We start from the raw sequence: 112,351 nt of genomic DNA on the forward strand, positions 1-112,351 counted from the left end.
CCCGACGAGGAACCGCCCGCCGCTGGCGCAGGTCGACGTTCACGGCCATCTGCAGCCGCCGGTGCCCCAGCCCGGCGTTCCACTCCGCGAGCTGCCCGCATGCGCGCTCCAGCATGAGCGCCGAGAGCTGCTCGGAGCGGCCGGCGGCCACGCAGATCGGGACGAACGTGGACGGAGGGACGTCGACCCCCTCGAACCGCCAGCGGGCCAGCGCCTCGAGCGCCCCCATCAGGCCGCTGACCGGGTCGACCACCGGCTGGTAGACGGCCTGGATCTCACCCGCGTCGAGCGCCGCGACGAACGCCCGCCGCAGCCGCGGGTCGTCCCGGGTGCCGGTGACCGCGACGGCGTCGAGGGCACCCGCCTCGGGCATCGCGGGCGAGTGCACGGGTGTCGGACGCCCGCAGCACGCCCTCCAGCCGCTCGGCCACCCGGCACAGCAGCTGGTCGCCCGCCGCGTGCCCCAGCGAGTCGTTGACGGCCTTGAACCCGTCGAGGTCGAGGAACGCGACCCCGACCGTCCGGTGCTCCCGGTCGGCGACGGCGATGGCGTGCTCGAGCCGGTCGAGGAACAGCGCCCGGTTGGCCAGGCCCGTCAGGCCGTCGTGGAACGCGAGATGGTGCAGCTGCACCTCGCGCTCGGCGACGGTGTGCACGAGCTCCTGGTTGCGGCGCACCGTCAGGTACTGGCGGACGAGCACGAGCGCCACGAGCGCCACGATCAGCGCCATCGTGACGGCGTCGAGGCGGTCGCCACGCAGGGTGTGGCCCCCCGCGACGACGATGGCGGCCGCCAGCGGCAGGTAGGGGAGCAGACCCGACCGGGCCGCCGAGCGCGGCGCCCCCGGGAGGACCGCGGGGGCGGCGGCGTGCCGCGGTACGACCAGGCCCGCCGCTCCCATCAACGCGAACGCGGTCCACCACCCCCACTCCACGGCGGACCCGGTGACGTAGGTGTCCGCGGCGATCTGGACGGCGAACGCCCCGTCCGACAGCGACATCGCGATCACCGAGGCCGACAGCAGGCCCCAGCGCAGCGGGGCGTCGCGGGTCTCGGCGACGGTGAGCACCATGACGGTGAGCAGGACGACGTCGGCCAATGGATAGGCCAGCGACACCGCCAGGGCCGGCCCCGACTCGCCGATGCCCTGCGCGACCATGTCCAGCACGGTCAGCCACGACAGCAGCCCGAACGCGCAGCCCACCATGAACGCGTCGAGCACGCGCCGGGGCGTGGCCAGCCGCGAGGTGGGCGGTGCGAGCAGCACGAGGCCGACGAGCGTGGCCACCGGGAACGTGACGTAGCCGAGGTCGGCGGGCGACGGGTACGGCGACGGGATGCCCAGCACCGACTCGAGGACCGTCCAGGCCACCTGTCCCGCGGCCCACGCCCAGCACGCCACGGCCAGCGCGGTCCATCCCCGGCGCGAACGCCCGGCGCTGCGGCGCGCACCTCTCAGGCACCCGAGCCCGCCCGCGACGGCGAAGCCGAGCTCGGCGAGGTTCGCGATCGTGACGCGGGCGGCCCCGCCGGACGCGGTGACCAGCGCCGCGACGGCGACGAGGGCCCCACAGACACGGCGCCATCCTCGCACCTCGTCACATCGGACGGGACGGGGACCGTTCGATGATCGAGACAGTAGTCGCCAGACTATGGTGTGTATCACATCACGGGGAACGGGGTCGCCGTCGCGGGTGATCGCGATCCGCGCGGCCGCCTTCGCGGTTCCGGCTCGCCGGACGGTCCGCATGATCGGGCCCGGCACCCGATCGGGCGGCCGGCCGATCCCGCTACTGTGCGGATGTCCATGCAGGTCAGAGCGCTGTAGTGCACACGAGGAGACACCCATGACGGAGGCCGCCGCAACGGCGACCCTCGAGTCGTTGCTGATGACACGGTCACTCAGCGACCCCGAGTTGATCGCGGCCAGTGACGCCGTGCCGGACCACCGGATCCTGCCGGACGTCACGGTGCTCAAGGTCGGCGGCCAGAGCCTGATGGACCGGGGTGCCGCCGCGGTTCACCCGGTCGTGGAGGAGCTCGTCGCGCTCAAGCGCACCCATCGGCTGCTGATCGGCACCGGTGGCGGCACCCGCGCGCGCCACGCCTACTCCCTCGCCGCCGAGCTGGGCCTGCCCACCGGCGTGCTCAGCGACGTCGGGTCGGCCGTCGCCGGTCAGAACGCCACCATGCTCGGCTACCTCATGGCGCGCCACGGCGTCCCGGTGGTCGGGGCCGGGGCGTTCAGCACGCTGGCGCTCTACCTGCAGGAGTCGGGCGCCGCGATCTTCGCCGGCATGCCGCCCTACGACATGTGGCAGCGCGTGCCCGCCGCGGGCGTCATCCCGCCCTACCGCACCGACGCCGGGTGCTACCTGGTCGCCGAGACCTACGGCTGCGCGAACATGATCTACATCAAGGACGAGGACGGCCTCTACACGGCCAACCCGAAGAACGACGCGAACGCGACGTTCATCCCTGAGGTCACGGTCGGCGAGCTGATCGCCATGGACCTGCCCGACCTCGTCGTGGAGCGGCCGGTGCTGGAGCTGATGCGCCACGCCCGGCACGTCCGGTCGGTCCAGATCGTCAACGGCCTCAAGCCCGGGCTCGTCACGCGCGCCGTCGCGGGCGAGCACGTCGGCACGATCATCCGGAGCAGCACGTGACCGCGGCCCGGGAGAACTCGGCACAGCACGTGCCGTCCGCGCTCATGCGCCAGACCCTGCTCGACCGGAACCTGATCAAGCCGATCGAGCGTCCCGTCATCCGGCTGATGCCGTGGCTCACTGTCGTCTCCATCGGTGGCCGGGCGATCATCGACCGGGGCCGCGACGCGGTCCTCCCGCTGGTCGACGAGCTGCGCGGCCTGCTCCCCGAGCACCGCATGCTCGTGCTCACCGGCGCCGGCATCCGGGCGCGCCACGTGCTGAGCGTCGGGCTCGACCTCGGGCTGCCCACCGGTGTGCTCGCGGCCCTCGCCGGCGTGGAGGCCGAGCAGAACGGCCACCTGATCGCGGCCCTGCTCGCGGCCGACGGTGTGTCCTACCTGCCCCACGGCGGTGTCGCCCACCAGCTGGCCGTGCACCTCGCCGCGTCGCGGGCCGTCGTGTCCAGCGGGTTCCCGCCCTACGGTCTGCACGAGTTCCCGCCGGTCACGGGCAAGATCCCGGTGCACCGGGCCGACGCGGGCACGTTACTGCTGGCCGACGCCTACGGCGCCGCCCGCACCGTCTACGTGAAGGACGTCGACGGCGTCACGGTCGACGGGCAGGTCGCGCCGACCATCACCGCCACGGAGCTCGCCGCCATGGGTCCGGACGCGTCCCCGGTGGACCCGCTGGTGCTCGAGCTGCTGGGCACGGCCAAGCACGTCACCGCGATCCAGATCGTGAACGGCCTCGTCCCGGGCCAGCTCACCGATGCGCTGGCGGGCAAGCCCGTCGGCACGGTGGTGCAGGCAGGCTGAGCGCCGGACCGGTCACGGGAAGATCGCCCCGACGATGCTGGTGACGGTGTCGAGCAGGGCCTTGACCAGGCCGGGCGACGACGGACCCGTGCCACCGTTCGCACTGTCCGACGGCGCGTTCGACGTGGCGTTCGACGTGGTGCTCGATCCGCCGTCGGAGGACGCGTCCGTGGCCGCCGCGGACGGGGTGTCGGACGGGGCCGGGCCGCTCTGGTCGGAACCGGTGGGCTCCGCCGGGGCAGGCGCGGCCGGCGGGGCGGGCACGTCGGTGACCGCAGGTTGCTCCTGGGCGGTCGGCGCCGGGGTCGGGGCGACGGTGCCGGCCGGCTGGGCGGCCGGGGTGTCGGCCGGTCCCGTCGAGTTGCCGCTGTCGATCGGCGGGGTGGTGCCGGGCGGAGGCGGGTCGACCGGTGCCGGGGTGACCGGATCCCGCGGCGGCGGCGTGACCTGCTGAGGGCCGACCGGCTGGGGATCCACCGGCTGGGGATCCACCGGCTGGGGGTCGGCCGGCGGCGCGGGCTGGACGGGGGACGGCGCGGGATCCGCCGGCGGGACCACCGGAGAGGTGGCGTCGGATGTGACGGGTGCCGGCGTGACGGCGGCCGGTGCGGCCGGGGTGGGGGTGCGCTCGGCGGCGCGGTCGGTGAGCGGGGCCGCCACCCCGGGGGTGGCCGCGATCGCCTGCGCGAGCAGCGCCGGGTCGTCCAGGGCGACGACGAGATCCTGCTGCTGCTGGGCGAGCAGGTCGTGGCCCTGCTCGGGCGCGACCTGGCCGAGCGTGGCGACGACGGTGGCGATGGCCGCCGCGGCGTCGGCCTTGCGGCCGTCGGCGAGCGCGGTGCGGGCCCGCTGGAGGCCGGTGTTGACGTCGGCGGCGGCCTGGATCGACTTGGCGCGCTCGGCGTAGAACACCTTGGCCACCGGCCAGAGCGTGCCGCCCGGCTCGGCTTCCCAGGCGCTGACGGCGAGGCCGGACCCCAGCAGCACCACCGCGGCGGCGGCCACGGCCAACCGGCGCGCGGACATCGGCGGCGCGGCCGCGCGGTGGCGGGCGGCGGTGATCGGGATGGCCGCAGGGGGGGCGACCTGCTCGGCCTCGGGGGCGCGGAAGGGCGCGGGCAGCCGGACCGGTCCCTCGGGAAGGTCGGTGGTGGTGACGGTCTCGGGCCGGACGTCGACCACCCAGGCCGACAGCAACGCCCGCAGCTCGGCCTCGGGATCGAGCTCGGCCGACCGTTCGCGTGGTGCACGGATGACCCCGGCCACCAGCGACTCGATCAGCTCGTCGTCGTCCCGAAGAGCTTCGATGTCGATCGGGCGGTCGGGTTCGGACCCCTCCCAGGGGTCTTCACCGTGGTCGCCAGGCCGCACACCGGCCTCCGTTCGCGTAGTACCCCGACCCGTCGGTCGGGAAGGGGAGGCTACCCCTTGCTTCGTTTCAGTGATGTCGTCGTTCCAGAGTGCCACGGCGTTTCGTTCCCATGAAGGCTAAACGAGCTGACATGGCCCGCCGTCGGCACGCACAGTGTGCCGATGAGAGCGGCGTCACCCGAGGGCAGTGTCCGCACTGCGCTGTTCGGCCGAGACCGCCGCGCCACCACCGTCGGCGTGGTGCTGCTGATCTGTCTGGTCGCGTTCGAGTCGATGGGTGTGGGCACCGCGATGCCGGCGGTGGTGGCCGAGCTGGGCACCGTCGCGCTCTACGCGTGGCCGCTCGTCGCGTTCCTGGCGGCCGCGGTGGTCGGCACGGTGCTGGGCGGACGCAGGTGCGACGTCACGGGCCCCCGCGGGGCCCTGGTCGTGGCGCCCGTGCTGTTCGGCGCGGGCCTGCTCGTGGCCGGCACCGCGACGTCGATGACGCAGCTCCTGGTCGGCCGGGTGCTTCAGGGGCTGGGGTCGGGTGGCCAGGGTGTGGCGATCTACGTGCTGGTCGCCGTCGTGTACCCGGCCCGGGTCCGGCCCGCGGTGTTCGGGCTGATCTCGTCGGCGTGGGTGCTGCCGTCGCTGGTCGGGCAGCCGCTGGCGGCGCTGGTCACCGAGCACCTGTCGTGGCGCTGGGTGTTCCTGGGGCTGCTGCCCCTCGTGCTGGTCGCCGTGGCCCTGGTCCTGCCCGCGGTGCGCGGGCTCGGACCACCCGACCCGGACCGGGTGGCCCCCGTGCCGCGGTGCGGCCTGGTCGCGGCGGCGGCCGGCGCGGCGGCGGGTGTGGTCGCGCTGAGCTGGGCCGGTCAGAACGTCGGTGTGGTGGGGGCCGCCGTCGCCGTGGTGGCGGTGGGCCTGCTGGTGCCCGCCCTGCGCAGGTTGCTGCCCGCCGGCGTGTTCCGGGCGCGTCGCGGGGTGGCGACCGTGGTGGCCTGCCGGGGCCTGCTCACCGGCACGTTCTTCACCGTGAACTCCTACCTCCCGCTGATGCTGACCTCGACCCACCGCTGGTCGCTGGCCGCGGCGGGCACGCCGCTGGTGGTCGGGTCGCTCGGCTGGTCGGCCGCGTCGGCGTGGCAGGGACGGCATCCGGACCTCTCCCGGACGGTCCTGCTGCGCGTCGGGTTCTGCGGTGTGACGTTCGGCACGGGCGGGCTGCTGCTCGTGACGCCGTCGTGGGGGATCTCCTGGCTGGCGCTGCCGCTGTGGGCCGTGGCGGGCCTGGGCATGGGCTGGCCTTCTCGTCGGTGTCCTCCCTGCTGCTGGGTCAGGCCGGGGCCGGGGAGGTCGGGTTCGCGTCCTCGGCCGCGCAGATGGCCGACCAGCTCGGGACGGCGACGATGGTCGGTGCGGGCGGCACGCTGCTGGCGCTGCTCGCTCCACCGGCCGTCGCGCTCACGCTGCTGGTGGGCGTGCTGGCCCTGCTGGCCGGCCTGGGGACGGTGATCGCGGGTCGCTCCACGCCTGCAGCCGTCGCCGGGTCGTGAAACGGCGGGGCTCGCCGCTGATCGGGTCGGTGAACTCCAGCGTGGACGCGAGCAGCTGCAGCGGGCGGCTGTAGTCGTCGAGAGGGCGGTCGGTGAGCACCGGATAGAAGTCGTCACCCAGGATCGGGACGCCCAGCCCGCTCATGTGCAGCCGCAGCTGGTGGGTGCGTCCGGTGGCGGGGGAGAGCCGGTAGCGGCCCAGGCCCCCGCGGTGCTCCAACAGCTCCACGTGCGTCTCGGCGTTGGGCTCGCCCGGCTCCTCGTACGCGCAGATGACGCCGCGGTCCTTGACGATGCGGCTGCGCACGGTGCGCGGCAGCTCCAGCCCGGGGTCGTGGGGGGCCACGGCCTCATAGGTCTTGCGGACCAGCCGGTCGCGGAACAGCGTCTGGTAGGCGCCCCGGCGCTCGGGGCGCACGACGAACATCAGCAGCCCGGCGGTGACCCGGTCGAGCCGGTGGGCCGGGCTGAGCGCGGGCAGGTCGAGGTCGCGGCGCAGGCGGACCAGCGCGGTCTCGACGATGTGCTGCCCGCGGGGGATCGTGGCCAGGAAGTGCGGCTTGTCCACCACGAGCAGGTCCTCGTCGCGGTGCACGATCCCGATCGGGAACGGCACGGGTGCCTCGACGGGCAGGTCCCGGTGGAACCACAGGAACGACTCCGGCACGTACGGTGCGTCCGGTGCGATCGGCCCGGCGGTGTCGACGACGAGGCCGTCGCGGAGCATCGTGTCGATCCGGGCGGGGTCGACGCGGGGCAGCCGCTCGACGAGGTGGTCGCGCATCGTCGCCCAGCCGCCGTCCGCGGGGGTGCGCAGCCGGACGGCGTCGAGCCCGTGCCGTTGCGGCAGGGGGGACCGGAGCTTGCGCCTCATCCGCCCCAGCGTAGTGAGCCCTCAGAGCTCCGCGCGGATCGCCGTGAGCACCGACTCCGTGGCCGCGGGTCGGTCCACCTGGGCGCACAGCCGGTCCATGACCACCGCGTAGTGCTCCACGTCGGCGCGCTTGTCGAGATAGAGCGCACTGGTGAGCTGCTCGAGGTAGACGATGTCGGGCAGGTCCGGCTCGCCGAACCGCAGGATGGTGAACGGGCCGCCTGCCGCGGGGTGGCCGCCCTGGCTCAGCCGCGCGATCTGCAGCGACACGTTGGGCAGCCGGTTGACCTCGATGAGGTGGTCGAGCTGCGCGCGCATGAGATCGGGCCCGGCGAGGCTGCGCCGCAGCGCGGCCTCGTCCACCACGCCCCAGAACGTGGGCCCGCCGGGCGAGGTCAGGATCTTCTGACGGCGCATCCGCAGGTCGACGCGCCGCTCCACGTCCTCGGGATCGCTGTGGCCCAGCAGCGTGACGGCCCGGGCGTAGTCGCGCGTCTGCACGAGCCCCGGGACGAACTGCAGCTCGTAGCACCGGATGACCGACGCGGCCTGCTCCAGGCCGAGGTAGGTCTCGAACCACGCGGGCAGCAGGTCGGCGTAGCGGTGCCACCAGCCCGGGGCGTTGGCCCGCCGGGCGAGGGCGAGGAACTGGTCGCGCTCCTCGCGGTCGACCACGCCGTAGAGCGTGAGGAGATCGGCGACGTCGCGCTCCTTGAACCCGACGCGTCCCAGCTCCAGCCGGCTGATCTTGGCCGTGGACGCGCGGATGGCGTCGCCCGCCACCTCACGGCTGAGGCCCGCGTACTCCCGCCGGGCCCGCAGCTGCGACCCCAGCGCGATGCGCAGCACCGTGGGACCCCCACCGGTGGCCCCACCGTCCTCCGACCGTTCAGACGACTGCCCGCCCACCGCGTTCATGTTCTCCCCGTTGCCGACACGAGAGGGTATCGAGGAGCGTTCGCACGGACGGGGTGGTGCGGTTCACACGTCCGGGAAGATGCTTCCGATCGTCACTCCGCCAGATCGTCGAACTCGCCACTCCTGATCCCCCGGAAGAACGCCGCCATCTCGGCCCGGGTGTAGACGATCGTCGGGCCGCCCGGGTGCCGTGAGTTGCGCACCGCGATGTCCCCACCTGCGAGTTCGGCGAGCTCGACGCAGTTTCCGCTGGGATTGCTCGCGCTGCTCTTGCGCCAGTGGAGGACGGACTCGGCGAGATGCACGTGCAGATGTTCATGCAGCAGCACTTGCGGACGCAAGCCTCTATCGACACGATCAACCCGTGACGGCCGCCCGATCGGGTTGTCGGTCACGCAGTGCTCGCGAGATCGGGAACGCCACAAGGGGAGCCATGAGCTACTCGTGGGGGGCCGGGGTGGCCTCCGTCAGGACCGACGGACTGCCTGTGGTGCGTCCTCCGTCAGGGCGCCCGTCGTCGGGCCGGCCGACGGTGGTGCGGCCGCCGTCCGGTGGCCGGGGTTCCGACCTGCGCCGGCTGGCCGCCGAGCTGGCGCCGATGGTCGACGTCTGGCAGCGCCTGCTCCACCAGCACGTTCCCGACGGGTCCGGCCGCTGCCGCACGTGCACGAAGGGCGGCACCGGCGTGCCGTCCGCGTCGTGGCCGTGCTCGCTGCACGGGGTGGCCGAGCTGGCCCGCCGGTGTCACGCCGGCGAGCCCTGCTGAAGGCGTCCGGACGAGGGTTCTCAGCCCAGCCACTCCAGCGCCGCCGCTGCCGTCCAGGCCTGGCTGTGGCTGCCGAGCGGCTCGCCCGTGATGGGTTCGTAGTACTCGGCGAACGTGAGGTCGCCCAGCTGCTCCAGTGACGCGTCGCGCAGGACGCTGCGCAGCTCCCACGCGCTGTCGCGGGCGGAGCACCAGCCCAGCAGCAGGTTGAGGAACGGCCAGACGGGCCCGCGCCAGTAGGTGCGCCTGCGGAACCCCGGGCTCACGGGCGAGGTCGAGGGCGGGAGCGGGAACCGCAGCGCCGGGTGGCCCATCCAGTCGTCGCCCAGCAGGATCGCGCGCTGGCGGGGCAGCAGGTCGGGGTCGCCGCCGGCCACGAGCGGGGCGAAGCCCGCCGCCGTCAGCGGGCCGATCCACTCCTGCGCGTGGACGTCGTAGTCGCGGGCGAGCCCGGTGACGGGATCGACGGTGGCGGCCACGCCGGCCCGGAACCGGGCGGCCATCGCCCGCTGCTCGGCGGCGTCACGCGCGCGGCCGAGCTCCGCGGCGATACCGGCGAGCACCTCGGCGGCCGCGGCCAGGACGCCGGAGAAGAACACGTCGCGGACGCGGAAGTCGACGGTGCCCGGCATGCGCGCGTCGTCGTAGCCGACCGACCGCATCTGCTCGACGAGCCACAGGTAGCGCGTGTACTCCTCGTCCGTGGGCCGCTCGGCCGACGACCCGACGTGCAGGGTGTCGCGGCGCACGAACGCGGGCACCTCGCCGGGGGTGATCCGGGCGTAGGGGGCGTCCCAGCGGGGGGAGTTGTCGAAGCCCGACTCCCAGCTGTGGTGGATCTCCACCAGGCCGACGCCGTCGGGGTCGCGGGCCTCGGCCAGCCAGCGGTGCCAGGCGAGCCAGCCGTCGAGCGTCTCGGCCACGAAGGCCTCGGCCGCGTCGAGGTCGGCGCCGCCGTTCTCCCGGCCGCGCTCGAGGATGTGGCGTAGCGCGATGGCGTGCACGGGCGGCTGGCAGATGCCCGACGTGCGCACCCCGGCCGGCTTGGCCGTGACATCATCGGTGCCCCAGCGGTCGGGGCCGGGGAAGTAGTCGCCCGCGCCCGGGGAGAACACGATGTGCGGGATCATCCCGGTGCTCCACTGCGCCGACAGCAGGCTGCGCAGCTCCGTGATCGCGCGCCGCACGTCCACCCGGGCGAGCCCGATCGACACGAAGGCCGCGTCCCAGCTCCACTGGTGGGGGTAGAGATCGGGGGCCGCGGTGGTGACCGTGCCGAGGTCGTTGCGGCGCAGGACCTCCACCGCGGCGGGGCGGAGGACCCCGGCGTCGAGCATCGTGCCGAACATCTGTGGCCTCCAGGGCCAGAATCGGGTGGGGTCGGCGACGCCGCCCACTTCTGTTCAATCGAAAGACAGAAGCTGGGTAAAGTCAAGAACCGACGAGGGAGGCGCGCTATGAGTGGGGTCACCAGCCACGGCTACCTGCTGGAGCTGATCCGCTCCAGTGGGGGATTGTCGCGCCAGCAGCTGGTGGAGTCCACGGGCATGTCGCGCGGCACCCTGTTCGGCCGGCTCGACACGCTGCTGCGGCTCGGCCTGGTCTACGAGGCCGAGAGCCTGGGGGCCACGGGCGGCCGGCGGGCCCGGCGCATCCGCTTCGAGGACCGCGGCCGGGTCGTCCTGGCCGTCGACCTCGGCCAGACCCACGCGCGCATCAGCGTCACCGACCTGGTGGGCACCGAGCTCCGTCGCGCCGCCATGCCGCTGGCGGTCGAGCTGGGCGCGGCCGCCGTGCTGGGGCCCGTGCTCGACCACGCCGAGAAGCTCGTGGCCTCCGGGTCGGGGGAGCTGCTGGTCGGCATCGGGGTGGGTGTGCCCGCCGCCGTCGATCCCCTGACCAACGCCGTGCTGCACCCCACCACGCTCGCGGGCTGGCCCGCCGACGCCGTCACCGAGGCGGCCGCGGCGCGCTGGGACCTGCCGCTCGTGGTGGAGAACGACGCCCGCGCCGCCGCGGTGGGGGAGTGCCGCTCCGACGAGGAGACGCTCGTCTACGTCAAGGTCGCCACCGGCATCGGGTGCGGCATCGTCGTCGGGGGTGACGTGCTGCGCGGCGCCGGTGGGGTGGCGGGCGACATCGGCCACGTCCGCGCTCGCGGCTCCGACCCGCCGCCGCTCTGCCGCTGCGGTCGCCGCGGCTGCCTCGCCGCGTACAGCTCGGGGCGGGCGCTGCTGGAGCGGCTCGGGATCGCGGGCATCGCCGACCTCACCGCGAGGGTCGCCGAACCCGCGGTGGCCGCGGCGCTGACCGACGCCGCCGACGTCCTGGGCGTCACGCTGGCCACCACCGTCACCACCGTGAACCCGCACCGGCTGGTGCTGGGCGGTTCGCTCGGGGTGCTCGCGCCGCTGGTCGACCGCGTGCGACGGCAGGTGAACGACACCGTCGCCGACCTCGCCCGGCCGACGGTGGAGGGCAGCGCACTGGGCGACCGGGCCACGGTCCGCGGGCTGGCGCGCCTGGTGACCCGCCGCGTCTACGCCCCGGAGGCGGTGGACGCGGCGGTCGGGTAGAGCCGGGGCGCCGCGACGATGCCCAGGGCGATGGCCCGCCCGGCGGCGGTGCGGTCGCCGACGTGCAGCTTCTCGAACCCCTTGAGCAGGTGGCTCTGCACGGTGGCCTCGCCGATGTGCAGGGCGCGCCCGATCTCCGGGTCGGACAGGCCGTGGGCCACGGCGTCGAGCACCTCCCGCTCGCGCGGGGTGAGCGCGGGCCGGCTGCCGAGCGCCCCGGGGTGCTCGCGTTCACCCGCGACCCGGGCGTCGCGTGCCTCGTCAACCTGTCCGACGAACCGGTGGCGCTGCCGCCCGGCGCGTCGGTGCTGGTGGCGTCGGTGCCGGTGGCGGGCACCGTCCCGGTGGACGGGGCGGCGTGGCTCGCCCTCTGACCTGACGCCGTGCCCACTCGCTTCAGCGTGGGCGTCGAGCGCGTCACCGACGCCGACGTGGTGGTGCGGGTGCGGCCCGGCGGCGGGGGCTGACCCGGGCTGCGACGTTCGGGGGTGCTCCGCCGTCAGACCAGGGGGTCGGTGACGTCCGGCTCGTAGATCCAGCGCTCGCCCGTCGGGTCCGCGGGGTCCGGGCCGCGGCGGCGGTAGGCGCGCTCCGGGATGCGCACCGGCATGTGGCCGGTGTCCTCGGTCCAGATCGTGGTGTCCCGGTGGCGGGGGATCCGCGCGGGTGGCAGGCCGTCGTCGCCGAGCGTGACGGTCTCGAGGTGTCCGTCCCACGGCCCGCCCACCAGCACTGCTTCCGCCATGGACGCATCATGGCACTGCCCTGGGTTCGAGCGCTGACCGATGCATCCGAGCTCACCACCTCCCTCGGACTCGTCCGCTGGATCGGGGATGGGGCCAGCGGAAGGCCGGTGGGGACTGGATCCGCGAGCGCGACATCGCGCAGACGACCCGCACGAGCGCGGCCAGCGTCTCGAGCCTCCTGCAGGGGCTCGAGCGGCGCGGCTTCGTCGAGCGGCGCACCGAGCCCGGCAACGGGCAGAGGCGACCGGGCCCGGCTCCCGGCGGCGCTGCGGGCGTCCGCGATCACGGTGGGCGCCAGCACCGGGGTCTTCTCGGTGGCGGTGTTCCTCGTCCGCGACCAGGTGTTCACCGCGTTCGTGGCGGACCCCGCGGTCCTGGCCCGAGTCAGACGCGCAGCGCCTGCAGCAGCGGGATGGCCGCGATCTTCTCCGGCGTCAGCTCCGCCCACCGGATGCCCCCGGTGGGCCGTTCGCCTCGCAGGCTGCGGCAGTCCAGCACCCGCTCGGGTGTGACCACGAGATCGACCGGTGCGTCGTGGACGGTCGTCGGGATCACGCCGGCCGGGCGCACCTGCAGCTCGTGCACCGTGGTGACGACCAGGGTCTGCGGGCCGATCAGCCCGGCCGCGGTGGCCAGCGCGAACTCCAGGTCGGCGAACCCGCCGCCCTTGCCCAGCCGGGCGCCGTCCTCGCCGACGGCCACGCACCCGGTGACGACCAGGTCCACCGGCGCCAGCTCCGCCACCGTCACGCGACGGGCCGAGCGGGCGGCCCCGGCGATCGAGGCGGCCTTGCGTGGCGGGTCGGCGAGGTGGTCGGGATCGAGCAGGAAGAACGGCTCGGGCTCGGCCAGGCGCGGCACGGCCATGTAGACGACCTTGCCGTCCTGCAGCGCCCGCTGCCGCACCGGGAGCTGGGCGGAGTCGGGGTTGGACTTGACCGTCCGTGCCGCCGCCCACGCGTCGGTCGCCCGCAGCAGCTCGGCCGCCGCCTCCGCCCCGGTGAAGTTGGAGATCCGGTTGCGCGCACCCGGGAACCGTGCGACCCGGGCCTCGGTGAGCGCGGTCCACACCTGGTCGCGCAGCGCGGCCTTGGCCGCGCGCAGGTCCGCGTCACCGCCGGCGTCGTGGTCGTGGCGGCGGCTCACGACCCGGAGACGCGGCGCTTGTCGCCCTGGGCCCGCATCCGGGCGAGCACCGGCAGACCGATGCTCGGCAGCATCCCGCCCACGCGGGCGAGCCCGGCCCGGGCGCCCGGCAGCGAGCGGACGACCCGCTTCCCGTCGAGCAGCCCGACCGCCGCGTCGGCGACGGCCTCCGGGGTCAGCAGCGTCGTGCGGGAGAACAGCATCGCGGTGTCGCGGTGCGACTGCTCGTTGCGCACCAGGGCCGTGTCGGCGGCGTCCGGGCACAGGGCGTGCGCCCGGATCGGGATGCGGTCCAGTGCCAGGTCGCCCTGGAGGCTGGTGGTGAAGTTCAGCACGGCCGACTTCGTGGCCGCGTAGACCGCCAGCCCCGGCACCGGACCGTGCGCCGACATCGACGCGATGTTGAGCAGGTGCCCGCCACGGGAACGCATCGCCTCGACGGCGGCGCGCGACCCGTGCACGACGCCGAGCAGGTTGGCGTCGATCATCAGCGCCACGTCGTCGTCGGGGTGCTCCCAGGCCTTCCCGGCCCGCAGCACGCCCGCGTTGTTCACCCAGACGCCGACCGGTCCCAGCTCGGCGGCCGCCGCCGCGACCTTGCGGTGGTCGGTGGCCAGCCGCGCGTCGGCGGCGATGCCGGTGGCGCCGAGCTCGTCGGCGGTGGCGCCGACCAGGTCGGCGTCGAGGTCGGTGAGGAGCACGCGGTGGCCCCGGGCCACGAGACGGCGGGCGATCTCGCGGCCGAAGCCGCGGGCGGCGCCGGTGACGACGGCAGATGTTGTCGCGGACATGGCGACACCCTGCCATCCTCACCGGGTGATCAGCGACGCGCGGCTGCGCGAGATCGCCGACCGGCTCGTGGCCGTGGACGGCGTCGTCGCCGTGCTGCTCGGCGGCAGCCGCGCGCGCGGCGGCCACGCGCCCGAGTCCGATGTGGACCTCGGCGTCTACTACCGCCCGCCGCTGGACGTCGGGGCGCTGCGGGAGCTCGCCGCGCCGTGGGGTGCGGTCACCTCACCGGGTGCGTGGGGCCCCTGGGTCGACGGCGGCGCCTGGCTGCGCATCGACGACACGGCCGTCGACTGGATCTTCCGCGACGTCGACCGCGTCCAGGCCGCCTGGCGCGACGCGCGCGGGGGCCGGCACGCCTGGCACGCCCAGGTGGGGCATCCGCTGGGCTTCCTCGACGTCGCGTATGCGGGGGAGGCGGCGCTCGGCGTGGTCCTCGCGGACCCGACGGGCGAGCTGACGGCCCTGCACCGTGACGCGCGCCTGTACCCGGCGCTTCTGGCCCGTTCGCTCGTCGGACGGCTGGACGAGGCGGAGTTCACGATCACGGTCGCGCGCAAGGTGGTCGGCCGCGGCGACAGCGCCTACGTGGCCGGGTGCCTGTTCCGGGCGGTCGGGCTGTGTGCACACGCGCTGCACGCCCACGCCGCGCGGTGGGTCGTCAACGAGAAGGGCCTGGTCGCGGCGGCCGGACGGCTGCCGGGTGCGCCCGCCGACTTCGCGGCCCGGGCGCAGCGCCTGTTCGCGCGCACCGGCTCGTCGCCCGCGGAGCTCACCGCCACCCTGGACGCGGCGGACGCGCTGCTCACCGACGTCAGGCGGGCCGTGGTGCGTACATGATCACGGCGACGCCGACCAGGCAGACCACGGCGCCGATCACGTCGAAGCGGTCGGGCCGGTAGCCGTCGGCGACCATGCCCCAGGCCAGCGACCCCGCGACGAACACGCCCCCGTACGCGGCGAGGATCCGGCCGAAGTTCGCGTCCGGCTGCAGGGTGGCCACGAACCCGTAGGCGCCCAGCGCCACGATGCCCGCGCCGATCCACCAGATGCCCCGGTGCTCGCGCACGCCCTGCCAGATCAGCCAGGCGCCGCCGATCTCGGCCACGGCGGCGAGCGCGAACAGCAGGATCGACCTCAGGACCGTCACGACGATCAGTGTCGCCGGTTCGCCGCCCGGGCCACCGGCGAGGCCATCATCTTGTCCAGCAGGCGGGTGAGCGTGGCCACCTCGTCGTCGTCGAGGGCCGATGCCCACGTCCGTTCGCGGTCGTGGTGGGCGGCGAACGCACTGCTCATCGTCGCGCGCCCGGCCGCGGTCAGCGACAGCTCCACCGCGCGCCGGTCGTGGCCGGCCTTGCGCCGTGACACCAGCCCGTCGCGTTCGAGCGTGTTGACCAGCGCGGACACCGCCGCGCGGCTCATCCCGGACAGCTGTGCCACCCGCTTGGCCTCCATCGGCGCGGTCAGCCACAGCACGAACAGCACCCGGAATCCCGGCCACGACCAGCCCCGGGGCCGGTGCACCGTGGACTCCAGGTCGTAGACCATCGCGTTGGACGCGCGGTAGAGGCTCAGTACCAGCCGCATGGCCGCGGCGTCGAGGCCGGGCTGCTCCCGCGCGGTGCGTTCGATCGCGACGTCGATGAACGACCAGTAGTCGAGGTCGTCGTCGGGCACCGGTGCAGCCTAGACGGGGCCTGGGCCGTTCGGCTGTCACACCGTTCGCGTCCCGGGCGCTAGCGTCCCAGGGATGACGACGGTCCAGGGTGTGTGCGACGAACGGTTCGGCCGGTTGCGGGAGGTGCTGCAGGAACGGCTCGACGCCGACCACGAGCTCGGCGCGTCGATCGCGGTGGTCGCCGACGGCGAGCCGGTGGTGGACATCTGGGGCGGCTGGCAGGACGACGCGCGTACCACCGGATGGGGCCGCGACACGATCACCAACGTCTGGTCGTCCACCAAGACCGTGACGGCGCTGGCGGCGTTGCTGCTCGTCGACCGCGGCGAGCTCGACGTCCACGCGAAGGTCGCGAAGTACTGGCCGGAGTTCGCGGCGGCGGGCAAGGAGGCCGTCGAGGTCCGGCACCTGCTGTCGCACACCTCGGGCGTCTCGGGGTGGGCGCAGCCGGTGGTCGTCGAGGACATCTACGACTGGGAGCGCTCGACGTCGATGCTGGCCGCGCAGGAGCCCTGGTGGGAGCCGGGCACCGCGTCGGGCTACCACGCGCTGAACATGGGCCACCTCGTCGGCGAGGTCGTCCGCCGGATCACCGGGCAGAGCCTGAAGGAGTTCGTGGCCGCGGAGATCGCCGGGCCGCTGGGTGCGGACTTCACGATCGGCGTGGAGCCCTCGGAGTACGCGCGTGTGGCGAACGTCGTGCCCCCGCCGCCGTCGCCCGTCGACCTCGCCGCGCTCGACCCGGACAGCGTCGTCGTGAAGACGTTCACCGGGCCCGCCCCCGACGCCTCGGTGGCCTGGACCGACGACTGGCGCGCCGCCGACATCGGCGCGGCCAACGGGCACGGCAACGCGCGGTCGCTGGCGCGCATCCAGTCGGTGGTCAGCCACGGCGGGGCCGTCGGGGACGTGCGGCTGCTGTCGCCCCGGACGATCGAGACGATCTTCGAGTTGCAGGTCGACGGCGTGGACCTCGTGCTCGGTGCGCCGATCCGCTTCGGCGTCGGCTACGCCCTGCCGACGCCCGCGACGGTGCCCTACATCCCCGGGGGACGGATCTGCTTCTGGGGCGGCTGGGGCGGGTCGATGGTGGTCAACGACCTCGACCGGCGCGTCACCATTGCCTACATGATGAACCGGATGCAGCCCGGACTCGTCGGCTCGGACAACGCCGCCGCCTACCTGACGGCGTTCTACGAGGCGCTCTGAACGATCACGTCGCGCATCACGGCCAGCCCCCGCTCCACCTCGGCGAAGCTCGTCGAGAGCGGGGACAGGCCGATGCGGATGCCGTCGGGCTCGCGGTAGTCGGGGATCACGCCGCGCGCCCACAGCGCGTCGAGCACGTGCCGGAAACCGTTGCGGCGCAGCGTGATGTGGCCGCCGCGGCGGGCCGGGTCGCGGGGGGAGACCACCTCGACGCCGAGCGGCACCAGCTCGGCGTCGACGATCTCCAGCGCGAACGCGGTGAGCGCCACCGACTTCGCGCGCACCGCCGCGATGCCCGCCTCCTCCAGCATCTCCAGCCCCGACAGCAGCGGCACCATCGCGAGGATCGGCGGCGTGCCGCTGACCACGCCGCGCACGCCGGCGGCCGGGGTGTAGCCGGGGCCCATCTCGAAGGGGTCGCGACGCCCCATCCAACCCTGGATCGGCTGGCGCACCGACTCGTGCAGGCCGCGGCGGACGTAGCCGAACGCGGGGGAGCCGGGCCCGCCGCCCAGGTACTTGTAGGTGCAGCCGACGGCGAGGTCGACGCCCCACGCGTCCAGCTCCAGCTCCACGGAGCCGACCGAGTGGCTGAGGTCCCACAGCGCGAGCGCGCCCGCGTCGTGGGTGATGCGCGTGATCGCTTCTGCGTCGGCGATCCAGCCCGACCGGTAGGCGACGTGGCTGGCCAGCACCAGCGCCGTCGCCGGCCCGACCACGGCCGCCACCTGCTCGGGCGTGATCCCGGTAGCCGGGTCGGTCTCGATCCAGCGCAGCGTGGCGCCGCGCTCGGCCGCGATGCCCTCCAGGACGTAGCGGTCGGTGGGGAAGTTGTCGGTGTCGACGACGATCTCGCGCCGGTCGGGGTCGGAGTCCACCGCGGCGCGGGCGAGCTTGTAGAGCAGGACGGTGGTGGAGTCGGCCACCACCGTCTGGCCGGGACCGGCGCCGAGCGCGGCGGCGGCGAGCCGGTCGCCGACCTGGCCCGGCCACTCCATCCAGCCGCCCTGGTCCGTGGGCTCGGTCCAGCCGCGGATGAGCCGGCCCGCCCACTCCTCGCGGACGAACGCCTCGATCCGCTCGGCCGTGACGATCGGGGGGCGGCCGAGCGAGTTGCCGTCGAAGTAGGTGACGACGTCCGGGCTGGGCAGGAACCGGTCGCGGAAGTGGGCGAGCGGGTCGGCGGCGTCGAGGTCCTCCGCGTTCATGCCCCGATCTCCGTCCGTACCGCGTAGAGCTCCGGGAAGAACGTCAGCTCCAGGGCCTTGCGCAGGAACGACACCCCGCTGGAGCCGCCCGTGCCGCGCTTGGTGCCGATCACCCGTTCCACCGTCTTGAGGTGCCGGAACCGCCAGAGCTGGAAGTTCTCCTCCAGGTCCACGAGCTCCTCGCACGCCTCGTAGGCCTCCCAGTTGCCGGCCGCGTCCTCGTAGATCCCACGGAACACCGGCACCAGGTCGGGGGTGAACACGTGGGCCTTCGTGACGTCGCGGTCGAGCAGCTCGTCGGGCACGGGGTGGCCGTGGCGGGCGAGGTAGCGCAGGAACTCGTCGTAGACGCTGGGCCGTTCCAGCAGGTCGGTGAGCTGCGCGCGGGCGCGGGGATCATGGCCGAACAGGTCCAGCATGTTCGCGTCCTTGTTGCCCAGCACGAACTCGACGGCGCGGTACTGGTCGGACTGGAACCCCGACGAGGTGCCCAGGAAGCTGCGGAACTCCGCGTACTCCGACGGCGTGAGCGTGGCGAGCACCGACCACTGGTCGGTGAGCGTGCGCTGGATGTGCTTGACACGCGCGAGCCCCTTGAGTGCGCGCCGCAGGTCGTCGCCGGCCAGCTGCGCCTGCACCGCGCGCAGCTCGTGGAGCATCAGCTTGAGCCACAGCTCGGAGGTCTGGTGCTGGATGACGAACAGCAGCTCGTCGTGGTGCTCGGGGCGGCTGACGGGGTGCTGCGTCGACAGCAGCTCGTCGAGATGCAGGTAGGCGCCGTAGGAGAGATTGACCCGGCCCTCCGGGCCTGCGCGGAAGTCGCGCACGATCTCGTCCTCGATGCGGCGGGGGCTCATGGTCCCCGACTGTAGGTGCCGCTCCTTTCCGGACGGTAAGCAAACCCTTCCCGCCCGGCAGCTCAACCGGGCCGTCGCGGTGGTCCCGCCGCGCGCTCCTGCGGCCGATCCTTGTGTCCACGGCGCCGACGGGGCGCGGACCAGGGGAGACGCCATGAACGAGCTCGGACGCACCGGCCAGCGGAACACGGACCAGGGCTACCGGGCCATGGCGTCGGAGCGTGGTGCGTGGCAGCCCGTGGGTGGGCGCCCCGCCGCCCCCGGCCCCTACGCCGGGCCGCAGCAGGTGGGGCCGCAGCAGGTGGGGCCGGGCAACCCCCGGGTTCCCGGGCCGCGCCACCCGGCCGGTGGTCCCTACGTCGGCCCGCAGCAGCCGCAGTTCGGCCGGCCGCAGTCCGGCCGACCCCAGATGGGCCAGCCCCAGGTCGGCCAGCCGCAGTTCGGCCGGCCGGGTGCGCCGTTCGCGGGTGCACCCGCCGGACCTGGTGGGCCCGTCCCGCTCCGCCCGCCGCTCGGAGAGGTCCCGGCGGCGCCCGTCACCGACGGCCCGCCCGCGCCCCGCCGACGCGGCCGGGTCGGCCGGTGGATCGCCGCGGGTGTCGTGGTCGCCGCCCTCGGCGGCGTGGGCTGGTACGTGACCTTCGGCGCGCCGGCGCCCGTCTCCGCCGCGGTCGGCGACTGCGTGGCCCAGACCGGCGAGAACGACGTGAAGGTGGTCGGGTGCGGCGAGCCGTCGGCCCAGTTCAAGGTGGCGGGCAAGGTCGAGGACAAGACCATGATCGCGGCGAGCCTGTTCGCCTGCTCCGACTTCCCCAACGCCACCAGCTCCTTCTGGCAGGGCGTGGAAGGCAAGCCCGGCACCGTCCTCTGCCTGGCGCCGCTGCACCCGTGATGGCGAGCCGCTCGGCGGGTGCCGAGGTAGCTGTGCCCGCTGAGGTGTGCCAGGCGATCAGCCGGTCAGGGACCGGGTCGCCTCCAGCCCAGCACCGGGGCTCGTGGCCACGGTGGTGAAGAGGGCGCCGGCCGAGGCCGCGGGCGAGGGCGGTGAGCCAGCCGTAGCAGGCCTGGGCGTCGGGGGCGGTCATGAACGCCCAGAGGGTGGCCATGCCGTCCGACGATGGCCGGGGCCGCTGCCGGCGGCAGCCCGAACGCCTCGCGCGCCCGTGGTGATCCCGATCAGAAGTGCGTGGCGAACCTCGGCTCCCGCTCCGCGGTGAACGCCGCGTCGATCCGCCCGACGGCCCCGGTCACCAGCGCGGCGCGGGCCAGCGTGGACGCGCGGTGCCCGCCCAGCAGCATCGAGCCCAGCGCCCGGATCTCGACGTCCACATCGGCGGTCGCGCCGGTGGGCTCGCACGTGGCCCCGTCCGGACCGCCCCGCAGCCGGAACCGGCCGCCCCGGTCGAGGAACGGGTCGTGCACCTCCAGCACCACGTCGGTCTCCACCGCGTAGCGGCGGGCCGACAGCGCGGCCGGCACGTCCAGGACGCGGACCCACAGGCCGTCGGGCATCCCGGTGGTGCGCACCTGGCGGGGGTCGGTGAGCAGGAACGGCAGGGGGTCGTCGAGCGCGAGATCGTCGACGGTGATCGTCTCCACCAGGTCGAGCCCGAGCAGCAGCCGCCACAGCGCGACGTGGGCATCCCCGGTGGCGGCGAAGAAGTCGCGGATCCGGCACGTGCCGTCGTCCTGGTTGATGCGGTAGGACACGTAGCCGTCGGGATGCGTCAGGTGGAACAGCGGCGACGCGCCGTGGCGGCGCCACTCGGGGTCGAGCAGCAGGTCGTCCCACCACTGCTCGCTGCGCGACACCGCACCCGGCTGCACACGGCACCAGCGCCGGTGCACCTCCGCGGCGTGCCGGCGGGCCCCGTCGGTGTCGGTGTAGCGGACGCCGCCGGGATCGGGGACGTCGGCGCGCATAACGGCCCGGCGCCGCTCGATGCGCGCGAAGCGCTCCACGGTGGCCGGGCCGTAGCCGAAACGGCCGTAGATGGTGCCCTCGCTCGCCGTCAGCATCGACACGGCGAGCCCGTCGTCGAGGTAGCCGCGGTGCAGCTCGGTCATGAGCGAGCGCAGGATGCCGCGCCGGCGGTGCGTGGCCGCCACCGCCACCCACGTGACGCCCGGCGAGGGCAGCGGCGCCCCGCCCGGCAGGGTCAGCGTCATGTCCCAGGACCCGGCGACGCCGACGATCTCCTCCCCGTCGCAGGCCAGCAGGAACCGCTCGGGTTCCCACAGCTTCGCGACGGCCTCGATGTCCTCGGGGGTGTGCTGGTAGCCGAACGCCCGCCCGTCCACGGCGGAGACGGCGGGCAGATCCTCGGCGGTGGCGCGGCGCAGCACGGGGGTCACGGCCCGTGAGTCTGCCGAGGCGCCACCCCGGCGTCGAGGCGGTTTCAGGCCAGGACGGAGGCGTAGACCTCGCGCAGCCGCCGCGCCCAGCCGACCGCCTCGAAGCCGTCGAGGAAGCGCGCCCGGGCCGCGGCCCCGAGGCGTTCGCGCCGGTCGGTGTCCTCGGTCAACGACACCAACGCGTCGGTCAGCGCCCCCGCCGAGCGCGGCACCAGGACGCCGGTGCCCGGCGTGACGAGCTCCGGGATCCCGCCGACGCGGGTGGCGATGGTCGGGACGCCCGCGGCCATCGCGCGCAGCACGGCCGTGGGCTGCGCCCCGACCGTGGACGTGTGCAGCGTGAGGTCCGCGGCGGCGAGCAGGTCCGAGCCCCGGTGGGCGAACCGCACGGTCTCGGCCAGTGCCGGCGTCGAGTCCACGCGCGACTCCAGCCAGGGCCGCAGCGGCCCGTCGCCGGCCAGGACGACCACCAGCGGCAGACCGTCGGGGAGCGCCTCCACCGCGTCGAGGAGCAGCTCGTGGCCCTGGTCGCGGCGCATCGGGGCGCTGCTCAGAGCCAGCACCTCGCCGTCGGCGACGTCCAGCGCGGTGCGCCGGCGGTCCCGCACGCCCTCGTCGACGGGCCCGGGATCGGCGACGCCGTTGGGCACCACCAGCAGCTTAGGGTCGTCACCGGAGAGCTTGCGGTACCACTCGCGCTGCACCTGCGAGATCGCGATGGTGCGGGCCATGAACCGCTGCCGGGCCAGGATCCGGGCGGTGCGCTTGAGCCGGTCGACGCGGTCGGCGGGCTGGTCGCCGATGATGTGCAGCGTCGAGACGGCCGGGATGCGGTTCCGCAGCGCCGCCGCCGCACCGACGACGTCGGCCGGCGGGAGGTGGGTGTGCACGAGGTCGATCCGGCCCTCGCGCAGCACCCGGGCCACCTTCGTCGCCGACCGCGGGTCCCACGGCGCCAGGCCCAGCTCCACGACCGGCGTGCCGGTGCGGTGCAGCGCGCTGAGCTCCGAGGTCTCCGACGTCGCCGCGATCGCGACCACCACCATCTCGAAGCCTGCTTCGCGGGAGGCCCCGGCGAGGTCGCTCAGCCCGATCTCGGGGCCTCCGGGGTGCAGGGTCGGGACGAGATGGGCGATCTTCACAGGCCACTCCGGTGGGTAGGCAGGGTGTCACTCGATCGTGGACCCTACCTCCGCCGCGTCAGGAGGAGATTGCCCGCAGATCGTCCGGATTGCCCTTCGGGGTCTCGTCCGGAACGGGCGAGTTGGTGGCCTTCTTGACCGAGTCGAGGATCGCCAGACCCTGTCCGACCAGGCCCGCGGCGATCTCCCCGAGCCCGTCGGCGCCGTTGAGGACGGTGACGTTCGCGCCGGACAGCCCGCTCGCCGCCTGCTTGACGATCTCGGGCAGCTGGTCGATGAGCATGCGGTCCAACGCGACCCGGTCGTTGGACGCGGCGGCCTCGGCCTGGATCCGCATCTTCTCGGCGTCCGCGACGGCCAGGATGCGGACGCGTTCGGCCTCGGCCTCGGCGGGACGCACGACCTCGGCGATGAGCTGCTGCTGGCGCAGCTCGGCGGCCCGCTGGGCCAGCTCGGTCTGCGCGGCGATGACCTCGCGCGTGGCCTGGGCCGCCGCGAGCGGGCCCGCCTGGCTCGCCTGCGCCTGGGCCGTCTCGATCTCGGCCCGGTACTGCGCCTGGATGACGGCGGTCTGCCGGGCGTACTCGGCCTGGGTGCGCTGCGACTGCTGGTTGGCCTCCGCGGCCTTCTGGTCGGCCTGGGCCTGCGCGATCTGCGCCTCCCGCTGGATGGCCGCGTTGTGCGGGGCGGCCATGGCCTGGATGTAGCCGAGGTTCATGTCGTCGATCGACTGGATCTGCAGCGAGTCGACCGTCAGCCCGAGCGCCGCCATCTCGGTCTTGGACCCGTCGAGCACCTCCATCGCCAGCTTCTGGCGTTCGGTGACGATCTCCTCCACCGTCATCGAGCCCACGATCGAGCGCAGGTGACCGGCGAAGATCCGGCCGGTGAGGACGGCCATCTGGTCCTGGTCGGACAGGAAACGGCGGGCGGCGTTGACGATGCTCTCGTCGTCGTTGCCGACCTTGAACGCGATCACGGCGCGGACGTTGAGCGCGATCGCCTGACGGGTCACGCACGCCTCGGCGACCTCCGCCTCGCACATGGCGAGGGTGAGGAAGCTGGCCTTGCGGAAGAACGGCATGACGAACGCGCCGTGCCCGGTGACGACCCGGAACGGGCTGCCGCCCGCCCCGCCCTTCCCACCGGAGATCAACATGGCTTCGTCGGGTGCGGGTACTCGATATCCGAACATCAGCTTCTCCTCACGGTGCTGTCCAGGGGACGACGTCGAGAGCACGGGCTCCCCGGGAGGCGACGACGAGCACCGTCGCGCCCTTCGGGAGCGGTTCGTCGGACCAGGCCAGGAAGATCTCCGACCCACCGCGGATCGAGACCTTCACCTCGCCGGCGCCGTCCGGGCCGCGGGTCGCATGGGTGACGAGCCCGACGCGCCCCACGACGGAGTCGTCGCTCCCCACGGCCCTCACCTCCCGCCGTCCTCGACCGGAAAGTAGCCCTGTGGCGCTCCTCCGGCGGAACCTTTGATCAGGTCTTGACCTGGGATCTCCGCGTACCGGACGAAAGGCCCGGCGCGAGTGGGTGACCGCGCTCACCGGATGGGACAGGATGGGCGCCATGGCAGGAAGTCCCGTTGTCGTGGTGGTCGACGCCGTCACCGTGGTCGAGCGCGGTCTGGTCAAGGAGTGGATGGCGCAGGAGGAACTGGAGCCGGCGGCGGTCCTGCCGGTGCGCGGGGCAGCGCTCGCGCAGCCGCTCGCCGGACTCGACGACGACACGGTGATCGCGCCCGTGCGGGTGGCGTGGCTGCCCCGCGAGCGCAACGGGCAGCGCCGCGTCCGCTGGGCCGACGTGGCGACGCTGAGCAACCCGCGCCATCCCTCCGCCGCCGCACAGGCCCGGATCGCGCGCCGCGAACCCGACCGGGCGGTGGTGGTGGTCGCCGAGGCGGCCACGGTCGGAGACCTGCGCCGGCGCTACGGCCGCCGGGTCGTGGGCGTGGACACCGGGTTCGCCGAGTTCGTGGCGCGCCAGGCCGGCCTCGCCCTCGAACGGGCCGAGCGGGTACTGGTGGGCGACCGCTACAAGGTGCCCAAGCACATCGTCGAGGCCGTCGACGGGAGCCCCGAGTTCCGCCGGGAGATCCGGGAGCTGGCCGCGAGGCTGGAGCTGCCCGAGGCCGAGGTCGCCGAGAAGGCCGCCGCCGACCTGCACGGGCTCGTGGCGTCGATGAGCCCGATGGCCGTCGACCTGCTCTCGGGCGTGCTGCGGCCGCTGCACTCGCGGGCGTGGGACGTGCACGTCGACGAGTCGGGGCTGGAGAAGCTGCGCGAGCTCAACAAGCGGCACGCGCTGGTGTTCCTGCCCAGCCACCGCTCCTACACCGACCCGCTGCTGCTCGCCGACGTCCTGGCCGACCACGACTTCCCCCGCAACCACGTGCTCGGCGGCGACAACCTGCGGTTCTGGCCGCTCGGGCCGCTGGCCAAGCGCGCGGGCATCGTGTTCATCCGCCGCAGCTTCGGCGACGACGAGATCTACAAGCTCGCCGTGCGCGAGTACTTCGCGTTCCTGCTCTCCAAGCGCTTCAACATGGAGTGGTACATGGAGGGGGGTCGCTCCCGCACCGGCAAGCTGCGCCCGCCCCGCTACGGGCTGCTGGCCAACGTGGCCGAGGCCGTGGAGCAGAGCCGCACCGAGGACGTCTACCTCGTGCCGGTGTCGATCACCTACGACCAGCTCCGCGAGGTCACGGCGATGGCCGCGGAGCAGGTGGGGGCGCCGAAGAAGGGGGAGGGCCTGGCGTGGCTGGCGCGCTACGCCAAGGCGCAGCTCTCGCCGATCGGCTCGGCCTACGTCCGGTTCGCCGACCCGATCTCGCTCAAGGGCGCGCTCCCGGCGGACAGCGCGGACGAGAAGGCGCGCCGGCTGGCCCTGCAGAAGGTGGCGTTCGAGGTCGCCGTCGGCATCAACCGCGTGACGCCGGTCGTGGCCACCGCCCTGGTGACGCTGGCCCTGCTGGGCGTCCGCGACCGGGCGCTGACGCTCGGGCAGGTGCGGCGCGTCCTCGAGCCCGTGCAGGCCTACCTGGAGAAGCGGGGGCTCGTGGCGTCCGGCGACGCCCTGCACAACGACGCCGGGGTGCGGCGGGTGCTGGCCGCGCTCGCGCAGTCCAAGGTGGTCACCACCTACACCGGCGGCGAGGAGCCGGTCTACTCCATCGAGCGCGGGCAGCACCTCATCGCCGCGTTCTACCGCAACAGCGCCATCCACCACTTCGTCGACCGCGCGATCGCGGAGGTGGTGCTGCTCTCGGCTCCCGTCGACCGCTGGGAGCACGCGCTCACCCTGCGCGACCTGCTGAAGTTCGAGTTCTTCTTCCCCGACCGCGACACCTACCGCGAGGGGCTCACGGCCGAGCTGGCCCGGCTGGGGGCGTCGTGGGACAGCGCGGACGGCGAGGCCACGCTCGCCGGTGCCGACTTCCTCATCGCCCATCGCGTGCTGCGCTCGTTCGTCGACGCGCAGCTGGTGGTGGCGTTGCGGCTGGCGGCGCACGACCCGCGCACACCCGTCGTCGAGAAGGAGTTCCTCGACGAGTGCGGTGGGGTCGGGCAGCAGATGCTGCTGCAGGGCAGACTGCACGGGCCCGAGTCGCTCTCGCGGGAGCTGTTCGCGAGCGCGCTGAAGCTGGCGGCCAACCGGGACCTGGTCGACCCGGGGCGCGACGAGCTGGCGGAGCGGCGCGAGGTGTTCGCGAGGCAGCTGCGTGGCGCGGTCGCCCGGGTGACGAGGATCGACGAGATCGACGCCGCGGTGCGGCGGGAGGTGGTGGGTGTTGAGCCCTGAGACGAGCTTGCGAGTCGAACATGAGCGCTGATGCGGAGTGGGACGAGGCGCGCCTCATCGCGGACGTCGAGGCGGGCCCGCAGGGACCGGAGATCGCCGCGTTCTTCGACTTCGACGGCACGCTGATCGACGGCTACTTCCTGGGCGCCTTCGCGCGCCACCACCTGCGCTCGGGCCACGTCACGCCCGTCGACATCGGGCGGATGCTGCTCGTCGGCCTGCGCGGGGTCACCACCGAGGAGGACTTCGAGGAGTTCTTCGTCCTCGGCATGCGGTCGTGGGCCGGGCGCAGCGAGGACGAGCTGACGCAGCTGGGGGAGCGGCTGTGGAGCCAGGGCATCGCGGGATCGCTGTACCCGGAGGCGTGGCGGCTCGTGGAGGCGCACCGGAGCGCGGGCCACACGGTGGTGCTGGCGTCGTCGGCCACGCGTTTCCAGGTGGAGCCCGCGGCGCGCGCGATGGGCGTCGAGCACGTGCTCGTGACGCCCGTGGAGTTCGAGAACGGGCTGTGCACCGGGCGGCCGGGCGGGCCGCCGCTGTGGCGCGCGGGCAAGGCCACGGCCGTCCGTGCGTTCGGGGCCGCGCACGACATCGACATGATCAACAGCTACGCCTACTCCAACGGCACCGAGGACGCGGCGTTCCTCGGCACCGTCGGGCGGGCGCGGGCGCTCAACCCCGAGCCGGGGCTCGCGGCGGAGGCGGCGCGCAAGAACTGGCCGATCGCGAACTTCCGGTCCCGGGGCAGGCCGGGGGCGCGTGAGGTGGCGCGCACCGTCGGCGCCATCGGCGGCACGTTGGGCGGCTTCGGCACGGGGCTCGCCCTCGGCGCGGTGAACGCGCTGGTCGGGGCGGGCACCCGGCGTGACGCCGTCGACCTCGCGCTCACCCTCGGCGGCGAGTTCGGCACGGCGCTGGCCGGCGTGAAGCTCGACGTCCGTGGCGCCGAGCACCTCGTCGACGCCCGGCCCGCGGTGTTCCTGTTCAACCACCAGAGCCAGCTCGACGTGATCATCATCGCGAAGCTGCTGCGCACGGGGTTCTCCGCCGTGGCCAAGAAGGAGGCGGCGAACATCCCGGGGTTCGGGCTGGCGTTCCGGCTGGCCGACGTCGCGTTCGTCGACCGAACCGACACCACCTCGGCGAAGGCCGCGCTCGAACCGGCCGTGCAGCGGCTGCGGGAGGGCGTCTCGCTCGTCGTCGCCCCGGAGGGAACGCGCTCGGCCACCCCCGCGCTGGGCCGGTTCAAGAAGGGTGCGTTCCACGTTGCGATGCAGGCGGGCGTGCCGATCGTGCCCATCGTGATCCGCAACGCCGGCGAGCTCATGTGGCGCGGCGCGTCGACCGTGCGGGAGGGCACCGTGCAGGTCACGGTGCTGCCGCCGATCCCCACCGACGACTGGACCGTCGACGAGCTCGACAAGCACGTCGAGATGGTGCGCGACCTCTATCTCGAGACGCTGGGCCGGTGGGGCGATCGCGCCGTGCAGGTCACCGACGGCCCGCAGGGTCCGGTCGACGTGCCGCTGGACTGGGGCACCTCGACGGAGATGAACGCCCTGGAGACCGCGATGTGGCGCGGCGAGACCGGCGACGCCCGGCTGCGCTCCAACGTCACCCTGCTGGAGACGCTCGACCACGCCCCCGACCGGGAGCGCCTGCGCGCCGCGCACGAGTGGGCGTCGCGGATGGTGCCGCGGATGCGTCAGTGCGTCGTGGACCCTGCGCTGGGGGTCGGCGCGCCCACCTGGGTCACGGTCGACGAGATCGATCTCGACCACCACGTGCACCACGTGACGCTGCCCGCGCCCGGGTCGCGACGCCAGCTGCTCGACGTCGTCGCGGAGTTCGCGGAGGCGCCGTTCGACCGCGACCGTCCGCTGTGGCGGTCGCTGCTGGTCGAGGGGCTCGAGGACGGGAGTGCGGGTTACGTCGTCACCACCCACCACTCGGCCACGGACGGGCTCGGTGCCGTCCAGCTGATGGCGCAGCTGCACAGCCGCGGGCCCGAGCACGATCCGGAGCGTCCCGAGCCTCCCCGGCCGGCGCCCACGGCGGCGTCGCCCGTCGGGCTGCTGACCGGGCAGATCGAGCGCACGGTCCGCGCCGCGCCCGGTGCGGCGTTGCGGCGCGGGCTCGGGGCGCTGACGCATCCGTTCGGGACGGCATCGCAGGCGGTCGACGCGGTGCGGGCGCTGGGCCGCGTCGTGGAACCGCCGCCCGACGGGTCGCCGCTGCTCGCGCACCGTACGGGCGACTGGCACTTCGACACCCTCGAGGTGCCGCTGGCGGCGCTGAAGGCCGGGGCGAAGGCGGCGGGCGGGTCGGTCAACGACGGCTTCCTCGCCGCGATCCTGGGCGGGTTCCACCGCTACCACATCCATTGCGGCGCAGGCGATGTCGAGACCCTGCCGATCGGCATCCCGATCAGCCTGCGCACCCAGGACGACCCCCAGGGCGGCAACCGGTTCACCGGCGCCCGCTTCGCCGCGCCGCTGGCCGAGACCGACCCGGCGGCCCGGATCCGGGCGGTGCACGACTTCGTGCGGGAGGCGCGCAGCGGCACCGCCGTCGACCCGGTGGGGCTGCTGGCGCCCGCGCTGCGGCTGCTGCCCGGCGTCGTGGTGGGCGCGATGTCGGGGCGGATGACGGCGGCCAACGACGTGCAGGCCAGCAGCCTGCCAGGCATCTCCTACCCGGTGTGGATCGCAGGTTCCCGGATCACGCGCATGTTCCCGTTCGGGCCGCTGCCCGGGTGCGCGGCGATGATCACGCTGATCACCCACGACGGCACGTGCTGCATCGGGGTCAATGTCGACGCCGGTGCGGTGACGGAGCCGGACGTGCTGGTGGCGGGGCTGCAGGCGGGGCTGGACGAGGTGGTGGCGCTGGGCGGCTGAGGGGCAGCGGCCGGCGCCGCCCGTGCGCGCTGAAGCGGGCGCCGGATATCGGTGCCGGGGCACCGATATCCGCTCACGACCCGGCTGGGGCATGATCGGGCGCGTGCTGCCTCTCGATGGGATCGTCGTCGTCTCGTGCGAACAGGCGGTCGCCGCGCCGTTCGCCACGCGCCAGCTCGCGGAGCTGGGGGCGCGGGTGATCAAGGTGGAGCGGCCCGGCGGTGGCGATTTCGCCCGCGCCTACGACGAGACGGTGCACGGCCTGTCGAGCCACTTCGTGTGGCTCAACCGCTCCAAGGAGTCGATCGCCGTCGACCTCAAGAACGACGGCGGCGTGATGGCCCGGCTGATCGAGCGCGCCGACGTGTTCGTGCAGAACTTCGCCCCCGGTGCGGCCGAGCGGCTCGGGCTGGGGGCGGCGGAGCTGCGCGGGCGGCACCCCCGGCTGATCACCTGCTCGATCTCCGGCTACGGCCCCGACGGTCCCTACCGCGACGCGAAGGCCTACGACCTGCTGATCCAGTCCGAGGCCGGGCTCGTCTCGGTGACGGGGTCGCCGGACGAGCCCGCGAAGGCCGGCATCCCCGCCGCCGACATCGGGGCCGGGATGTACGCGTTCTCGGGCATCCTCGCCGCGCTCTACGACCGCGAGCGCACGGGCGTCGGCACGCACCTGGAGATCAGCCTCTTCGACGCGCTGGTGGAGTGGATGGGGTTCCCGCTGCAGTACACGGCCGGCAACGGTGCACCCCCGCGGCGCCGCGGCACGAGCCACGCCGCCATCGCCCCCTACGGCACGTTCGCCGCGGGTGACGGCACCGAGGTGGTGATCGGCATCCAGAACGAGCGCGAGTGGGTGGCGTTCTGCGCGGGGGTGCTGGGCCGGCCGTCGCTGGCGACCGACGAGCGCTTCGAGACCGGAGCCCGGCGGGTGGCCAACCGTCCCGCCCTGCACGCCGAGATCGGCGCGGCACTGGCGGACCTGACGGGCGAGCAGCTGACGGGCCGGCTCTCCGACGCCCGCATCGCCTACGGGCGGCGCCGGGAGGTGGCGGAGGTGCTGGAGCACCCCCAGCTCGCGGCCCGGGACCGCTGGCGTGAGGTGGGCTCGCCGGTGGGTCCGATCCGCACCCTGCTGCCGCCGATCACGCTGCCGGGCCGGGAACCGCGCCTGGACCCGATCCCCGCGGTGGGCGAGCACACCGAGGCGATCCTCGCGTGGCTGGAGGGGTCGAGCGCAACCTGAGCGTGGTTCCCGCGTGATCGAACCACTCAGGTGATGCGCTCGGCCAGCTCGGCCAGCATCCGCGCGGTCTGCGCCTCCACCACCTCCGCCGGGGCCGTGCCCAGGTCCGGGGCGTCGACCGGTACGGCCGTGGCGATCACCGCGTCGTCGAAGAGGTCGATGCGGCTGATCGTCGGCACGCGCAGCGCCCGACCGCCACCGGCGGGGGCGAGGGCGTCCATCAGGTACGGCGCGGCGCCGCCCGTCCACACCGGGACGCCGGCGATCGCTCCAGCACTGACGACGTGGGTGTGGCCGGCCAGCACGATGCGCACGTCGGTGCCGGCGATCGCGTCGGCCAGCTCGGCGCGGTTCTGCAGCTCCATCGCCGCGGCCAGCGGGAACGCGTTCGGCAGCGGCGGGTGGTGCAGCGCGAGCACCGTCCCGGCGGGTGCCGGTTCGGCCAGTTCGGCGCGCAGCCACGCGAGCTGCTCGGGTCGCAGGTCGCCATAGGCGCGGCCGGGCACCGAGGAGTCGAGGACGACGACCCGCAGGTCCCCGAGCCGGACGACGTGGTCATAGGGCTCTGCACACACATCCGCACCCAGCAGGTGCTCGCGCAGCGCGGCGCGGTCGTCGTGGTTGCCGGCCACGAAGATCGTCGGGACGGGCGTGGACCCCAGCAGCGTCCGGAGTCGCCGGTACTCCTCGGGTGCGCCGTGGTCGGCGAGATCGCCGGTGAACACGAGTGCGTCGGGGGTGAGCCCCGAGACTCCCCGACCGGCGCGCGGGCCGCGGCGGGCCCCGACATACTCCCCGTCATGGCGAAGAACCGGTACTCCGGGCTGGGCCGCCGGGTGTGGGCGCTGTTCACGCCCTACCGCGCGATGCTGGTGCTGATCGTCGTGGCCGTCCTGCTGTCCAGCGGCCTGGGCATCCTCACCCCGTTCCTGACGCAGGCGGTGTTCGACCGCGCCCTGTTCCCCGTCGACGGCGGCGGCGTGCGGTTGTCGTTGCTGGCCTGGCTGGTGGGCGGCATGGTGGCCGTGCCCGTCGTGAGCGCGTTGATCGGGGTGTTCCAGACCTACCAGACCACCCTGCTCGGCAACCGCGTCATGGCCGACCTGCGCAGCCGCCTGTTCGAGCACCTGCAGCGCATGGACCTGTCGTTCTTCACCGCCACCCGCACCGGCGCGATCCAGTCGCGGCTGGCCAACGACGTCGGCGGCGTGCAGTCGGTGCTGAGCGAGACGGCCAGCTCCATCCTCGGCAACGTCGTCACGGTGGCGTCGGCGCTGGTGGCGATGCTCGTGCTGTCGTGGCAGCTGACGATCGTCGCCGTCGCGCTGGTGCCGCTGTTCGTCGTGCTGCAGATCCGGGTGGGCCGGGTGCGGCGGCGCCTCGCCGGGCGCACGCAGGAGTCGTTGTCGGACATGACGGCGATCACCGAGGAGTCGCTGTCGGTGTCGGGTGTGCTGCTGGCGAAGGTGTTCAACCGGCAGTCCTACGAGATCCAGCGCTACCGCGAGGAGAACGCCCGCCAGGTCGACCTGCAGGTGCGCCAGGCCATGACGGGCCAGTCGTTCTTCGCCGTCGTGCAGACGTTCCTCGGGATCACACCCGCGCTGGTGTACCTGGTGGCGGGCGTGCTGATCGTGATGGGCTCGGGCACGGCCGTCACCGCGGGCACCATCGTCGCGTTCACGACGCTGCAGACGCGGCTGCTGTTCCCGACCGTCAACCTGCTGCGCGTCTCGCTCGACGTCCAGACGTCGCTCGCGCTGTTCGGGCGGATCTTCGACTACCTGGACCTGACGCCGCGCATCGTCGACCGGCCCGACGCCCGGATGCTGGACGCGGTGGCCGGCCGCATCGAGCTGGAGCACGCCTGGTTCTCCTACCCGGCGGGCGAGGTCGCGGGCGCGGGGCCGGCCGCCGAGATTCCCGAGGACGATCGCGTCTACGCCATCTCCGATGTCTCGTTCACCGTCGAGCCCGGCCAGCTCGCCGCGATCGTGGGCCCCAGCGGCGGCGGCAAGACCACGCTGTCCTACCTCGTGCCGCGCCTCTACGACGTCGACCGCGGTCGCGTGCTGATCGACGGCCAGGACGTGCGCGAGCTGACCCAGGCGTCGGTGGCCGACGCCATCGGGATGGTCACGCAGGACACCTACCTGCTGCACTCGACGATCGCCGACAACCTGCGCTACGCCAAGCCCGACGCCACGCAGGAGGAGCTGGAGACCGCCGCCCGCGCGGCCAACATCCACGACCGGATCCTCTCGTTCGAGGACGGCTACGACACGGTGGTCGGGGAGCGCGGCTACCGCCTGTCGGGAGGGGAGAAGCAGCGGCTCGCGATCGCCCGGGTGCTGCTCAAGGACCCCCGCATCCTCATCCTCGACGAGGCCACCAGTGCGCTGGACACCACCAGCGAGCGCCTGGTGCAACAGGCCCTGGAGAACGCGACGAAACGCCGCACCACGATCGCCATCGCCCACCGGTTGTCCACGATCCTGGGGGCGGACGTGATCCTGGCCGTCGAGGGCGGGAAGGTCGTGGAGCGCGGGACCCACGCCGAGCTGCTGGCCCTGGACGGCCTCTACGCCCGGCTCTACACCGAGCAGTTCGCGGGCGGGAAGGTGGAGGTGCGGTGCCAGGACGGCGTCCGCTTCCGCGACGGCCACACGCTGGTGAGCCAGCACGCGGCCGTCGACAGGCCTGTGGACAAGGTCGCCTGACGGCCGCGGATCCGACGCTGCCTGTCGGTTTCCACCTGGAGGGCCTGCAGGCCGAGGGGGAGCCGCTGCCCCACCCGGCGACGGTGGCCGCCACCGTGGTGACCACCGACGCCGCGTCAGCGAAAGCCGCTCGCTACTTGATGATCATCACGGACAGCCCGTAGAGCACGATCGCGGCCGCCCCCACCAGGCAGACGACTGCGACGGCGGTTCCGGTGGCCGGCGACATCGTGGCCGGGCGGGTGTCCGGGCCCGCGGTGCGGGCGCCGAGCCCCACCAGCGCGAACGCCACCAGTGACACCACGAGCACGGACGCGCCGAGCGACACGACCAGGACGACGAGCAGGGAACCCCAGGCGATGCTCATGATCGACTCCTTCAGACGCCCGCGGGCACGGGCTCGGCCTCGACGTCGTTGACGTTCGAGGCGGTGACGGGCTGGCGGCGCGAGGCCGCGTAGATGCCGACGGCGATGGCGACGCCGACGACGGCCACGATGACGGTGCCGAGCGTGCCGGTGGCGGCGACCCAGGACGCGATCGCGCCGACGGCCGCCGCGGCGGGCAGCGTGAACAGCCACGCCAGCGCCATCCGGCCGGCCACGCCCCACTGCACCGAGGCGAGCCGGCGGCCCGCGCTCGCGCCGAAGATCGAGCCGGTGCAGACCTGCGTGGTGGACAGCGCGAAGCCCAGGTGCGCGGAGGTGAGGATCACCGCGGCGCTGGTGGTCTCCGCGGCGAAGCCCTGCGGGCTCTGGATGTCGCTGATCTTCCTGCCGAGTGTCTGGATGATGCGCCAGCCGCCGAGCGCCGTGCCCAGCGCGATCGCGATGCCGCAGGTGGCGATCACCCACAACGGGGGGCCGGCGTTCTCGGGCAGCGAGCCGGCCGTGATCAGGGTGAGCGTGATGATGCCCATCGTCTTCTGGGCGTCGTTGGTGCCGTGGGCCAGCGCCACCATGGAGGCGGAGATGATCTGCGCGATCGTGAATCCCTGCCTGACCGTGCCCTCCTCACCGCGGGCGGTGATGCGGTAGGCGAGGTAGGTGGCGGCCAGCGCGACCAGCCCGGCGACGATCGGGGAGAGCACCAGTGGCAGCAGCACCTTGCTGACGACGCCGGCGAACGTGATGGCGTCGGCACCCGCGGCCACCCAGGTGGCACCGATGAGGCCGCCGAACAGGGCGTGCGAGGAGCTCGACGGCAGGCCGAGCAGCCAGGTCAGCAGGTTCCAGAGGATCGCGCCGACCAGGCCACCGAAGATGACCACCGGGGTGATCTCGGTGTCGTCGACCAGCCCGCTGGAGATGGTCTTGGCCACCGCCACGGACAGGAACGCGCCGACGAGGTTCAGCACGGCCGCGATGACGACGGCGACGCGGGGCTGGAGCGCACCGGTCGCGATGGACGTGGCCATCGCGTTCGCGGTGTCGTGGAAACCGTTGGTGAAGTCGAAGACTAATGCGGTGATCACGACCGCGATCACGATGACGGAGAGGTCCATGGGCCGTCCTCATTGGGCTGGTGCAGTGCCAGGGAGGGGATGGGGCGGAATGCACGGCGCCGCAGACGGTACGAGCCTCGAGCGAACGCACAATGAACGCGCAACCACAACGTTCCGGGAGGGGTTGCGAATTGTTCGGTCACTACCAGTTCGACGGCGCGTAGTCCTTGAGGAAGCAGCCGTGGACGTCCTCGCCGGCCTCGCCGCGGACGATCGGGTCGTACACGCGCGCGGCGCCGTCGACGAGGTCGAGCGGGGCGTGGAAGCCCTCCTCGGCCAGGCGGAGCTTCGTGGGATGCGGCCGCTCGTCGGTGATCCAGCCGGTGTCGACGGCGGTCATGAGGATGCCGTCGCGCTCCAGCATCTCGCCCGCGCTGGTGCGGGTGAGCATGTTCAGCGCCGCCTTCGCCATGTTGGTGTGCGGGTGGCCGGGGCCCTTGTAGGCGCGGCTGAACTGGCCCTCCATCGCGGAGACGTTGACGACGTACTTCCGCCTCGACGGGGCCGCGGCCATGGCCGGGCGCAGGCGGCTGACCAGGATGAACGGCGCGGTCTGGTTGCACAGCTGCACCTCGAGCAGCTCCAGGGCGTCCACCTCGTGCACGCGCTGGGTCCAGCTGTTGTGCTCGGCGGTGTCGGGAAGCAGGCCGCCGGCGTCGATGGCGGTACCGGCCGCGATCCGCTCGGGGGAGGCGCTCCGCGCGGTGAGGGCCAGCCGGGTGACGGCGGGGGTCGACTCGAGGCTGCCGGCGAGCGCGGCGGGGTGGGCGTCGCTCACGTGGTCGAAGGTGATCACGTCGACCAGCTCCGGGGCCGGGGTGCGCTCCGCCTCCACCAGGGCCGAGTACGAGCCGGGGGAGCGGCGCACCGTCTGCGCGGCGTTGTTGATCAGAATGTCGAGCGGGCCGTGCCCGGCCACGGAATCGGCGAGCGCGACGACCTGGGCGGGATCACGCAGGTCGATGCCCACCACGCGCAGCCGGTGCAGCCAGTCGGCGCTGTCGGGCATGGCGGCGAAACGCCGCACGGCGTCGTTGGGGAACCGGGTGGTGATGGTGGTGTGCGCCCCGTCGCGCAGCAGGCGCAGCGCGATGTACATGCCGATCTTGGCGCGGCCGCCGGTGAGCAGGGCCCGGCGGCCGGTGAGGTCGGTGCGGGCGTCGCGCTTGGAGCGGTTGAGCAGGGCGCAGTCCGGGCAGAGCTGGTGGTAGAACGCGTCGACGACGGTGTAGCGGTTCTTGCAGGTGTAGCAGGCGCGCGAGCGCAACAGGGTGCCCGCGGTGGCCCCGACGGCGGTGGACACGAGCGGGAGGCCCTGCGTCTCGTCGTCGATGCGGCCGGGCGCGCCGGTGGCCGTGGCCGCGGTGACGGCGTTGTCGGCGGCGGTGACCGCGTCGCGCTTGGCGTGCCGGCGGGCGATCTTGACCGACTTCCACAGGCTCGCCGTGGCGCGGCGGATCGCGACGGCGTCGGGGTGCTCCGGCTCGAGCGCCTCGACGTCGGCCAGCACCTGGAGGCAGGTGGCCAGCTTGTCGGGATCGATCGCGGTCACGGGCTCAGGGTACGGGGGTCACTCCTCCATCTCGGCGAGTGCCTTGCGGGCCTGCTCCAGCTCGGCCTCCAGCGCGGCGACGCGGGCGGCGGCCTGCTCGCGGGCGGCGGCGATCACGGCGTCGATGGGGGCGGCGAGCTGGGCGTGCAGCTCCTGCGCGGCCCGCAGGACGGCGGTGGCGGTGACCGGCAGGCCCCGCTCGATCCAGGTGGAGCCCTGCTTGAGCTCGGCCTGCCACTCGCCGTCGGCGGTGCCGCTCACGGTGAGGTGCAGCTCGATGGTGCGGGTGGTGCGTGCGGTGGAACCCTTGGGGCGGCCGCGGCCGCGCTTGGGCGGGGAGTCGACGGGGGCGCTGTCCGCCGCCTCGCCTGCGGGGAGAGTGACCGGCTCGGTGCTCTGCGTGTCGTCCACAGTCGCAGAGGATAGAACGCGCGTTCGAGCGATCATGGACGGGGTGGCCGCCGGGGTCGGCGCGACGGCGTCGCCGTGAGCGGGTCCGCGGGCCAGTCGTGCTTCGGGTACCGCCCGCGCAGCTCGGAGCGCACCTGGGCGTACGGGCCCGCCCAGAACGACGCGAGGTCGGCGGTGACGGCCGCCGGTCGCCCGGCCGGGGAGAGCAGGTGCAGCACCACGGGCAGCCGGCCGTCGGCGACGGCGGGGGTGGCGGTCCACCCCAGCACCTCCTGCAGCCGGACGGCGAGCACGGGCTGGTCACCGGAGTAGTCGAGCGCGATGCGCGAGCCGGTGGGCACCTCGAGGCGTTCGGGGGCCAGCTCGTCGAGGCGGCCGGCGATGCGCCAGTCGAGCAGGCCGCGCAGGACCGGCCCGGCGTCGACGCGGGCGAGGTCCGAGCGGCGGCGCGCGGAGGTCAGTGGGCCGGTCCACCAGCGATCGGGGTCGGCGAGCAGTGCGGCGTCGGACACGTCGGGCCACGGGTCACCCAGCACGCGGTGCAGGGTGGCGAGGCGGTCGCGCAGGGCGCGGGCGTGCGGGGTCCAGCGCAGCAGGTCCAGGCCCTCTTCGCGCAGGCCGTCGACGAGGGCGGCCCGGACCAGCCTCGGATCGGGCCGGGCCAGCGGACGCTCCTCGAGTACGATCGCACCGAGCCGCCGGACGTGCCGGGCGAGCACGTCGCCGTTCGCCCAGACGACCTCGTCGGCGTCCGAGAGCAGGGCGGGCGCGGCGGCCTCCGCCGTCTCCCGGTCGGTGGCGGCGGCGAGGCGGACCCGCCCGTTCTGCGCCCCCGGCGAGCGCTCGGCGTCGGCGACGGCGAGCCACTCCTGGGCGGCCAGGGGGCTGCCGGCCGGGAGCTCGACGGCCGTGCCGCCGGCCATGAGGTAGAGCGGGGACCCGAGGGAGCGGCGGCGGGCGAGCCGCTCGGGCTGGGCGAGCGCGACGACGAACGCGGCGTCCCCGGTCCGGTGATCGTGATCGTCCGCACCAGGGCGCCCTCGGCGGGTCGGTGACGTGCGGCGCGCGGTGATCTTCGGGGGCACGGCGGGGTCGTGCGCGGCTATCGGTGCGGGAACACTGTTATCCGCGCACAGGCGGCGGAGCCGCGCGGTTTCCGCGCGCCAGCGGCCGGCGCCGGGGGCCGAGCCGCCCCGCAGTGAGGCCAGCTCGGCCGAGACCTCCGTCCCCTGGCTCAGGGTGTCGTCGTCGAGCAGCGCCACCACCTCCGCGGCCAACCGCACGCCCACCGCGTCGGCGCCGTCGAGCAGGGCCCGGGCCAGGCGGGGGTGCAGGCCCAGGCCGGCCATCCGGCGGCCGCGCCCGGTGATGCCGTCCGCGTCGAGGGCGCCCAGGGCGCGCAGTACCTCCTGCCCGGCGTGCAGCGGGCCCTCCGGCGGGGCGTCCCACCAGCGCAGGCCGCTGCCGTCGGGCGTGCCCCAGTCGGCGAGGTCGAGGGCGAGGCGGGTGAGGTCGGCGGTGCGGATCTCCGGCTCGGGATAGCGGGTCAGCAGCTCACCTTCCGGCCAGCACCGGATCACGCGCCCGGGCGCCTCGCGTCCGGCCCGGCCCGCGCGCTGGTCGGCCACCGCCGCCGACACCCGCACCGTGACGAGCCCGGCCATGCCGCGCCGGTGGTCGACGCGCGGGGTGCGCGCCAGCCCGGCGTCGACGACGGCGCGCACCCCGGGCACGGTCAGGCTCGACTCGGCGACGGCGGTGGCCAGCACCACCCGCCGCCGCGGTCCCGGTCGCAGCGCCGCGTCCTGTTCGGCGGCGGTGAGCCGGCCGTGCAGCGGGAGCACGTCGGCGTCCAGTCCCGACAGCGCGTTCGCCGTGCGCCGGATCTCCGCCACGCCCGGCAGGAACACCAGCACGTCCCCGCCGTCGAGCGCCGTGCGCACCGCCCGCGCCACGCAGGCCTCGATCCGCTCACCCCGAGCGGGCGGCGCGTACCGGATCTCGACGGGGTACGTGCGGGCCGAGACCTCCAGCACGGGCGCCTCCCCGAGGATCTCCGCGAGGCGTCCCGTCGCCACCGTGGCCGACGTGGCGAGCAGCTGCAGGTCGGGGCGCAGGCCGGCGCGGGCGTCCAGGAGCAGGGCCAGCAGCAGGTCGGCGTCGAGGTGACGCTCGTGGCACTCGTCGAGCAGCACCGCGGAGACGCCGTCCAGCTCGGGGTCGCCGGCGAGCCGGCGCAGGAGCAGCCCGGACGTCACCACCTCGACGCGCGTGGCCGCCGAGACCTTCCGGTCCCCGCGCACGGCATACCCCACCGACCGCCCGACCGGCTCGCCGAGCAGCGACGCCATGCGCGCCGCGGCGGCCCGCGCGGCCAGGCGCCGCGGTTCCGCCACGAGCACCCGGCCCGGGAGCGCGGCGGCGAGCGCGAGGGGGACGAGCGTGGTCTTGCCCGTGCCCGGCGGCGCGACGAGCACGGCGGTCCCGTGCGCGGCGAGGGTGCCCGTCACCGTGTCGAGGGCGGCACGGACGGGGAGGTCGGGCAGATCGGCGGGCAGCTGCATCAGGTGCAAGGATCACACGCATGACCTGGTTGCCCCGCACGCTCGGCGCGCTCACCGCCGTCTACGGCCTTTCCACGCTGGTGAAGCCCACGATCTTCAGCAAGCCCGCGGGTCTGTCGGGGGACGAGCCGCCGGTGCCGGTGTCGGTGCTGGTGCGCGCGGTCGGGGTGCGGGACGTCGCGAACGGCGTGGCCATGGCCGTCGCGCCGGCCGGCCGGGCGCTGCGGCTGGCCGTGATCGCGCGCATCGCCGCCGACCTCGGCGACGCGGTGACGTTCGCGGTCAGCCCGAACGAGAGCGCCGAGGCCAGGCGCAAGGCGATCGGCGTCGGTGTGGGCTGGGGTGCCCTGAACCTGGTGGGGCTGCTCGCGGCCCGCAAGGGCTGACGGGCCCGGCTTGCCTTCGCAGCGGCGGGACGGCAGGCTCTCGTCGTGAGTGAGCGCACGACGGAGGTGACGCCGCTCTTCCGCGCTGCCGACCCGACGCTCCGGGCGCCCGCGCAACGGCGCCTCGACGCCCTGCTCGACCTCATCGCGGTTCCCGACGGCGAGGCGGCGCTGGTGCCTGCGGCCCTGCTGCGCGCCGCCCCCGACATCGTGTCGGCCGAGGTGTTCCGCGCCGGCGAGCTCTCGTCCCGGTGGCCGCTCGAGGACGCCGCCGCAGGCCCGCTCCTGCTCACGGCCGACGATCCCGCGACCCACACCCTGCTGCTGCCGCTGCGTCCCGGCCCCGACCGGGTCGGGGTCCTGGTGCTGGGCCTCGACGGCGAGCCCGACGACGAGCTCCTGACCTTCATCGACACCGTGGCCGTGCAGGTGGCGGCCCTGCTCGCCGGGACCACGACTCCGGCCACCGCCCGCCGGCTGGAGCTGCTGCAGCAGGCCACGGCGGAGCTGTCGGCCTCCGCCACCCCGGAGCAGGTCGTCGACGTCACGCGCCGGCACCTCGCGCGCCTGCTCGCCACGCCCGCGGTCGCGGTCTGGGAGACCGACGGCGGGGTGCTCCGGTCGTCGGCGATGTCCGGCTGGGGGCCCACGGTCGTGCGGGACTGGACGTCGCTGCCGCTCGCCGGGGAGACGCCGGTGGCCGACGCCGCCCGCGGCCCCCGCACCGTGCTGCTCGAACACGACGACGACTGGGCCCGCGACTACCCGCACCTGCAGGACGTCATCGCGGCGAGCGGGTATCGCGGTCTCGCGGTCTGGCCGCTCGTCGTGGCGGGGGAGTCCCTCGGTGCCGTCGCCGCCGGGTTCCCCGGACCGCGGACGCTGGGGGCCGAGGAGCGCGCCACGGCCGCGGCCCTCGTCGAGCAGTGCGCGCAGGCGGTGGCCCGGGCCCGGTTGCTGCAGGCCGAGAGCGACGGCCGCCGGTACGCGGTGCGGCTCTCGGCGGCGCTGTCGGCCCTGTCGGCGGCCGTCGACCTGCCGGCCGTGGCCGCGGTGCTGCTGGATCAGGCCGTCGCGGCCGGAGCCGTGGCCGCCGTGGTCACCCTCCACGAGGAGGAGCACGTCGAGGCCGTCGCGTCGGTCGGTTTCCCCGGCGACCCGCCCCGGCGGCTGACCGGCCCCGGACCGCTGGTGGCCGACCGCACCGGCCCGGCGTGGACGGTGACCCCGGGCCCGCTCTGGGGGGCTCCCACGCAGACCTATCCGGTGCACTCGGTGATCCCGCTGGTCGTCGCGGGGGTTCGGACCGGCAGCCTCGGCATCGTGTGGGCGGCCGACCCGCCCGGGCCGGCCCAGCGGTCGCTGATCGAGACGGTGGCCGGGCAGGGCGCACAGGCCCTGGCCCGCGCGCGCATGCAGCAGGCCGAGCACGAGGTGGCGGTCACGCTGCAGCGGGTGCTGCTGCCCGCCGTCTCGCCGCGGCTGGAGCGGCTCGCGGTGGCCACCCGCTACCTGCCCGCCGGGCCCGGTGCCCAGGCCGGCGGCGACTGGTACGACGTCATCCCGCTCGACGGTGAGCGCGTCGCGATCGTCGTCGGCGACGTCGTCGGGCACGGGCCGCACGCGGCAGGCGTGATGGGGCAGCTGCGCAGCGCGCTCGCCGCCTACCTGCTCGACGACCACGGCCCCGCCGAGGCGCTGGAGCGGCTCGACCGCTTCGCCCGCCGCGTCGACGGGGCGGCGGCCAGCACCGTCGCCTGCGGGGTGCTCGACCGCGGCACGGGCGAGCTCTGCTGGGCCCGCGCCGGGCACGTGCCCGCCCTGGTCGTGGACGCGGCGGGCAGCCGGTTCCTCGACAGCGGCTCGGGCACCGTGCTCGGGGTCCGCGGCCGGCCCCCGTTCACCGAGGAGCGCACGGTGCTGGCGCCCGGGGCGAGCGTCGTGCTCTACACCGACGGCCTGGTCGAGCGCCGCGGCGAGGACATCGACACGGGCCTCGACCGCCTCGAGCACGCCGCCGGGGGGCTGCGGCACCTCGCGCCGGAGCGGCTCGCCTCCACCCTGCTCGACCGGTGCCTCGGCGGCGGTCCCGCCGACGACGTCGCGGTCGTGGTGATCCGGCTGCTGCCCCCTCCGCTGCGCCGGCGGCGCCCGGCCGATCCGGCGGAGCTGTCCCACATGCGCCGGGAGGTCCGGGAGTGGGCCGCCGCCGCGGCGCTGCCGGACGAGCAGCTCGAGGACCTGCAGCTGACGCTGGGCGAGGCCGTCGCCAACGCGGTGGAGCACGCCTACCGGGACCGGCGCGCGGGTGAGGTCGACTACGGGGTGGCGGTGACCGGCGACGGTGGCGTGGAGGTGGAGGTCCGCGACGGTGGCCACTGGCGCCCGCCGCCGGCCGACCCGGGTTACCGCGGGCGCGGCCTGCTGATCATCGACCGGATCGCGCGGGCGGCCTCCATCGAGGGCTCCGACGACGGCACGGTGGTGCGGTTCACGGTGCCGCCCGCGTCGGTGGACACGTCATGATCGCCGGTGGTGGGCACGCGAGGCCGGATCCGGCCGCCGCCGCCCACCAACGGTGATCACGGGTCCAGCTCGTCGCGGTGCGCCCGCGCCCGTGCCGCGGTGGTGCCGGCCGCGCTCGCGACGCGGGCGGACTCCCGGGCCGTGACCCCGGCTTCCCGGGCGGCCGCCGCGGCGGCCCGCTCGCGTTCCCGGGCGGCGTCGAGCTCGGCGGCGAGGTCGGCCACCCGCGACCGCGCGTCGGCGTGGTCCTGCTCGGCCTCGACGCGGGCGGCCTCGTCGGCCTCCTGACGGTCGCGGGCGCGGCTCTCCGCCGCCTCGGCCTCGGCGAGCGCGCGGTCGCGCTCCTCGCGCTCACGGGCCAGCCGCTGCCGTTCGGCGCGCTCGCGCTCGGCCCGCTCCTGTGCGTCGTGTTCGGCCCGTTCGCGCTCGGCCCGCCCGGGGTCATCGGCGCCGGCTGCGGCACCGTCCCCGGCGTCCCGGTCCCCGACCTGCTGGTCATCGCCGGCCGGGGTCGGGGGCCGGGGAGGCGGGCGGCGGGTCGGCACCGGACCCGATCCGGCCTCGGGGCCGAAGCCGCTGTAGCTGACGGTGCGGGTCAGCCGCCCGGCCCGCACCTCCTCGGCCACGCCCGGGTCGGCCAGGGCGGCCTCGAGGATGCCGGAGACGTCGCGGATCACGGACTCGCCCGCGGAGTCACCGGCCTGCGCCGCGAGCCGCCCCGCCTCGCGGGACATGGCGGCGACGAGCCGGCTGCGCTGCGACGACAACGCGCGCAGCGTGGCGCCGTCGAGGGTGCGCTGGGCGTCGGCGAGGTCCCCGGCCAGTGCGAGCAGCCCGTCGAGCTGCTCGGCGCGGTGGCGGGCGAGCAGGTTGGCCAGCCACGCGGCCTTGGTGGGGCGCCGCAGCCGGCCCACCGCGCGGGCCAGGTCCTTGTCGCCGGCCTCCTTCGCCCGCGCCACGGCGTCGTCGCGGGCGGGCACGAAGTCGTCGGGGTTGGTCGCGTAGAGCTCGTCGGCGACCTCGTCGAACTCGGTGGCGTCGGGCACACCGCGACCCTAGATGCCGCCAAGATCCTCCGGCACCCGCCGACATGGTTACCGTGGGGTAGGCACGGATCGGCGGTACCCCCGAACCGCCGTCCGTGCATCCGGCGGCCGCGTCCCCACCCCTCGTGATGCGGTCGCCGGAACCCTGACAGTCTTCCGGGTATGACCTACGACCCGGACAGTGGCGACGACCTCGACGGCGACGCGCAGCTCGACCAGGGCGACACCCTCGACGACCGGGGTGTGGCCGATCCGCTCGACGAGGGCTACTCGCCCGCCGAGCGCCCGTGGGCGGTCGACGACTTCGGCACCACCGCGCGCGAGGAGGCCGAGGGCGAGGACCTCGACCACCGGCTCGCGCGCGAGGTGCCCGACATCGGCGACGACGACGAGGGGTTGGGCGACACCTCCGACACCGACGGCGAGCTGCGCGACGACCAGGTCGGCGACCGCCGCTCGGGCCGGCTCGTGGCGGCCGACGAGGGCGGCGTCACCGACGACGACCCCGACGCGTGGGCGTCCGACGTCGGGATCGACGGCGCAGGCGCCTCGGCCGAGGAGGCGGCGGTGCACGTGGTGGAGGACGAGGACTGAGCATGGATCTCACCGCGCCGATCGTCGCCGTCACCGTCCATCCCGATCGCGCCCGCGTCACCCGTCGCGGCCGCGTGGAGGTCGCGGCGGGCAGCACCGGGCTCGTGGTCACCGGGCTGCCCCTGTCGCTGCTGGAGGAGTCGGTGCGGGTGGCCGGGCGATCGGCCGCGGCCGTGCGGGTGGTCGGGGTCGACGTCGCGTGGCGGGATCTCGTCGACGCCCCCGACGACCGGGTGCGGGCGGCCGAGGCCGCACTCCGTGACGCCCTGGCGGAGGTGCAGGTCCTGGAGGGCGCGGACGCCGGCGACGTCGCGCGCGAGCAGATGCTGCAGCGCCTGGCCCTGCGCTCCGGCGACCGCCTCGCCGCCGCCCTGGCCGACGGCAGCGCGGGGATCGGGCGGGTGTCCGAGGTCGGTACCGCGGTGTCGGCGCAGCTCGTGGAGGTGGCGGTCGGCCGCCGGGCCAACGCCGAGCGGCGTCGCGAGGGCCAGCGCGCGATCGACGCCGCCCGGGCGGAGCTGGACCGGCTGCGGAACTCGGGCCGGCAGCGCCGCGACGTGGTGGTGGCCGTCGAGGCCGACGACGCCGTCGAGCTGGAGCTGGACCTGACCTACGTCGTGCACGGCGCGGGCTGGTCGTCCGCCTACGACGCGCGGCTGGCCGGCGAGACCCTCGGCCTCACCTGGTTCGGGATGGTCACGCAGAGCACGGGCGAGGACTGGCCGGAGTGCGAGCTCACCCTCTCCACGGCCCGACCCGCCGTGACGACCGGTGTGCCGGAGCTGGACCCGTGGTGGGTGGACGTCCGGCCGCCGATGATGCCGATGGCCGCCATGCCCGCGGCGGCGTCGTTCGACATGGCCGCGGGCGGACCCGAGCGCGCGGTGGCCCGCAAGGCCGTGCCGGCCGTCGAGGCGGTGGCCGTCGAGTCCACCGTGTCGGCGTCGTGGCGGCTCGCGCGCCCCACCGCCGTCCCCGGCGACGGCACCCCGCACCGCACGACGATCGCTGCGTTCGACCTGCCGGCCCGCCTCGACCACGTCACCGCGCCCGCGCTCGGGGCGGAGGCACACCTGCGGGCGGTCGTCACCAACAGCGGCCGCACCCTGCTCGCCGGGCCCGTCTCCACGTTCCTCGACGACGCGTTCGTCGGCACCACGGCCCTCGAGCAGACCGCCCCGGGCGGCGAGATCGAGCTGGCGCTGGGTGTCGACGACCGGGTCACGGTCGAGCGGGAGCTGGTGGAGCGCACCGCCCACAAGGCGCGGTTCGGCAGCACCCGCGGCGCCGTCGAGCGCTGGCGGATCACCGTCACCAACGGCCGCACCACGCCCGCGCGGGTCACCGTCCGCGACCGCGTACCCGTGTCCCGGAACGCCGAGGTCAAGATCGTCGACGTGCTGCTCGCGCCGGAGCCGGCCGAGCGCGACGAGCTGGGCCGCGTGGAGTGGACGGCCACGGTCGACGCGGGGGCGACGTGGACGGCCGACGTCCGGTTCGGGGTGGAACACGCCAAGGACACGCCTGTGTCCGGATGGTCGTAGCACCGGGCAGGATGTGCCGGTGAACGCGACCGACCAGGGCACCGACGCCGAACGCCGCAGCCGCGCCGCCACGGAGCTGGAGCGCCTGCGGCCCGCGCTGGCGCTCGACGCCGAGCGGTGTCTGGGCCGCGCGGAGGCGGTGGGGTTCCTGGCGCGGTTGGACCGGTGGTTCGCCGACGTCCACGTTCCGGTCGAGGCGCTGTACGGCTCCGAGGTGGTGGAGGGGCTCGTGCGCGGGGCCCTGTGCGCCGCGGCGGAGCGGCCCGTCGCGCTGCGGGAGGTCGACCGGCGCCGGGAGATCGACCCCGGCTGGTTCCAGCACCAGTCCATGATCGGCTACGTCGCGTACACCGACCGGTTCGCGGGCACCCTCGACGGCGTCGCCGGCCGGCTCGACCACCTCGCCGAGCTGGGTGTCACCTACCTGCACCTGATGCCGCTGCTGGCCCCGCGCGCGGGCGAAAACGACGGCGGGTACGCGGTGGCCGACTACCGCGCCGTCGACCCGCGGCTGGGCACGATGGACGACCTGGAGCACCTCGCGGCCCGGTTGCGGGAGCGCGGCATGAGCCTGTGCGTGGACATGGTGGTCAACCACACCGCCCGCGAGCACCGCTGGGCCCGGGGCTGGCTGGCCGGCGAGCCGGAGTTCGACGGCTTCTACCTGTCCTTCCCGGACCGCACGCTGCCCGACGCCCACGAGGCCACGATCGTCGACGTGTTCCCGCACGAGGCCCCCGGCTCCTTCACGCGCGTCCCGGGGAAGGGCTGGGTCTGGACCACCTTCTTCGACTACCAGTGGGACCTCGACTGGACCAACCCCCGCGTGTTCGCCGCGATGCTCGGGGAGATCCTGTGGTTGGCGAACCGCGGCGTGGAGATCTTCCGGCTCGACGCCGTGCCGTTCATGGGCAAGCGGCTGGGCACCACCTGCATGAACCAGCCCGAGGTGCACGACATCGTCCAGGCCCTGCACGCGCTGGTGAAGCTCGCCGCACCGGCGACGGTGTTCAAGGCCGAGGCGATCGTCGCGCCCGACGACCTCGTCGGCTACCTCGGCGCCCACGAGCGGTACCGCCCGGAGTGCGAGCTGGCCTACCACAACCAGCTGATGGTGCTGCTGTGGTCGGGGATCGCGACGAAGGACGCCCGGCTCGCCGTGCAGTCGCTGCGGCGGCTGCGCCCCATCCCGGCCGAGACGTCCTGGGCCACCTACGTGCGCTGCCACGACGACATCGGCTGGGCCGTGTCGGACGAGGACGCGCGCGCCGCCGGCTACGACCAGTTCGCCCACCGCGACTTCCTCAACGCGTTCTTCTCCGGCGAGTTCCCGCTGTCGTTCGCCCGCGGCGCGCGGTTCGGGGAGAACCCGGAGACCGGTGACGCCCGGATGTCCGGCACCACCGCGGCGCTCTGCGGCATCACCGACGCCCGCGACCGTGACGACCCGAACGCCCTCGAGGCGGCGGTCCGGCGGTTCGTGCTGCTGCACGCCGTCACGTTCGCGTGGGGTGGAGTGCCGCTGGTCTACATGGGCGACGAGCTGGCGCAGGGCAACGACACGTCCTATGTGGATGATCCGGCGCTGGCCGCGGACAACCGCTGGATGCACCGCCCGTACTTCGACGAGGCGGCCGCCGCGCACCGCCACGACCCCGGGACCGTCGAGGGGCGCGTGTTCGGCTGGATGCACGCGCTCGCGTCCACCCGCGCGTCGCTGCCGGCGCTGCACGCGGCGGGGGAGTCGGCGGTGCTGCCCGTCGACTCCCTGCACGTGCTGGCCTGGCGCCGTCGCCATCCCCGCAGCGGGAACTTCGTGGGGATGGTCAACTTCGCCGAGCGCGCGGTCTCGATCGACCCGCGGACGCTCGACGGGCTGGGGGTGCTGGAGACGGTGCTGTCGAGCGACGAGCCGCCGCTGGTGCACCAGGGGCGGCTGGTGCTGCCGGGGCTCGGGTTCGTCTGGCTGGCGCAGCCGTGAGACGCCCCGTGACCGGCATGGGCCTTCTGGTGACGGCCCCGCACGTCACCGACGGAAGACAGGACGGCCAGTGAGACGGAAGTCCCTGCCCGACGCGCCCGACCTGCCGCCGACCTGGGAGCCCGCGCCGGCGGAGATCGGCTCCGGCGACGTCTGGGACGGCGTCGAGGCCGGCGCCGGGGTCGAGGTGCCCGAGCACGTCTCGGACCTGCGCCTGCAGGAGTGCCGCTGGACCGGCGCCGACCTGTCGGGCCGCAGCTTCGGGGCGCTGCGCGTCCGGGACACGGAGTTCGTGCAGTGCGACCTGTCGGGTGCGGTGCTCGACGACGCCGTGCTCACCCGCGTCGTGTTCACCGACTGCCGGCTGACCGGCACGGTGCTCAGCGGCGCGGAGCTCACCGACGTCCGGATCTCCGGCTGCACGGCCGACCTCGCCGCGTTCCGCATGGCCCGCGCGTCGTTCCTGCTGGTGGAGGACACGAGCCTGCGTGGCGCGGACCTCTGCTCCTTCCGCGCCGCCCACACGGCGCTGCTGGGCTGCGACCTGACCGAAGCCGTCCTGGAGGACGCGCAGCTGGCGGGCACGAACCTGCACGGCTCCACGATCGCCGACGTCCGGGGCGCGCTGGCCCTGCGCGGCTGCCGGATCAGCGCGGACCAGCTGGTCCCGGTGGGAGCGGCGCTGCTGGCGGCCCTGGACGTGCAGATCACCGCGGCTCCGCCGCCCGTGCGCGGATAACAGTGTCCCCACCCTGATTTCCGCGCACGACCCCGGCACCGCCACCGAGCCGCCACCGAGCCGCCACCGAGCCGCCACCGAGCCGCCACCGAGCCGCCGCCGAGCCACCACCGACGAGCGGCACTCTCGTCGGAACCTGTGCGACGAGAGTGCCGCACGTCGGAAGGGGATCAGCGCGGGAGGGGTCAGCGCTGCTGCTGGGCCAGGCGTTGGGCGATCACCTGCTGCAGGCGCTGCAGGCCGCCCGTCTCCAGCGTGCCCACCTGGCCCTCCAGCTGCCTGAGCAGGTGCGGGTCGCTCACGCCCTTCTCCGACGACTGGATCAGCACCGTGCCGGCACCGGTGAAGTCGAACTGGCGCTCCTCGCCGGAGTTGCTGCCCAGCAGCCCCATCGCCGTGGACAGGAAGCCGCTCATCCACCGCGCGTCGTAGTGGTGGCTCGGCGACGGGCAGTCGGCCCAGCCGACCAGCGCCTGCGGGTCCACCCGGATCGGAGGTTCGGCGAAGATCACCGGCCCCGAGCTGGACGCCAGGAACTTCCCGGTGCCGATCAGCGTCAGGAAGCCGGGGACGATCGACTGCTTGAGCTCCAGCGTGGAGTCGAACGCCAGCAGGTTGGCCGCGCGCAGCGTCAGGTTGCCGTTCTCCAGGTCGTAGCTGTTGATGTCGTAACCGCGGTCGCCCAGGATCAGGTGCCCGGAGCCGTTCGCCACCACCCAGTCCCGGGTGTAGAGCGGGGCGGAGAAGCGCTCGGCCACGAACCCGCCGAGGGTGGCCGAGCTGAGCGGCTCGAACCGGATGCCCTGGCCGTGGGGCGCGGGGTAGTAGGCGATCATGCGGCCGGTCTGCATGAACAGCCGACCGTCCAGCTTCACGCAGTAGGCGTAGTGGTTGCCGGGGATGTTGTCGTTGTCCGGCAGGGTGGCGGGATTGAGGGGGATCACAGCTTCTGCTCCGATGCCTGGACGTAGACCGTGCCGTTCCCGGTCAGCTTCAGCTGGATCGCCTCGCCCGAGCCGCGCCCGACGGCGTCGCGCCAGCCCACCGACGCGGAGATGTCGACGTGGCACTGCCCGACGTGGGCGACGTAGGCCTGGGGGTCGACGGCCACCGGCCGCGACCCGTCGACGGGGATCGCGATGGTGCCGCCGTGCGACAGCACCGCCGCGGAGCCGTACCCGTGCAGCTGGGTGGTGAACAGCCCCTGCCCGCTGACGGCGCCGCGTACGGCCCCGCGGATGCCGCCCTGCGAGCCGAGGAACACGACGGTGGACTGCAGCGACGCCTCGTGCGCGACGAGCCGGTCGGCCTCCACCGACAGCGGCCCGGAGCCGTCGACCTCGATGATCGTGACGTGGAGCCCGCGGTAGCCGTAGTGCACGGTGCCCTGGCCCTGGGCCACCATCATGGCCACCTGCTCGCCCTGCATCATGCGCCCGACCATGCCGCCGGCGCCGCCGGGTCCCATGTGGACGGGCGAGAACCCCACGTCGCCGGTGTAGGCGAGCATCGCGCCTCGCCGGGCGAGGATCTCGCGGCCGGGGGAGACGGGCGCGGAGATCACCTTGCCGTTGACCTGTTCGAAGATCCCCACGGTCACCGCTCCTCGGGCTGGATGTACACCACGCCGCTGCCGTCGAAGCGCAGGGAGAACGCCTCGCCGGAGCTCTCGCCGATGAGGTTGCGCCACGACACGTCGGTGACGAAGGTCTGGTTGAGCTGGCCCTGGCTGGCGATGAACGCGTCGGGGTCCACGACCAGCGGGTACTGCGGCGAGACCTCCAGCGCGATCGGCGGGCCGCCGGCCGACAGCAGGGCCACCGCCCCGAACCCGGTGACGGTGGTGGTGAACAGCCCCTGACCGGACGACATGCCGCGCACCCCGGCGAACGCCACGTCGGTCTTCAGCTTGTCCGACAGGGCCAGCAGCTGCTCGGACTCGACCCTGAGGGTGTCGCCGTTCAGCTCGACGACCAGCACCTCCATGGCGTCCTTCGCGAACCAGACGGTGCCCTGGCCGGAACAGGTCATCAGCGACACCGACTCGCCCGTGGCCTTCTGCTTCAACGCCGCGCGCAGGCCGCCACCGCCGCCCAGGCCCGCGTTCTTGAACGTGACGTCACCGGTGTAGGCGATCATCGCTCCGGTGGCGGCGCGGACCGCGTCACTGTGGAGGTCGATCTCCAGTATCCGGGACCCGTTGAGACGGAACGACTGCACGACGGCGATCCTGGCATATCCGGCGCCCGCGGTGGGGCGGTGCCAGGATCGGGGGTGTGATCACCGTCGAGCACACCGCCGATCTGGACGCCCCCACCCGGTCCGCGGTGCGGTCGCTGCTCGACTCCGCCTACGGAGGTCCCTTCGCCGACGCCGACTGGGAGCACGCTCTGGGCGGGATGCACGCCCTCTTCCACGACGGGCCCGCGATCGTCGGGCACGCCGCGCTGGTGCAGCGCCGCCTCCTGCACGGCGGCCGCGCGCTGCGCACGGGCTACGTCGAGGCGGTCGGGGTGTGCCCGTCGCACCGGCGCCGGGGGATCGCGGCCGCGCTGATGGGGGAGCTGGACCGGCTGCTCCGCGGCGGGTTCGAGCTCGGCGCGCTGGCCGCGTCGGAGCAGGCCGTGGGGCTCTACGCGTCGCTCGGCTGGACGACGTGGACCGGCCCGACCGCCGCCCTGACCCCCGACGGCATCCGCCCCACCCCGGACGAGGACGGCATCATGGTGCTGCCCGTGACGGCCGTGCTCGACCCCGCCTCCGTGCTGGTCTGCGACTGGCGCGACGGCGACGTCTGGTGATCGCCGACTCGCCCGTTCGGCCTTGGCGGAAGGCCCCGACCGATCCGCGCAGGAGGCCGGTACTCACCTCAGGGGGCTCACCTCAGGACCGCGGCCAGCCGAGGTGCGATGTCGTCGATCGCCGTCGGCAGGCTCAGCGGGCTGCCGAAGCCGATCGCGCCGGCGAACTCGCTCTCGTAGCCGCCGGTGTAGACCACCCTGCCGGCCGTGACCGCCTTCAACCCGTGGAACACCGCGTTGCCGGCCAGCTGCTCCTTCGTCCGGCGGATGACGACGATCGCGTCCTTGTCGAGCTGCGACTGCGTCTCGTTGCTGAGCGTCTCGGTCGTGGCCGGCACCGTGATGCCGAGGCCGGAGAACACCTGCGAGCGCAGGTCGTCGGCGCCGGGCAGGTAGGGACGCCGTCGACGACGAGGTCCACGGCCACGTTCTTCCCGGCCAGCTGCGGGTGGGCGGCCTTCGCGTCGGCGAACTCCTTCTCCGTGGCCGCGATGACCTGGTCGGCCCGGGCCTCGCGACCCAGGGCCCTGCCGGTGGTGCGGGTCTGCTCCTGCCAGGTGGCCGCCGCGCCGTCCACCGTCGGCTGGGCGACGGTGGGGGCGATCCGCGAGAGCGTGTCGTAGGCCGACCGGTCCATGAACGAGTAGACGCCCAGGATCAGGTCCGGCTCGAGCGCCGCCACCTTCTCGAACCGGATGTCGTTGCCGCCCACCAGCTCGGGCTGCGCACCGCCCAGCGCCTGCTGCGCCCAGGGCCGCCTGCTCTCGTCGTACTCACCGGTGAAGTCCCGCACCCCGACCGGCACCACGCCGAGCGCCAGCACGAAGTCGGCCTCGTTGAAGCCGACCGCCACCACCCGCGTGGGCGCCGCCGGGATCGTCGTGCTCCCGAACGCGTGCGTGATCGTGACGGGGAACGCGGCGGACGGCTGCTGGGCGGCGGGGGTCGGGCTCGTCGTGGCGGTGCCGCAGGCGGTGGTGCCGAACGCCAGCACCGCGGCGGTGACGACCCCGCAGGTCCGTCATGCGCGTCGTCGCGCCGACCACGGCATCCCCGGCTACCTCACCCCGCACCCGGTGGGCTGGTGCGACGAGCGGGCGAACGTACGGTGGTGAGCGGCGGGTGGAGTTTGGTCGGCACGCAGAACGAGAAACTCAACATCATGACGGATGCCCCTGCCCCCGGGCACATCGAGTTCCTGCACCGCAGCTGGCCGGCCGACGCCGAGCAGCTCGCCGTCATCCGCCACGAGCTGGCCGGATGGCTCGCCCCACTCCGGCTCACCGACAACGAGACCGCCGACGTCGTGCTCGCCGTGGACGAGGCCGCGTCCAACGCCGTCAGCCACGCCTACGGCCCCGACCGGTCCGGCGTGGTCGAGCTGACGCTGTGGACCGAGGGCGGCACCCTCTCGATCGAGGTGGTCGACCACGGTCACTGGCGCGCGCCCGATCCCGAGCCGCACCCCGCCCGCGGCGGCCGGGGCATCGCGCTGATGAACGTCATGTCCGAGTCCGTCCTCATCCGCTACGACGACCGGGGCAGCCGCGTGCTGCTGCGCCACCGCATTCCCCTCGATCCCGCCGACGATCAGGCGTAACCCGCGCCACACTCCCTCGTTCGACCAGTAGCTGACCACTGATCAACGGGGGATCGCATGGCGGGTCGACGCGGACTGGCACTGCTCGGGGGAGTGGTGGTTGCGCTGGCCGCGCTCGCCACACCGGCGGTCGCGGCGGGCGGGTCCGACCTGCCCGTGCCGTACGGGTTCTCCGCGGCGATCACCGCCGAGGCGGCGGCGCCGAACTCCGACCCTCCCGGCTCCAACGACTGGTCCTGCCGCCCCAGCGAGGAGCATCCGGAACCCGTCGTGCTGGTGCACGGCCTGGTGGCGTCGAAGACCACCAACTGGCAGACGATGTCGCCGCTGCTGAAGAACAACGGCTACTGCGTCTACGCCCTGACCTACGGCGTACCCGCGCCGGACGTCTTCCCACAGAACCAGATCGGCGGGCTGCTGCCGATGGAGCAGAGCGCGCGTGAGTTCGACGCGTTCGTCTCCAGGGTGCTCGACGCCACCGGCGCGTCGAAGGTGGATCTCGTCGGGCACTCCGAGGGCACGATCATGCCGGAGTACTGGCTGCAGTTCCTCGGTGGTGCGGCGAGGACCGACAAGTACGTCGCCGTCACCCCGCTCTACCAGGGCACGCTGACGAAGCCGCTGCCCACCGCCGCGTTCGCCGACGCCCTGGGCGTGCGCGAACCGGCCTCCGCCGTGGTCGGCCCGGCCTGCGGTTCGTGCCCGCAGTTCGTCGCGGGCTCCCCGTACGTGAAGCGGATGAACGCCCAGCCGGGCGGCCCCGCGGTGCCCGGCGTCACCTACACGACGGTCATGACCCGCTACGACGAGCTGGTGGTCCCGTACACGAGCGGCCGGCTCGACGCCCTGAACGCGACGAACATCGTGGTGCAGGACGGCTGCGGGGTGGACCTCTCGGACCACCTGTCGATCATCTCGACGGCCCGCACCGGCCAGATCATCCTCAACGCCCTCGACCCGGCCGAGGCCGAGGCACCGCCCTGCCTCCCGTCGCTGCCGGCGCTGGGCAACAAGGTGCTGCCCCCGCTGATCTGAGCGGCGCGGCGCATCGATCGGGCCGGGGACCTCGCGTACCGGCCGTGGGTCGACTTCCGGTACGTCGCGGGCACGGCCTGCCGGGCCTGACATCGGGGCGCGCTATCCGCGTTCCTTGCGCAGCCGCTCCCACAGCGCCTCGACGTGGGACGCGTCGGTGGTCACCGCCCCGATGGCCACCCGGATCACGTACCGGCCGTCGACGACGGTGTGCGTGAGCAGGGCCGCACCCGAGGCGTTGACGCGCTCCAGCACCTCGCGCGACGCGGCGTCGTCGGCCTCCGGGCCGTCGCCGGTGATCACCCGCAGGCACACCAGCGCCAGGGACGGCGGCACGGCGAGGGCGAAACCGGGGTCGTCGCGCACCCACGCCGCGAGCTGCTCCGCGAGCGCCACGTGGCCGCGGATGTGGGCGCGCAGCCCCTCCAGCCCGTAGCCGTGGATGACGGCCAGCAGCTTGAGCGCCCGGAACCGGCGGCCCAGCGGCACCTGCCAGTCGCGGTAGTCCACCACCGCCCCCGATTCCGTGGCGGCGTTGCGCAGGTACTCCGGCGTGATCGACAGCGCGGCGGGCAGCGCGCAGGCGTCGCGCACCCACAGCAGCGACGCGTCGAACGCCGTGGCCAGCCACTTGTGGGCGTCGGTGCAGAAGGAGTCGGCGTGCTCCACGCCGTCGAGCAGGTGCCGGTGCTCCGGGCACAGCGCGGCCACCCCGGCCCACGCAGCGTCCACGTGCACCCAGGTGCCGTGCGGCTGGGCGACGGCGGTGATCTCCCGCACCGGGTCGACCGCGCCGGTGCCGGTGGTGCCGACCGTCGGGCAGACCAGCACGGGGCGCTGACCGGCGGCGACGTCGGCCCCGATCGCCGCGGCCAGCGCGCGGGGCGACATCGCGAGCGAGCCCGGGGAGGGCCCCACGACGTGCAGCGCCCGCTCGCCCAGACCCGCGACGCGCACGGCCTTGGCCAGCGACGAGTGCGTCTCCGCGGTGACGTAGACGCGCTCCAGCCCGTCGACGCCGTCGGCACGCCAACCGGGGTTGCTGCGGTGCAGCGCCGCGAGCAGCGCCACCAGCGCGGCCGAGGACGCCGAGTCCTGGATCACCCCGCCGCCCCCACCCGCGAAGGTGAACCGCGGGTCGAGCCCGATCGCGCCGGCGAGCGAGTCCATCAGCGACTGCTCCACCTCGGTGGCCGCGGGGGAGGTGGACCACAGCATCCCCTGCACGCCGAGGCCGCTGGAGAGGGCGTCCCCGAGCACCGAGTACAGCGAGGAGTTGGCGGGGAAGTAGCCGAAGAAGTTCGGGCTCTGCCAGTGGGTGGTGGCCGGGACGACGACGTCGTCGAGCAGGCCGAGCAGCTCCTCCAGCGGCCGCGGCTGCTCGGGCAGCGGCCCGTCCACCTGCGCGCGCACGAACCCCGGGGCGACGGACGGCCGCACCGGCAGGTCGGCGACGCCCGCCCGGTAGGCCGCGATCCAGTCGACCACGGCATACCCGAGCCGCCGGAACTCCTCGGCATCCAGCTCGGCGGGAGATCTCTCCGGCATCCTCAGACCGCCGGCGCCGCGACGACCCGCGACGCCCCGTACTCGTCGCGCAGCACCGTCTTCAGCACCTTGCCGCTCGGGTTGCGGGGCAGCGCCGCGACGATCACGACGTCGCGGGGGCGCTTGTAGGCCGCGAGGTGCTCGCGGCAGAACGTCTCGACGTCCTGCGCCGTCGGGGGATCGGCCGGGTCCCGCGGGGCGATGATCGCCAGCGGGGCCTCGCCGTACTTCGCGTCGGCCACGCCGATCAGCGCCACCTCGGCCACCTTGGGGTGCGCGGCCAGGGTGTTCTCCACCTCGGCGCAGTAGATGTTCTCCCCGCCCGAGATGATCATGTCCTTCTTGCGGTCGACCACGTACAGGTAGCCGTCCTCGTCCTGCCGCACGAGGTCGCCGGAGTGGAACCAGCCGCCGCGGAACGCCTCGGCCGTCTCCTCGGGCTTGTTCCAGTAGCCGCTCATGACCGTCGGGCCGCGGTAGACGATCTCACCGACCTCGCCCTGCGCGACGTCGTTCATGTCGTCGTCCACGACCCGGACCTCGACGTTGATCATCGGGGTGCCGATCGAGCCGATCTTGCGGATGGAGTCCTCGCCGCGCAGCGCGCACGTGACGGGGCTGCACTCGGTCTGCCCGAACGCCGTGACGATCTCGGCCTGCGGGAACGTGTCGATCATCGTGCGCAGCAGTGTGGTGGACGCCGGGGCGGCCCCCCAGCTGGCGCGGCGCAGCGCGGAGAGGTCGCGGTCCCGGATCCCCGGCACGGCCACGATCGCCGCCCACTGGGCGGGCACGAAGAACACCGAGGAGATGCGCTCGCGCTCCAGCAGGTCGACCATCGCGACCGGGTCGAAGCCACCGGACGGGCTGAGCACGGTGGCGCCGCACACGATGAGGTTGAGGTAGAAGCCCGACACCCCGGCGATGTGGAACAGCGGAGCGCCGGACATCCCGACCCGGTCCTCGCTGCTCACGCCCGCGTGCACGACGTTGCTGAACGCGTGCACCATCAGGTTGCGGTGGGTCAGCACCGCGCCCTTGGGACGCCCGGTGGTGCCGGAGGTGTACATGATGAACGCGGGCTCCCCGTCGCCCACGGCGAGCTCGGAGTACTCGGGCGACCCCGCGGCCAGCACGTCCTCGTAGCCCGCACCGATCGTCAGCACGGCACGCACGTCGGGCGCCTGCGCCCGGGCCGCGTCCACGACGGGCGCGAACACGTCGTCGACCAGCACCGCCGTGGCCCCGGAGTCGGTGAGCGCGTACGCCACCTCGTCGGCCACGAGCCGGAAGTTCACCGGCACGCAGATCGCGCCCACCCGCAGGATCGCCGCCATCGCCTCGATCTGCGGCACGCTGTTGAGCCCCATGACGGCCACCCGGTCGCCCGGCCCGACGCCCTCGGCGGTGAGCACCGACGCCAGCCGCGTGATGCGCTCGTGGGTCCGGGACCAGGTGAGGGTGAGCTCGCCGTCGCGGAACGCCACCGCGTCGGGGGAGGTGCGGGAGTAGCGGGCGATGAGGTCGCTCATCGTCATACCCCGTCCGGAGACGGTGGGCGCAGGGCTGGATGTCACGGGGCTCCTCGACGGCGGTGGCGGGACGATCTCCCCACTCTGGCGCGCGCCCGCCGCCCCGGCAAGGGCCCGTCCATGATCGCCGGGATCGGGACATGAGCTGCGTATGTGCACGTCACGTCCCGATTCCGGCGATCATGCTCCCGAGCGGGCGGTGCCCGGGCCGGGCGGGGAGAGTGTCGGCATGCACGCGCCGGCCCAGGAGAACCGCAGGCTGCGGCTGCTGCAGCTCACCGCCCTGACGAGTACGTGCGACCGGTTCGCCATCGCGCCGCTGCTCGTCGTCATCGGTCTGGACCTGGGCGCGCCGCTGGTGGCCGTCGCCGCGGTCGCGAGCGGCTACTTCCTCGCGTACGGGCTGATGCAGCCGGTGTGGGGCATGGTGAGCGACCGGATCGGGCGGGTCCGGGTGATGCGGCTGGCCCTGCTGGGCGCCGCGCTGGCCGGGATCGGGTCGGCGCTGGCGCCGAACCTGCTGGTCCTGCAGCTGACGCGGGCGGCGGCGGGCGGGTGCTTCGCCGCGCTGCAGCCCACCACGCTCGTCTACGTCGGCGACGTGTGGCCCGCCGAGACCCGGCAGCGCCCGCTCTCGGACGTGCTGGCCGCGTCCTCGTTCGGCATCGCCGTGGCGACGGCCGGCGCGGGGCTGCTCGCCGATCTGGTCGGCTGGCGGGTGGTCCCGGCCGTCACCGCCGTCGGGGCGACCGGGCTGTGGGTGGCGCTGCGCCGCCTGCCCGAGCCCGACCTCGCCGTGGGCCGCCGCAACCCCCTGCGCTCGATCGCCACCGTCCTGCGCCACGGCTGGGCGCTCGCGATCCTCGTGATCGTGTTCGTCGAGGGTGTGGTGGTGCTCGGCGTGCTCACCTACCTGGCCCCGGCGGTCTCGGCGCTGGGCTTCTCCGCCGCGGTCGCGGGGCTGGCCGCGGCGGCGTTCGGAGCCGGGGCGATGGTGTGGTCGCGGGTGGTGCGGCCGCTGGTCGGGCGCCTCCCGCCGGCGCGGATCGCCACCGTCGGCGGGACGCTGCTGGTGGTCGGCTGGGCTGTGCCGTCGCTGGCCGTGACGCTCGGGACCGTCGTCGCCGCCGGACTGCTGCTCGGCGGGGCGTGGGCGTTCCTGCACTCGACGCTGCAGAACTGGGCCACGCAGGTGGTACCGGCCGAGCGGGCCACGGCGGTGGCGTTGTTCGCCGCCTCGCTGTTCCTGGGCAGCTCGGCGGGAGCCGCGCTGGCCGCCCCGCTGGCCGGGTCGGGCGACTTCACCACGGCGTTCCGGCTGGCGCTGGCGGTCTCCGTGCCGCTCGCGGTGGCCGCGGCGGTGGCCCGGGCGCGCTACGGGCGCACGGCGTAACGGTCGCGCAGCTTCTGCTTGACGAGCTTGCCGGTGGGCGTGCGCGGCATGTCGTCGGTGAACACCACCCGCTGCGGGGCCTTGAAGTGCGCGATGTGCTCGCGGGTGTGGGCGATGAGCTCGCGTTCCAGCTCGGGGCCCGCGGTGATCCCCTCCGCCGGCTGGACGACGGCCAGCACCGACTCGCCCATCTCCTCGTCGGGCACCCCGATCACGGCGACGTCGAGCACCGCCGGGTGCAGCGCGAGGGCGTCCTCGGCCTCGCGGGGGTAGATGTTCACCCCGCCCGAGATGATCATGAAGGCCCGCCGGTCGGTGAGGAAGAGGAAACCGTCCTCGTCGACGTAGCCGAGGTCGCCGACCGTGGCCCAGTCGTCGTGGTCGGGGTGGCGTGAGCCGGCCGTCTTCTCGGGGTCGTTGTGGTAGACGAACAGGTCGGCGCCCGGTCGCGCGAAGTACACCGTGCCGACCTGCCGCGGCGGGAGCACCGCACCGGTCTCGTCGTCGCAGATCCGCAGGTCGCCCTGCACCCCGCCGTGGCCCACGGAGCCGGGGCGCTCCAGCCACTGGGCCGAGTCGATGAACGTGATGCCGATGCCCTCCGACGCCGCGTAGTACTCGTGGAGCACCGGGCCCCACCAGCCGATCATCGCGCGCTTGACGTCCACCGGGCACGGCGCCGCCGCGTGCACGGCCACCCGCAGTGACGAGACGTCGTAGCGGGCGCGGACCTCGGCGGGCAGCTTCAGCAGGCGGACGAACATCGTGGGCACCCACTGGCTGTGCGTGACCCGGAACCGCTCGACCGCGGCCAGCGCGCCCTCCGGATCGAACCGCTCCATGACCACGACGGTGCCGCCACCCGCCTGCACCGTGGCGGTGAACCGCAGCGGCGCGGCGTGGTAGAGCGGCGCGGGGGAGAGGTACACGGTGTCGGCGTCGAAGCCGTACATCGGCGCGAACACGCTGACGTAGCCGTCGCCGGGCTCGTCGATCCGCCGGTCGGGCAGGGGCACCCGAATGCCCTTGGGACGGCCCGTGGTGCCCGAGGAGTAGAGCATCGCGGCGCCGGCGGGCTGGTCGTCCAGCGGTTCGGCGGAGACGCCGTCGAGCGCGGTGTCGTAGTCGTCGAAACCCTCGACCGGGCCGCCGTAGGCGAGGCGGAGCTCCACCGCCGGGACGAGCACCTCCGCGGCGACGTCGGCGAGATCCGCCGACGCGACCAGCACCCGGGCCCCGCAGTCGGCCACGATGTAGGCGACCTCGGACGCCGTCAGGTGGCGGTTCACCAGCGTGACGTAGAGCCCGGCCCGCATCGCGGCCCAGTACACCTCGAACACCCGCGGCGAGTTGCCCGCGAGCAGCGCGATCCCGTCGCCGCGGCGCAGGCCCCGCGCGACGAGGAACCGGGCCAGGCGGGCCGACCCGTCCTCCAGCTCGCGGTAGGTGAGCGTCTCGCCGGACCCGGTCATGATCACGGCGGGCTTGTCGGGCGTGGTCGCGGCGAACGTCCCGGGGAACATCATCCCGGTCTACCGCACGCGGACGGGCCGCGTCGAGGAGATCGACGCGGCCCGTCCGGGACCGCGGTCAGGCGTCGGTGAGCGCGTGCTTCGGCCCGTGCTCGGGGCGGGCGTGCCGGCCGCCGGTCGGCGTCTCACCGGTCAGCGGCTCACCCGTCAGGGGCTCGGCCACCGGCCCGGTCGGGATGCTCCCGCGCAGCGGCACCTCCCGGATGAACCAGGCGGTCACGACCGCGACCAGCGCCACGACCGCCGCCCACAGGAACGCGGTGGTGACGCCGCTCGCGACGGCCGTGCGGTAGGCCTCGCCGATCGCGGCGGGCAGGCCGCCCAGCGTCGCCGGGGTGAGCTGGCCGCCGGCGAGCTTCGCGGCCTGCTCGGCCCCGACCTGCGAGGTCAGGCTGCCGGTCAGGCTGTCGGCGTAGAACACGCCCAGCAGCGAGACGCCCAGCGAACCGCCGATCGTCCGGAACAGGGTGGACGCGCCGCTCGCGGCACCGAGGTCACGCTGCTCCACCGAGTTCTGCATCACGAGGTTCGTGGTCTGCATCAGGAAGCCCATCCCGACCCCGAGTGTCACCATGAACAGCGAGCTGGTCAGCCCCCCTGTGCCGACGCCCATCGTCGACATCAGGCCCAGCCCGGCCGCCATCACGAGCGACCCGACCACGAGCATCCACTTGTAGCGCCCCGTGCGGGTCACGAGCTGCCCGCCCACCAGCGACGTCACGAGCATGCCGCCCATGAGGGGCAGCAGCATCAGGCCGCTGTTGGTGGCCGAGGCGCCCTGCACGTACTGCTGGAACTGCGGCAGGTAGGTCACGGCGCCGAACATCGCGAAGCCGGTGAGGAACGTGAGGACCGTGGCGGCCGTGAAGTTGGGGCGGCGGAACAGCTCCAGCGACAGGATCGGCTCGTCGACGCGGCGCTCGACCCGGGTGAACAGGACCGTGGCGACCACGGTCAGCACGCCGAGGCCGACGATCTGCCACGAGCCCCAGGCGTAGGTGCCGCCGCCCCACGAGGTGAGCAGCGTCAGGCTGGCGATCGCGACGGCCAGCAGGCCGGCCCCGAGCCAGTCGACCTCGGCGTCGCGGCGCTGCACGGGCAGCGTCATCGTGAACCGGACGACGATCAGCGCGATCACGCCCAGCGGCAGGTTGATGTAGAAGACCCAGTTCCAGCTCAGGTTGTCGGTGATGAAGCCGCCCAGCAGCGGGCCACCGATGAACGCCAGCGGCATCACCGCGGCCATGAGGCCCTGGTAGCGGCCCCGTTCCCGCGGCGGCACGAGGTCACCGATGATCGCCAGGGCGCCCACCATCAGGCCGCCGGCGCCGATGCCCTGGATGCCGCGGAAGGTGATCAGCTCGGTCATGTTCGCCGACAGACCCGACAGGGCCGAGCCGATCAGGAAGATCGCGATGGACGACATGAAGACGCCCTTGCGGCCGTAGAGGTCGCCGAGCTTGGCCCACACCGGGGTGGAGACCGCCGTGGCCATGGCGTACGCCGTGACCACCCAGGACAGGTGCTCGAGCCCGCCCAGGTCGCCGACGATGGTCGGCATCGCGGTGCCGACGATCGTGTTGTCCAGCATCGCCAGCAGCATGGCGATCATCAGACCGCTCATCACCGTGTAGATCTCGCGCCTCGTGCGTGTCACCGGTGGGATCTCCACCGCTGTCGTGGTGCTCATCCGACTCCTCGCGCATCCGGACCGGCTTGCCGGCCGGCTAGTGTTTGCTTGTCGACAGGCTAGCACTTGTCACTAGCCGGGCGTCAAGTAAGCTGGGTCTCATGACAGCAGCAGGTACCGACGAGCGGCGCACCGACACCCGGCAGCAGATCCGGGCGGTCGCGCTGGAGCTGTTCGCCGAACAGGGGTACGAGAAGACGTCGTTGCGCGAGATCGCGGAGCGGCTGGGCGTCACGAAGGCGGCGGTCTACTACCACTACCGCACGAAGGAGGAGATCCTCTCCAGCCTGCTCGACGAGCACCTGGCCGGTCTGGACGCCCTCGTCGAGTGGGCCGAGGCGCAGCCCCCGGGGCGGGAGCGGCGGCGCGCGATCCTCCAGCGCTACAGCGAGCAGCTCGCCGCGATGGCCGACGACGGCTCGCAGCTGATCCGCTTCATGCAGGAGAACCAGACCTCCATGAAGGAGCTCGGCGCGGCCGCCGGGATGCGGCTGCGGTTCGAGCGGCTGGGGGCCATGCTCGTCGACCCGGACGCGTCGGCCGCCGACCAGCTCCGCGGGCGGCTCTCGCTCATGGCGCTGCACTTCGGCACGTTCGCCCGCGACGTCCCCGGGGACCCGGGGGAGCGGCGCACCGCTGCGCTGGAGGTCGCGCTGGAGCTCGGCGGGCGCTGAAGTCCTTACGCCCCGGGGACGGGCTGCGGACGCGGCGGGTCGGAGCTGTGATCATGGGTGGGTGACGGACCTCTCCGCCCCACCCTCCCGCCGCGCACTGGTCGGCGACCTCGCCGCCGTCGCCACGGGCGCCCTGCTCGTGCTGCTCGCCTCGCTGGAGGGCTGGCGGCTCATCCGGGCGGGCCAGGACATCATCCTGGGCTTCCCGCCGGTGCTGGCCACGTGGATGCCGCACGTCGGCCCCGGCACGCCGGTCGCGCTCGTGGCGGCGGTGCTGGTGGCCACCCGCGGTCCCGGGCTGGCCGAGCGCCTGGCCTGGCGACCGCTGCTGCTCGTGTCGTGGGCCGCAGCGTTCGTCTGGACGTTCGGCCTGGCGCTCGTCGACGGGTGGCAGAAGGGAGTCGTCGAGCGGCTGACCAGCAGCCAGGAGTACCTGAACGACATCCCCAAGGTCCGCTCCGTGGCCGAGATGCTGCGGACGTTCACCGACCACATCCTCACCAACCAGCCGGACTTCTGGACCACCCACGTCGGGGCCCACCCGCCCGGCGTTTTCCTGCTGTTCATCGGGCTCGACCGGATCGGGCTCGGTGGTGGCGGGCCCGCGGGCGTCGCCGTCATGCTGGTCGGTGCGTCGGCCTGCGCCGCCGTCGCCGTGACGCTGCGAGCGCTGGGCCACGAGGCCACGGCGCGCGCGGTGCTGCCGTACGCGGTGCTGTTTCCCGGCGCCGTGTGGGTGGGCGTCTCCGCGGACGGCATGTTCGCCGCGGTGCTGGCGTGGGGGGTGGCGCTGCTGGCCGTGGGCGCGGTGGGCCGCGGCCGGCGGGCCGACGCGGCCGCCCTGGCCGGGGGCGTCCTGCTCGGCTACACGCTCTACCTGTCCTACGGCCTGGCGCTGGGGGTGTTCCTGCCTGCGGTGGTGCTGGGCGTGACCCGGCGGTGGCGGGCCGCGGCATTCGCCGTCGCCGGGGCGATGCTGGTGGTCGTCGCGTTCACCGCGTCGGGGTTCTGGTGGATCACGGGTTACGAGGACGTCAGGGTCATCTACGCGCAGAGCGCCGCCAAGAACCGCCCGTACTCCTACTTCGTGTGGGCCGACCTCGCCGCGCTCGTGCTGGCCACGGGCCCGGCGGTGCTGGCCGGCCTGCGGCGGCTCGTGGCGTCGCCGAAGGCCCTGCCGCTGGGCGCCGCCCTGCTCGTCGCGGCCGGCGCGGCGGGGGTGCTCGTCGCCGACCTCTCCGGCATGAGCAAGGCCGAGGTCGAGCGCATCTGGCTGCCGTTCGGCGTGTGGCTGGTGGTGACGTGCGCGCTGCTGCCGAGGCGGTACGCGCCGTACTGGCTGCTGGCCCAGGCGGCGCTGGCCCTGGCGGTGAACCACCTGCTGTTCACGGTGTGGTGACCCGGCCCGGGTTGTCGGCGGCCACGCGGGCGGCCGCGGCCGCCCGGCGGACCGCCACCGCGTAGAGCACGGCCGACACCAGCACGAACACGCCGGTGATCCCCAGCCAGCGGGGCAGGTAGACGTCCGTGGTCAGGCCCGTCGCCGCGAAGAACGTGCCCGGCGCGTCGTTGGAGATCAGCGGCCACCACACCAGCAGGAGCAGCAGCGACAGGCCCACGGGCACGCGCAGGTAGTTGATCCACGGCACCCCGGCCACGTGCGGCAGCGGCCGGGCCCGGCGGAAGAGCCGGAAGTGGGCCGCGGAGTCGGCGATCGCGTAGAGCGGGTACAGCACCAGGTCGTGGCCCAGCGCGGCACCGACGAACCAGACGAGCATCTTCGGCCAGACGGCGCTCTCCAGCGGCACGCGGCCGGCCGCGTACCCGGCCAGCGCGAGCGTGATGATCTGGGCGAACAGGTGCAGGGGGTTGTCACCGTAGAGCTTGCGGAACATCAGGCGCCTCCGTCGATCACGGTGATCCGCTTGACCCACTTCGTGCAGTGCACGCCCGGCGCGGCCGGAATGATCGTCCGGGCGGGGAAGCCGTGGTCGGGCGAGATGTCCTCGCCCTCCACCTTCAGGGCCAGCAGCGACTGCTCGGCCTGGCTCTGGTCGACGCTCAGGCTCACCGCGCCGAACCCGCCCCCGTTCTGCATCGACTCGACGAACAGCCGGTCGGTGGGCCGTCCGCCGGCCCGGGCGACCAGGTCGGCGAGCCGCACCCCGGTCCAGGTCTTCCCGATCGACCAGCCCTCGACGCACGCGATCGGGAGGTAGTGGGTGTGCTGCGCCAGCGCGAGCAGGTCCTCGCGGGACAGCCGGGTGGTACCGGCCGGTCCGACGAGCTCCAGGCGCCAGGCCGCGCCCGTCATCGCCGGGGTGACACCGGCCGTCGCGGCCGTCTTGTTCACGGGGAAGTCGTTGGCCCCGACCCCGTTGCCGCGGTCGTGCGGGCCGAACAGCGTGAGGCGGCGCAGCGGGTCGTCGAGGACCGAGCCGATGTAGGTGCCCAGCAGCACGAGCGACGACAGCCCGACGAACCCGAGGACGCCCCGCCGCGAGGCGGTCGGGGGAGCCGGCGCGGTGGCCACGAGCTCGCTCTCCACCGGCTCGGGCCGCGTGTCGGCGACCGACGTCCGGCGGAACGACTGGCCGGGTCCGCGCCGCAGCGACCGCACCATCACCGGGAACTTCACCAGCACGTGCCCGACGAACCCGCCGATGAACACCCACGCCCCGTAGAAGTGCGCGGTGTAGAAGAAGAACGGGAACAGGTAGTCGAGCTGGGAGTTCAGCAGGCCCGTCACGAACTCGAACAGCAGGCCGCCCACCAGCATGAGCAGGGTGAGCCGCTCCAGCGAGTGCGCGATCGACCTCACCGGCGGCCACTCGAAGAGCTTCGGGATCACCGACCACAGCTTGGCCAGCACGAGCGGCACGAGCGCGATCCCGAGGGCGACGTGGGTGCCCTGGGTGACGCGGTAGAGCCAGGAGGGGCCGGTCGGCCAGTCGAACAGGTAGAAGCCCAGCAGGCCGTGGGCCGGCGTGGCGTCGTTGCCCGGCAGCAGCGGGTCGTACGCGGCGTAGGAGAGCAGCCCGGTCACGATCATGACCGTCAGGCCCGCGAGCAGCACCGACCCGAGCACGGCCGTGAGCCACGGACCGCGCACGGGGCTGCGCCAGAACCGCCGCCGGAACGGCCCGGGGGGCGGGTGCCCGTCCACCCACTGCAGAACCTCGTTGACCATGCGGCCATCACAGCGGGTCGCGCGCTCCGGCGCCTCCTCGAAACCTGGTTCGTAAGGATGACGCACCGACTCGTAATCTCCCGCCGCCGTGGTGTGTACGGTCAGTTCTGACCGTTTCTGCTGGGGAGAGCGCAACGTGGACATCACCGACGGCGTGCTCGGCGTCGCAGGGCGGTGTGGTGGGCACGACCCTGCCCATCGCCCGCGACCTCGCGAGCATGTTCATCAGCCTGGAGACGATCGCGCCGGGCCTGGTCGACACCCCGCTGCCGGCCGGCGCCCCGGGGACGTGGAGACGGCGCTGGGCAGGCAGGTGCCGCATCCCGCCCGGCTGGGGAACCCGGACGAGTTCGGGGCCAGAGGGTTGCCCGTCAGATCGTCTCGGTGGCGGCTTCCATGTAGCTGGTGCCCGATCCGCTGCAGCGCGACGGTGACACGACGGTGCCCGTGGCCTCGAAGCGGTTGTGGTCGCGCAGCAGTCCCTCGGCGGTGACGTGCTTGAGCTGCTGGCAGCCCCCGCACGTGCCGTACGAGGGATGGGCGCGGGCGTCGGCGTCGTCGGTCACATGCGTGTCTTCCTCTGGAAGGGGCGGCGACTGTGCCGGGGAGAGGAACGCTAGACCGTCGGGGCTCGCCCGGGAGCGGGACCCCGACGGTCGGCACATGACCTGGGTGTGCTCGGGCAGCAGCCGATCAGTGGTTCCGGTGGTACGCCTCGAGGACATTCGACGGGATGCGGCCCCGTTCCGAGATCTTCATCCCCTGCTGCTGGGCCCATTCCCGAATGGCCTGGTTCTGCTCGCGGTCGGTGCTCGGGCGCGACGCGGCGGCGCTGCCGCCGGAGCTGCGACGGCCACCGGTACGGCGGGCCGCGGAAACGAAGGGGCTGAGCGCGTCGCGCAATCTCGCGACATTGGCGGCGGACAGATCGATCTCGTACGAGCGGCCGTCCACGGCGAACTCGATCTGCTCGTCGGCCTCGCTGCCGTCCAGATCGTCGACCAGCGTGACGGTCGTCTGCTTTGCCACGTGCAGATCCTTTCTCGAAGATGATCCGGGTAGGCCGAAGATCCCGTGGTGTGTTCGGGGCCCGTCCGGTTCCGCAGGTGCGGGGGGAAGTGCTGAGAGGTGATTGTGTGATTGCGATACTAATGGACGGCCATGTGCATTGTCGATCGGGTCGGATCTGCCGTGTGTCGCCGGAATACGGTGTCGGATCCGCGTGAACCGACGCCTCACGCGATGGGACTCCACCAATCCCGCACGTCGGGGGGCGACAGCAGGTCGGTGCGGCCGCCGGGCAGCGGCAGCACCAGCGGCACCCCGGCCTGCGCGGCGGCCGCACGCAGTCGCTGCACGGGCTCGGCCCACCGGTGGAACCCCAGGTCGAACGTGGCCCAGTGCACGGGTATCAGAGCTCTACCGCGCAGATCCCGGTGGGCCTCCACGGCCTGTTCGGGCGTCATGTGGATGTCGGGCCACCGGTCGGAGTAGGCCCCGATCGGCACCATCGTCACGTCGAACGGTCCGAGCCGCCGTCCGATCTGTGCGAACGCGCTCGTGTATCCGGTGTCACCCCCGAAGAACGCGCGGTGCGACGGACCGATCACGGCCCATGACGACCATTGCGTGGTGTTGCGGGTCAGCCCCCGGCCGGAGAAGTGCCGGGCCTCGGTGCAGACGATCGTCAGATCCCCGATCTGCACGGAACCGTCCCAGTCGCGTTCGATGATCCGCCGTTCCGGTACGCCCCATCGGCGCAGGTGGGCGCCCACGCCGATCGGGACCACGAACGGCGCGGCCGACCATTTCACGAGCTCGTGGACGGTCGGCAGATCGAGATGGTCGTAATGGTCGTGGGAGATCAGGACGGCGTCCACCGCGGGCAGCTGCGTGATCGGCACGGGCACCGGGTGCAGGCGCCGGGGCCCGAGCAACCGCGACCGCGGGTGAGGGCGGCCCGCAGCAGGGCGGGCCCGCTGCCCGGTCGGATCACGACGCCGGGCTCGGTGTTGTGGAACACGCCGTCCGGCGCGTGCGGTGACGTTCCGGCGACGGCCCCGAGCCGGGCCCGGCGGGCGCCCATCGCGTGTGGGACCCCGTGCGCGGCACGGGCGAGCAGAACCAGCGTGGCTGCGCCGAGCAGTCTGCCGAGCAGTCGGAGGATCACCGGATCACCCTAAGGTCGGGTCATGACGATCACGACGGAGCGGTTCGGGCGGGTGCTGGTGGTGCGCATGGAGCGCCCGGCGCGGCGCAACGCGATCGACCCGGCCATGACGGCCGGCCTGGACGCCGCGCTCAACGAGCTCGAGGACGACCCGGACCTGTGGGCCGGGGTGCTGGCGGGCACCCCCGAGGCGTTCTCCGCGGGCACCGACCTCGTCGCGGGACCGGGGGAGCCGACGGCGCGGGGCGGCAACTACGGCGTCGTGCGCCGCGACCGGGGCACCCCGCTGGTCGCCGCGGTCGAGGGCCCGGCCTACGGCGGCGGGTTCGAGATCGTGCTGGCGTGCGACATGGTGGTGGCCTCGCGCTCGGCGCGCTTCGCCCTGCCGGAGACGGCGCGGGGGCTCGTCGCGAACTGCGGTGCGCTGTTCCGGGGGCCGCGGGCCCTGCCGCGCAACGTCGCGCACGAGATGCTCCTGACCGGTGCGCCCCTCGACGCCGAACGTGCCTGGTCGCTCGGGCTGGTGAACCGGCTCGTCGAGGCGGGGGAGGCGGAGGCGGCCGCGCTGGAGCTGGCGCAACGGGTGTGCGCGAACGCCCCCGTGGCGCAGCGGGCGTCGCTGCGCGCCGTGGCGGCGGTGTTCGCCGAGCAGGACGAGCGCGGGTGGGCGGCCACCGACACCGCCCACGCCGCGATCGCCGGCTCCGCGGACATGGCCGAGGGGATCGCGGCGTTCCGGGACAAGCGCGATCCCCGCTGGGTCAACCGCTGACGCGTTCGGCCGAGCGGATGCGCAGGCTGGCCAGCAGCCCCAGCACGAGCGCGCCCGCCGCCACCAGCGCGGACGTGGCGGTGGCCCCGCTCAGCGCCTGGCGCGCCACCCCGGCCGCGCCGGCCGTGGCGGGGTCCGCCGCCAGCGGCCCGATCACCGCGCCGGCGCTGTTCGTCACCGCGGCCGCCAGCCCGTCGACGGCCGGGGCGGGCAGCCCCGCGGCCGTCAGCCCGCTGCGCGTCTGCGCGGCCAGCCCCGTGAACAGCACGGTGCCGAGCACCGCGATGCCGAGCGCCGACCCGATCTGCCGGGCCGTGCTCTGGACCCCCGACGCGGTGCCGCTGAGCTCCACCGGCACGTCGGCGAGCACGACGTTGGTGATCTGGGCCGTCGCGAGGCCGACGCCGACGCCGTACACGGCGAGCAGCGGCACGAGCGTCCACGCCGACGTGGTGGGGGAGACGGTGAGTCCCAGCCCGCCGACGCCGACGATCTCCAGGACCAGACCGAGGCGCACCATCTGCAGCGGCCCGATCCGTTCGCTGAGCACGGCCCCCGCACCGCTCGCGGCGAAGCTGCCGACGGCCAGTGCGAGCAGCAGCAGGCCCGTCTCGAACGCGTCGTAGCCCAGCGCGTTCTGCAGCCACAGCGGCAGCGCGAAGAGGATGCCGAACTCGCCGAGGCTGATGATCGCCGAGGCGACGTTGCCGTTGCGGAACGACGGGATCGTGAACAGGTCGAGATCGACGAGGCCGGGACGACCGGCGCGACGCCGGGCGAGCGCGTGGGCCCCGAAGCCGGTCAGCGCCAGCGCCGCCACCGCGAACGCGACGGGCACCGGCGAGAGGCCGAGCAGTGACACCTCGCCGAGCGGCGACCACCAGCCGTAGGACCGGCCCTCGATCAGCCCGAACGCGAGCCCGCCGAAACCGATGATCGACAGCAGGGCACCCAGTGGGTCGAGGTCCACCGGCCCGGACGCGCGCGGCGTGGGGGCCACGAACAGCAGCACCCCCGCGACGATCAGCACGCCGATCGGCACGTTGATCCCGAACGACCAGCGCCAGGAGAACTCGGTGGTCAGCCAGCCCCCGAGCAGCGGGCCCAGCGCGGCCGCGCCGCCGATCGTCGAGCCCCAGATCGCGAACGCCTGGCCGCGCTCCTTGCCGCGGAACGTCGAGTTGATCAGCGACAGCGACGTCGGCAGGATCACCGAGCCGCCGAGGCCCTGCAGGAACCGGCTCGCCACCAGCATGTTCCCGTCGGGGGCCAGTGCGGCGAGCACGCTGGCCGCCACGAACACGACCGTCCCGGCCAGGAACACCCGGCGCCGGCCGAACGCGTCCGCGAGCCGCCCGGCCACGAGCAGCAGGGCCGCGAACACCACCGCGTAGGACTCCTGCACCCACTGGGCCTGGCTCGAGCTGATGCCCAGGTCCTTGATCACCGCCGGGATCGCGACGTTGACGATCGTGGTGTCCACGATGATCAGGGCCACGCCGAGACTGATCGCGACCAGCCCCCACCATCGCCGGCTGCCGTCCATGATTACTCCTCGATCGCCAATTATCTCGATGGTCGAGAATACGGGTGAGGTGGAGTAGTCTGCAACCGTGGAGGGGAACGGGGTACGCGACGAGCTGGTTCGGCTCCTGCAGGACTACGCGGTCGAGGCAGAGCGGCTCGGCCAGGTCTTCGCCGAGCGCAACGGCATGCACCCCACCGACCTCCACGCGCTGCTGGCCGTCATGCAGGCCGACGCCGACGGCACCCCGCTCACCCCGGGCCGGCTCGGCGATCACCTGGGCCTGTCCTCCGGTGCCACCACGGCCGTCATCGACCGGCTGGAACGCGCCTCCCACGTGCACCGCAGCCGCGACGGCCGCGACCGCCGCCGCGTCACGCTGCACCACGGTCAGGCCGCCGCGGCCGTGGGCGGGGCGTTCTTCGGCCCGCTCGGCACGCGCATGGACGCGATGCTCGCCGGCTACACCCCCGACGAGCTGGCCGCGGTGAGCCGGTTCCTCGGCGAGATGAACGTGCTGATGACCGAGCACCGCGCGGCCGTCACCGGCGACGCAGCACCCTCCTGAGCCGGCCCGGCCGGTGCTCGACCGGCACCGGTGGTGCCTCGTGCTCGTCGGGCGGCAGGGCCACCTCGATCTCCCCGCCCAGGTGGAAGCCCGGGGCGAGGTCCAGCCCGTCGCCGCTCCAGAAGCGACCGGGGTCGTACCAGCTGGGCGCGTGGTGCCCGGGCAGCAGCCCCATGTCCTCGTAGGTCACGGCCACGACCTCCGCGCAGTAGGCCGTCTCCAGCCCGGCGTCCGGTGTGGGTGTGCGGCGGGCGAGGGACGGCAGGCGCCCGCGGAACCAGCGTGCCGCGAGCGACGCCGTCGACGGGAACGGGGTGCCGTCGAGTCGCGCGACCGTGCGGAGCAGCGCGTCCTCGTGCTCCCGGGTCAGCTCGCCGTCCAGCTGGCGCACCCACCCCCGCTGCCCGTAGCGGCGCCCCCACTGCAGCACGGCGTCGCGCAGGTCGTGCAGCTGCACACCGCGCTGGTGGGAGCCGGTCCACATGTCGGGCAGCGAGCGGCCGAGCTCGGCGTGCCACATGAGCGGGGGCAGGTCGTCGATCACCACGGCCATGCCGACGTGGTTGACCGGCGCGTTGGTCAGGCCGCGGATGGCACGGTCGGCGCCGCTGCTGCCGCGGAAGACCCAGATGTCGCCGGTGCGGGCGAGCTCCACGGCCCGGTCGAGAGTGATCACGCTTCCGGGCACGGCGGTAGGTTAGCGGCATGAAGTGGTGGAAGCTGGTCGGACTGGCCGGGCTCGCAGGGGTCGTCGCCACCGGTGCGGTCACGGTGCGGGCGGAGCGCCAGCGCCGCGCCTACACGCCGGAGGAGATCCGCAGCCGCCTGCACGAGCGGGTGGAGCAGGCCCGGGAGGCCGCCGCCGAGTCATGATCAGGCGTTGGGCGCGTTATCGGCCGGATCTGGCCGATCGTGCGCCGAACCGCTGATCATGACGACGTGGCGAGGGCGGCCCGGATCTCCCCGAGCACGTAGTCGGGTCGGGTGGTCAGGTCGTGCCAGGTGAACCGGAGCAGGTCCCACTTCGCCCTGACCAGGGCATTCCCCTTGTGCCGGTCGGCCCGGAACCTCTCGACGTCCATGTGCCACGCCCACCCGTCGACCTCGACGGCGACCTTCGCCGCCGGGAAGGCGAAGTCGATCTCCCAGCGGCCGAAGGGCAGACCGTGCTGCCAGCCGGTGATGCCGGCACCACGCAGCAGAGTGATCATCAGTCGCTCGGCGGCGGAGTCCGCCCGGTCGGCCGCGGCGACGCAGGTTCCCGACCCTCGCGAACCCCCGCGCCCCCATGTTGCGGCAGTAACAGTGGTACACGGCGTCGAACTCCACGTGCTTCTGCAGCGCGCGGTCGAGGAACACCGACCCCTCCGGCACGACGACCGCCGACTCCAGGGCGGTGAGCGGACGGCCGGTGACCCGGATGCCCCGGACGCGGGAGAGGTCCACGGGGGACAGGTCGCGGCGGCGCACCTCGACACCGCCGACGGGGCGGAGCCCGACCCTGCGCGGCACGGTCACCGGCACCAGGTCCGGGGCGGTGTCGAGCATGCCGAGCCAGAACGCCGCACCGGGCCCCGACACCGCGCCTCGATCGCCCACCCAGAGGCCGGCGGCCCGTACCCGGGTGGAGTCGGTCAGCGGGTGACCCCCGGCCAGGAAGATCCGCGGCGCGAGCCGGGACCATCCGTCGACCTCGACCCGACGACGCAGCGTCCGCTCCGACATCCCGTGTCGCACGGCCTGGGCCGAGGTGATCAGCCCGTCCTGCCGGGCGAGCAGGTCGAGGATCGCGACGTCCGAGGTCATGTCCGGAGGATGCCGAACCACCCCTGCTGGCCGTGGCCGTTTCGCCGAACTCGCACACCTTGATCAGCAGCTGGGCGTCTTATCGGCCAGATTTGGCCGATTCTGCGCCGAGACGCTGATCATGCTCGCCGTAGGCGGCCCGCTTCGGCTCCGTCGGCTTCGAGGAGGACCAGTACCTCGCCGTCGAACCGCGCCCGGGTGGCGTTCGCGAACCACAGGGGCACCGGCACCATGTCCGGCCCGGCCATCCGCGTCGACGGGCCGAGCGTGACCTCCAGCGCCCCGTCCGGGCCCGACGACCACGTCCCGCGGGTGCCGTTGGCCCCGTCCGAGCCGGTCTAGGTGCCGTCCGCGGCGAGCTCGACGAACGGGGGCTTCAGCGCCCCGCTGCCCGCGCCGTCCGCCGGGATCCACCGTCCCACGAGTGCGTCCACGGCTCCGACCCTGACGGGGATCGTGTTCCAGCCGCCCGACCTCGCTGCCGTCGGCGTCGAGCCGGACGAGCATCTCGCCGTCGAGGCCGGCGCGCGAGGACCGGCCGGGCCACCAGGTGGTCGTGATCTGGTCCTGGCAGCCGATCTGCGTGGTCTCGCCACCCGTGCCCACGAACGCGCTGTCGGTGCCGCAGAGCCAGCCTGACGGGAAGGGGCGCCGGCTCGAGCGGGGCAGGCCCCTGCTTCGCGAGGCGGGTCAGCCGCGCGGTGAGCTTCCCGCGCGCATCACGGAGAACCGCGCGGCTGCCGTGGCCCTCGACCCGGACCGCTGCGGCCATCCACTCCGGCGTCGTCCCCGGCCCCTCGCCGGGCAGCGGCGTCGAGTACTCGTTGACCTCGGCGACGAACTGCCCCTCGGCGGCCCAGCCAGCCCCCGGCGAGGTAACCGCGACCCCGTCCCCCGCAGGGAGAAGCTGCGCGGATCGAAGGAGCGTCCGAACGTCAGGACGTGGTCGCGGACCGCCCGGTCCCCGAGCAGATCGCCGGCGCCCACTACAGGTTCGCGGTGGCCGCCTCCAGGTACCCCGCGAACTTCTCGTGCGCGGCGGCGGTGCGGGTGGGCACGTGCTCCGTCGGGACCTCGCGGGCCTCGTAGCCGCGCAGGATGCGCCGGGCCACGGTGGCCTTGTGCACCTCGTCCGGGCCGTCGTAGATGCGGGCCGCGCGGGCGGCGCGATACATCTCCTCCAGCGGCAGGTCGCCGGAGAAGCCCAGCGAGCCGTGCACCTGGATGGCCCGGTCGATCACGTCGTGCAGGACCTTCGCGCCCCAGTACTTGATCATCGCGATCTCGACCCGCGAGTTGGACGCACCGACCTGGTCCATCGTCCACGCCGCGTGCAGGGTGAGCAGGCGGGCGGCCTGCATCTCGGCGGCCGAGAGCGCCACCATGTCCTGGATCATCTGCTTGTCGGCCAGCACGGAGCCGTGGGTGTAGCGGCTGACGGCCCGCTCGCAGAGCATGTCGAACGCGCGGCGGCTCTGCCCCAGCCAGCGCATGGCGTGGTGGATGCGGCCGGGGCCCAGGCGCTGCTGGGCCAGCCGGAAGCCGTCACCGGGGTTGCCGACGAGGTTCTCCTTCGGCACCCGCACGTCGGTGTAGAGGATCTCCGCGTGGCCGCCGTAGAGCTGTCCGCCGACGGTGGGGTGGTCCAGCACGGGGATGTCGCGGACGATGTCCACGCCCGGCGTGTCCACCGGCACGATGATCATCGAGCTGCCCTGGTACGCCGAGACGTCGGGGTCGGTGACCGCCATGACGATGAGGAAGTCGGCGTGCGAGGCGTTGGAGCTGAACCACTTGTGGCCGTTGATCACGTAGTCGTCGCCGTCGAGCACGGCGCGGGTGGACAGCAGCGTGGGATCGGCGCCGGCGCCCGGCTCCGTCATCGAGAAGCAGCTGCGGATCTCCCCGCGCAGCAGCGGGAACATCCACCGCTCCTTCTGCTCCGGCGAGCCGCCGATGGCCAGCAGCTCCGCGTTGCCGGAGTCGGGGGCCTGGTTGCCGAAGATGCCCGGCGCGTAGCGGCACTGGCCGAGGATCTCGTGCATCAGCCCCAGCTTGACCTGCCCGAACCCGCCGCCGCCCAGCTCCGGCGGCAGGTGCGCGGCCCACAGGCCCTGTTCCTTGACCTGCTCCTTCAGTGGCGCGGTGATCCGCGTGTAGGTTTCGCGGTCGACGTCGAGCGTCTCCAGCGGGATGATCTCGTCACGGACGAACTGCCGCATCCATGCGAGCTTGGTCTCGAACTCGGGTTCGGTTGAGAAGTCCCACGCCATGCCTGCACGGTGCCACGACGGGCGGCGGCGATCCAGTGGGGAGATGCTGACCGACGTGGACCACTTCTTCGAGCCCCTGACGCCGGTCTCCTACCTCGACCGGGCCGCCGCCGCGCACGGTGACCGCACCGCCGTCGTCGACGGGGAGCAGCGCTTCACCTACGCCGAGTTGCACGACCGCTGCCGACGCCTGGCCGGGGCGCTGGCCCCGCTCGCGCAGGGGCGGCCGGTGGCGGTGCTCGCCCCGAACACCCACGTGCTGCTGGAGGCCAACTTCGGGGTGCCGTGGGCGGGCGTGCCGCTGGTGGCGGTGAACACCCGGCTCTCCGCCGGCGAGGTGGCTTACATCCTCGAGCACGCGAACGTGTCCGTGCTGGTCCACGACCCGGTCTTCGACGAGCTGGTGGACGCCGCGTTCGCCACCATGGAGCACCCGCCGACGCGCATCCGGTCCGGCGACGAGTACGAGACGCTCATCGCCGACGCCCCGCCGCTGGCGATCACCCCCGACGACGAGCGTGCCCTGCTGTCGATCAACTACACCTCCGGCACGACCGGGCGGCCCAAGGGCGTGATGTACCACCACCGCGGCGCCTACCTGCAGGCCCTGGCCATGGTCGGGCACACCGGACTGTCACCCAGCGCGGTGCACCTGTGGACGCTGCCGATGTTCCACTGCAACGGCTGGTGCTTCCCGTGGGCGGTCACCGCCGCGGCCGCCACGCACGTGTGCCTGCCGAAGGTGGATCCCACCGAGGTGTGGCGGCTGATCCGCGAGGAGGGCGTCACGCATCTCAACGGCGCGCCGACGGTGCTGTCGATGCTCGCGTATGCGCCCGAGGCCGGCCCGGTGTCGCCGACGGTCCGGGTCGCGACGGGCGGGGCGCCGCCGTCACCGGCGATCCTGCGCCGGATGGACGAGCTGGGCTTCGACGTCACGCATCTCTACGGGCTGACCGAGACGTTCGGCCCGGTGATGATCTGCGACTGGCGCCCCGAGTGGAACGACCTGGACGCGGGGGAGCAGGCCCGGCTGAAGGCCCGGCAGGGCGTCGGGAACATGATCTCGTGCCGGGCCCGGGTGATCGCCTCCGACGGCACCGACGTGCCCGCCGACGGCACGTCCGTCGGCGAGATCGCGTTCCGGGGCAACAACGTGATGCTCGGCTACCTCGACGATCCGGAGGCCACGGCCGCGGCCGTCCCCGATGGCTGGTTCCGCACCGGCGACCTCGGGGTGATCCACGAGGACGGCTACGTCGAGCTGAAGGACCGCAGCAAGGACGTGATCATCAGCGGCGGCGAGAACATCGCGTCGGTCGAGGTGGAGCAGGTGATCGCCGACCACCCCGCCGTGCTGGAGGCCGCCGTCATCGCGGTGCCCGACGAGAAGTGGGGTGAGGTCGTGGCGGCCTTCGTCACGCTGCACGAGGGTGCGACCGCCACCGAGGAGGAGATCATCGAGCACGTGCGCGGGCGGCTGGCGCGGTTCAAGGCGCCCAAGACCGTGACGTTCGGCGAGCTGCCCAAGACGTCCACCGGCAAGATCCAGAAGTTCGTGCTGCGCCAGAAGTCGGGGGAGGGGTCAGAGCGCTGACATCTTCTGCCAGTCGGCCCAGGAGATCGCCCAGTCGTAGATGTCGCCGTCGGCGGCCGAGAGCGGGACGGTGGTGCCGGTGATCTCCACCGGGTCGCCGAACATCGCCGTGTCGTAGTAGGCCTTGCCGTTGTTGGTGGACAGGTTGATGCAGCCGTGGGTGACGTTGCGCTTGCCCTGCACGCCGTTGGTGGCCGGATTGGCGTGGATGAACTCGCCGTTGTTGGAGATGCGCACCGCCCAGTGCTCGGGCACGTCCGTGTAGCCGTAGGCCTGGTTGGTCATGAGCACGGTCTCCGCCTTGCCCATCACGACGTGGGTGCCGCTGTGGGTGACGCGGCCGGGGTCGCTCTCCAGCCCGTAGCTGGCAGGCAGGTCGAGGATGGTGGCGCCGTCCCGGATCACCTGGATGCGGTGGGTGCGGGCGTCGGCCTTGACGATCTGCGAGCGCCCGATCGTGAACGACGTGGTGAGGTCCGAGGCGCCGTAGCCGGCCTTGCCGAGGTCGACGCCGTAGAGGTACGCGGCGACGCCGACCTTCGTGCCCGCGGGCCAGTAGGTCTGTGGCCGGTAGTGCACGCGCGACCCCTGGGAGTCGTCGGGCAACCAGGCCCACGAGCCCGTCACCGGCGTGGACGTGGTGATGCTCAGCGCCCGCTGGGCGGCGGCGCGGTTGGCCTCGGGGATGGTGCGGTTGAACTGGATCTCGATGGGCGCGGCCACGCCGACCACGGCGTCGTCGCCGATGTTGGTGGACGCACGGACCAGGCGGCCCGGGTCGGCGGTGGTGAACTTCCCGGCGACGGGTGCGGTGCCACCGGCACCCTTCGCCGTGCCGGTGAAGGTGTAGTCGGTGTCGTAGGCGGGCGGGGCGGTGGCCTTCCAGGTCAGGCCGTCGGGGGAGACGGTTCCGGGGATCAGCGTGCCGTCGTCGGCCGCCAAGGCGACGCCGCTGAGGGTGCCGCCGGTGGACGTGATCGTGATGGGGTCGGCGGGGGCGACGTCGGTGGCCCCGTCGGCGGGCACGATCTTCACGGTCGGCGCCACGGGCGGGGCGACCACCGCGGGTGGGGGCGGGGTGGCGGCCGCGGTGGGGACGGTGCAGCCGGTGAGGGCCACCGCGACGACGGCGAGCGCTCCGAGCAACGTGCCGTGCGATGCGGACCAGCGCATGGGTGAACCCCCGATGTCGAAACCCCAGGCGCCACTACAGCAACACCGGACCCGGACGTCAATCGTATCCGCAGGCCGGTCGTCGACCCAAGCCGGACAGTAAGGCCGATCAGGTCTGCAGCGGCAGGAGCTCCTGGGTGAAACGGTCGAGGAACCCGCGCCAGGAGGGCACCGGTACGGCCGGACGGAGCACGAACTTCGACAGCCCGACGTCCACGAACCGACGGACCTGCTCGCGGGCGGCCGTCCAGCCGTCGGCGACCAGCAGCCGGGCGTCGAGATCGGGGCGGCGGCGGCCCAGCGCGGCGAACGCGGCGTCGCGGGTGGCGCCGTCGGTCTCCTCGGGAACCACCGCGATGTTCGTGCCGTAGTGGTCGTCCTCGATCTCCCGGCCCGCCTCCGCGGCGGCGGCCTCGATGCCCCGGCGGCACTCCGCCGCCTCGTCGGGGGTGAGGAAGCTGCCGAGCCAGCCGTCGGCGAGCCGTCCGATGCGGCGCAGCCCGGCGGGGGCCTGCCCGCCGAGCCACAGGTCCAGCGGCCTGGGGGGCAGCGGGCCGACCGAGGCGTCGTCGAGGTGGAAGAACCGGCCGTGGTGGGTGACGCTCGGCTCGGCGAGCAGCCGCCGGACCACCTCGAGCGTCTCGTCGAAGACGGCGGCGCGCTCACCGTCGGGAACGGGGAACAGGCCGCGCTCCCCGCGGGTGGCGGGCCGGAGCCCGAACGTCGGCAGGATCCGCTTGGGCGCGAGCGCCACCAGCGAGGCCAGCTGGGCGGCGACGAGCATCGGGTTGCGGCCCGGCAGGATGAGCACGCCGGTGCCGAGCTTGAGCTTCGTGGTACGGCCGGCGGCGAACGCGAGCCCGATCAGGGGGTCGATGCCGGGGCCGGAGGGCTGGTCGGCCAGCCAGATCGAGTCGGCGCCCACCGCCTCGCAGGCGTCGACCAGATCGGCGAGTTCGGGCCCCGGCGCCGCGGCGCCGTCGGTCGAACCCAGGGAGATGGAACCCAGCCCGATGCGGACCTTGGGGGCGTTCACCGGTGCCCGTCGCGGCGGGTGCGGTTGCGGTGCGATGTGCTGATGCTGGACACGCCGTCGACGGTAGCCGCCCGGCGCGCGGTCGTCAGCGCTCGACGGGCTGGGGTTCGGCCGGCCGGTGTTCGGCGGCCTGGGGCTCCACCGGTGCGGGGGGCACGTCCGGGGCGACGCCGGCGGTGGCCGGTGCGGTGGCCGGTGCCGCTGCCTGCGGCTCGGTGGTGACGACGGCCTCGGGCGTCACGGCGGCGGACGAGGGGGCCGGGGTGTCCGCGGGCTTCGGGGCGTCGCCGTTCAACTCCGCCTTCAGGATCCGTGCGGAGCGGCCCAGGCTGCGGGCGGCGTCGGGCAGCCGCTTGGCGCCGAACAGGACGACGAAGATGACGATCACGATCGCCCAGTGCCACGGGCTCAGTTCACCCATTGTCCGTTCCCCTTTCGACTGCTCTCTCGGGCTCCAGTGTGAAGGGTTCGACGCATTCGCCGCACGGTGGGGCAGCAGTGCGTGAATCGTCCGGAATGCGTTCCGGGAATCGGTTGTTCGTCCGTTTCAGCCCACCGGGCGGCGGCCCCGCAGTGCGCGCACGAGCAGGCCGATGCCGACGATGAGCGCCACCACGCCGATGATCAACCACACGCGCGAGCCGGTCATGAAGCTGCCGCCCACCACGCCGGCGCCCTGCAGCGTCCAGAGCGCACCGATGAGGGCCAGCAGGACGCCGACCACGATCCCTGCCCAGCGAGTCATGGTGCGATCATGCCCCACCACCGCCATCTTCGACACCCGGTAGAATATCGCGGTGCGCCGTCGGGCAGAGTGGGGGCCGTGACTCCAGCTCTCGTGGCCCGGGCGTTCCGGGTGATCGCCGTCACCGAGGCCTGCTCCTGGGCATGCCTGCTCGTCGGGATGGTCGTCAAGTGGGTCCTGCGGATCAGCGAGATCGGGGTGCAGGTGTTCGGACCGATCCACGGCGGCCTGTTCGTCGCCTACGTGGTGATCACCCTGCTCGCGGCGCGCACGTTCCGGTGGAACCTCGTGACCACGCTGGTGGCGCTGGCGTCGAGCATCCCGCCGCTGGCCACGCTGTGGTTCGAACGCCGTGCCCGCCGCACGGGCCTGCTGGATCAGCCCTCGCCCGCCAGGGCCTGGTAGGCGGGGCGCAGCAGGTCGGTGAGCGCGAGACCGCGGATCCCGATCGGGAACTCCGGCACCTGGTCGAGCAGCGCGTCCGACGGGGTGAGCGGCACCGACGCCCGCGTGCTGGCCGCATCGGCGAGCCCGGGGCCGGTGACGAAGAAGCCGCCCAGCGCCTCCGCGAGCGGCACCACGCCGTCGGCCGGACCGCCCGGCCCGGCGGCCGCGCGGCGGGCGCGCAGGTCGTCGAGCAGCGTCTCGCGGTCGCGCCCGCGCAGCGCGAGCATCGCGAACGGGTCGGCGTCGAACTGCTCGGCCAGCACGTAGCAGACGGCCGCGAGGTGCTTGCACGGAACGGCCTGGTCGGGGCAGCTGCAGTCCAGGGCGAGATCCCGCGCCGACGCGGGGAACAGCGACAGCCCGACGGCCGTGAACACCGCCTCGATCTCGCGCGGCATCTCCCCGGCCAGCAGCGCGGCCGTGTGCGAGGCGTCGGCCACCAGCGCGTCGGCCACGAGCGCCCACTCGGCCTTGCCGAACGTCGGCACCCCTACGCGCACCGCGTACGGCTTGGGGCGGCTGCCCTGCACCTGCGCGACAGCGCCGCCCGCGGCCACGTCGAGGGAGACGATCTGGCCGGCGCGGGCGTAGGTGCGGCCCCGCGCCATCCGCCCGCCGACGCCGATGGCCTCCAGCACCGCCAGGAACCGCTTGGACCACCAGGTGCGCGCCACCGAGCCGCGGGTGCTGTTGATCTGGATGCCGCCCTCGACCTTGCGCGGCGTGGTGCGTTCGGCGTCCAGCCACCACGGATCAGTCATCCTCCACCGCCCCCGAATCGAGCGCGAACATGTCGCGCAGGGTGTCGGTGGACAGTTCGGTCAACCAGTTCTCGCCCTCACCCACGACCATTCCGGACAACGCCTTCTTCTTCGTGATCATGGCGTCGATGCGTTCCTCGACGGTGCCCGGGCACACGAACTTGCGCACCTGCACGTTGCGGCGCTGTCCGATGCGGAACGCGCGGTCGGTGGCCTGGTTCTCCACCGCGGGGTTCCACCAGCGGTCGAGGTGCACGACGTGGTTGGCCGCGGTGAGCGTGAGCCCGGTGCCGCCGGCCTTGAGCGAGAGCAGCATCACCGGCGGACCCTCGCCGGTCTGGAACCGCGCCACCATCTCGTCGCGGCGCTTCTTCGGGGTGCCGCCGTGCAGGAACGCGATGTCGGTGTCGAAACGGGCCGACAGGTGCGGCACGAGCATGTGGCCGAACTCGGTGAACTGCGTGAAGCACAGCACGCGGTCGCCCTCGTCGAGGATCTCGCCGAGGATCTCCTCGAGCCGGATGACCTTGCCCGAGCGCCGGCCCATCGCCGAGCCGTCGTGCAGGAGCTGGGCGGGGTGGTTGCAGACCTGCTTGAGCTTGGCCATCGCCGAGAGCACGTTGCCGCGGCGCTGGATGCCGCGGGAGTCCTCGATCTTCTCCATCATGTCGTCGACGACCGTGCGGTAGAGCGACGCCTGCTCCGCGGTGAGCTTGTAGTGCTGATTGATCTCGATCTTCTCGGGCAGGTCGTCGATGATCGTCGGATCGGTCTTGACGCGGCGCAGCAGGTAGGGCCGGGTGACGTTCTTGAGCCGCTCGGCCGCCTCGACGTTGCCGTGGCGCTCGACGGGGATGGCGTAGCGCGCGCGGAAGGCGTCGGCCGTGCCGAGCAGGCCGGGGTTCAGCACGTCCATCACCGACCACAGCTCCGAGAGGCGGTTCTCCACCGGCGTGCCGGTGAGTGCCACGCGGTGCTCGGCGTCGAAGCGGCGGACCGCGCGGGCGTAGGAGGCGCGACTGTTCTTGATCGCCTGGGCCTCGTCGAGCACGAGCCGGCGCCACGCGACGGCGGCGAGCTCGTCGGCGTCGCGGGCGGCGGTGGCGTAGGTGGTGACGACGATGTCGGCGGCGCGGATCGCCTCGGCCAGCGGCTCGTCGTGCAGCCGGGTGGGGCCGTGGTGGGCGAGGATGCGCAGGTCGGGGGCGAACTTGGCCGCTTCCCGCTGCCAGGTGCCGACCAGTGACATCGGGCAGAGCAGCAACGTGGGTCCGTACTCCTGCTCGGCCCGCTCGGTGTCGATGCGTGCTCCGCCTGCGCTGCGCTCGTAGGCCTCCAGCGCCAGCAGCTGCACCGTCTTGCCCAGTCCCATGTCGTCGGCCAGGCACGCGCCCAGCCCGAGCGACGACAGGAACGCGAGCCACGCCAGGCCGCGGCCCTGGTAGGGGCGCAGCGTGGCCAGGAACCCCGGTGGGGTGGCGACGGGGGCGATGGAGCGCTCGGCCGTGCCGCTGAGCAGATCACCGATCCAGCCCTCGGCCCGGATGTCGGTGACGGGCAGGGGGACCCCATCGTCGGCCCAGGCTGCGTCGTCCTCGGGGTGGCGCTGGGCGAGGGCGAGCACCTCCGCGACGGTGGGGGTGCGCTTCGTGCGGCCGCGTCGGAGGAACTCGAGCCCGACGCGCAGCCGTTCGGCGTCGACGGTGACCCAGCGGCCCCGCACGCGCACCAGCTCGGCCTTGGCCGCCACCAGCTCGGTGAGCTCCTCCTCCGACAGCTCCTCGTCGCCGACGGCCACCGACCAGCGGAAATCGGCCAGCTCCTCCCGGCCGAGGCCACCGCGGGTGAGCACGCGGTCGGCGGGGGTGCTGCGGGCGGAGAGGGTGAGCCCGACGCGCCGCGAGCCGTCCCAGCCCGAGGGCAGCTGCACGCCGAACCCGGACTCGATGAGCAGCGGCGCGTCGACGGTGAGGAACTGCTTGGCCCCGCCCATGTCCAGCTCGAGCTGCTCCGGCCGGGCCGACCGCAGCGCCGGCGCCAGCGCCGGGAGCACCAGCGCGGCGCGGCCCAGCTCGCCGAGCAGCAGCTCCTGCGGCTCCGCGACGAGCCGCTCGGCGCGCCCGGACCACACCTGCGCCGCGGGCACCAGCAGGCTCGGGTCGGCCGTGGACTGCAGGAAGAACTCCAGGATCCAGCGCGTGCCGTCGCCGGTCTGGTCGTCGGGGTCGCCGCCCGGATCGGACGGGTCGTGCAGCGTGCGGACCTCGGAGAGCCGGAAGCTCGCGCGGCCCTCGCCGGTGGGGACGGTGCCGAACTCGTCCCACGCCGTCAGCGACCCGGCGAGCGTGTCGAGATCCCGCGCGGACGCCTCGACGTGGCCGTCGGGCGTGAGCAGCGCGGCGAGCCAGGCCTCGGTGATCGGCACGGAACGGGTGGGCCGCCGGGCCGGGACGATCCCGACGGGCTGGCCCGAGCGCGCCAGCCGGTCGCGCACTGCGGCGTCGGTGAGCACGGCCAGCGCATCCTCGACCAGGGTGCGCGGATCGGCGCCCAGGACGTCGCGGGGGCCGCTCCGCTCGGCCCGGGCCACCGGCGGCAGGGCCGCGACCAGCGCGTCGAGGGCGACGACGTCGAGCCCGCGGACCACGGGCCGCCACCGCGCGTGCGCGGCCCCGTTCTCCCGGGTCAGGGTGGGCAGCACCTTGCCCCGCGCCGCGAGATCGTCGGCCAGCTCGGCCAGCGCCCGCAGGTGGGCCACGGAGGCGCCGTAGCGGGCCTCGTCGGCGGGATCGCCCAGCTCCGCGACGTCGACGGCCAGCGCGGCGACGGTCCACGGCCGGAGCACGGGCTCGCTGCGCGCCGCCCCGCCCCGGCCGTCGCTGCGCACGAGCTCGGGCGAGGCCACCGGGCCGCCGGCGCGCGAGGGCAGCAGAAGCGTCAGGGTGGCGGGCTTGCCGGGGTGCAGCGCGCCGAGCTCCGTGGCCGAGGCGGCGAAGGGATGCGGGCGGGCCGTGCGCAGCGACCGCGCGCTGGAGGTGGCCGGCCGTTCACCGTCCTCGGCCCAGAGCAGCACCCCGCGACCGGGGGACCACAGGGCATGAACGGCGAGCACGGGACAGACCTTACGAGCGGGGCCCGACAGTCTCGCGCGCGCCGACGTCCCCGGGCGGTGATCAAGGCGAGATGGTCGTCAGTGGATCTCCGGGAGCGACCACGGCGCCTTGATCACGGTGGTGGGCGCGCGCCGGCCTCAGACCTGCACCAGGTCCTGGTAGTCCGGGTGCTTCGCGAGCCAGCCGCGCACGAACGGGCACTCCGGGATGACGGCGAGCTCGCGCCGCCGCACCTGGTCCAGCGCCGCCTGCACCAGCTCGCCGCCGAAGCCGTGCCCGCCGTACATCGGGTCGATCTCGGTGTGGGTGAACGCGATCGCACCCGGTTCGAGGCGGTAGCTCGCGTAGCCGGCGAGCTTGCCGTCCACGTGGATCTCGAACCGCGACCACTCGGTCACGTCGAGCACCATCGGCTTGGGGCTCATGTCGCCTCCGCGGGAGGAAGTACGTCGGTGAGCGGACTCATCCGCGGGCTCCCGAGTGGGGGATGTAGGTGGCGGGCACGACGCCGAGCCTACCCTTCTGGTAGTCCTCGAACGCGGCCATGACCTCGGCCTTCGTGTTCATGACGAACGGCCCGGCCCACGCGATGGGCTCCCGGATGGGCTGCCCGCCCAGCAGGACGACGTCCATCCCGGACAGGCGCGACTCCTGGGTGGTGTCGGCGGCGGCCGTGATCGTGTCGCCCGGCCCGAACGCGACGGCCTGGCCCGTGCGGACGGGATGGCGGTCGGTGCCGACCGTGCCCGTGCCCGACAGGACGTAGAGCAGAGCGTTGAAGTCGCGGCGCCACGGCAGGCGCACCGTCGCCCCGGGGGAGATCGTGCTGTGCGCCATCGTCATCGGCGTGTACGTGGAGCCCGGACCGCTGTGGCCGCCGAGCTCACCGGCGATCAGCCGGATCAGCGCGCCACCGTCGTGCGTGGTGAGCAGCGCCGACTCCGAACCGCGCAGGTCCTGGTACTTCGGCTCCAGCCACTTGTCGGCCTTCGGCAGGTTCACCCACAGCTGCAGGCCGTGGAACAGCCCGCCGCTCGCCACCAGCGCCTCCGGCGGGCGCTCGATGTGCAACAGCCCGCTGCCGGCCGTCATCCACTGGGTGTCGCCGTTGGTGATGGACCCGCCGCCGCCGTGGCTGTCCTGGTGCTCGAACTCGCCGTCCATGATGTAGGTGACGGTCTCGAAGCCGCGGTGCGGATGCCACGAGGTGCCCTTGGGCTCACCGGGCGCGTACTCGACCTCGCCCATCTGGTCCATCATCAGGAACGGGTCGAGGTCGCGCAGGTCGACGCCCGCGAACGCGCGGCGCACCGGGAAGCCCTCGCCCTCGAAGCCCGACGGGGCGGTGGTCACGGACTTCACCGGTCGGTCGACCGCCGCCTCGCCCGGCTCGGGCACGCGCGGGAGAACGGTGACGTCGGAGACGGTGACGGCTGGCATCGGACCCTCCAGGTGGTTGAGCAAGCAACTACATCTGTCAGAACAGCACTCGCGCTCCCGATGTTCCCGGATGCATGCTTCGCCCATGACCGAGCTCGCAGTAGTACTCGACAAGCTCTCCTACCTCGAAGGGCCCCGCTGGCACGACGGCCGCGTCTGGGTCTCGGACTTCTACACCCACCAGGTGCTCTCGGCCGCCGCCGACGGCTCCGGCCTGCGGGTGGAGGCCCAGGTGCCCCAGCAGCCGTCGGGGCTGGGGTGGCTGCCCGACGGCCGGCTGCTGATCGTCTCCATGCGCGACGAGGTGCTGCTGCGCCGCGAGCCGTCCGGGGAGCTGGTGGTGCACGCCGACCTGTCGGAGTTCTGCACCGGCCACCTCAACGACCTGGTCGTCGACGCCGCGGGCCGGGCCTACGTCGGCAACTTCGGGTTCGACCTGATGGGCGGCGCCGATCTGCGGACGGCGTCGCTCGTGCGGGTGGATCCCGACGGCAGCGCCAGGGTGGTCGCCACGGATCTGTACTTCCCGAACGGGTCCGTGATCATCGGCGACGACCTGATCGTCAACGAGACGCTCGGGAACCGGATCAGCGCGTTCCCGCTCGCCGCGGACGGCACGCTGGGGGAGCGGCGGGACTGGGCGCGGTTCGCCGACCCGCCCACGGCCACCGCGTTCGGCGACGCGCTCGGCCAGCTCGTGGTCGGCCCCGACGGGCTCTGCGCCGACGCCGAGGGCGCGGTCTGGGCCGCCGACGCGCTGGGCAGCCGCGCGATCCGGGTGAAGGACGGCGTGATCGTCGACACGGTCGACGCCGGCACCGGGGTGTTCGCGGTGGCGCTGGGCGGCGACGACGGCCACACCCTGTTCCTGTGCACAGCGCCCAGCTTCGCCGAGCACGAGCGGCGCGACACCCGCGACGCGGCCCTGCTGTCCACGCGCGTGGGGGTGCCGGCGGCGTGACCTGGTTCCGGGAGCGGGTGGCCGCGGCCCGGGTCGGGCGGCTGGCCACCCTGCGCGCCGACGGCTCCCCGCGCCTAGTGCCGGTCACGTTCGTGCTGGTGGACGGGCTGGTGTGCTTCGCGGTGGACGAGGTGAAGCCCAAGACCACGACCCGGCTGGCCCGGCTCGCCGACATCGCCCGCGACCCCCGCGTCGGGCTGGTGGTGGACCACTACGCGGAGGACTGGTCGACGCTGTGGTGGGTGCGGGTCGACGGCACGGCCGAGGTGCACGAGGAGGGGGCGCTGCGCGAGCGGGCGCTGGGGGCGCTGGTGGCGAAGTACGAGCCCTACGCGGCGGCCCCGCCCGACGGGGTGGTCGTGGTGATCACCCCGACGCGGTGGAGCGGCTGGTCGGCGTCGTAGCGGACGGGCACCGGACGATGATCGGTGCGTCGCCCTTGATCGCTACGAGCCGCACGTTCGCGTCCTCCGGCGGCACGCGCGACGACCAACGGCGCGGGTGGTTCGCGGCGATCACGAGCCTCAGGGGAGGGTGCGGAGGAAGCGCGCGACCGCGGACTCGACCACCTCGGGTTCCTCCAGGTGCGGGGCGTGGCCGCAGTCGAGCACCAGCAGCTCCACGGGGCCCTTCGCCGCGTCGCGCACCGCCTCGACGTGCAGAACCGTGCCGTAGGGGTCGTCGGTGCCCTGGATGCCCAGCACCGGGGCGGTGATGCCGGTCAGCAGCGGGCGCAGATCCCAGTCGGCGAAGGCGTCGGACAGCCAGACGTCGTTCCAGTTGTGGAACGTGACGTCGGCGTCGCGGTGGCGGCGGGCCATCTTCTCCCGCAGGTCGGTGTGGGTGAACGCCTCGCGCGCGGCCACCACGCCCTCGCGGCCGACCGGCTCCACCAGCACGTGCGGGGCCAGCACCACCACCCCGCGCACGGCGTGGGAGGCGGCGTGGATCAGCGCGATGGACCCGCCGTCGCTGTGCCCGACCAGCACCGGCTCGACCAGGCCGAGGGCGTCGCACAGCGCGGGCAGGACGACGTCGGCCTCCTCGTGCATGAACGTGTGCGTGCGGGCGACGGCGGGCAGGTCGGAGAACCCGTGGCCCAGCCGTGAGTAGGCCACCGCCCGGCGCCCGGCGGCCGCCGCGATCCGCTCCGGGAACCCCCTCCACAGCGCCACCGACCCGAGCCCCTCGTGCAGGAACAGCAGCGGGGCCAGCGCCTCGTCACCCGGGACATCGACGTACTCGACGCGACCGCCAGGCACCGCAACAGTGGGGAGCACGGGGTCGACTCTAGGTGCCCAGCAGCGCCACCAGCTTCTCCGGGGCGATCATGCCGTAGGCGTCGGTGACGATCTCCTCCAGCTCGGCCCAGTCCTGCTCGACGTCCAGCCACACCCCGAGCCAGCCCCGTCCACCGACGAAGGGCGGGCGGAAGAAGCGGTCGGGACGGGCGGCCACCAGCGCCTCCTGCACGCCGGGCGGGGCGGCGCACCAGAAGGCGACGCGGTCGTCGTGGTGGCGGTCGGCGTAGGACACGAACACCTTGCGGACGAACCACGTCGGCTCCCCGTGGCCGAGCTTCTCGGTCACCTCCGGCAGCGCCAGGCAGAGCGCGCGCAGCCGGGGCAGGGGATCGCTCACGGGCGGTAGGTCCCCACCGACCACACGGTGCCCTCGGGGTCGGTCACCGCGTACTCGCGGGAGCCGTAGGGCTGGTCGGTCAGCTCCATGACCACCGGAGCCGCGTCGGCGTCGTCGTAGCGGAGTGTCGCGTGGATCGTCATGTGATCACCGTAGGGACGCACACCGGGCCTGCGCTTGAACGAATGGGAACTACCCCCACCCGGCGACGTACTCGCTGGGCGTGCAACCGGCGAGCGACCGGAACTCGCGGTCGAGGTGGGAGTGGTCGGCGTAGCCGCAGGCCGCGGCGACGTCGGCCAGGGTGGCGTGGGCGCGGGCCCCGTGATCACGTTCGGCGAGCGTCGGCACCAGCATCCCGGCGGCCCGCTCGAAGCGCAGCACCCGCCCGGCCGCCTTCGGGGCCAGCCCGATCTGGCTGCGGAACCGGGTGAGCAGATGGCGGCGGCTCCAGCCGGTGCCCGCGGCCAGGTCGGCCACGCCCACCGCCCCCGACGTGCGCACGAGCCGGCCCCACGCCCACGTGACCTCCGGATCGGGGCGCGTACGGGAGGCGTCGAGCAGGCCCAGCAGCGTGGCGTCGACGCGGGCGAACCGCGACTCCCAGTCGGGATCGTGGCACAGGCGCTCCGGCAGGCCCCCCAGCGCCGGCACGTCGAGCTCGGCCAGCTCGGGGGTGAGGTTCGTGAGATCCGACGTCGGGCGGCCGAGCAGGGTGAACACGCCCAGCGGCGTCAGGTTCACCTGCAGCCCGGCCTGCTCGCCCACGAACTCCGTGACGACGGCCGACTCGTGCAGCCCGGCGAGGAAGGACGTCGGGACGAGCGGCCCGGCCGGGCCGTGCAGCCGCAGCGGCGGTCCCAGCCCGAGGATCATCGCGCAACCTCCCCGGGGGGCCTGGCGGCGTCGCACCGGCGCGCTGCTGGTCTCGCGGTAGCCGCCGTAGTCGGCCACCAGCCCCGCGAGGGCGGGGTGCGGCCGGCCCCGGACGTACTGCTCCATTCGGACAGGATGGCACCCGTTGGAGGTCTCCACCTACGATGCGCTGCGTGGACCGCCCGGATACCGTCCTGGCCGGGGTCGTCGAGGCGCTCCCGGTCGGGATCTTCGCGGTCGACGCCTCCGGGCACGTCCTGCTGTGGAACGGCGCGGCGGAGCGGCTCACCGGCTGGGCGGCCGAGCGGGTCGTCGGCCACGACGTCTCGGGCTCCGGTCTCGACGCGCCCAGCGCCGCCCGCATCCTCGACGAGCTGCGTGCCGGCCGGACGTTCAGCGGACGGCTCCCCGCCGCCACCGCGACCGGCCACAACGTGTACTTCCGGGCCGCGCCCGGGCCGGGCGACACGATCGTCGGGATGATGCAGGACGTCGCCGACCACGCCGCCGAGGACGAGGCGTTCGCGCTGCTCGACGCGTTGTGGGAGACGGCACCCGTCGGGCTCGCCTACTTCGACAGCGACGGCCGCTACCGGCGCGTGAACGGCGCCGTCATCGACCTCGACGGCGGCACCGTCGACGAGCGCATCGGACGCACGCTCGAGGAGGTCCACGGCGAGACCGGCGCGGTGATCGCCGCGAGCCTGCACGCGACGCTCGCCGACGGCCGCACCCGCACCGACGTGCCGATCAGCGGCCGCACCTGGCACGGGCGCGGGCCCTACCAGGAGTGGCGGATGAACTTCTACGCCGTGCGCTCGCCGGAAGGGGCGGTCGTCGGCGGCGGTGTCGTGATCATCGACGTCACGACGTCCGAGCGCGACCGCCGCGAGCTGGCCGAGGTCGCGGCCCAGCGCGAGCACGCGCTCAACCGGTACCAGAGCCTCGTCGAGGCCACGAGCGCCGCCGTCTGGATCCGCGCCGCCGACGGCAGCGCCGAGTTCGACGCCCCCGGGCTGCGGGCGATCACCGGGCAGAGCGCCGCCGAGTACGCGGGCTGGGGGTTCCTCGACGCCGTGCACCCCGCCCATCGCGCCGACGTCGCCCGCGACTGGCGGGCGGCGGCCGTCGCGGACCCCGCCGGGGTGTTCACCCGCACCTACCGGCTGCGCACCGCGGACCGTGGCCACCGCTGGTTCCGGACCCGGGCGGTGCCGGTGCACGCGGGCGGGCGGGTCGTCGAGTGGGTGGGCACGGAGACCGACATCGACGAGGCCATGCGCGCCCGCGAGCGGCTCGACGTGCTGGCCGAGGCCACCTACGCGATGAAGGCCGCGCTGGAGCCGGAGGGTGAGCTCGCGGCGCTCGCCGACGCCGTCGTGCCGGGCTTCGCCGACGTCTGCCGGATCTACCTGCCCGATCCCGCGCCGCTGCGCACCGCGGCGGGTGCCGTCGCCGGGCGCCGGGCCGTCACCCGCGTGTCCGACGCCGTCGGCGAGGCGCCGCCGCGGGGCGAGCGGTTCTCCCTGGCCGCGAACCACCCGATCGCCGTGTGCACGCGCACGGCGGAGCCGATCCTCGTCGACCTGGTGGCGGAGCCGTCCCCGCCCTGGCGGAGCGCACCCGACCAGGAGAGCTGGGGCGCCGCTATCGGGATGACCTCGATGCTGGTGGCCCCGGTGACCGTGCGGGGCGAGGTCGTGGCCGTCCTGGTGTTCGTGGTGTGCGGTGACCGTCCGGTCTACACGGCCGACGATCTCGCGCTGGTCGCGGAGCTCGCCGAGCGGGCCTCGGTCGTGGTGGACGCGGCCGTGACGTTCCAGCGCAGCCGCCAGGTCTCGGTGGCCCTGCAGAGCGCGATGCTGTCGGACCCTCCGGCCCATCCGGGCCTCGACATCGAGGCGCGCTACCTGCCGGCCGTCGCGGAGCTGCAGGTCGGTGGGGACTGGTACGACGCGTTCCCGCTGCCCGGCGGCGACCTGGCCGTCGGCGTGGGGGACGTGGTCGGGCACGACCTGCGCGCGGCCGCCACCATGGGACAGCTCCGGAGCATGTTGCGGGGCCTCGCCCACGACTCGGCCCACGGTTCAGCGGCGGCTCCGTCCGCGGTGGTCGGCCGGCTGGACCGGGTGGCCTGCGGCCTGGCCGTCACCCCGTTCACCACACTGATCTACGGGCGGCTGTCGCGGCGCGACGGCCGCACCCTCTTCCGGTGGTCCAACGCCGGGCACCCGGCCCCGCTGCTGGTGGAGGCGGGCGGGGTCCCGCGGCTGCTCGGCGGCGCCGACGTGGTGCTCGGCGTGGACCCCGACGCCACCCGCCACGACCTGGAGGTCGAGCTCGTGCCGGGATCCACGCTGCTGCTCTACACCGACGGCCTGCTCGAGCGCCGCCACGACCCCGACGACCGCGCGAGCGCCGACCTGATCGCGCTCGTGGCGTCGTTCGTGCAGGCGCCGCTGGGAGTGTTCTGCGACCAGCTGGTGCGCGCCAACACCGCCGACACGGGCGACGACATCGCGGTGCTGGCCCTGCGGGTGCAGCCGTGACCCTGGACGACCTGGTCGCGCGGGCCCGCGCGCTCGCATCCGGTCCGGGGCGGGCGGTGCTGGGCATCACGGGCAGCCCCGGCGCCGGCAAGTCCACACTCGCCGAGGCGCTGCTCGGGGAACTGGGGCCGGGCGTCGCGCACGTCCCGATGGACGGGTTCCACCTCGCCGACGTCGCGCTGACCGCCCTCGGCCGCCGGGACGCGAAGGGGGCCCCCGACACCTTCGACGTCGGCGGGTACGTGGCCCTGCTGCGGCGGCTGCGCGCCGACGGCGAGGACGTGATCTACGCGCCGGCGTTCGAGCGGGACCTGGAGCAGCCGCTGGCCGGGGCCATCGCCGTGCCCCGTGCGGCCCGGCTCGTGCTGACCGAGGGCAACTACCTGCTGCTCGACTCCGGAGGCTGGGCGCAGGTGCGCCCGCTGCTCGACGAGGTGTGGTTCTGCGCTCCCGACGAGGGCCTGCGGCTCGCCCGGCTCACGGCCCGGCACGTCGCGTTCGGGAAGGACCCCGACCACGCCGTGTCCTGGGTGGCGTCCGTGGACGCGCCCAACGCCGAGCTGGTGGATGCCACCCGCGGCCGGGCCGATCTCGTCGTCCCGGCCGCGGTGCTGGACACGATCACTCCGCGGTGAGGTTCGCCTGCGCCCACACCGCGATCGCGTCGCGCAGGTAGGGCGCGAGCCCCGGCGCGACGGCCTCGTAGGTGGCGGTGAACCGCTCGTCGTCGACGTACATCCGCCCGAGGCCGATGTAGGCGTCCCGGCCCGGCGTCCAGAAGTGGCCGATCCACGCGTGGTGGCGGGTGACGATCGCCTGGACACCCGGGTCGTCGACGGGGGTGCCTGCGGCCATGGCGGCGGCGAGGTCCGCGTTCACCGCGTCGTTCTCGGCGGCGATCCGCCGCTCGTCGGCCTTCGTCATCCCCCGGGTGCGGCGCTGCGACTCCGCATAGGCCTCGGGCCAGCGCTCCTGCGCCTCGGCGGCGTAGGGGTCGTCGCGGAATCCCTCGAACAGGTCCTCGGCGGGCATGGTGGTTCCGTCCTCTCTCTCCTGGATGCCCGCCGCCACGGTGGCGGCGAGGGTGCGCAGGCGGTCGGCCTCCGACAGCAGCCGATCGCGGTGCCGGCGCAGGGCCGCCACCTCGTCGGCGTCGCCGTCGAGGACCGCGCCGATGTCGTCGAGCCCCAGCCCGAGCTCCCGCAGCACGAGGATGTGCTGCAGGCGCAGCAGCTGCGGCCGCTCGTAGAAACGCATCCCGCCCGACCCGGTGTGGGCGGGCGGCAGCAGCCCGAGGTGGTGGTAGTGCCGCAGCGTGCGGGAGGAGACCCGGGACATCCGGGCGACATCGGCGGTGGACCAGCGCATGCGGAGAACGGTAGGAGTTGACGCAGCGTCAACCGCAAGGGTTTCTAGGTGCGGGGGAGCCGGTCCACGGAACCGGGGGCGCGCCCGACCCGGATGTCGCAGCGGATGGTGTCCCCGTCCAGGCCCGTCAGCTCGGCGATCAGCGCCCGTGCCGCGTCGTCGGCCTCCGGCATGCCGGCGACGCTGGTGGCGGCCTCGATCTCGGGCACGTAGAGCACCAGGCGGCGGTCGGCGAGCCAGGCGACGACCTGGAACGTACGTGCGTCCGCGGCTGCCACCCGTCCACGGTAGCCGCCGGGCACGGCTAACCGCAGGGGTTGACGAGGGTGCACTCGGGGCGGGGCGTGGGCGGGGCCGGGGTCGCCGGTGGGGCGCCGGGTGCGGGGGTGGCGGCCGCTCCACCTGCCGGGACGCCGGGCCCGGGGGCGCCGGGGGCCGGCGCGCCGGCGGCGGCCGGGTCGGGCGGCCCGGCCGCGGGGGGCGGGGGAGCCACCGGGGTCGCCGCCGCGGCGCGGGGCGGCGGAGGCTGCTCGTTGGCCGCGAGCTCCGACGGGGCCTCGCCGATCGCGCGGAAGGGGGCGAAGTCCTGCACGGGCTGGTCGGCGACGGCGGCCTTCATCACCTGCTGCCACACGTCACCGGGCAGGCTCTTGCCCTCGATCGGGGTGCCCGACGCGGTGCGGATGGGCGAGTTCATGTCGGTGCCCATCCACACCGCCGTCGCGATCGACGGGGTGAAGCCCGCCATCCAGGCGTCGTTGTTCTGACCCGGGAACCGCGACTGGACCGTGCCGGTCTTGGCGGCCACCGGACGGTTGCCGGGCAGCGCCAGGTCGTCCGCGGGTGCCACGTCGAGCATCGCCTCGGTGACGTTGCGGGCCACCCGCTCGGGGAAGCGCTGCTCGCCGTCGGTGGGGGCCTGGTAGAGCACCCGCCCGTCCGCGGTGGTCACCGACGTCACCAGGTGCGGCTGGTGCCAGACGCCGCCCGCCGCGATCGTCGCGTACGCCGAGGCCAGGTCGAGCGGGGTGGTCTCCTTGTTGCCGAGCGCGATGCCCGAGGTCGGGTTGTCCAGGGGCGTGGTGATGCCGGCCGAGCGGGCCGCGGCGGCCACGTTCTCCGGACCCACCTTCTGGGCCAGCGAGTTGAACACGACGTTGTTGGAGATCGTCATGGCCTGCTTGAGGTCGCACCTCGCGCAGTTGGCGCCGTCGTCGTTGCGCAGCCCGGGCACCGGCTCGCCGCTGAACGTCTCGCCGAGGCCGATCGGGGGGTCCTGCTGCAGCGCCGCGAGCACCACGAACGGCTTGAACGTGGAGCCCGGCAGCCGCTCGACGCGCGCGTAGTCCAGCCCGAGCCCGTTGTCGCCGCCGTAGTAGGCGAGCACGCTGCCCGTCTGCGGGTCGATCGAGACGACGGCGCTGCGCAGGTTCACCGGCTGGCCGGTGAGCGTGTCGTGCGCGGCGTCGACGGCGGCCTTCTGCCGGGCCGGGTCGATGGAGGTGGTGATCCGCAGGCCCTGCTGGGCCAGGTCCTGCTCGGTGATGCCGAGCTCCTCCAGCTCCGCGGTGACGGCCGAGACGATGTGGCCGTTGGCGTCCGACGGCACCCCGCCCGCGGTCGAGCGGCGGGGCACCGTGGCCGGGAACTGGGCGGCCTTGCGGCCCTGCGGCGTCAGCCAGCCCTGGCTCACCATGCCGTCGAGCACGAACGTCCAGCGCTGCACGGCCCGCTCGGGGCTCACGGCGGGGTCCCAGCGCGACGGCGACTGGATCACCCCGGCCAGCACGGCGCCCTCGGTGGTGGTCAGTTCCTGCACGTTCTTGCCGAAGTAGGCCTGGCTGGCGGCCTGGATGCCGTAGGCGCCGCGGCCGAAGTAGATGGCGTTGAGGTAGTCGCCGAGGATCTGGTCCTTCGTCCTCTCCTGGGAGATCTTGACCGAGAGGATGATCTCCTTGTACTTGCGCCACAGCGTCTGCTGGTCGCCGACCAGGGTGTTCTTGACGTACTGCTGCGTGATCGTCGAACCGCCCCCGACGCCGCCGCGCAGCTGGTTCCAGGCGGCGCGCAGGATGCCGGAGATGTCGAAACCGGGGTTGGAGTAGAAGGAGCGGTCCTCCGCCGAGAGCACGGCCTCGCGCACCGGCACCGGCACGGCGTCGATCGGCACCTTGATCCGGTTACCGGCCTCGGGCACGAGCTTCGTCAGCGAGGTGCCGTCGTCGTAGTTGATCAGCGCGACCTGGTTGTTGACCGCGTCGTCGGGGCTCGGCACGGAGAACAGCAGGTAGCCGATCACGAACGCCAGCACGGGGCCGAGCACGACCGTCGCGACCGCGGCGAGGAGCGCCCGCCGGATCCAGCGCCTGCTCCTGTGGGGTGGACGGCGGCGGCCCCGGCCCGGCACGGCGTCGATGATCTCGGTGGAGTCGGGGACGCGGTGGCGGGCGGAGTCCTCCGGGTTGCCGGCCTGCTTGCGCCCGGCCGGGGGTCGCCACCAGCCGACGGTCTCGGGGTGGGTGCTGCGCGGGCTCGGCAGTGGACGTTCGGGAGAACGGGTCGAATGTGCTCCGGTCACTCGGTCTCCACCTCCTCGTGCAGCGCCACCCCCGGTGATCCAACGGACCGTTTCGGGGGCGCGGTGTGGAGTAACCGGTGACATCACCCGATGGATGGCACTTCCGCGGTTCCGCGACCGGCTCGGCGGCCCGATCCGGCCACGCTGTGTAGCCGGCCTCCGTCGTACGGCCGTACCCCTACCGCCGCGTAACCTCGTGGGTGCGGCCCGTCCGGCGGGCCCAGGAGGAGGCGGGTCCATGCGGCGCACCGCGGTTCTGGTGGGGCTGGCGGGGGTACTGGCGGCGGCGGGGGCGCGGCGCCCGGTGCTGCGCCGGTGGCCGTCGTCGATCGTGCAGGCGGCCCCGTGCCTGCCCGCGTCCGAGCTGCCCGGGGTCCTGATGGCGGTGCAGGCGGCGGTCGGCGGGCTCGCGGCCGTCCGGGGCGGGCGGCTGGGCCCGCTGGCGAACCTGGCCGCCGTGGCCGCGCTGGCCGGACTCCGCGGCGACGCCGACCGCTCGGCCCTCGCCCTCGCCGACGCCGTGGGCGGTCCGGAGCCCGGTCCGGCGCCCGGGAGGCCGGTCGCCGGCCGCGCCGCCCGGAAGAGGTACCTGAGGCTCGCCGACGTCGCCTACGGTGACGATCCGGCCCAGCGGCTCGACGTCTGGGCGCGCCCCGATCTCGATCTCTCCGGACGGGCCCCGGTGCTCGTCCAGGTGCACGGCGGCGGCTGGACCGGCGGTTCCCGCGTGACGTCCGGGTCGCCGCTGATGGCCCACCTCGCCGAGCACGGCTGGGTCTGCGTCACGGTCGACTACCGGCTCGGCCCGGACCACCGCTGGCCGGCCCAGATCGTCGACGTCAAGAGCGCGATCGCCTGGGTGAAGGACAACATCGCCGCCCACGGGGGCGACCCGGCGTTCGTCACCATCAGCGGTGGGTCCGCCGGTGGGCACCTCGCCTCGCTGGCCGCCCTGACGCCGAACGACCCGGTGTTCCAGCCCGGGTTCACCGACGCCGACACCACCCTCGCCGCCGCGGTGCCGCTCTACGGCGTGCACGACTTCAGCATCGACGAGCACGGCCTGCACCACACCGTCGAGAAGAGCCTCACCGGCACCCGCTTCGCCGACGACCCGGACACGTGGCGCGCCGCCTCGCCGTTGCACCGCGCCGGCCCGGACGCCCCGCCGTTCCTCGTGATCCACGGCAGCGCCGACACGATCGTCTCCGTCAACCAGTCCCGTCGGTTCGTCCACCGGCTGCGCGAGGTCAGCGCGCAGCTGGTGGGCTTCGCGGAGCTGCCGCACGCCCAGCACTCGTTCGACGAGTTCCCGACCGCCCGCACCGGTCACACGGTGCGGGCGGTGCACCGGTTCCTGGCGGGAGTCCACGCACATCGGTTGTCCGCGGTGAGCGTGGGCTGATGTGCTGACCGCCCCACGCGAGGAGCTCCGAGATGACCGCTGTGTCGCCGCCCGTCCACCAGGCCGACACCGGAGCACCGTTCGCGGATCCGCACCCTCGGCATCGTCGCGCCCGTCGACGCCGTAAGACGCGGTGCGGGACGAGGTCTCGCCCGACGTCGTCCCGATGACGACGGTGCGCGGCCAGGGCACGCGGCCTGCCCGCGCGACGCCCTGCCGGTACGGGTGGCCTTCCGTCCGCCCCGTACAGATGACGATCTTCTTCGGTCACGTCTGTGTCGCGGGCATCCAGCAGGAGCTCGCCGCAGCCGAGCCCACGGGGGAGCGGCCGTCGCGCTCTACGAGCGGCTGGGCTGGCGGCTGGTGGAGCGGCGGCTGGCGGACTGGACGACGCCGGACGGTCGACGCCTGCCGGTGCGGATCTACGCCGCCCCGGCCTGACGACAGGTCAGTGCTGCGAGTCCGCCAGCCGCTTGCGGGACGCGGCGATCTCCAGCTCGGCGGCCGCGCGGCCCTCCCACGACGCCCCCTCGACGCTCTTGCCCGGCTCGAGATCCTTGTAGATCTCGAAGAAGTGCTGGATCTCGGCGCGGTGGAACTCCGGGAGGTGGTGGATGTCGCGCAGGTGGTCCAGGCGGGGGTCGGTGGCGGGGACGCAGAGGAGCTTGTCGTCGCCGCCGGCCTCGTCGGTCATCCGGAACATGCCGATGGTGCGGCACAGGACGAGCACGCCGGGGAACAGCGGGTCGCCGACGGTGACGAGCAGGGCGTCGAGCGGGTCGCCGTCCTCGCCGAGGGTGTTCTCGACGAAGCCGTAGTCGCCGGGGTACTGGGTGGCCGTGAACAGCGTCCGGTCGAGCCGGATGCGGCCGCTCTCGTGGTCGACCTCGTACTTGTTGCGACTGCCACGGGGGATCTCGATGAGCACGTCGAACTCGATGGGGTTGGCCACGACGCTGAACCTACAGGGAACCCACGGCACGACGGAGGGCCGCTTCCGCCTCGCGGGCGATCTGTTCGACGACCTCCGCGGCCGGTCGCAGGTCCGTGATGAGGTCGACGGCCTCGCCCGCCCACACCGCGACGTGATCGAGATCGCCGCGGGCGACGGCATCCTGGTGCGCACGACGGGCCGGCGCGTCGGCGCGCAGCTCGTCCTCGCGGCCCTGCCACTCGTCCACGAAGCGGTTGCGCAGCGCCCGCCCGGTCCACTGCGACGGCCAGGCGGAGTCGCGGCCGATGTCGAGCAGCGTGCTGCGGTCGGTGCGGTCGCCGGTGCCCCCGACGATGGCCTTGCCCACCTCGGGCGCCTCCAGCGCCTCGAACGTGGCCTGGAAGCGCGTGCCGACGAGCACCCCGGCGGCGCCGAGGGTCAGGGCGGCGGCCAGGCCGCGGCCGTCGCCGATGCCGCCTGCGGCGAGCACGGGCACGTCACCGGCGATGTCGACGACGGCCGGGACGAACGGCAGCGTCGCGCGCCCGCCGCCGTGTCCGCCGGCCTCGGTCCCTTGCGCCACGACGACATCGGCACCGACGTCGAGGGCGCGGCGGGCCTCCTCCAGGTCGGTCACCATCACGATCAGCGGCACGCCCGCGGCCAGTACCGGCGCGGCCAGCGGGACCGGGTCGCCGAACGACAGCAGCACCGCCGACGGTCCGTGCTCCAACGCCCGGGAGACGGCGTCCGGCGCCGCGGCCCAGCACAGGAATCCGACGCCCCACGGGGCTGTCGAGCCGTCGACGATCGCCAGCTCGCGATCGAGCCAGGCGCGCTCGCCGCGACCGGCGCCGACCAGCCCCAGCCCGCCGCCCGACGACACCGCCGCGGCCAGCGCGCCCCCGGCCGAGCCGGCCATCGCGGCCGAGGCGATCGGGTGCCGGACGCCGAAGAGCTCGGTGAACGCCGTGTTCACGTGAGCAGCGCGGCCATGCGCTCGCGCAGGAGCGTGGCGGCGGAGTACGGCCGGACCAGGACCGTCAGCTCGGTGAGCTGACCACCGGATCCGTGCAGGATGTCGACGCCGTGGCACTCCCTGTCCCCGACGCGGCACGCGAACTCGAGCACGTGGCCGGTGGGGCCCTCGTAGGCCGCTGTGTAGCGGAAGTCCTCGAAGACCACCATCACGGCGGACAGGATGGCGTGCAGCGCCTCCCGCCCCACGTAGGGCTTGTGCACGACGGGGGAGTGGAAGACGACGTCGGGCGTGAACAGCGCCACCGCCGCGTCGACGTCCTTGGCCTCTACCGCAGCCTGGAAATCGGAGTACATGGGGCTATCACACCACGGCCGGTGCGACCGCCTCGGAGAGCAGCTCGTAGGAGCGGATCCGGTCCCGCGCGCCGTGCGTGCTGGTGGTGACCATCAGCTCCTGCACCCCGGTGCGCTCCACCAGCTCCCGGACGCCGTCGCGGACCGTCTCCGGTGAGCCGATGACCTGCCCGGCCAGCCGGTCCTCGACGAACGCCAGCTCCTGCGGCGAGTACGGGTAGGCCTCGGCCTCCTCGACCGTCGGGACGAGGCCGGGGTTGCCCATCCGCAGGCGCAGGAACTGCAGCGCACCGGGCATCGCGAGTCGTCGGGCTTCGGCGTCCGACGAAGCGGCCAGCACCGCTGTGCAGATCATCGAGTACGGCTCGGTCAGCACGCCCGGCCGGAACGTGTCGCGGTAGAGCGCCAGCGCGGCCAGGGTGTTCTCGCCGCTGAAGTGGTGGGCGAACGCGAACGGCAGCCCGAGCAGGCCGGCGACCTGGGCGCTGTAGCCGCTGGAGCCGAGCAGCCACATGTCGGGCTTCTGGCCGTGCGCGGGGACGGCCACGACCGGGCCCTCGCCACGGAAGTAGGCGGCCAGCTCCTGCAGGTGCTCGGGGAAGTCGTCGACGCCCAGGGCGTCGGTGCCGCGGCGCAACGCCCGGGCCGTGCGCGGGTCGGTGCCCGGCGCGCGTCCGATGCCGAGGTCGATGCGGCCGGGGTGCAGCGCGTCCAGCATGCCGAACTGCTCGGCGATCACGAGCGGCTGGTGGTTGGGCAGCATCACCCCGCCGGACCCGACGCGGATCGTGGAGGTGGCGCCGGCGAGGTGCGCGATGAGCACCGCGGGCGACGAGCTGGCGATGCCCGGCATGCCGTGGTGCTCGGCCACCCAGTAGCGGTGGTAGCCGAGCTCCTCGACGCGCCGGATCAGGGCGGTACTGGAGGCCAGCGCCGCGGTGGGCGTCGAGCCGGAGCCGATGGGGACGAGGTCGAGCACGGAGAGAGGCACCACGTCCCCTGCAACCGGCGGGTGCCGGAAGTTCTTCCCGACGGTCCGGGGCTGCTCCGTCTGCGCGCGCCGCAGGGCCGTTCGGAAGGCCGCGGTGAATCCGGATGATGCAACGGGCATACGGGAAAAGGGCTGACGGCGTCTGCTCCGGACCGCTCGTGCATGATGATCCACGGGAAAGGAACCGCGTTTGACTTCATGGGGCGAGGAACTTAAGAGGCTCCTTCTGACGCCGGGAGCCGTCTACGCCTGTGTGGCTGACGGTAGGACCGGAGAAATCATTTCGCAGGCCGGGGACGGATCGGTCACCCCGGCCGTCGTCGTGGACTGGGGAATGGTGGTCGGAACGGTTCTCGACGATGCCGGTGGTGATGAGCTCGAGGATCTGATGATCACATCACGCCGGTCGTACCGACTGCTGCGCGTCCTGGAGGCCGGCTCCCGGTGTCCGGTGCTGGTGCACCTCTGCCTCGACCGCGCACGGTCCAACCTCGCGCTGGCCCGCAGGGAGCTGGCCACGGTGCGGGTCGGCACCCTCGCGCACGAGGAGCCGACCCCCGCGCCGCTGACCTCACCTGCGACACCTGCGACACCTGCGACACAGTGGTCATCGAGCCGCACCTTCGGCGCGTGGCGTCCGGCGGCGGGGGACGGGCCCGCACCGCCGGGGTCCGTCGCCGTGCCGTTGCCCCGACGCGTCGTCGCCCAGCCCCGGCCGGCTCCGGCACCGGTCCCGGCCGAGGTTCCCGCCCGCCTCCGGCCGGTGCTGGCGCAGCACTGGTCGACGGACCGGGACACGTTGGGCCGGCTGCTCGATGCGCTGCGGGCGCTGACATGACCGGACGCAGCGAATTCACCATTCGACGGGCGGCGTCGAGACTCATGCCGTGGATCCGCTATGGTCGCCCGGCAGAATTGGGAAAGATCGTCGAAACGGTATCCGACACCCCGTCGGGCCGACCTGTGATGGAGGCGTACATGAGCAACATCGAGCGCTCGCTGGATATGGCGGCGAATATCAAGGGCGCATTCGCGGTGGCGCTGGTCGACTACGACAGCGGGATGACGCTGGGCTCACGGGGCGGGAGCCCGGAGTTCGACCTCGACGTGGCCGCGCCGGGCAACAGCGAGGTCATCCGCACCAAGTTCGAGGTCATGCAGAAGCTGGGCCTGCGGGAGACGATCGAGGACATCCTCATCACCCTCGACACCCAGTACCACCTGATCCGGCCGGTCCACGGCAGCGGCGACGAGAAGATGTTCCTCTACCTGGTGCTCAACCGGGCCCAGGCCAACCTCGCCATGGCGCGGCGCGACCTGCGGATCATCGAGCAGCAGTTCTACATGACCGGCCCGGCCGGGCGACCGGTCCCGACCGCGCAGGACGGCGGGGCGTTCTTCCCCGCGAACGCCGGTCAGCGCTGAGCGACCCGCCAGCCGGAGGACTGCGGTGCGCGCCCGGGTCGAGGAAGCCGCCCGGCACCGGTACGCGGTGACGGTCCGGGCGGACGGGCTCGCCGCGGTGCTCGACCCGTTGCTCCTGCGCGGCCGCGGGGTCGCGGCCGCGGCGCTCGTGGACGTCGACAGCGGCATGGTGCTCGACACCTGGCCGCCGCCCGATGAGGACGTGGCTTCTGGCGCCGACAGGCCCACGGCCGACCCGTGGCCGGGCCACGCCGAGCTGCTGCGGGTGGCTCTGCGCCTGGCCCCGGCCGGTGCGGCGGAACGGGCCGACGGTGCGGCGTACGAGGTGGTGGTGCACCGCGGCGCCGACCTCCACCACGTCGTCGCCCTCGTGCCGGATCCGCACGGCGGGTGGCTGGGGCTCGCCGTCGAGGTCCGCGGCTCGCGCCGGGCGCTCGACCGGGCCCGGCGCCGGATGCGGGCGGTACCCCGGCCCGCCCTCACCGCCGGGCCGACCACGGCGCGCCGACCGCGCGCCGACGGCGGGTGGGGCCTGCTGATGTCCCCACCGCCCGGACCGCCGGCGGAACGATCCGTCCGGGTTGGTCCCGGAGGGCTCCCGGGATCGCTGTTCCACCCCGTCCGGGCTCCGGGCGGCCCCGCCCCGCAGCGCCCGGTCGCCGTGGCGGCCGGTGCCCACGACGGTCGCCCCGCTCCACCGTCGGCGCTCCCGCCCCCGCGGCGCTGAGCCGTTCGTCGCACCCGACGTTGGGCTGGACGGGCGGACCGACGGGGCTCCCGACCCGCCCGGCACGATGAACGACCCGACGTCAGGAGTGACCCGTGCTCGATGCCGTGCTGGCCGAACTGCTGGCGCGCACGGGGGCCCGAGCCGCGCGCCTGGTCGACGCGCGGACGGGTACCCAGCTCGCCGAGGCCGGCGCGAACGCCGGCGACGACGTGGCCACGCTCGTCCGGCTCGCGCGCGACGCCGCCCCGGTGGCCGCCGCGAGCGGTGGGATGGAGGACCTCGTCCTGGCCACCCCCCGGGCGGTGCACGTGCTGCGGGGGCTGCCCGGCGCGTTCCTGCACGTACGGGTCGAGGACCTCGCGAGGGTCGCGGGCGTGCGCCACGAGCTGGCCTCGCCGGCCCTGCAGCGGGCCGTGGCCACGGCACTCACCCCCGAGGAGCCCGGGCTGCCCCGCCCACGGACACCCTCCGACGGGTCCGACAGCCTGCCCGCCCTGGCCACGTTGGGCGCGGGGGCCCGCCGTCCGGCCCGGACCGGCGCGCTGGCGGTGCTGGCGCTCTCGCCCGACGCCCCCGCCGCCCTGCCCCGGCGCGGATCGCCGCGCCCGCCCGCGGTACCCGCCGTGCTGAACCAGAACTGGGCGATCGACATCGGGATCATGCAGCGGCTCGTCGCGGGCCTGCATCGCCTGAACTGAATGAAACCCGATGGAGGGCCACCTCTAGCATCGAGAGGTCAGTTCCGGCAGACCTTCCTGGAGGCACCTCGTGTCCGCGCCCGCAGCCAGCCCCCCGTCCGCCCCCGTCCGGGTGCCGGTCGGGACGACGGCGGGTGCCGCCGTCCGTGAGGCGGGCCTGCCCACCAGCGGTCCGAGCGCGGTGGTCGTCGTGCGGGACGCCGCCGGGGTCCTCAAGGACCTCTCCTGGGTCCCCGACGTCGACGCCGTGGTCGAGGCCGTGGGCGCCGACACCGAGGACGGCCGCAGCGTCATCCGGCACTCCGCGGCGCACGTGCTCGCCCAGGCCGTGCAGCAGTTGTTCCCCGAGGCCAAGCTGGGCATCGGCCCGCCGATCACCGACGGCTTCTACTACGACTTCGACGTCGAGCGGCCTTTCACCCCCGAGGACCTCACCAAGCTCGAGTCGGCGATGAAGAAGATCGTCAAGGCCGGGCAGCGGTTCTCGCGGCGGTCCTACGACTCGCTCGACGACGCCCGCAAGGAGCTCGCCGACCAGCCCTACAAGCTCGAGCTGATCGAGCTCAAGGGCGGCGCCGACGACGGCGAGGTCATGGAGGTCGACGCCTCCGGCGAGCTCACCGCCTACGACAACGTGCACGCCCACACCGGCGATGTCGTGTGGTCGGACCTCTGCCGCGGCCCGCACATCCCCACCACCAGGTTCATCCCGGCGTTCAAGATCCTGCGCAGCGCCGCCGCGTACTGGCGCGGCGACCAGAACAACGCGCAGCTGCAGCGCATCTACGGCACCGCGTGGGAGTCGGGCGAGGCCATGGACGCCTACCTCACCCGCGTCGCCGAGGCGGAGCGCCGCGACCACCGGCGCCTCGGCCAGGAGCTGGACCTGTTCTCGTTCCCCGACGAGCTGGGCTCGGGCCTGCCGGTCTTCCACCCCAAGGGCGGCATCGTCCGCCGGGAGATGGAGGACTACTCGCGGCGCCGCCACGAGGAGGCGGGCTACGAGTTCGTCTACTCGCCGCACATCACCAAGTCGAAGCTCTACGAGATCTCCGGGCACCTCGACTGGTACGCCGACGGCATGTACCCGCCCATGCACCTCGACGAGGAGCGCAACGCCGCGGGGGAGGTCACCAAGCCCGGCCAGGACTACTACCTGAAGCCGATGAACTGCCCCATGCACATCCTGATCTTCGACGCACGCGGGCGGTCGTACCGGGAGCTGCCGCTGCGGGCGTTCGAGTTCGGGTCGGTGTACCGCTACGAGAAGTCCGGCGTGATCCACGGGCTCACCCGCGTGCGCGGCATGACCCAGGACGACGCCCACATCTTCTGCACCGACGACCAGGTGCAGGACGAGCTGAAGTCGCTGCTGAAGTTCGTGCTCGACCTGCTGCGCGACTACGGCCTCGACGACTTCTACCTCGAGCTCTCCACCCGCAACCCGGAGAAGTCCGTCGGCACCGACGACATGTGGGAGCGGTCCACCGCCGCCCTGCAGGAGGCCGCGGAGGAGTCGGGCCTGGAGCTCGTGGCCGACCCGGGCGGCGCCGCGTTCTACGGCCCGAAGATCTCCGTGCAGGTCAAGGACGCCATCGGACGCACCTGGCAGATGTCCACCATCCAGCTCGACCTCAACCTGCCCGAGCGGTTCGGTCTGACCTACACCGCCGCCGACGGCACCCGGCAGCGCCCGGTGATGATCCACCGCGCGCTGTTCGGCTCCATCGAGCGCTTCTTCGGGGTGCTCACCGAGCACTACGCGGGCGCGTTCCCGGCGTGGCTGGCGCCCGTGCAGGTCGTGGCGATCCCGGTCACCGACGAGCAGGTGGCCGCGGCCGACGAGATCGCCGGGCTGCTCCGCGCCCAGCGGGTGCGGGTGGACGTCGACGCCGGCGACGACCGGATGCAGAAGAAGATCCGCACCCACACCATGCAGAAGGTGCCGTTCATGCTGCTCATCGGCGCCCGTGACGTCGAGGCGGGTGCGGTGAGCTTCCGGTTCCGCGACGGCACCCAGCGCAACGGGGTGCCCGTGGCCGAGGCCGTGCAGACGATCGTCGACTGGATCGCGAGCCGCAACAACGCCAGCCCCACGGCCGAGCAGTAGTGCCGACGTACACGAGCACCGTCGTCTCCCCGCTGCACATCGGGGTGGCGGTGGTGTTCGCCGTGGCCGCCGTCGTGGCCGCGTCGATCGACGGGCAGTGGTGGATCGGCGTGCCGGTCGCGCTGGTGATCCTGTTGATCGGGGTCCACGTGGGTGTGGTGCAGCTGGTCGTCGGGCCCGAGGAGGTCCGGGCCGGACAGGGCCCGTGGGGCGGTGGGCGGCGCATCCCGGTCGCCGAGATCGCCGACACCCAGGCCGCCGAGCTCACGTTCGGCCAGGTGCTCGGGGTCGGGCTGCCCACCGGTGCGAAGCCCGGCCGCCCCGCCCCCGAGCGGCCCACGAGCCGGCTCACCGTCCGGCCCGGGCCCACCCTGCTGCTGGTGCTGCACACCCGCGAGCGCATCTGGGTCAGCACGGCCGACCCGGCCGCGGCCGCTTCGGCGCTGCGTACCTAGGATCAGCGCCCATGAGCGGCGCACCGGTGCTGGAGCCGATGGACGGTGTGGGGGACCCCGACGGGTTCCGCCGGCTCTGGACGCCGCACCGGATGGCCTACATCAAGGACACCAGCGACGAGGGCTGCCCGTTCTGCCGCATCCCGTCGCTGCCCGACGAGGACGGCCTGGTGGTGGCCCGCGGCGAGGCCGTGTACGCGGTGCTCAACCTGCACCCCTACAACCCGGGCCACCTCATGGTGCTGCCCTACCGGCACGTCGCCGGGCTGGAGGACCTCACCCCGGCCGAGTCGGCCGGGCTGATGGCGTTCACCCAGCAGGCCGTGCGCACGATGAAGCAGGTGGCGGCCCCGCACGCGTTCAACGTGGGGATCAACCTGGGCACCGTCGCGGGCGGGTCGCTCGCCGACCACCTCCACCAGCACGTCGTGCCGCGCTGGGGCGGCGACTCCAACTTCATCGCCGTGGTCGGCCAGACGAAGGTGATCCCGCAGCTGCTCTCGGAGACCCGTGCGCTGCTCGCGGAGGCGTGGCCGGGGGCCCACGCGCCCTCGGACTAGGCTGGACGCGTCGGCACCACCCCGCGGCAGACCAAGCAGGAGTCCATGCTCAACGTCTTCGCCCGCGTGCACGTCAACCGCGTGGCCGATCCGCTCGCGCGGCGGCTGCTGGCGCTCGGCGTCACCCCCGACGCCGTGACGGTGGCGGGCACAGTCGGCAGCGTCGCGTCGGCGGTGTGGTTCCTGCCCCGCGACCAGCTGCTCGTCGGCACCCTCCTGATCTGGTTCTTCGTGATGTTCGACCTCGTCGACGGTGCGATGGCCCGGGCCCGCGGCCACAGCACGCCCTTCGGCGCCGTGCTCGACTCGGCCTGCGACCGTGCCGCCGACGGGACCCTGTTCGCCGCGCTGGCCTGGTGGTGCCTCGGGGTCGGGCAGAACCGGCTCCTCGGCGTCGCCGCGCTCGTGTGCCTGGTGTCCGGGCAGCTCGTCTCCTACGTCAAGGCGCGCGCGGAGGGACTGGGGCTCTCGGCCGACGGCGGGCTCGTCGAGCGGGCGGAGCGGCTGATCCTCGCCCTGGTGGGCACCGGCCTGCACGGGCTCGGGGTGCCCTACGCGCTCGACGTGGCGCTGTGGCTGCTCGCGGTGGGGTCGCTGTGGACGGTGGGGCAGCGGATCCTGTCGGTGTACCGCAGCGCCCAGGCGCTCCCGCCGGCCCCTCCGGTGCCGTGACCCTCGCGCAGACCATCTCGGCACGCCTGACCGATCTCGAGTACGCGGCCGCCTGGCGGCTGGTGCGGGCCCTGCCCGAACCGGTGGCGCTCGGCGCGTTCCGGCTCGGGGCCGATCTCGCCGCCCGCCGCGGCGGGACCGGGGCGCGGCAGCTGCGGGCCAACCTGCGCCGCGCCGCGCCGGGTGCCGACCTCGACGTCCTCGTCCGCGACGGCCTGCGCAGCTACGCGCGCTACTGGTGCGAGGCGTTCCGGCTGCCGTCGATGGACCCCGCCGACGTCCACGCCCGCACGCGGGTCACCGGGCCCGGGCCGTTCGCCGAGGCCCTCGACGACGGGCGTGGCGTCGTGCTCGCCCTGGTGCACAGCGGGAACTGGGACGCGGCGGGCGTGTGGCTCGTCGAGACACTGCGCCGTCGCGGGCTCGAGCCGTCGTTCACGACGGTGGCGCAGCGATTGGCACCGGAGTCGGTCTACCGGCGGTTCGTGGCCTACCGGGAGGCGCTGGGGTTCGAGGTGGTGGCCGCCGAGGGCGGTTCCGCCACCCACCGCGCGCTGACGTCGCGGCTGCGGTCCGGCGGGGTCGTCTGCCTGCTGGCCGACCGGGACGTGACGGGCACCGGGGCCGAGGTGTCGTTCCTCGGCGCGCCGACCACGATGCCCACCGGACCCGCGCGGCTGGCCGCGCTGACCGGCGCGCTGCTGCTGCCCACCCACGCCTGCTTCACCCCCGACGGGTGGTCGCTCGACTTCGCCGACCCCGTGCCCGTGCCCGGCCGCGCCGACGTCGGCCGTCATGACGTCGGCGGGGCCACGCAGGCGCTGGCCGACGCGTTCGGCGTGCTCGTCTCCCGCGCCCCCGCCGACTGGCACGTGCTGCAGCCGATCTGGCGCGAGCCGTGACCCCACTGCGCATCGGGATCGTCTGCCCGTACTCGCTCGACGTCCCCGGCGGGGTGCAGACGCACGTGCTGGGTCTCGCGCGGGCCCTGATCGCCCGGGGCCACGCGGTCGACGTGCTCGCGCCGTCGGAGGGGGCGGGGCCGCTGCCCGACTTCGTGACCCCGGCCGGGCGCGCGCTGGGCGTGCCCTACAACGGGTCGGTGGCGCGGGTCGCGGTCGGGCCCCGCTCGTACGCTCGGGTGCGCCGCTGGCTCACCGACCACCGCTTCGACGTCCTGCACCTGCACGAGCCCACCACGCCGAGCCTGTCGGTGCTGGCGCTGCAGCTGGCCGACGGCCCGATCGTCGTCACGTTCCACACCGCCACCGAGCGCTCCCGGGCGCTCAGCGCGTTCGGTGGGATGCTGCGGCCGCTGATGGAGAAGGTCACCGCCCGGATCGCCGTGTCGCCGCTCGCCCGCCGCGTGCAGGTCCAGCACCTGGGCGGGGACGCGGTGGAGATCCCGAACGGCGTCGACCTCGCGGCCGGCGGGCCCCCGCGGCCCGTGCCCGCACGCGGCACGACGGTGGGCTTCCTCGGCCGCTTCGACGAGCCGCGCAAGGGCATGGCGCAGCTCCTGGACGCGGTGCGCACGCTCGCGCCCGACCGTCCGGACCTGCGGGTGCTCGTAGTGGGTCGCGGTGACGCGTCCTCGCTGCGGCGCGCGGCCGGGCCGGTGGCCGACCGCCTCGACGTCCTCGGCCCGGTGGACGACGCCGGCAAGGCCGCGGCCCTGCGCGCGATGGACGTCTTCTGCGCCCCCAACACCGGGGGGGAGAGCTTCGGGATGGTGCTCACCGAGGCGATGGCGGCCGGCACGCCGGTGCTCGCGAGCGACCTGGACGCGTTCCGGGCGGTGCTCGGTGACGCCGGTGAGGTGTGCGCGCCGGGTGATCTCGCGCCGCGGCTGGCCGCCCTGCTGGACGACCCCGTGCGGCGGGCGGGCTACGCGGCGGCGGGCCGGGCCCGCGCGGCGGAGTTCGCGTGGCCGGTGGTGGCGGCGTCGGTCGAGCGGGTCTACCGGGCCGCCGTGGCCGCCGACCCGCGGGGGATCGCGCCGCCGAGGGTGTCGTGACGATCTCGGCGCTGGTGGTGGGCGCGCTGCTGCTGGTGTGGTTGGTGGTCGTGTGCGTGACGCGGGTCCGGCGGCTGGACCGCCTGCACGTGCGCATGGACGCCGCCCGCGCCGGGCTCGCCCTCGCGCTGGAACGACGCCGGTCCGCGGCTGCGCCCGCGTCCGGGCCCGTCGTGGGCGCGGCCGTCGCGGCGGCGCGGGCTGTCGACCCGGGGGACCGGGAGGCGGCGGAGAACGCGCTCGGGCGGGCCCTGGCCGCACTGGACCGCTCCACCCTGCCCGAGGCCGCCCGTCACGAGCTGGCCGAGGCCGAGCAGGCCGTCGCGCTCGCCCGGCGCGTCCACAACGACGCGGTGCGCGACACCCTCGCGCTGCGGTCCCGGCGGCTGGTGCGCTGGCTGCACCTCGCGGGCACCGCACCGATGCCCGCCTACTTCGAGATCGCCGACCCCGCGGGTGTGACGGCCCCCGCAGCCGCGCCGGTGAACAGGGCCGCGCCGCCGCGCTGACGTAGGATCGGTGGTCTGTCCGTCCCGAGGATCCACTCGACCGAGAGGTACCACCGTGTCGTCCGACCAGCCCGTTTCCGGCAGTGCAGTTGACCCTGGGGCAGGCCCCCAGCAGGGCACCGCGCGCGTCAAGCGCGGGATGGCCGAGATGCTCAAGGGCGGCGTCATCATGGACGTCGTCGACGCCACCCAGGCGAAGATCGCCGAGGACGCCGGCGCCGTCGCCGTCATGGCGCTGGAACGCGTGCCCGCCGACATCCGCGCACAGGGCGGCGTCGCCCGGATGAGCGACCCGGACATGATCCAGGGCATCATCGACGCCGTCTCGATCCCCGTCATGGCCAAGGCGCGCATCGGTCACTTCGTCGAGGCCCAGGTGCTGCAGTCGCTCGGCGTCGACTACATCGACGAGTCCGAGGTGCTCACCCCGGCCGACGAGGCCAACCACATCGACAAGTGGCCCTTCACCGTCCCGTTCGTCTGCGGCGCCACCAACCTGGGCGAGGCCCTGCGGCGGCTCGCCGAGGGCGCGGCCATGATCCGCTCGAAGGGCGAGGCCGGCACCGGCAACGTCGTCGAGGCCACCCGGCACATGCGCTCCATCCGCGGCGAGATCCGCCGGCTCGGCACCCTCGACGCGAACGAGCTCTACGTCGCGGCCAAGGAGCTGCAGGCCCCGTACGAGATCGTCGCGGAGGTCGCGCGCGCCGGGAAGCTGCCCGTCACGCTGTTCACCGCCGGTGGCATCGCCACCCCGGCCGACGCCGCGATGATGATGCAGCTCGGCGCCGAGGGCGTGTTCGTGGGCTCGGGCATCTTCAAGTCCGGCGACCCGGCCCAGCGCGCCGAGGCCATCGTCAAGGCCACCACGTTCTTCGACGACCCCGACGTGATCGCCAAGGTGTCGCGTGGGCTGGGGGAGGCCATGGTCGGCATCAACATCTCCGACCTCCCGGCGGAGCAGCGCTACGCCGGCCGCGGCTGGTAACTCTCCGTCGCACGATCGGGTTACTCGTACAACCGTTCGACCGTTCGTCGCTCCGCTCATCGCCGCCGGACGCCCGATCATCGCGATCAGGCCCGGCGGCGATGACGTTCCGTTAACCCGATGGAGCCCCATTGGGTTCTCGTTAGGGTGACTCGGCCGTTTTCTGTAACGAACCTGCTTAGTGTCCTGCCCTGTTGAGGATGTGACGTGAGTGGCAGGGGAGCTTGATGAGGCGGTACGTGACCATCGGGGGCATCGTCGTGGCGACGGTGCTCGTCGGCTCGGCGGTGGCCTACGCGGGGCCGGAGGTCCTGGCTCCACGGGCCGTGTCCGTGGCGGCCCCCGACCAGCCCGGCCCCACCGGATCCGCGGACCCGTCCGTGGCGTCGCCGGCGGCTCCACCCGCGGCCGGGGCGCCGTGCCCGCCCACCCCGGTGACACCGCCGCCGGCCGGAGCCGCGCCGACCACCGCGCCGACCACCGCGCCGACCACCGCGCCGACCACCGCGCCGACCACGCCGGCAGGCCCGCCCGCTGTCGCCGCTCCGACGACCGAACCTGCGCCCACCACGGAGCCGGCCCCGTCCACCCTGCCCATCCCGGCAGGCGGGGCGTTCCAGGCGGCCCCGGCCAAGGCGGTCCCGGACGTGCCCGCCGCGGGAGGCGGGTCGACCGAGGGTGCCCCCAGCGCCGAGAGCGACAGCCACGACGGGCCCGGGGACGGGAAGTCCGGCGCCCATGACCAGGAGGGGTCGGACAGGCGGGGTTCGGACAAGCCGGGCTCCGAGATCCAGGATTCCGGCATGCAGGACTCCGACCACCACGGTTCGGGCGATCAGGGTTCGGGCGGCCACGATTCGGGAAGCCAGGATCCGAGCGCGCAGAAGCCCGGCGAGCAGAGCGGTGCCGACATGAACGGTTCGACCCCCCGGTCCACCCCTGCTCCGGCGACCCCCGCCCCGACCACCGCCGCTCCGGTCGCTCCCGCTCCGGTCGCTCCTGCGCCCGGTGTCTGCGCCCCGTCGACCACGTCCCCGCCCACCCCCGACACCAGCGCCGCGACCACGTACGGGTGGGGCACCCCGAGCCGGGTCGAGAACTTCGACGGCCCCCTCGACAGCAGCTGGGGCGTCTACGACGGCCCCGGCCACAACGGCGCCGGCCGCCGCACTCCGGATGCGATCAAGGTCGCCGACGGCATCATGACGATGACCGGCGACGAGCAGGGCAACAGCGGCGGCATGGCCTGGCAGCCCGGCCAGCGCTACGGCCGGTGGGAGGCGCGCGTGCGCTCGCACGCGGGCGACCCCGACTACCACGCCGTCCTGCTGCTGTGGCCGGACGCGGAGAACTGGCCGGTCGGCGGCGAGATCGACTTCATGGAGATCTCCGACCCGACCCGCCAGAACACGCAGATGTTCCTGCACTACGGCCAGGACAACCAGCAGGTGCAGGGCTCGGTCGACATCGACGCCACCCAGTGGCACGACTGGGCCGTCGAGTGGTCGCCCACCGGCGTCACCGCCTACGTCGACGGCAAGGAGTGGTGGAGCACCAAGGACACCAGCATCCTCCCGCCCGGCCCCATGCACCTGACCATCCAGCTCGACAACTTCGGCGGCACCACCATGAAGAAGACCTCGATGGACGTCGACTGGGTGAAGCAGTACGCGATCACCCCGGGCGCCGCCGCGGCGAAGACCGCCGAGGGTGCGCTCGACCCGGTCGGCTCCGCCGCGGGCGGGCTCGTCGAGGGTGCGGCCGACGCCGTCGGGCAGGCCACCCGCCCGCTGACCGAGGGCGCCCCCGACCCGATCCCGGCCGTGACGGGCCTCGTGCCGAACGTGGTTCGCGGCTGACCACAGACCAGGGGCGGGCGCAGAGCTGGGGAGCGACTGCGCCCGCCCCCACTCCCCACCCGGGAGTGATCGCGATCCACCGCACCGCAGCGCCCCGGCCGGGCCCCCCGCGCCGCCCCCTGCGGTGATCAAGGCGTCACGGTCGTCCGTCGACCTCCACGAGCGACATCGACGCCGTGATCACCGCGGTCCGGGCGCTGCGCCGCTACATCACCATCCCGCCCGTGACGTTGATCGCCTGCCCGGTGAGGTAGTCGGCGTCGTCGGAGGCGAGGAAGAGGGCGGTGCGGGCGACGTCGGTGGTCTCGCCGAGGCGGCCCAGCGGGGAGCGGCTCGTCCACTCGGCCACCTGCTCGGGCGTGCGGGTGGCGGCGCCCATCTCGGTGAGGACGAAGCCGGGGCACAGGCAGTTGACGCGGATCCCGTGCCCGCCCAGCTCCAGCGCCGACACCCGGGTCAGCGCCACCACGGCCGCCTTCGCCGCCGCGTAGTGCCCCTGCCCGGCCCCGCCGGTCCTCGCCGCCATGCTGGCCATGTTGACGATGGCGCCCCCGCCGCCCGCGGCGATCATGGCCCGGGCCGCCACCTGCGTGGTGACGAGCACCGGGCGCAGGGTGACGGCGAACATGTCGTCCCAGTCGTCGGTGGTGATGTCCAGCAGCGGCGCCTTGCGGAGCACCCCGGCGTTGTTGACCAGCACGTCGATCCCGCCGAGGGCTTCCACGGCCTCCTCGAGCGCCGCCCGGGTGGCCGCCACGTCCCGCAGGTCGACCACGTGCGCGGTGCCCCCGACCTCGGCGGCGGTCGTCGCGGCGCCCTCGGCCGAGACGTCCAGGACGGCGACCGAGGCCCCCTCGGTAGCGAACGTCCGGGCGATCTCCGCCCCGATCCCGCGCGCAGCGCCCGTGACGACCGCGCGCCGCCCCGCCAGCCGGCCGCTCACGTCGGGCGCTCCGCCGACTCCGGGGGGACGCGACCCGCGGTGCCGACCGGCGTCGTCACGCCGCCTCCACGCGGTCGAACGGCACGCCACGTTCCCGCCGCCGTGATCGAACAGCGAGCACGTGCCGCTCGACCGCGGACTTCAGCCCCGCCGTGCCG

Annotated in this window: 112 protein-coding genes and 3 pseudogenes; 49 read left to right on the top strand and 66 right to left on the bottom strand. The window is 73.9% G+C overall.

The window, feature by feature from the left end; all coding sequences use genetic code 11:
- Positions 1-88 precede the first annotated feature (88 nt).
- Positions 89-373: pseudogene (locus BGP03_RS36100) on the bottom strand (EAL domain-containing protein); the annotation flags it as partial.
- The gene (locus BGP03_RS28685; protein ID WP_298799077.1) at positions 276-1,595 is read right to left on the bottom strand and encodes a GGDEF domain-containing protein; all 1,320 of its coding nucleotides are present in this window, start codon (positions 1,593-1,595) and stop codon (positions 276-278) included. The pseudogene BGP03_RS36100 and the gene BGP03_RS28685, both read right to left, overlap by 98 nt.
- Before the next feature lie 253 nt (positions 1,596-1,848).
- Here BGP03_RS28685 and BGP03_RS28690 point away from each other — a divergent pair, with 253 nt between their 5' ends.
- The gene (locus tag BGP03_RS28690; protein ID WP_298799078.1) at positions 1,849-2,670 is read left to right on the top strand and encodes a uridine kinase; all 822 of its coding nucleotides are present in this window, start codon (positions 1,849-1,851) and stop codon (positions 2,668-2,670) included.
- The gene (locus BGP03_RS28695) at positions 2,667-3,470 is read left to right on the top strand and encodes a molybdenum storage protein subunit alpha (RefSeq protein WP_298799079.1); all 804 of its coding nucleotides are present in this window, start codon (positions 2,667-2,669) and stop codon (positions 3,468-3,470) included. Before BGP03_RS28690 ends, BGP03_RS28695 begins: the two co-directional genes overlap by 4 nt.
- A 12-nt stretch (positions 3,471-3,482) precedes the next feature.
- On the opposite strand, the gene BGP03_RS28700 is transcribed toward BGP03_RS28695, so the two are convergent.
- Complete coding sequence (locus BGP03_RS28700; protein ID WP_298799080.1) at positions 3,483-4,841, bottom strand: hypothetical protein; 1,359 nt, start codon at positions 4,839-4,841, stop codon at positions 3,483-3,485.
- Between the two features lie 162 nt (positions 4,842-5,003).
- Between BGP03_RS28700 and BGP03_RS28705 the strand changes: the two genes are divergently transcribed.
- On the top strand, positions 5,004-6,338 hold the full coding sequence (locus BGP03_RS28705; protein WP_298799081.1) for an MFS transporter: 1,335 nt from the start codon (positions 5,004-5,006) through the stop codon (positions 6,336-6,338).
- Here the strand turns inward: BGP03_RS28705 and BGP03_RS28710 are convergent.
- The 3 genes from BGP03_RS28710 to BGP03_RS28720 form a co-directional block, all read right to left on the bottom strand.
- Complete coding sequence (locus BGP03_RS28710; RefSeq protein WP_296368295.1) at positions 6,288-7,253, bottom strand: RluA family pseudouridine synthase; 966 nt, start codon at positions 7,251-7,253, stop codon at positions 6,288-6,290. The genes BGP03_RS28705 and BGP03_RS28710 overlap by 51 nt on opposite strands.
- 21 nt (positions 7,254-7,274) lie before the next feature.
- Entirely contained in the window at positions 7,275-8,171 is an 897-nt protein-coding gene (locus BGP03_RS28715; protein ID WP_296368297.1) for a helix-turn-helix transcriptional regulator, read from the bottom strand.
- A gap of 92 nt (positions 8,172-8,263) precedes the next feature.
- Complete coding sequence (locus BGP03_RS28720; RefSeq protein WP_296368551.1) at positions 8,264-8,500, bottom strand: DUF397 domain-containing protein; 237 nt, start codon at positions 8,498-8,500, stop codon at positions 8,264-8,266.
- A 104-nt stretch (positions 8,501-8,604) separates the two neighbouring features.
- On the opposite strand from BGP03_RS28720, the gene BGP03_RS28725 reads away from it, so the two are divergent.
- A complete protein-coding gene (locus BGP03_RS28725; RefSeq protein WP_296368298.1) occupies positions 8,605-8,937 on the top strand; it encodes a hypothetical protein in 333 nt (110 codons plus the stop codon).
- Positions 8,938-8,957: 20 nt separating this feature from the next.
- Here BGP03_RS28725 and BGP03_RS28730 read toward each other — a convergent pair whose 3' ends face one another.
- On the bottom strand, positions 8,958-10,286 hold the full coding sequence (locus BGP03_RS28730) for a glycogen debranching protein (RefSeq protein WP_298799082.1): 1,329 nt from the start codon (positions 10,284-10,286) through the stop codon (positions 8,958-8,960).
- A 108-nt stretch (positions 10,287-10,394) separates the two neighbouring features.
- Between BGP03_RS28730 and BGP03_RS28735 the strand changes: the two genes are divergently transcribed.
- On the top strand, positions 10,395-11,513 hold the full coding sequence (locus BGP03_RS28735) for an ROK family protein (RefSeq protein ID WP_296368300.1): 1,119 nt from the start codon (positions 10,395-10,397) through the stop codon (positions 11,511-11,513).
- Here BGP03_RS28735 and BGP03_RS28740 read toward each other — a convergent pair.
- Positions 11,477-11,674, bottom strand: coding sequence for a LuxR C-terminal-related transcriptional regulator (locus BGP03_RS28740; RefSeq protein ID WP_296368301.1), 198 nt, complete (start codon positions 11,672-11,674; stop codon positions 11,477-11,479). The genes BGP03_RS28735 and BGP03_RS28740 overlap by 37 nt on opposite strands.
- Here BGP03_RS28740 and BGP03_RS28745 point away from each other — a divergent pair.
- The gene (locus BGP03_RS28745) at positions 11,666-11,887 is read left to right on the top strand and encodes a hypothetical protein (RefSeq protein ID WP_296368302.1); all 222 of its coding nucleotides are present in this window, start codon (positions 11,666-11,668) and stop codon (positions 11,885-11,887) included. The genes BGP03_RS28740 and BGP03_RS28745 overlap by 9 nt on opposite strands.
- A gap of 125 nt (positions 11,888-12,012) precedes the next feature.
- On the opposite strand, the gene BGP03_RS28750 is transcribed toward BGP03_RS28745, so the two are convergent.
- The 3 genes from BGP03_RS28750 to BGP03_RS28760 all read right to left on the bottom strand — a co-directional run bounded on the left by BGP03_RS28750 (position 12,013) and on the right by BGP03_RS28760 (position 14,196).
- Positions 12,013-12,258 (bottom strand): hypothetical protein, encoded by a 246-nt coding sequence (locus tag BGP03_RS28750; protein WP_296368303.1) that lies wholly within the window; start codon positions 12,256-12,258, stop codon positions 12,013-12,015.
- 385 nt (positions 12,259-12,643) lie between these two features.
- Positions 12,644-13,405, bottom strand: a complete 762-nt coding sequence (locus BGP03_RS28755) for a 5-formyltetrahydrofolate cyclo-ligase (protein WP_296368305.1) — start codon at positions 13,403-13,405, stop codon at positions 12,644-12,646.
- Positions 13,402-14,196, bottom strand: a complete 795-nt coding sequence (locus BGP03_RS28760; RefSeq protein ID WP_296368306.1) for an SDR family oxidoreductase — start codon at positions 14,194-14,196, stop codon at positions 13,402-13,404. Before BGP03_RS28760 ends, BGP03_RS28755 begins: the two co-directional genes overlap by 4 nt.
- Before the next feature lie 25 nt (positions 14,197-14,221).
- Here BGP03_RS28760 and BGP03_RS28765 point away from each other — a divergent pair, with 25 nt between their 5' ends.
- Positions 14,222-15,034 (top strand): nucleotidyltransferase domain-containing protein, encoded by an 813-nt coding sequence (locus BGP03_RS28765; protein ID WP_296368308.1) that lies wholly within the window; start codon positions 14,222-14,224, stop codon positions 15,032-15,034.
- Here the strand turns inward: BGP03_RS28765 and BGP03_RS28770 are convergent.
- Together BGP03_RS28770 and BGP03_RS28775 are read right to left on the bottom strand one after the other, a co-directional pair.
- Positions 15,009-15,344 carry a YnfA family protein gene (locus BGP03_RS28770; RefSeq protein WP_296368553.1) on the bottom strand — a complete coding sequence of 112 codons (336 nt, stop codon included), beginning with the start codon at positions 15,342-15,344 and terminating at the stop codon, positions 15,009-15,011. The two genes, BGP03_RS28765 and BGP03_RS28770, sit on opposite strands and share 26 nt — an antisense overlap.
- 5 nt (positions 15,345-15,349) lie before the next feature.
- Positions 15,350-15,874, bottom strand: a complete 525-nt coding sequence (locus BGP03_RS28775) for a MarR family winged helix-turn-helix transcriptional regulator (RefSeq protein WP_296368309.1) — start codon at positions 15,872-15,874, stop codon at positions 15,350-15,352.
- Positions 15,875-15,947: 73 nt separating this feature from the next.
- Here BGP03_RS28775 and BGP03_RS28780 point away from each other — a divergent pair, with 73 nt between their 5' ends.
- Positions 15,948-17,084, top strand: a complete 1,137-nt coding sequence (locus BGP03_RS28780; RefSeq protein WP_296368311.1) for a serine hydrolase domain-containing protein — start codon at positions 15,948-15,950, stop codon at positions 17,082-17,084.
- On the opposite strand, the gene BGP03_RS28785 is transcribed toward BGP03_RS28780, so the two are convergent.
- Positions 17,069-18,292: an aminotransferase class V-fold PLP-dependent enzyme gene (locus BGP03_RS28785; protein WP_298799084.1), complete on the bottom strand. Its 1,224-nt coding sequence runs from the start codon at positions 18,290-18,292 to the stop codon at positions 17,069-17,071. The genes BGP03_RS28780 and BGP03_RS28785 overlap by 16 nt on opposite strands.
- Positions 18,289-19,149: a tryptophan 2,3-dioxygenase family protein gene (locus tag BGP03_RS28790; protein WP_296368316.1), complete on the bottom strand. Its 861-nt coding sequence runs from the start codon at positions 19,147-19,149 to the stop codon at positions 18,289-18,291. Before BGP03_RS28790 ends, BGP03_RS28785 begins: the two co-directional genes overlap by 4 nt.
- Before the next feature lie 154 nt (positions 19,150-19,303).
- On the opposite strand from BGP03_RS28790, the gene BGP03_RS28795 reads away from it, so the two are divergent.
- Positions 19,304-20,041: a hypothetical protein gene (locus BGP03_RS28795; RefSeq protein WP_298799085.1), complete on the top strand. Its 738-nt coding sequence runs from the start codon at positions 19,304-19,306 to the stop codon at positions 20,039-20,041.
- Between the two features lie 284 nt (positions 20,042-20,325).
- Here BGP03_RS28795 and BGP03_RS28800 read toward each other — a convergent pair whose 3' ends face one another.
- The 4 genes from BGP03_RS28800 to BGP03_RS28815 are packed head-to-tail and all read right to left on the bottom strand — an operon-like array spanning position 20,326 to position 24,067.
- Positions 20,326-21,504: a GNAT family N-acetyltransferase gene (locus BGP03_RS28800; RefSeq protein WP_296368322.1), complete on the bottom strand. Its 1,179-nt coding sequence runs from the start codon at positions 21,502-21,504 to the stop codon at positions 20,326-20,328.
- Between the two features lie 44 nt (positions 21,505-21,548).
- Entirely contained in the window at positions 21,549-22,646 is a 1,098-nt protein-coding gene (locus BGP03_RS28805) for a glycosyltransferase (RefSeq protein ID WP_296368324.1), read from the bottom strand.
- A gap of 58 nt (positions 22,647-22,704) precedes the next feature.
- A complete protein-coding gene (locus BGP03_RS28810; protein WP_296368326.1) occupies positions 22,705-23,841 on the bottom strand; it encodes a flotillin family protein in 1,137 nt (378 codons plus the stop codon).
- A 10-nt stretch (positions 23,842-23,851) separates the two neighbouring features.
- Positions 23,852-24,067 carry a hypothetical protein gene (locus BGP03_RS28815; RefSeq protein WP_296368327.1) on the bottom strand — a complete coding sequence of 72 codons (216 nt, stop codon included), beginning with the start codon at positions 24,065-24,067 and terminating at the stop codon, positions 23,852-23,854.
- A gap of 157 nt (positions 24,068-24,224) precedes the next feature.
- Between BGP03_RS28815 and BGP03_RS28820 the strand changes: the two genes are divergently transcribed.
- The 3 genes from BGP03_RS28820 to BGP03_RS28830 all read left to right on the top strand — a co-directional run bounded on the left by BGP03_RS28820 (position 24,225) and on the right by BGP03_RS28830 (position 30,602).
- Complete coding sequence (locus BGP03_RS28820) at positions 24,225-26,456, top strand: glycerol-3-phosphate 1-O-acyltransferase (protein WP_298799086.1); 2,232 nt, start codon at positions 24,225-24,227, stop codon at positions 26,454-26,456.
- Between the two features lie 20 nt (positions 26,457-26,476).
- Entirely contained in the window at positions 26,477-29,356 is a 2,880-nt protein-coding gene (locus tag BGP03_RS28825; RefSeq protein ID WP_298799087.1) for an HAD-IB family hydrolase, read from the top strand.
- Between the two features lie 91 nt (positions 29,357-29,447).
- A complete protein-coding gene (locus BGP03_RS28830; RefSeq protein ID WP_298799088.1) occupies positions 29,448-30,602 on the top strand; it encodes a CaiB/BaiF CoA-transferase family protein in 1,155 nt (384 codons plus the stop codon).
- A gap of 26 nt (positions 30,603-30,628) precedes the next feature.
- Here BGP03_RS28830 and BGP03_RS28835 read toward each other — a convergent pair whose 3' ends face one another.
- Entirely contained in the window at positions 30,629-31,540 is a 912-nt protein-coding gene (locus tag BGP03_RS28835; RefSeq protein ID WP_298799136.1) for a metallophosphoesterase, read from the bottom strand.
- Here BGP03_RS28835 and BGP03_RS28840 point away from each other — a divergent pair.
- Positions 31,439-33,322, top strand: a complete 1,884-nt coding sequence (locus tag BGP03_RS28840; RefSeq protein WP_298799089.1) for an ABC transporter ATP-binding protein — start codon at positions 31,439-31,441, stop codon at positions 33,320-33,322. The genes BGP03_RS28835 and BGP03_RS28840 overlap by 102 nt on opposite strands.
- A 133-nt stretch (positions 33,323-33,455) precedes the next feature.
- On the opposite strand, the gene BGP03_RS28845 is transcribed toward BGP03_RS28840, so the two are convergent.
- From BGP03_RS28845 to hrpB, 5 genes are all read right to left on the bottom strand, one after another.
- Positions 33,456-33,689 (bottom strand): hypothetical protein, encoded by a 234-nt coding sequence (locus BGP03_RS28845; RefSeq protein WP_296368336.1) that lies wholly within the window; start codon positions 33,687-33,689, stop codon positions 33,456-33,458.
- An 11-nt stretch (positions 33,690-33,700) separates the two neighbouring features.
- Entirely contained in the window at positions 33,701-34,825 is a 1,125-nt protein-coding gene (locus BGP03_RS28850; RefSeq protein ID WP_296368337.1) for an inorganic phosphate transporter, read from the bottom strand.
- A 142-nt stretch (positions 34,826-34,967) separates the two neighbouring features.
- The gene (locus tag BGP03_RS28855; protein ID WP_296368339.1) at positions 34,968-36,377 is read right to left on the bottom strand and encodes an SDR family oxidoreductase; all 1,410 of its coding nucleotides are present in this window, start codon (positions 36,375-36,377) and stop codon (positions 34,968-34,970) included.
- Between the two features lie 18 nt (positions 36,378-36,395).
- The gene (locus BGP03_RS28860) at positions 36,396-36,788 is read right to left on the bottom strand and encodes a DUF6319 family protein (RefSeq protein ID WP_363094674.1); all 393 of its coding nucleotides are present in this window, start codon (positions 36,786-36,788) and stop codon (positions 36,396-36,398) included.
- A 32-nt stretch (positions 36,789-36,820) separates the two neighbouring features.
- A complete protein-coding gene (gene hrpB, locus BGP03_RS28865) occupies positions 36,821-39,352 on the bottom strand; it encodes an ATP-dependent helicase HrpB (protein ID WP_296368343.1) in 2,532 nt (843 codons plus the stop codon).
- A 20-nt stretch (positions 39,353-39,372) separates the two neighbouring features.
- Between hrpB and BGP03_RS28870 the strand changes: the two genes are divergently transcribed.
- Entirely contained in the window at positions 39,373-39,738 is a 366-nt protein-coding gene (locus tag BGP03_RS28870; protein ID WP_296368344.1) for a hypothetical protein, read from the top strand.
- A 45-nt stretch (positions 39,739-39,783) separates the two neighbouring features.
- Positions 39,784-42,264 (top strand): SpoIIE family protein phosphatase, encoded by a 2,481-nt coding sequence (locus BGP03_RS28875; protein WP_298799091.1) that lies wholly within the window; start codon positions 39,784-39,786, stop codon positions 42,262-42,264.
- Positions 42,265-42,320: 56 nt separating this feature from the next.
- Here the strand turns inward: BGP03_RS28875 and BGP03_RS28880 are convergent, their stop codons facing one another.
- Complete coding sequence (locus BGP03_RS28880) at positions 42,321-43,310, bottom strand: hypothetical protein (protein WP_298799092.1); 990 nt, start codon at positions 43,308-43,310, stop codon at positions 42,321-42,323.
- A 162-nt stretch (positions 43,311-43,472) separates the two neighbouring features.
- Here BGP03_RS28880 and BGP03_RS28885 point away from each other — a divergent pair, with 162 nt between their 5' ends.
- The 4 genes from BGP03_RS28885 (at position 43,473) to BGP03_RS28900 (ending at position 48,168) form a co-directional block, all read left to right on the top strand.
- Complete coding sequence (locus BGP03_RS28885) at positions 43,473-43,904, top strand: DUF5709 domain-containing protein (RefSeq protein ID WP_296368350.1); 432 nt, start codon at positions 43,473-43,475, stop codon at positions 43,902-43,904.
- Between the two features lie 2 nt (positions 43,905-43,906).
- Positions 43,907-45,448: a mucoidy inhibitor MuiA family protein gene (locus BGP03_RS28890; protein ID WP_298799093.1), complete on the top strand. Its 1,542-nt coding sequence runs from the start codon at positions 43,907-43,909 to the stop codon at positions 45,446-45,448.
- 19 nt (positions 45,449-45,467) lie between these two features.
- Entirely contained in the window at positions 45,468-47,429 is a 1,962-nt protein-coding gene (locus BGP03_RS28895; protein WP_298799094.1) for an alpha-amylase family protein, read from the top strand.
- Positions 47,430-47,499: 70 nt separating this feature from the next.
- Positions 47,500-48,168, top strand: coding sequence for a pentapeptide repeat-containing protein (locus tag BGP03_RS28900; RefSeq protein WP_298799095.1), 669 nt, complete (start codon positions 47,500-47,502; stop codon positions 48,166-48,168).
- 185 nt (positions 48,169-48,353) lie between these two features.
- Here BGP03_RS28900 and BGP03_RS28905 read toward each other — a convergent pair whose 3' ends face one another.
- Genes BGP03_RS28905 through BGP03_RS28915 form a run of 3 tightly spaced genes read right to left on the bottom strand, consistent with a single transcriptional unit; the run spans position 48,354 to position 50,388 of the window.
- Entirely contained in the window at positions 48,354-49,112 is a 759-nt protein-coding gene (locus BGP03_RS28905; protein ID WP_296368359.1) for an AIM24 family protein, read from the bottom strand.
- A complete protein-coding gene (locus tag BGP03_RS28910; protein ID WP_296368361.1) occupies positions 49,109-49,762 on the bottom strand; it encodes an AIM24 family protein in 654 nt (217 codons plus the stop codon). Before BGP03_RS28910 ends, BGP03_RS28905 begins: the two co-directional genes overlap by 4 nt.
- A gap of 2 nt (positions 49,763-49,764) precedes the next feature.
- Entirely contained in the window at positions 49,765-50,388 is a 624-nt protein-coding gene (locus BGP03_RS28915) for an AIM24 family protein (RefSeq protein WP_298799096.1), read from the bottom strand.
- Positions 50,389-50,444: 56 nt separating this feature from the next.
- Between BGP03_RS28915 and BGP03_RS28920 the strand changes: the two genes are divergently transcribed.
- Entirely contained in the window at positions 50,445-50,969 is a 525-nt protein-coding gene (locus BGP03_RS28920) for a GNAT family N-acetyltransferase (RefSeq protein WP_363094679.1), read from the top strand.
- A gap of 77 nt (positions 50,970-51,046) precedes the next feature.
- Here BGP03_RS28920 and BGP03_RS28925 read toward each other — a convergent pair whose 3' ends face one another.
- Positions 51,047-51,190 (bottom strand): hypothetical protein, encoded by a 144-nt coding sequence (locus tag BGP03_RS28925; protein WP_298799097.1) that lies wholly within the window; start codon positions 51,188-51,190, stop codon positions 51,047-51,049.
- A complete protein-coding gene (locus BGP03_RS28930) occupies positions 51,187-51,963 on the bottom strand; it encodes an ABC transporter substrate-binding protein (protein ID WP_298799098.1) in 777 nt (258 codons plus the stop codon). The genes BGP03_RS28925 and BGP03_RS28930 overlap by 4 nt, the downstream gene beginning before the upstream one ends.
- A 168-nt stretch (positions 51,964-52,131) precedes the next feature.
- Between BGP03_RS28930 and BGP03_RS28935 the strand changes: the two genes are divergently transcribed.
- The gene (locus tag BGP03_RS28935; protein WP_298799099.1) at positions 52,132-52,569 is read left to right on the top strand and encodes an ATP-binding protein; all 438 of its coding nucleotides are present in this window, start codon (positions 52,132-52,134) and stop codon (positions 52,567-52,569) included.
- Positions 52,570-52,626: 57 nt separating this feature from the next.
- Positions 52,627-53,604 (top strand): lipase, encoded by a 978-nt coding sequence (locus tag BGP03_RS28940; protein WP_298799100.1) that lies wholly within the window; start codon positions 52,627-52,629, stop codon positions 53,602-53,604.
- A 102-nt stretch (positions 53,605-53,706) separates the two neighbouring features.
- Here the strand turns inward: BGP03_RS28940 and BGP03_RS28945 are convergent, their stop codons facing one another.
- Together BGP03_RS28945 and BGP03_RS28950 are read right to left on the bottom strand one after the other, a co-directional pair.
- The gene (locus BGP03_RS28945; protein ID WP_296368370.1) at positions 53,707-55,152 is read right to left on the bottom strand and encodes a pyridoxal-dependent decarboxylase; all 1,446 of its coding nucleotides are present in this window, start codon (positions 55,150-55,152) and stop codon (positions 53,707-53,709) included.
- Positions 55,153-55,154: 2 nt separating this feature from the next.
- A complete protein-coding gene (locus BGP03_RS28950; protein WP_299738223.1) occupies positions 55,155-56,729 on the bottom strand; it encodes a long-chain-fatty-acid--CoA ligase in 1,575 nt (524 codons plus the stop codon).
- Positions 56,730-56,913: 184 nt separating this feature from the next.
- On the opposite strand from BGP03_RS28950, the gene BGP03_RS28955 reads away from it, so the two are divergent.
- Positions 56,914-58,077 carry an MFS transporter gene (locus BGP03_RS28955; RefSeq protein ID WP_296368374.1) on the top strand — a complete coding sequence of 388 codons (1,164 nt, stop codon included), beginning with the start codon at positions 56,914-56,916 and terminating at the stop codon, positions 58,075-58,077.
- Here the strand turns inward: BGP03_RS28955 and BGP03_RS28960 are convergent.
- Both BGP03_RS28960 and BGP03_RS28965 read right to left on the bottom strand, forming a co-directional pair.
- Entirely contained in the window at positions 58,059-59,600 is a 1,542-nt protein-coding gene (locus tag BGP03_RS28960) for an acyl-CoA synthetase (protein WP_298799137.1), read from the bottom strand. The genes BGP03_RS28955 and BGP03_RS28960 overlap by 19 nt on opposite strands.
- A 67-nt stretch (positions 59,601-59,667) precedes the next feature.
- Positions 59,668-61,299 (bottom strand): MDR family MFS transporter, encoded by a 1,632-nt coding sequence (locus BGP03_RS28965; protein WP_298799102.1) that lies wholly within the window; start codon positions 61,297-61,299, stop codon positions 59,668-59,670.
- Between the two features lie 101 nt (positions 61,300-61,400).
- On the opposite strand from BGP03_RS28965, the gene BGP03_RS28970 reads away from it, so the two are divergent.
- Complete coding sequence (locus BGP03_RS28970) at positions 61,401-61,973, top strand: TetR/AcrR family transcriptional regulator (RefSeq protein ID WP_296368378.1); 573 nt, start codon at positions 61,401-61,403, stop codon at positions 61,971-61,973.
- A 61-nt stretch (positions 61,974-62,034) separates the two neighbouring features.
- The gene (locus BGP03_RS28975) at positions 62,035-63,372 is read left to right on the top strand and encodes a hypothetical protein (RefSeq protein WP_296368379.1); all 1,338 of its coding nucleotides are present in this window, start codon (positions 62,035-62,037) and stop codon (positions 63,370-63,372) included.
- On the opposite strand, the gene BGP03_RS28980 is transcribed toward BGP03_RS28975, so the two are convergent.
- Positions 63,359-63,868: a hypothetical protein gene (locus BGP03_RS28980; RefSeq protein WP_296368381.1), complete on the bottom strand. Its 510-nt coding sequence runs from the start codon at positions 63,866-63,868 to the stop codon at positions 63,359-63,361. The two genes, BGP03_RS28975 and BGP03_RS28980, sit on opposite strands and share 14 nt — an antisense overlap.
- Positions 63,868-65,163 (bottom strand): molybdopterin-dependent oxidoreductase, encoded by a 1,296-nt coding sequence (locus BGP03_RS28985; RefSeq protein ID WP_298799103.1) that lies wholly within the window; start codon positions 65,161-65,163, stop codon positions 63,868-63,870. Before BGP03_RS28985 ends, BGP03_RS28980 begins: the two co-directional genes overlap by 1 nt.
- Positions 65,164-65,315: 152 nt before the next feature.
- Between BGP03_RS28985 and BGP03_RS28990 the strand changes: the two are divergent.
- Positions 65,316-65,521: pseudogene (locus BGP03_RS28990) on the top strand (3-hydroxyacyl-CoA dehydrogenase); the annotation flags it as partial.
- Positions 65,522-65,534: 13 nt separating this feature from the next.
- On the opposite strand, the gene BGP03_RS28995 reads toward BGP03_RS28990, so the two are convergent.
- From BGP03_RS28995 to BGP03_RS29010, 4 genes are all read right to left on the bottom strand, one after another.
- The gene (locus BGP03_RS28995) at positions 65,535-65,729 is read right to left on the bottom strand and encodes a hypothetical protein (RefSeq protein WP_296368386.1); all 195 of its coding nucleotides are present in this window, start codon (positions 65,727-65,729) and stop codon (positions 65,535-65,537) included.
- A gap of 127 nt (positions 65,730-65,856) precedes the next feature.
- A complete protein-coding gene (locus BGP03_RS29000) occupies positions 65,857-66,192 on the bottom strand; it encodes an Lsr2 family protein (protein WP_296368388.1) in 336 nt (111 codons plus the stop codon).
- A gap of 206 nt (positions 66,193-66,398) precedes the next feature.
- On the bottom strand, positions 66,399-67,067 hold the full coding sequence (locus BGP03_RS29005) for an MBL fold metallo-hydrolase (protein WP_298799104.1): 669 nt from the start codon (positions 67,065-67,067) through the stop codon (positions 66,399-66,401).
- Entirely contained in the window at positions 67,028-67,333 is a 306-nt protein-coding gene (locus BGP03_RS29010) for a hypothetical protein (RefSeq protein ID WP_296368392.1), read from the bottom strand. Before BGP03_RS29010 ends, BGP03_RS29005 begins: the two co-directional genes overlap by 40 nt.
- Positions 67,334-67,355: 22 nt before the next feature.
- Here BGP03_RS29010 and BGP03_RS29015 point away from each other — a divergent pair, with 22 nt between their 5' ends.
- Positions 67,356-68,105, top strand: a complete 750-nt coding sequence (locus tag BGP03_RS29015; protein WP_298799105.1) for an enoyl-CoA hydratase-related protein — start codon at positions 67,356-67,358, stop codon at positions 68,103-68,105.
- Here the strand turns inward: BGP03_RS29015 and BGP03_RS29020 are convergent.
- On the bottom strand, positions 68,095-69,651 hold the full coding sequence (locus BGP03_RS29020) for a DHA2 family efflux MFS transporter permease subunit (protein WP_298799106.1): 1,557 nt from the start codon (positions 69,649-69,651) through the stop codon (positions 68,095-68,097). The genes BGP03_RS29015 and BGP03_RS29020 overlap by 11 nt on opposite strands.
- A gap of 67 nt (positions 69,652-69,718) precedes the next feature.
- Here BGP03_RS29020 and BGP03_RS29025 point away from each other — a divergent pair, with 67 nt between their 5' ends.
- Positions 69,719-70,198 carry a MarR family transcriptional regulator gene (locus BGP03_RS29025; protein ID WP_296368397.1) on the top strand — a complete coding sequence of 160 codons (480 nt, stop codon included), beginning with the start codon at positions 69,719-69,721 and terminating at the stop codon, positions 70,196-70,198.
- Here the strand turns inward: BGP03_RS29025 and BGP03_RS29030 are convergent.
- A complete protein-coding gene (locus tag BGP03_RS29030) occupies positions 70,173-70,886 on the bottom strand; it encodes a hypothetical protein (RefSeq protein ID WP_296368398.1) in 714 nt (237 codons plus the stop codon). The genes BGP03_RS29025 and BGP03_RS29030 overlap by 26 nt on opposite strands.
- 17 nt (positions 70,887-70,903) lie before the next feature.
- Between BGP03_RS29030 and BGP03_RS29035 the strand changes: the two genes are divergently transcribed.
- A complete protein-coding gene (locus BGP03_RS29035) occupies positions 70,904-71,071 on the top strand; it encodes a hypothetical protein (RefSeq protein WP_296368400.1) in 168 nt (55 codons plus the stop codon).
- A gap of 56 nt (positions 71,072-71,127) precedes the next feature.
- Here the strand turns inward: BGP03_RS29035 and BGP03_RS29040 are convergent, their stop codons facing one another.
- From BGP03_RS29040 to BGP03_RS29045, 3 genes and pseudogenes are all read right to left on the bottom strand, one after another.
- Positions 71,128-71,676 (bottom strand): DUF559 domain-containing protein, encoded by a 549-nt coding sequence (locus tag BGP03_RS29040; protein WP_298799107.1) that lies wholly within the window; start codon positions 71,674-71,676, stop codon positions 71,128-71,130.
- 226 nt (positions 71,677-71,902) lie between these two features.
- A pseudogene (locus BGP03_RS36105) lies at positions 71,903-72,004 on the bottom strand (hypothetical protein); the annotation flags it as partial.
- 986 nt (positions 72,005-72,990) lie between these two features.
- Positions 72,991-74,277, bottom strand: coding sequence for an acyl-CoA dehydrogenase family protein (locus BGP03_RS29045; RefSeq protein WP_298799108.1), 1,287 nt, complete (start codon positions 74,275-74,277; stop codon positions 72,991-72,993).
- Positions 74,278-74,320: 43 nt separating this feature from the next.
- Here BGP03_RS29045 and BGP03_RS29050 point away from each other — a divergent pair, with 43 nt between their 5' ends.
- Positions 74,321-75,874 (top strand): acyl--CoA ligase family protein, encoded by a 1,554-nt coding sequence (locus BGP03_RS29050; RefSeq protein ID WP_296368404.1) that lies wholly within the window; start codon positions 74,321-74,323, stop codon positions 75,872-75,874.
- On the opposite strand, the gene BGP03_RS29055 is transcribed toward BGP03_RS29050, so the two are convergent.
- From BGP03_RS29055 to BGP03_RS29070, 4 genes are all read right to left on the bottom strand, one after another.
- Positions 75,863-77,047, bottom strand: coding sequence for an Ig-like domain-containing protein (locus BGP03_RS29055; protein ID WP_298799109.1), 1,185 nt, complete (start codon positions 77,045-77,047; stop codon positions 75,863-75,865). The genes BGP03_RS29050 and BGP03_RS29055 overlap by 12 nt on opposite strands.
- 109 nt (positions 77,048-77,156) lie before the next feature.
- On the bottom strand, positions 77,157-78,083 hold the full coding sequence (locus tag BGP03_RS29060; RefSeq protein ID WP_296368406.1) for a TIGR03854 family LLM class F420-dependent oxidoreductase: 927 nt from the start codon (positions 78,081-78,083) through the stop codon (positions 77,157-77,159).
- An 85-nt stretch (positions 78,084-78,168) separates the two neighbouring features.
- On the bottom strand, positions 78,169-78,504 hold the full coding sequence (tatA, locus tag BGP03_RS29065) for a Sec-independent protein translocase subunit TatA (RefSeq protein WP_296368407.1): 336 nt from the start codon (positions 78,502-78,504) through the stop codon (positions 78,169-78,171).
- Between the two features lie 126 nt (positions 78,505-78,630).
- Positions 78,631-78,828, bottom strand: a complete 198-nt coding sequence (locus BGP03_RS29070) for a hypothetical protein (RefSeq protein WP_296368408.1) — start codon at positions 78,826-78,828, stop codon at positions 78,631-78,633.
- A gap of 78 nt (positions 78,829-78,906) precedes the next feature.
- On the opposite strand from BGP03_RS29070, the gene BGP03_RS29075 reads away from it, so the two are divergent.
- Positions 78,907-79,233 carry a DUF3817 domain-containing protein gene (locus tag BGP03_RS29075; protein WP_296368409.1) on the top strand — a complete coding sequence of 109 codons (327 nt, stop codon included), beginning with the start codon at positions 78,907-78,909 and terminating at the stop codon, positions 79,231-79,233.
- Here BGP03_RS29075 and BGP03_RS29080 read toward each other — a convergent pair.
- The 4 genes from BGP03_RS29080 to BGP03_RS29095 all read right to left on the bottom strand — a co-directional run bounded on the left by BGP03_RS29080 (position 79,206) and on the right by BGP03_RS29095 (position 84,589).
- Positions 79,206-80,036: an SWIM zinc finger family protein gene (locus BGP03_RS29080; protein ID WP_298799110.1), complete on the bottom strand. Its 831-nt coding sequence runs from the start codon at positions 80,034-80,036 to the stop codon at positions 79,206-79,208. The genes BGP03_RS29075 and BGP03_RS29080 overlap by 28 nt on opposite strands.
- Entirely contained in the window at positions 80,029-83,148 is a 3,120-nt protein-coding gene (locus BGP03_RS29085) for a DEAD/DEAH box helicase (RefSeq protein WP_296368411.1), read from the bottom strand. Before BGP03_RS29085 ends, BGP03_RS29080 begins: the two co-directional genes overlap by 8 nt.
- 138 nt (positions 83,149-83,286) lie before the next feature.
- Entirely contained in the window at positions 83,287-83,574 is a 288-nt protein-coding gene (locus BGP03_RS29090; protein WP_296368412.1) for a GNAT family N-acetyltransferase, read from the bottom strand.
- A gap of 37 nt (positions 83,575-83,611) precedes the next feature.
- Positions 83,612-84,589: a pirin family protein gene (locus BGP03_RS29095; protein WP_298799111.1), complete on the bottom strand. Its 978-nt coding sequence runs from the start codon at positions 84,587-84,589 to the stop codon at positions 83,612-83,614.
- Between the two features lie 85 nt (positions 84,590-84,674).
- On the opposite strand from BGP03_RS29095, the gene BGP03_RS29100 reads away from it, so the two are divergent.
- Both BGP03_RS29100 and BGP03_RS29105 read left to right on the top strand, forming a co-directional pair.
- The gene (locus tag BGP03_RS29100; protein WP_296368414.1) at positions 84,675-85,550 is read left to right on the top strand and encodes an SMP-30/gluconolactonase/LRE family protein; all 876 of its coding nucleotides are present in this window, start codon (positions 84,675-84,677) and stop codon (positions 85,548-85,550) included.
- Positions 85,547-85,954 (top strand): TIGR03668 family PPOX class F420-dependent oxidoreductase, encoded by a 408-nt coding sequence (locus BGP03_RS29105; protein WP_296368415.1) that lies wholly within the window; start codon positions 85,547-85,549, stop codon positions 85,952-85,954. The genes BGP03_RS29100 and BGP03_RS29105 overlap by 4 nt, the downstream gene beginning before the upstream one ends.
- A gap of 120 nt (positions 85,955-86,074) precedes the next feature.
- On the opposite strand, the gene BGP03_RS29110 is transcribed toward BGP03_RS29105, so the two are convergent.
- Genes BGP03_RS29110 through BGP03_RS29125 form a run of 4 tightly spaced genes read right to left on the bottom strand, consistent with a single transcriptional unit; the run spans position 86,075 to position 88,193 of the window.
- Positions 86,075-86,830 carry an alpha/beta hydrolase gene (locus BGP03_RS29110; protein WP_298799112.1) on the bottom strand — a complete coding sequence of 252 codons (756 nt, stop codon included), beginning with the start codon at positions 86,828-86,830 and terminating at the stop codon, positions 86,075-86,077.
- Between the two features lie 10 nt (positions 86,831-86,840).
- Entirely contained in the window at positions 86,841-87,191 is a 351-nt protein-coding gene (locus BGP03_RS29115; RefSeq protein ID WP_298799113.1) for an MmcQ/YjbR family DNA-binding protein, read from the bottom strand.
- On the bottom strand, positions 87,188-87,334 hold the full coding sequence (locus tag BGP03_RS29120; RefSeq protein ID WP_298799114.1) for a hypothetical protein: 147 nt from the start codon (positions 87,332-87,334) through the stop codon (positions 87,188-87,190). The genes BGP03_RS29115 and BGP03_RS29120 overlap by 4 nt, the downstream gene beginning before the upstream one ends.
- A gap of 49 nt (positions 87,335-87,383) precedes the next feature.
- On the bottom strand, positions 87,384-88,193 hold the full coding sequence (locus BGP03_RS29125) for a helix-turn-helix transcriptional regulator (RefSeq protein WP_296368419.1): 810 nt from the start codon (positions 88,191-88,193) through the stop codon (positions 87,384-87,386).
- Positions 88,194-88,240: 47 nt separating this feature from the next.
- Between BGP03_RS29125 and BGP03_RS29130 the strand changes: the two genes are divergently transcribed.
- Positions 88,241-90,616 (top strand): SpoIIE family protein phosphatase, encoded by a 2,376-nt coding sequence (locus BGP03_RS29130; protein WP_298799115.1) that lies wholly within the window; start codon positions 88,241-88,243, stop codon positions 90,614-90,616.
- Complete coding sequence (locus tag BGP03_RS29135; protein ID WP_296368421.1) at positions 90,613-91,251, top strand: nucleoside/nucleotide kinase family protein; 639 nt, start codon at positions 90,613-90,615, stop codon at positions 91,249-91,251. The genes BGP03_RS29130 and BGP03_RS29135 overlap by 4 nt, the downstream gene beginning before the upstream one ends.
- Here BGP03_RS29135 and BGP03_RS29140 read toward each other — a convergent pair.
- The 3 genes from BGP03_RS29140 to BGP03_RS29150 are packed head-to-tail and all read right to left on the bottom strand — an operon-like array spanning position 91,238 to position 94,562.
- On the bottom strand, positions 91,238-91,984 hold the full coding sequence (locus BGP03_RS29140; protein ID WP_298799116.1) for a MerR family transcriptional regulator: 747 nt from the start codon (positions 91,982-91,984) through the stop codon (positions 91,238-91,240). The two genes, BGP03_RS29135 and BGP03_RS29140, sit on opposite strands and share 14 nt — an antisense overlap.
- 44 nt (positions 91,985-92,028) lie before the next feature.
- Positions 92,029-92,262, bottom strand: a complete 234-nt coding sequence (locus BGP03_RS29145; RefSeq protein ID WP_298799117.1) for a hypothetical protein — start codon at positions 92,260-92,262, stop codon at positions 92,029-92,031.
- A 26-nt stretch (positions 92,263-92,288) separates the two neighbouring features.
- The gene (locus tag BGP03_RS29150; protein WP_298799118.1) at positions 92,289-94,562 is read right to left on the bottom strand and encodes a transglycosylase domain-containing protein; all 2,274 of its coding nucleotides are present in this window, start codon (positions 94,560-94,562) and stop codon (positions 92,289-92,291) included.
- 238 nt (positions 94,563-94,800) lie between these two features.
- Between BGP03_RS29150 and BGP03_RS29155 the strand changes: the two genes are divergently transcribed.
- A complete protein-coding gene (locus tag BGP03_RS29155) occupies positions 94,801-95,967 on the top strand; it encodes an alpha/beta hydrolase (RefSeq protein ID WP_298799119.1) in 1,167 nt (388 codons plus the stop codon).
- Positions 95,968-96,415: 448 nt separating this feature from the next.
- Here BGP03_RS29155 and BGP03_RS29160 read toward each other — a convergent pair whose 3' ends face one another.
- The 4 genes from BGP03_RS29160 to BGP03_RS29175 are packed head-to-tail and all read right to left on the bottom strand — an operon-like array spanning position 96,416 to position 99,227.
- On the bottom strand, positions 96,416-96,907 hold the full coding sequence (locus tag BGP03_RS29160) for an inorganic diphosphatase (protein ID WP_296368558.1): 492 nt from the start codon (positions 96,905-96,907) through the stop codon (positions 96,416-96,418).
- A gap of 22 nt (positions 96,908-96,929) precedes the next feature.
- A complete protein-coding gene (locus BGP03_RS29165) occupies positions 96,930-97,880 on the bottom strand; it encodes a nitronate monooxygenase (protein ID WP_296368430.1) in 951 nt (316 codons plus the stop codon).
- Positions 97,877-98,236, bottom strand: a complete 360-nt coding sequence (locus tag BGP03_RS29170; protein ID WP_296368432.1) for a nuclear transport factor 2 family protein — start codon at positions 98,234-98,236, stop codon at positions 97,877-97,879. The genes BGP03_RS29165 and BGP03_RS29170 overlap by 4 nt, the downstream gene beginning before the upstream one ends.
- Before the next feature lie 7 nt (positions 98,237-98,243).
- Complete coding sequence (locus tag BGP03_RS29175) at positions 98,244-99,227, bottom strand: LLM class flavin-dependent oxidoreductase (protein WP_296368434.1); 984 nt, start codon at positions 99,225-99,227, stop codon at positions 98,244-98,246.
- A 388-nt stretch (positions 99,228-99,615) separates the two neighbouring features.
- Here BGP03_RS29175 and BGP03_RS29180 point away from each other — a divergent pair, with 388 nt between their 5' ends.
- The 13 genes from BGP03_RS29180 (at position 99,616) to BGP03_RS29240 (ending at position 111,250) form a co-directional block, all read left to right on the top strand.
- The gene (locus tag BGP03_RS29180) at positions 99,616-100,065 is read left to right on the top strand and encodes a hypothetical protein (RefSeq protein ID WP_298799120.1); all 450 of its coding nucleotides are present in this window, start codon (positions 99,616-99,618) and stop codon (positions 100,063-100,065) included.
- A 140-nt stretch (positions 100,066-100,205) separates the two neighbouring features.
- Positions 100,206-100,652, top strand: coding sequence for a hypothetical protein (locus BGP03_RS29185; RefSeq protein WP_296368439.1), 447 nt, complete (start codon positions 100,206-100,208; stop codon positions 100,650-100,652).
- 25 nt (positions 100,653-100,677) lie between these two features.
- Positions 100,678-101,379, top strand: a complete 702-nt coding sequence (locus tag BGP03_RS29190; RefSeq protein WP_298799121.1) for a hypothetical protein — start codon at positions 100,678-100,680, stop codon at positions 101,377-101,379.
- Positions 101,380-101,474: 95 nt separating this feature from the next.
- Positions 101,475-102,080 (top strand): hypothetical protein, encoded by a 606-nt coding sequence (locus tag BGP03_RS29195; protein ID WP_296368443.1) that lies wholly within the window; start codon positions 101,475-101,477, stop codon positions 102,078-102,080.
- A 70-nt stretch (positions 102,081-102,150) separates the two neighbouring features.
- Positions 102,151-104,190, top strand: coding sequence for a threonine--tRNA ligase (thrS, locus tag BGP03_RS29200; RefSeq protein WP_298799122.1), 2,040 nt, complete (start codon positions 102,151-102,153; stop codon positions 104,188-104,190).
- On the top strand, positions 104,190-104,645 hold the full coding sequence (locus tag BGP03_RS29205) for a hypothetical protein (RefSeq protein WP_296368447.1): 456 nt from the start codon (positions 104,190-104,192) through the stop codon (positions 104,643-104,645). The genes thrS and BGP03_RS29205 overlap by 1 nt, the downstream gene beginning before the upstream one ends.
- Before the next feature lie 11 nt (positions 104,646-104,656).
- The gene (locus BGP03_RS29210) at positions 104,657-105,205 is read left to right on the top strand and encodes an HIT domain-containing protein (RefSeq protein ID WP_296368449.1); all 549 of its coding nucleotides are present in this window, start codon (positions 104,657-104,659) and stop codon (positions 105,203-105,205) included.
- A gap of 45 nt (positions 105,206-105,250) precedes the next feature.
- Positions 105,251-105,877, top strand: a complete 627-nt coding sequence (gene pgsA / locus BGP03_RS29215) for a phosphatidylinositol phosphate synthase (protein WP_298799123.1) — start codon at positions 105,251-105,253, stop codon at positions 105,875-105,877.
- Positions 105,874-106,779: a phosphatidylinositol mannoside acyltransferase gene (locus tag BGP03_RS29220; protein WP_296368452.1), complete on the top strand. Its 906-nt coding sequence runs from the start codon at positions 105,874-105,876 to the stop codon at positions 106,777-106,779. The genes pgsA and BGP03_RS29220 overlap by 4 nt, the downstream gene beginning before the upstream one ends.
- Before the next feature lie 5 nt (positions 106,780-106,784).
- On the top strand, positions 106,785-107,894 hold the full coding sequence (locus tag BGP03_RS29225) for a glycosyltransferase family 4 protein (RefSeq protein ID WP_296368560.1): 1,110 nt from the start codon (positions 106,785-106,787) through the stop codon (positions 107,892-107,894).
- Positions 107,891-108,403, top strand: a complete 513-nt coding sequence (locus BGP03_RS29230; protein ID WP_296368455.1) for an NUDIX hydrolase — start codon at positions 107,891-107,893, stop codon at positions 108,401-108,403. The genes BGP03_RS29225 and BGP03_RS29230 overlap by 4 nt, the downstream gene beginning before the upstream one ends.
- Positions 108,404-108,458: 55 nt before the next feature.
- On the top strand, positions 108,459-109,391 hold the full coding sequence (pdxS, locus tag BGP03_RS29235) for a pyridoxal 5'-phosphate synthase lyase subunit PdxS (protein WP_296368457.1): 933 nt from the start codon (positions 108,459-108,461) through the stop codon (positions 109,389-109,391).
- A gap of 227 nt (positions 109,392-109,618) precedes the next feature.
- On the top strand, positions 109,619-111,250 hold the full coding sequence (locus BGP03_RS29240; protein ID WP_298799124.1) for a family 16 glycosylhydrolase: 1,632 nt from the start codon (positions 109,619-109,621) through the stop codon (positions 111,248-111,250).
- 205 nt (positions 111,251-111,455) lie between these two features.
- Here BGP03_RS29240 and BGP03_RS29245 read toward each other — a convergent pair whose 3' ends face one another.
- The gene (locus BGP03_RS29245; protein WP_298799125.1) at positions 111,456-112,193 is read right to left on the bottom strand and encodes an SDR family NAD(P)-dependent oxidoreductase; all 738 of its coding nucleotides are present in this window, start codon (positions 112,191-112,193) and stop codon (positions 111,456-111,458) included.
- Positions 112,194-112,351: the final 158 nt, after the last annotated feature.

Origin of the sequence: Pseudonocardia sp. 73-21 (assembly GCF_001899645.1) — a bacterium.
In the GTDB taxonomy this organism is placed as follows: Bacteria; Actinomycetota; Actinomycetes; order Mycobacteriales; family Pseudonocardiaceae; genus Pseudonocardia.

Bases quoted from the DNA above. Each gene is read 5' to 3' on its own strand.
- BGP03_RS28935 (WP_298799099.1), top strand. From the start codon at position 52,132: ATGACGGATGCCCCTGCCCCCGGGCACATCGAGTTCCTGCACCGCAGC.
- BGP03_RS29035 (WP_296368400.1), top strand. From the start codon at position 70,904: ATGAAGTGGTGGAAGCTGGTCGGACTGGCCGGGCTCGCAGGGGTCGTC.
- BGP03_RS28970 (WP_296368378.1), top strand. From the start codon at position 61,401: ATGACAGCAGCAGGTACCGACGAGCGGCGCACCGACACCCGGCAGCAG.
- BGP03_RS28870 (WP_296368344.1), top strand. From the start codon at position 39,373: ATGACCTGGTTGCCCCGCACGCTCGGCGCGCTCACCGCCGTCTACGGC.
- BGP03_RS29080 (WP_298799110.1), bottom strand. From the start codon at position 80,036: ATGACTGATCCGTGGTGGCTGGACGCCGAACGCACCACGCCGCGCAAG.
- BGP03_RS28780 (WP_296368311.1), top strand. From the start codon at position 15,948: ATGACGACGGTCCAGGGTGTGTGCGACGAACGGTTCGGCCGGTTGCGG.
- BGP03_RS29170 (WP_296368432.1), bottom strand. From the start codon at position 98,236: ATGTACTCCGATTTCCAGGCTGCGGTAGAGGCCAAGGACGTCGACGCG.
- BGP03_RS28705 (WP_298799081.1), top strand. From the start codon at position 5,004: ATGAGAGCGGCGTCACCCGAGGGCAGTGTCCGCACTGCGCTGTTCGGC.
- BGP03_RS28710 (WP_296368295.1), bottom strand. From the start codon at position 7,253: ATGAGGCGCAAGCTCCGGTCCCCCCTGCCGCAACGGCACGGGCTCGAC.
- BGP03_RS28965 (WP_298799102.1), bottom strand. From the start codon at position 61,299: ATGAGCACCACGACAGCGGTGGAGATCCCACCGGTGACACGCACGAGG.
- BGP03_RS28750 (WP_296368303.1), bottom strand. From the start codon at position 12,258: ATGGCGGAAGCAGTGCTGGTGGGCGGGCCGTGGGACGGACACCTCGAG.
- BGP03_RS29090 (WP_296368412.1), bottom strand. From the start codon at position 83,574: ATGAGCCCCAAGCCGATGGTGCTCGACGTGACCGAGTGGTCGCGGTTC.
- BGP03_RS29155 (WP_298799119.1), top strand. From the start codon at position 94,801: ATGCGGCGCACCGCGGTTCTGGTGGGGCTGGCGGGGGTACTGGCGGCG.
- BGP03_RS28945 (WP_296368370.1), bottom strand. From the start codon at position 55,152: ATGCCGGAGAGATCTCCCGCCGAGCTGGATGCCGAGGAGTTCCGGCGG.
- BGP03_RS28825 (WP_298799087.1), top strand. From the start codon at position 26,477: ATGAGCGCTGATGCGGAGTGGGACGAGGCGCGCCTCATCGCGGACGTC.
- BGP03_RS28885 (WP_296368350.1), top strand. From the start codon at position 43,473: ATGACCTACGACCCGGACAGTGGCGACGACCTCGACGGCGACGCGCAG.
- BGP03_RS29070 (WP_296368408.1), bottom strand. From the start codon at position 78,828: ATGACTCGCTGGGCAGGGATCGTGGTCGGCGTCCTGCTGGCCCTCATC.
- BGP03_RS28725 (WP_296368298.1), top strand. From the start codon at position 8,605: ATGAGCTACTCGTGGGGGGCCGGGGTGGCCTCCGTCAGGACCGACGGA.
- BGP03_RS29020 (WP_298799106.1), bottom strand. From the start codon at position 69,651: ATGGACGGCAGCCGGCGATGGTGGGGGCTGGTCGCGATCAGTCTCGGC.
- BGP03_RS28730 (WP_298799082.1), bottom strand. From the start codon at position 10,286: ATGTTCGGCACGATGCTCGACGCCGGGGTCCTCCGCCCCGCCGCGGTG.
- BGP03_RS28845 (WP_296368336.1), bottom strand. From the start codon at position 33,689: ATGAGCATCGCCTGGGGTTCCCTGCTCGTCGTCCTGGTCGTGTCGCTC.
- BGP03_RS29050 (WP_296368404.1), top strand. From the start codon at position 74,321: ATGCTGACCGACGTGGACCACTTCTTCGAGCCCCTGACGCCGGTCTCC.
- BGP03_RS28795 (WP_298799085.1), top strand. From the start codon at position 19,304: ATGAACGAGCTCGGACGCACCGGCCAGCGGAACACGGACCAGGGCTAC.
- BGP03_RS28790 (WP_296368316.1), bottom strand. From the start codon at position 19,149: ATGAGCCCCCGCCGCATCGAGGACGAGATCGTGCGCGACTTCCGCGCA.
- BGP03_RS29120 (WP_298799114.1), bottom strand. From the start codon at position 87,334: ATGACGATCCACGCGACACTCCGCTACGACGACGCCGACGCGGCTCCG.
- BGP03_RS28760 (WP_296368306.1), bottom strand. From the start codon at position 14,196: ATGTCCGCGACAACATCTGCCGTCGTCACCGGCGCCGCCCGCGGCTTC.
- BGP03_RS28820 (WP_298799086.1), top strand. From the start codon at position 24,225: ATGGCAGGAAGTCCCGTTGTCGTGGTGGTCGACGCCGTCACCGTGGTC.
- BGP03_RS28980 (WP_296368381.1), bottom strand. From the start codon at position 63,868: ATGTTCCGCAAGCTCTACGGTGACAACCCCCTGCACCTGTTCGCCCAG.
- BGP03_RS28940 (WP_298799100.1), top strand. From the start codon at position 52,627: ATGGCGGGTCGACGCGGACTGGCACTGCTCGGGGGAGTGGTGGTTGCG.
- BGP03_RS28810 (WP_296368326.1), bottom strand. From the start codon at position 23,841: ATGTTCGGATATCGAGTACCCGCACCCGACGAAGCCATGTTGATCTCC.
- hrpB (WP_296368343.1), bottom strand. From the start codon at position 39,352: ATGCAGCTGCCCGCCGATCTGCCCGACCTCCCCGTCCGTGCCGCCCTC.
- BGP03_RS29185 (WP_296368439.1), top strand. From the start codon at position 100,206: ATGAGCAACATCGAGCGCTCGCTGGATATGGCGGCGAATATCAAGGGC.
- BGP03_RS29180 (WP_298799120.1), top strand. From the start codon at position 99,616: ATGATCACATCACGCCGGTCGTACCGACTGCTGCGCGTCCTGGAGGCC.
- BGP03_RS28890 (WP_298799093.1), top strand. From the start codon at position 43,907: ATGGATCTCACCGCGCCGATCGTCGCCGTCACCGTCCATCCCGATCGC.
- BGP03_RS28985 (WP_298799103.1), bottom strand. From the start codon at position 65,163: ATGGTCAACGAGGTTCTGCAGTGGGTGGACGGGCACCCGCCCCCCGGG.
- BGP03_RS29095 (WP_298799111.1), bottom strand. From the start codon at position 84,589: ATGCCAGCCGTCACCGTCTCCGACGTCACCGTTCTCCCGCGCGTGCCC.
- BGP03_RS29055 (WP_298799109.1), bottom strand. From the start codon at position 77,047: ATGCGCTGGTCCGCATCGCACGGCACGTTGCTCGGAGCGCTCGCCGTC.
- BGP03_RS29045 (WP_298799108.1), bottom strand. From the start codon at position 74,277: ATGGCGTGGGACTTCTCAACCGAACCCGAGTTCGAGACCAAGCTCGCA.
- pgsA (WP_298799123.1), top strand. From the start codon at position 105,251: ATGCTCAACGTCTTCGCCCGCGTGCACGTCAACCGCGTGGCCGATCCG.
- BGP03_RS28830 (WP_298799088.1), top strand. From the start codon at position 29,448: ATGATCGGGCGCGTGCTGCCTCTCGATGGGATCGTCGTCGTCTCGTGC.
- BGP03_RS29100 (WP_296368414.1), top strand. From the start codon at position 84,675: ATGACCGAGCTCGCAGTAGTACTCGACAAGCTCTCCTACCTCGAAGGG.
- BGP03_RS28715 (WP_296368297.1), bottom strand. From the start codon at position 8,171: ATGAACGCGGTGGGCGGGCAGTCGTCTGAACGGTCGGAGGACGGTGGG.
- BGP03_RS28690 (WP_298799078.1), top strand. From the start codon at position 1,849: ATGACGGAGGCCGCCGCAACGGCGACCCTCGAGTCGTTGCTGATGACA.
- BGP03_RS29210 (WP_296368449.1), top strand. From the start codon at position 104,657: ATGAGCGGCGCACCGGTGCTGGAGCCGATGGACGGTGTGGGGGACCCC.
- BGP03_RS28735 (WP_296368300.1), top strand. From the start codon at position 10,395: ATGAGTGGGGTCACCAGCCACGGCTACCTGCTGGAGCTGATCCGCTCC.
- BGP03_RS29140 (WP_298799116.1), bottom strand. From the start codon at position 91,984: ATGCGCTGGTCCACCGCCGATGTCGCCCGGATGTCCCGGGTCTCCTCC.
- BGP03_RS28955 (WP_296368374.1), top strand. From the start codon at position 56,914: ATGCACGCGCCGGCCCAGGAGAACCGCAGGCTGCGGCTGCTGCAGCTC.
- BGP03_RS28960 (WP_298799137.1), bottom strand. From the start codon at position 59,600: ATGTTCCCCGGGACGTTCGCCGCGACCACGCCCGACAAGCCCGCCGTG.
- tatA (WP_296368407.1), bottom strand. From the start codon at position 78,504: ATGGGTGAACTGAGCCCGTGGCACTGGGCGATCGTGATCGTCATCTTC.
- BGP03_RS29240 (WP_298799124.1), top strand. From the start codon at position 109,619: ATGAGGCGGTACGTGACCATCGGGGGCATCGTCGTGGCGACGGTGCTC.
- BGP03_RS29125 (WP_296368419.1), bottom strand. From the start codon at position 88,193: ATGGAGCAGTACGTCCGGGGCCGGCCGCACCCCGCCCTCGCGGGGCTG.
- BGP03_RS28785 (WP_298799084.1), bottom strand. From the start codon at position 18,292: ATGAACGCGGAGGACCTCGACGCCGCCGACCCGCTCGCCCACTTCCGC.
- BGP03_RS28850 (WP_296368337.1), bottom strand. From the start codon at position 34,825: ATGGACCTCTCCGTCATCGTGATCGCGGTCGTGATCACCGCATTAGTC.
- BGP03_RS29015 (WP_298799105.1), top strand. From the start codon at position 67,356: ATGACGATCACGACGGAGCGGTTCGGGCGGGTGCTGGTGGTGCGCATG.